The sequence below is a fragment of the Kitasatospora sp. NPDC088134 genome (genome assembly GCF_044741705.1).
Lineage (GTDB): Bacteria > Actinomycetota > Actinomycetes > Streptomycetales > Streptomycetaceae > Kitasatospora.
Genome location: NZ_JBIUTD010000013.1, coordinates 114,012 through 198,317 on the forward strand (window position 1 = coordinate 114,012; position 84,306 = coordinate 198,317).

The following is an 84,306-nucleotide window of genomic DNA, read 5'->3' on the forward strand; positions in this document are numbered from 1 at the left end:
CCGGGGTCGCGGTCGTGGACGGTGACGGCGATGCCGTGGCGCTGCAGTATCCGGGCGCAGGTCAGGCCGCCCGGGCCGGCGCCGACGACGGCGATCCGGGGGGCGGGGGTGGCGGTGGCCATGGGGGTGCTCCTTCTCGGGGCGGGTGTGGACCGCCAGAAAAGCACAACGGTTCAATAAGTGCAACGAGTCAACTTTTGAATCCGCTCAACCAAGTGGGTAGACTGCCGCCATGCCCGAGACCCCGCCACCGCCCCCGCCACCGCCCCCGCCGCCGGGCGCTCCGCCCGCCGCTCCCCCACCGCCGCCCCCGCCGCCGGGGCGGCGCGAGCGCAAGAAGGCCGCCACCCGGCAGGCCATCGCCGACGCCGCGCTGCGCCTGTTCCTGGAGCGCGGCTACGACGCGGTCGGCATCCGGGAGATCGCGGACGCCGCGGACGTCTCCACCACCACGCTGTTCAAGCACTTCCCGGCCAAGGAGGCGCTGGTCTTCGACCAGGAGGGCGACCTGGAGGCGGTGCTGCTCGCCGCCGTCCGCGACCGGCCCGCCGGGCAGTCCGTCCCGGCCGCGCTGCGCGAGCACGCGCTGCGCCACCGCCGGGGCGCCACCGACGGCGACCCGCGCTTCGCGGCCTTCCTCGCCCTGGTGGACTCCACCCCCGCCCTGCGCGACTACCACCAGGCCATGTGGCTGCGGCACACCGCCGCGCTGGCCGCCGCCGTCGCCGAGGAGAGCGGCCTGCCCGCCGACGACCCCGCCTGCACCGCCCTGGCCCACTTCGCCCTGGAGGCCCCCCGCGCCGCCGCGACCCAGCAGGACCCGCGCGCCGCCCTGGTGCGCGCCTTCGACCTGCTCGACCTCGGCTGGGGCGCCCTCACCGCCCGCACCGCGCCGGCGGGATGACCCCGGCGGACCCGGCCCCGGGCACCTCCCGCCGGACCGGACGCGTGGGCCGAAAATCGCCTGTCACCCCGCCGGGACCGGCCCCTAGGCTCTCCCGGCGTTGGGACAGTTGTTGTGCACCGGTACGGGGGAGGATCGTGCGTCATGCGCAAAATCGTTGAGGCCGCGACGGGAACCACGGCGGCCCGGGGGGCGGGCGCGGCCACGGCCCTCGGCGCCTCCCCCGGCGGGGACGGAAAGACGCTGGAAGGCGCTTCCAGGCGTGCGCGCCGGGTCAGGACCGCCCGCCGGTCGGCGCGTCGACCGGCCGCAGCCCTGGCGGCACTTGCCGCGGCCTGCGCGGTCGTGGCCGCCCCGGCCGCCCCGGCCCGGGCCGCCACCTGTTCCAACCCCATCCTGGCGAACAACCCCACGGACATCTACGACCTGGGGGCGTGGTCCGACCCGTGGACGCCCGCCCCGCGACGGCTGGGGACGCTGTACCTGGGCTACTACGCCGACTGCCGCCAGGCGTACGCCGAGTTCCACTGGAACCAGGACGGGGACGTGGTGGACCTGAGCAACAAGGTGGGGTACATCCGGCTGGACGACGGGCACCCGTACGCCGACGGCTCCGGCTGGAGGTACGACCGGGCCTACACCAACGCGAACGCGGGCTGGTGGACCTCACGGCCCGTCCCGATCGACAACTACCCGGCGCCCATGGAGTTCACGCCGGTCCTGGAGATCAACCACGGGTCGACCAGGACGTGCAACGACCGGCGGATACGGGGGAACTGGCACACCTTCTACTACGGCGGGAACGGAAGCGGAGCGGACGGGCACTGCGATTTCTGACCGCTGCCGCCCACCGGGGCGTCACGTCGGCCCCGGAGGCGCACCGGCCTCGCCCGACGGCCGCGTCCGCCGACCGTCCTCGACCGGCCGCGGGATCAGTCCCGGGACGCGGTCCGGTGGCCCGGGACTTCGGCGTCCCGGTCGAGGAGGGCCAGGGCGGCCTCCAGGGAGGCGGGGCGGGCGGCGCCCGGGAGGAGGGCGGGGCGGCTCCAGCCCGGACCGGCGGTGATCAGCAGGGGGCTGGTCCGGGAGCCGGCCGGGCCCCACTCGGTGCCGCCGATCCGGTGGGCGAGCCGCGGGTCCGCGGTCTCCCGGCTCTGCGACCAGAGCAGCACCGCGGACGGGCCGAGGCGCTCGACGGCGTCCACCAGGGCGCGCGGCGGCACCGCCGCGCCGAGCATCCGGTAGGGCAGGCCGCGGGCCGCCATCGCGGCCGCCACCGCCTCCAGCGGGAGGGTGTGCTGCTCCCCGGGCAGCGCGGCCAGCAGGGCCGGCGGGCCCTCCCGGTAGGCGGCCGGGGCGATGGCGGCGCTGCGCAGCGCGGCGGAGACGTGCCAGGACAGCAGGTGCTCGACCTCGACGTACTGCTCGCCGTCGACCGCCCACTTGCGGCCCGCCGCGCGCAGCGCGGGCATCATCACCTCGGTCCAGGCCCGGACCGGGCCGAGGGCCTCCAGGGCGGCGCGCAGGATGCCGGCCACCTCGGGCCCGTCGAGCCGCAGCGCCGCCCGGGCCAGCCCCCGGCACTCCGGCCGGACCGCCCCGACCCGCATCGCCCGGCTCCCGCCCGGCACCTGCCGCCCGGCCCGCGGCACCGACCCGCCCGGGTCGGCGGCCCCCGGACCTCTCCCGGCCGCCGCTGCGCCCGCCGCCTCCGCCGCGCCCGCCGCCGCGCGGGCGGCCCGGGCGGCCTCGGCCGGCGGGACGCCGCGCGCGGTGAGGCGGCACATGGCGTCGAGCAGCGCGATGTCCTCGGCGCTCCACCGGCGGTGCTGCCCGGGGTCGCGGTGGGCCGGGCCGATGCCGTAGCGGCGCTCCCAGGAACGGACCGTGGTGGGCGACACGCCGAGGTGCCGGGCCACCGACCCGGTCGACACGCCCGGCCCGGGGCCCGCGCCGAAAGCGACCGGCTCGGTCGGCCCGCCGTCGACGGGGAGCGGCGCCGGGGCCGCGGGCCTCACCATCCCGACGTCCCGGGGCCGCCGTTGCCGGAGCCGAGCAGCCGCCCGGCGAAGCGCACCTCGACCAGTCGGCCGTCGGGGACCAGCGCGGGGGGCCGCGGGTAGTGCCACACCGATTCGGTGGCGCGGGCGGGTTCCGTCATCGCTTGTTCGCCTCCTCCAGGCGGGTCGGGCTCACTCGTCCTCGCCGAAGGCGGCGCGCAGGCGCAGCAGGCCGTCCCGGACCCGGCTCTTGACGGTGCCGAGCGGGACGCCGAGCAGGGCGGCGATCCGGGTCTGCGAGTACCCGCCGTAGTAGGCGAGCACCAGCGACTCGCGCTGGGTCTCGGTCAGTTGGGCCAGGGCGCGCCGGACCCGGGCCGCGTCGAAGTCGCGTTCGACCTGGTCGGCGACGGGCTCGGCGACCGGCCGGTCCTCGCGCAGGACGCGCTGCTCGCGCTCGACCCGGGCGCGGACCGAGCGGACCCGGTCGACCGCCCGGCGGTGGGCGATGGTGCAGGCCCAGGCGGTGACCGAACCGCGTTCGGGGCGGTAGGCCGGGGCGGAGCGCCAGATCTCCAGCAGCGCCTCCTGGGCCACCTCCTCGGCGTGCGAGCCGTCCCGGAGGACCCGCAGCGCGATGCCGAGGACCACCGGCGCGAGCGCCTCGTACAGGTCCGCGTACGCCTCCCGGTCGCCGCCCGCCACCTCCTCCAGCAGGGCACGCAGGGCGGCGGACCGCTCGGGTCCGGACGCGGCGGGAACGGGCTGGTTCCGGGTGGTGTGCAGGGTGGCTGCCATGGTCACCACGGTCCGCGCCCGCGCAGCGTCCGGCCACTTGCATCGTTCGTGCATCGTTTGCCGCATCGCTTCGCACCGCTCGCCGGCCGGCGGTCAGACCTTGGACGGGTGGCCGTGGCGCCGCTGCCAGTACGGGTTGTCGTGCGGGAGCTTGCTGCTGACCCGGCCGTACATGCCGAAGGTGGCGATCAGGAAGCCCATCACGAAGCTGAAGATCACGTTGGGGATGCGGAACGCCAGCACGTTGGCCCCGGAGTCCAGCAGGGCCAGGTTGACGAAGCCGCTGAGCACGAACAGCCAGCCCACCACGATGTTGATCGTGGAGGCGGTGTTGCCGCCGATCACGGCGCCCGCGATCAGGACGGCCGCGGTGACGATCGACACCGCGCTCAGCAGGCCGTTGCTGGACAGCCCGGCCACGTTCTGGCCGTTCGTGCTGAAGAACGCCAGCCCGTCGGTCGCGCCGAGCAGGCCGAACACCAGCAGGACCACGCCGCACAGGCCGGCGCCGTACCGGTAGACCCGCCCGAGGCGGTGGTCCACGGGAAGTTCGTCCCTGAGGTCCATGACGGTCCCTCCTCCGATCGGGGAGGCGGCTGCCTCCGCCTCCCACCGTCCGCCCGCGCCCCGGCCCGGCGGCACTCGCAGCGTTCCCGCAGCGTTCGGCGCCGGGCCGGGCGCTCCCATCCGCCGGGGCGGCCTGATCCGAATCCGCCCCGGAGCGGTACCGGACGAGGAGGAACACGTGGGCACGGACGTGGACGTCGTGGTGGTGGGCGCGGGGCTCGCCGGGCTGGCCTGCGCGCTGGACGTGGCGGCGGGGCGGCGGGTGCGGCTGCTGGAGGCCGCCGACGCGGTGGGCGGGCGGATGCGCACCGACGAGCGGGAGGGCTTCCGGCTGGACCGCGGGTTCCAGGTGTTCAACACCAATGGTGGACTCGGGTATGAGAACTCTCCGAATGGCGGTACCCCTTGGCTCCGCCCCTCTACCGAGTGCCTGTTCAAGGACATCGCTCTCTTGGGGATCTGACAGCGGTCAAGGTCACCTGTCAACCAGTCAAGATCGCCTGTCAAAGGCCAGAGGCGCGGCGGGGTGGGACACTTCTTCCCGGCTTGCTGGTTCAGGAGGGGAGGCCCGGTGCGGCAACCGGTGGACAGAGGGGGACCGCTCGGCCGGCTCCGTACCCGTCTCGGTCTGAGCCAGACGCAGTTGGCCATGGAGTCGGGGGCGAGTATCCAGGCGGTCCGAACAGTCGAGCGGGGCCTGGCCAAGGAGGTGGCCGAGCCGATCCTGCAGTGGGTGGAGTTCCTCGGACTCAACAGCGTCCAACTCTCCCGCCACTACCGGGACTGGCGGGACTCCTTCCGTGGAAACGCCACCGGGCTTCTCGGGGACATCTTCAAGGGATGCCATGATCATTTGGTGTTCAGGCGCCTTCAGAACGAGCCGCCGGGCGTTGTCTTCCGGTCTTACCGTCGTCGCGCCGGAGTGCCCGTGGCCGAGGTTGTCCGGGCATTGGGTGTCGAGCGCCGGGTCTACGGAGAGTGGGAGTCCGGACACAACGCGCCCCAGGTCAGTCGGGCCCTCACCGAAACCGGGTGGATCGGGGCCGAGCTGTTCGCCAGGGAAGTGCCGAAGACCTCGCGTCCTGTCGGGGAGGCCAGGCGCGCCAAGAGCGCACCACCGACCGGGCCCATCCCTCTTCGCTGCGAGCGGCACAGCGTGTCCGCGCACCCCGAGGTGGTCCCGGTGGTCGCCTGCGAGGAGGGTCGCCGGTACCGGGCCGTGAGCGAGGACGGCACTGCCCGGGGCAATCTCACGCCGTGCGCGATCATCGCGGCCAACGACGCTTACTTCGCCAGCCGTTACACCGGCAAGGGCTTCTGTGCCGCCCGGGCGTAGACGCGGGGTTCCGACAGTGCCCGGGTGCGGGTGCCAACTACTTCCTTATGGTGGCTGGCTGGCGGGCTTCTGGACGGTCGGAGCGGAGCGGCGGTGTTCATGCGGGCCAGATGCCGGAGGTGCCGCGGCGGTGGGAGTCGAGCAGGTGGGTGTCGATGATGCCGACGGCTTCCATGAGGGCGTGCATGGTGGTGGGGCCGACAAACGCGAATCCGTGTTTGCGCAGGGCGGCGGCCAGGGCCCGGGAGTGGGGGGAGGTGGTGGGGATCTCGGCGAACGTGCGCGGGCGGGGGGTCTGCGGCGGTTTGAAGCTCCAGACGAGCGCGGGCAGGCCGCCGTGCTCGCGCAGGCGGACGGTCGCCCGGGCGTTGGTCACGGCGGCCAGGATCTTCGCGCGGTTGCGGACGATGCCAGCATCTGCGAGGAGGCGTTCGATGTCGGCGTCGCCGTAGGCGGCGACCCGGTCGGGGTCGAAGCCGTCGAACGCGGTGCGGAAGGCCGGGCGCTTGCGCAGGATCGTCGCCCAGGACAGTCCGGCCTGGAACGCCTCCAGGGTGATGCGCTCGTACAGGCCGTGCTCGTCGCACACGGGCATGCCCCACTCGGTGTCGTAGTAGTGGCGCAGCAGCGGGTCGGTGGCGGCCCAGGCGGGGCGGGCGAGGCCGTCGTCGCCGACCACGACTGCGGGGTCGGTGGCGTGGTGCGGTGCGGGGGCGGCGGTGCCGGTCATCGGTGGGCGTTCCTTGCTGTTCTTCCGGTCGGGGCGGGCCCGGGCGGGGGTGGGGCAGGTGCCCGGTTGCTGCGGGTGCGGCCGGGGTTGCTTGTGCTCCGCGCCGGCGGCCCGGCGGTACCGGGCCCGTTCCCGGGGGCTGCCGGTGCGCGGGGTGTCCGCGCACCGGGGCGGTGGGTCAGGCGGGGACGATGAGGCCGAGCTGCTGGAGGACGGTGACGCCGTCGTCGAGGCCGATCTCCTCGGTGATCAGGCCGTTCTCGACCTTGAGGACGGTGGTGCCGGTGAAGCGCATGGTCTTGCCGGTGTTGGCGGGCAGGGCGCCGATGGGCATGTCGTCGAAGGCGGGGCCGGTGTGGGTGCCGCCGCCGATCCACTGGCCGACGACGTAGTCGCCCTCGGCGATGAGGTCGGCGGTGCCGCCGAAGGCGAGGTCGGGGAAGGACTCGCGGAACTTCTTGGCGAAGGCCCGGACCTCGTCGCGGCCGCGGCAGGGGGCGTGCAGGGAGTACTCGAAGCGGATGCCGGGGGCGGCGAGCTCGTCGATGACGGCCTCGTTGAAGTCGGGGCCCCAGAACTCGGTGAACCAGCGGGCGACGACGGCCTTGTTGTCCTCGATCGACATGGTGCTCTCCTTCGCTCGGTGGGGCGGGCAGCCGTGAAAGGGCTTTGCCCGCCCGGGTGCTGCCGGTGCGTCCGCTAAAGAATGGTTAGGGCCGCTTTGTGACATCTCTGATGCTGGCGTGGGGCGGCGGCGGGTGCTGGCGGTATTCGGACCGGACGTTCGCCGCCCGACGGCGGCCCGGGCGGGGGTGGCCGGGCGCGCGCCGGGCCCGGGGCGGGTTCCCCGGGCCCGACCGGCGCTCCGCGCGGTGGCGCCGGACGTCCGCGGGCCGGGCCGCGGCGGTGTGCTCTTCGGGCCGGGACACCTGGGGGTTGGCCGGTCGGTGCGCGGCGGGGGTCAGGCGGCGGATTCGAGGGCGAGGAGGGCGGTCTTGGCGTCGAGGCCGCCGATGTAGCCGCCGAGGGTGCCGTCGGTGCGCAGGACGCGGTGGCAGGGGACGACGACGGGCAGCGGGTTGGTGGCGCAGGCGGTGCCGACGGCGCGGACGGCCCTGGGGTTGCCGACGAGTTCGGCGATCTGGCGGTAGCTGCGGGTCTGGCCGTAGGCGATCTCGGGCAGGTGGCGCTGGACGGTCTGCCGGAAGCCCTTGGACAGGGACAGGTCGAGGGGGAGGTCGAAGGTGCGGCGCCGGTGGGTGAAGTACTCGTCGAGTTCGCGGGCGGCGGCGTCCAGGCGGCGGGGCGCGCGCAGGACGCGGGGGCTGAGCTTGTGGCCGAGGGTGTCCAGGACGCGGTCGTGGTCCTCGGTGGCGTAGGCGACGCGGACCAGCCCGCGGGGGGTGGCGGCGAGCAGGAGGGGGCCGACGGGGGAGTCGACGGTGGTGTAGGCGACGTCGACGAGGCCGGCGTCGTCGGCCTCGGCCTCCAGGCGGCGGTGCAGCCGCTCCAGGACCGCGGCGTCCTGGGGGGTGGACAGCAGGTCGGTGAGCTCGTCGCCGGTGCGGGTGCCACTCATGGTGCTTCTCCTTCGTCCCCGTACGGGGGGTAGTGCTTCCTGAGGGTTCTGATCCCGTCGGCGGCGGCTCTGCGGGCCGCTTCGACGGTACCGCCGAGGATCTGTGCGACCTCGGCGTAGGGCAGGCCGACGACGTGGTGGTAGGCGACGGCCTGGCGCTGCTTGGGCGGCAACTGCCGGACGGCGGCCCACAGGCCGCGGTCGTCGGCGGGGTGGTCGGGGGCCGCGGGCGTCTCGGGCAGGTCGTCGACGGGCAGCGGGTTGCGCCTGGCGGCGCGGTGGACGTCGACGGCCTTGCGGTGGGCGATGGTCACCAGCCAGGCCTCGACGTTGGCGTCCTCGGGGAGGTCGGGCCAGGCCCGCAGCGCGGACAGGAAGGTCTCCGACCAGGCGTCCTCGGCGTCCTGCGGGCCGAGCACGGCCCGGCAGACGCGGAGCACGGTGGGGCCGTGCTCGGTGACGATCTTCTCGAAGGGCTGTTTCACGGGGCTCTCTCGTGACGGCGGGTCAGAACAGGCGGGAGGCGGTGACCTCGGCCGGCTCTTCGATGGCGAGGAGTTCCTGCTTGCGCCGCAGGCCGCCGGCGTAGCCGGTCAACGAGCCGTCGGCGCCGACCACCCGGTGGCAGGGCACCAGGACGCACAGCGGGTTCGCGCCGACGGCCTGGCCGACCTTCTGCGCGAGGCGGCGGTCGCCGAGCCGTTCGGCGATGCTCCCGTACGTGGTGGTGGTGCCGTACGGGATCTCCTTCAGCACGGCCCAGACCTTCTCCTGGAACTCGTCGCCGACGGTGCGCAGCGGCAGGTCGAAGGTCTCGCGGCGGCGGTCGAGGTAGTCGTGGAGCTGTTCGGCGGCCGCGGCCAGCAGCGGGTCCTCGGAGACGTCGACGGCGGGGCCGAAGGTGTCCTGGTCGGGGCGGCGGACGTGGTGGCGGAAGTACAGGCCGGTGACGGCGTCGCCGTCGGCGACCAGGGTGATCGCGCCGAGCCGGGTGCCGGCGACGGTGTGCCGGGTGCTGTCCATGTCGTCTCTCCTGTCGTTCCTGCTTCCTCACCCGGTAGACGGCCCGGGCCGGGGGAACGTGAGGTCCGGTCCGCAGAAATTCTCCGGCCGCCGCGCTCCCGCCGCTCGTGCCCTCGGCCGACCTCCCGCCGACGGCCCCCGCGGGCTCCGGCCGGGCGGGGAGGGAAAAGTCCGCTCCCGGATCTCACGTTCTCGCCGTGAGGGCCGTCTACCCGTCGAAACCCCGTGACCGGCTCGAAGAAGGGCGTACCAGCATGAACGCGACGGCCAGGAACCCCACGACGGCGCGCCCGGCCCCCGCGGAAGAGGGCGCGGGCGGGCGGGAGTTGGTCGGCTGCACGGCGGGTGTGTTCGACATGCTGCACGTGGGGCACGTGCGGCTGCTGGAGCGGGCCCGTGAGCGGTGCGACCGCTTGGTGGTGGGTCCGACCACCGACGAACTGTGCGAGCGGCGCAAGCACAAGACCCCGATCGTGCCCTACGCCGACCGCGCGCTGGTGCTGCGCCCGCGGCTGGAGCACGCCGCCGCCTGACCGACCTTCCTGCGGCCGCCCGCCGGACGCGGCGTCCGAATGCCGCCAGCACCCGGGCCACGCCCGGGCCACGATCGAAACACTCCACCCCCGCGCCCACCGGGCCGCCCCCGGAACGTCGAAGGACATCGAAGGACCCGCCCCGTGAACGTATGGAACGACACCATCCCCGGCGTACTGCTCGCCGGCACGCCCGCCCCGGGCGGCGGTACCCTGCCCGCTCTCGCGGCGATCGACTGGCAGGACGTGCGCGCCCAGCTGGACCGGGACGGCGTGGCACTCACCGCGCCGCTGCTGTCGCCCGACCAGTGCGCCCACCTCGCCGACACCTTCGACGACGACGCCCTGTTCCGCTCCACCGTGGTGATGCAGCGCCACGGCTTCGGCCGCGGCACCTACCGCTACTACGCCGACCCCGCCGCCCACCCCGTGCTGCGGGAGCTGCGCGAGCGGCTGTACCCGCCGCTGGCCCGGATCGCCAACGAGTGGGCCCGGCGCCTGGGCGAGCGGACCTTCCCCGCCACGCTCGCCGAACTCCACGAGCAGTGCGCCGCGGCCGGGCAGCACCGCCCCACCCCGCTGGTGCTGCGCTACGGCCCCGGCGACTACGCCTGCCTGCACCAGGACGTCTACGGCGACCTCGTCTTCCCCCTCCAGGCCACGCTGATGCTGGAGCGGCCCGGACAGGACTTCACCGGCGGGGAGAACGTCTTCGTCGAACAGCGGCCCCGCTCCCAGTCCCGCGCCCTGGTGGTGCGCCCCGGCCTCGGCCAGGCCCTCGTCTTCCCCGTCCAGCACCGCCCCGCCCAGGGCCATCGCGGCTGGCGCCGCCACCCGATGCGCCACGGCACCAACGCCGTCGAGACCGGACGGCGCACCACCCTGGGCGTCATCTTCCACAACGCCCGCTGACCCCGCCGTACACCGTCCCCGCCCCCGAGCCCCCCTTGTAGGCACCGTGAACACCGTGATGACCGAGGACAGCCGCTACCAGGCCGTGTGCAGCCGCGACGCGCGCTTCGACGGCGAGTTCTTCTTCGCCGTCGCCACCACCGGCATCTTCTGCCGGCCCAGCTGCTCGGCGACCACCCCCAAGCGCCGCAACGTCTCCTTCCACCCCACCGCCGCAGCCGCCCAGCACGCCGGGTTCCGCGCCTGCCGCCGCTGCCGCCCCGACGCCGCGCCCGGCTCGGCCGCCTGGAACGCCCGCGCCGACGTCGTCGGCCGCGCGGTGCGCCTGATCGGCGACGGCGTCATCGACCGCGAGGGCGTCGCCGGCCTCGCCGCGCGCCTGGGCTACAGCGCCCGCCAGATCCAGCGCCAGCTCACCGCGGAACTCGGCGCCGGCCCCATCGCCCTGGCCCGCGCCCAGCGCGCCCACACCGCCCGGATACTGCTGCAGACCACCGCCATGCCCGCCTCCGACGTCGCCTTCGCCGCCGGGTTCTCCAGCATCCGCCAGTTCAACGACACCATCCGCGAGACCTACGCCCGCACCCCCGGCGAACTGCGCGCCGCCGCCCACACCCGCCCCCCGCACACCGCCCACGACGCCCCCGCGGGCGTGCCGCTGCGCCTGGCCCACCGCGGCATCCACGCCACCGGCGCGCTGTTCGACTACTTGGCCGCCCGGGCGATCGACGGCATCGAGGAGATCACCGGCCCCACCGGGGCCCGCACCTACCGCCGCACCCTGGACCTGCCGCACGCCCCCGGCATCGCCGAGGTCCGCGAAACCTCCGCCGGACCCTGGCTGGAGTGCCGCCTGCACCTGGACGACCTGCGCGACCTGACCTGCGCCACCCAGCGGGTGCGGCGCCTGTTCGACCTCGACGCCGACCCCGAAGCCGTCGCCGAACGCCTGCGCGCGGACCCCGCCCTGGCCCCGCTGGTCGACGCCGAACCCGGACTGCGCGCGCCCGGCACCGCCGACCCGCACGAGATCGCCGTGCGAGCGATCCTGGGCCAGCAGGTCACCCTCGCCTCCGGCCGGCGCCTCGGGACCGCCCTGGTCGCCGCCCGGGGCCGCCCCCTGCCCGCCCCCAGCGGCACCCTCACCCACCTGTTCCCCACCGCCGACGCCCTCGCCGACGCCGACCTCGCCGAACTGCGCACCCCCGCCGCCCGCCGCGACGCCCTGCGCACCCTGGCCGCCGCGCTCGCCGCCGGCAGCGTCGTCCTGGACCCCGGGGCCGACCGCGACGACGCCGAACGCGCACTGCTGGCCCTGCCCGGCACCGGCCCCTGGACGGCCGCCTACATCCGCATGCGCGCCCTGGGCGACCCCGACGTCCTGCCCCCGAACGACGCCGCCATCACCACGGCCCTGCGCCGCACCGGCGCCGACCCCGCCCGGGCCGACCTGTGGCGGCCCTGGCGCAGCTACGCGGCGCACCACCTGTGGAAAGCCGCCGCCACTACCTGAAACGCCCCGTCCGAATACCGCCAGCACCACCCCCACCGGCACGGACAAAATGGTTGATAGAAGGAGAAAATGACAGCCCTTCGGGCCGAAGGAGGACGAATCCGGTGCAGGCAACGAGGACCGTGGTGTTCCTGTCCGTCGAGAGCCCGCTGGGCGACCTGCTGCTCACCGGCGAGGAAGCGCCCGGCTCCCGCACCGGGGTGGTGCTGACCTCCGTCTCGACGGCCGGGCAGCGCACCGCCCCTATCGTGCAGCCCACCTGGCGCCACGCGCCCGGCGCCCTCGCCGACGCCGCCGGCCAGCTCACCGCCTACTTCGACGGCACCCGCACCGCCTTCGACCTCGACCTCGCCGCACCCGGCAGCGACCTGCACCGCACCGCCTGGCGCGCCCTGGACGCCCTGCCCCACGGCACGACCGCCACCTACCCCGACCTCGCCGCCCGCCACGGCGTCCCCCACGACCGCGTCCAGCCGTTCGGCTCCGCGATCCTCACCAACCACCTGCTGATCGTCCGCCCCTGCCACCGCGTCCTGGGCCCCGGCGGCACCGCCCTCGGCCACGCCGCCGGCCCCACCGCCAAGCAGTGGCTGCTCGACCACGAAGCCGCCCCCCGCACCGCCCCGTGAACAGGAAGACCGCCGTGCTCCTCGCCACCGTCCTGCCCAGCCCGATCGGCACCCTCCTGCTGACCGGCGAACCCTCCGCCACCGCCCCCGGCGGCACCGCCCTGGCCTCCCTGACCGTCCTCGCCCCCGACCGGGCCGCCGCCACCGCCCACCGCCCCACCGACCACGAGGCGTTCACCGAGATCACCCGCCAGCTCGCCGCCTACTTCGACGGCACCCTCACCGCCTTCGCCGTCGAGTGCACCGCCCGCGGCACCGCCTTCCAGCACCTCGTCTGGAACGCCCTGGCCCACGTCCCCTACGGCACCACCAGCACCTACGAGCGCCTCGCCGCCGACATCGGCTCCCCGGGCGCGGCCCGCGCCGTCGGCGCCGCGCTCGCCGCCAACCCCGTCCTGCTCGTGCGCCCCTGCCACCGCGTCCTGGGCGCCGACGGCGCCCTGCGCGGCTACGCGGCCGGCACCGACGCCAAGCAGCACCTCCTCGACCACGAAGCCGCCCACGCCCGCGCCGCCGCCTGACCCACCCCCGAGGACCCCGCCATGACCACCGCCACCGCCCCGACCACCGCCACCGCCCCGGCCGCTGCCGTGGAGGCCGCCGACTGGAGCACGCTGGCCGCCGAACTCGACGTCCACGGCTGCGTGCTGACGCCCCGCCTGCTCGACGACGGGCAGTGCCGGGAGATCGCCGCCCTCTACGAGCGGCCCGAACTGTTCCGCACCACCGTCGACATGGCCCGCCACCGCTTCGGCTCCGGCCAGTACCGGTACTTCACCCACGACCTGCCCGAGCCGGTCGCCGCGCTGCGCGAGGCCCTCTACCCCCGCCTGCTCACCGTCGCCCGCGCCTGGGCGAACACGCTGGGCCGCCCCGCCCCGTGGCCCGACACCCTCGCCGAGTGGACCGCGATGTGCCACGCCGCCGGGCAGGACAAGAGCTCCCAGATCCTGCTGCGCTACGGGCCCGGCGACTGGAACGCCCTGCACCGCGACGTCTTCGGCGACCTCGTCTTCCCGCTCCAGGTCGTCATCGGCCTCGACGTCCACGGCACCGACTACACCGGCGGCGAGTTCCTGCTCGTCGAACAGCGCCCCCGCGCCCAGTCCCGCGGCACCACCACCGCCCTCCCGCAGGGCCACGGCCTGGTCTTCACCACCCGCGACCGCCCCGTTCCCTCCGCCCGCGGCCACTACGCCGCCCCCGTCCGCCACGGCGTCAGCACCGTGCGCACCGGCCGCCGCCACGCCCTCGGCCTCGTCTTCCACGACGCCTGACCCGCCATGGCCGCCACCCGCACACCCCCCGGCACCGGCCCTGCCCAGGCACCGGCCCGCACCTACACCCTCACCGGCCCCGACAGGCGCCCCTACCCCAGCACCACCCCCGGCACCCTCGGCGGCCACCGCCCCGGCCGCCTCTACGGCCGCCTCGACTGCCCCTGCGCCCTGCGCGCCATCGCCGCCGGCCACTACGTCCGCCACCGCGTCTTCTTCGCCGACGAGGCCACCGCCGTCGCCGCCGGCTACCGCCCCTGCGCCGTGTGCCTGCCCGAGAAGTACCGGCAGTGGAAAACCCGAAGGACCCCCCGACCGTGAACCCCCGCCCCGCACCCGCCCGCTCGCCCCTGCTCACCGCGCCCCAGGCCGCCGCCTACGGCCCCCCGCCCGCACCCGCCCCGCACACCGCCGCCGAACTCGCCGCCCTGCTGCGCCTGCTCACCGGCCACCGCCGCCCGGAACTGCACGCCGTCACCGTCGGCCACAGCCGCGACACCGCATCCCGCGAGGCCGCCGAAGCGTTCGCCGACGCCTGGCAGGCTGCCGGCCACGCGGTCCTGGCCGTCGTCGACTGGCCCGAGCAGGCCGCCTCCTGGCTGCGCCCCGCGCACCGCCTCACCGACCCCGGCCCCGACGCCCTCGTCGTCGCCGCCGCCCCCTCGGCTGGGCCCAGCTCGCCCGCCGCCTCGCCCACTCCACCCCCTGGCGCCCGGAGCGCACCTTCGGCTTCGCCTCCCTCGCCGAGCCCGTCGCCGTCGCCCTCGCCGGCAACGTCCTGGACGGCCTGCGCGGCGCCCACGCCGACGGCGGCACCTGGCGCGTCGAACACGGCTGGACCGACTCCTTCCCCCACATCGCCCCCGGCGGCGCCGCGTGAACCCCTCTGCCGCGCTCCCCCTGTTCGGCCCGCCGCCCGCCGGCTACCGGCACCGCGAGATCGCCCCGGGCGCCGTCCACCTGCCCGGCTGGCTCAGCACCGACCAGCAGCGCGAACTCGTCACCGCCTGCCGCACCTGGGCCGCCGGGCCGGTCCCGATCCGGCACACCCGGCTGCCGCGCGGCGGCGTCATGTCCGTCCAGACCGTCTGCCTGGGCTGGCACTGGCAGCCCTACGCCTACACCCGCACCGCCGACGACGTGAACGGCCACCGGGTCGCCCCCTTCCCCGGCTGGCTCGCCGACCTCGGCCGCCGCGCCGTCGCCGACGCCTACCAGGACCCCGCCCAGGGCGCCGCCTACGAACCCGACGCCGCGCTCGTCAACTTCTACGACGACACCGCCCGCCTGGGCATGCACCAGGACAAGGACGAGAAATCCCTCGCCCCGGTCGTCTCCCTCAGCATCGGCGACTCCTGCGTCTTCCGCCTCGGCAACACCGAGCACCGCAACCGCCCCTGGAACGACCTCGTCCTGGCCTCCGGCGACCTGCTGGTGTTCGGCGGCCCCTCCCGCCTCGCCCACCACGCCGTCCCGAAGATCCTGCCCGGCACCGGCGACCCCACCACCGGCCTCACCCGCGGACGCCTCAACCTCACCCTGCGCACCACCGGCCTCACCGACGACCCCCCGCCCACCGGCCCCGCGCCCCGAAGCACCGCACGACCCCCCTCGACCACACCCTGACCAGCAGCGACCCGCGCGACCTCGCCACCCGGGCCACACACCGGCACGCCCACGGGAAGTCCCCTGGCCCACCGCAGCCGCCACGCGTCCGGCCCGCACGGACGCGGGCAGGCCAGCCCCCGCGGGCACCGGGGGAACCGGGTGCACCTCCAGCGCCCCGGGGCGAGAGGCCCGCGCCCCCGTCCCCGCGCGCCGCGGCCCCGCTCACGTGCCGCCGCCGGTGACCCGGGCCCGCTTGGGCCGCAGCCCCCCGAGGCCCGCCGCCGAGGACGGCCCGCTCCCGCTGCCGACGGCGGCCGCGCTGCGCCGGGCGGGCGTCTCGGCGGCGACCGAGGTGGCGCCGTGGTGCGCGCCGCCGGGCCGCTCCCTGGTCTCCACCTCGGTGCTGGGCACCGGCACGGCGGAGGGCGCGGTGCGCGCCCAGCTGGCCGAGCTGTACGGGTGCGACACCTCGGACTGGCAGCCGCTGGCCGAGTACCGCATCCCCTACGCCCTGCCCGCGATGCCCGCCCCGCACCCCCTCACCCGCAGTTCCCGCCACGCGCCCGGGCGGTACGTCTGCGGCGACCACCGGACCACCGGCTCGGTGCAGGGCGCCCTGGCCTCGGGCGCCCGCGCCGCCCGCGAGCTGCTCGCCGACCTGGCCGGCGGCCGGGCGGGGGCGGACGGGCGGGTCAGAGGGCGAAGGTGACCCGGATCCGCTTGCCGCCGGTCGGCAGCGCCTCGATCTGGCAGCTCGCCACCAGGGCCTGGACGATCGCCCAGCCGCGGCCGCCCGGGGCGGCCGGGTCGGGGCCGGGGAGCGGCCGGCCGACGGGGTGGCGGTCGTCGCCGTCCTCGACCTCGACCACCAGCCGGGTGCCGTCCGGGCCGAGGCGGGCGTCGAAGCCGGTCAGGCCGCCGCCGTGGCGCAGCGCGTTGGCGACCAGCTCGGTGACGGCGAGCTGGGCGTCGGCGAGCACCCGGCCGCCGGGGTGGCCGGCGGCCTCCAGCAGGCGGGTGACCGCGGCCCTCGCCTGCCCGGCCGTCCGCACCGGAACCCGAGCCGCCGGGGACGGCGGCCGGGCGTCGTCGTCGTGCGGCATGAACGTCCTCGAATCGTCTGCGGCGCGGTACGGGTCGGCCTGCGCGGCCGGCCGGAGGGGGTTGGGGTGCGTGTGCCCCCGCGCGGACGGATGATGCGACGCGGGCGGCCGGGGCTCACTCCGCTCCGGCACCGTGCGGATTCCGGAGCGACAGGTCGGCGGCGGCCGCCCTGGCCTGCGGCAGGCTGTCGACGACGGTGAAGTAGCCGTCGGTGGCGGTGATCTCCAGCAGGCGGCGGACGGCGAGCGAGAGCGGTCCGAGCAGCACCAGGCCGCCGCCGGCGGCCTCGGTCCGCTGCTGGGTCAGCACCAGGGTCCGCAGCGTCGAGGAGTCGGCGAAGGTGACCGCCGAGACGTCCAGGACCAGGGCCCGGGCCCCGCCGGCCAGGGCCGCGTCGACGGCCTCGGCGAGCTCCCGCTCGTGGGCGAAGTCGAGTTCGCCGCGGAAGCGGAGCACTGCCGGGCCGGGCGGTCCGCCGGGATCTCGCGTGGTGTCCGTCATGCCGGTCATGGTAGGCCCTGCGCTCCCGGTCCTGCCCCGCCGCGGTGCTTGGGCGGGCCGGGAGCGGGCAGTCGGAGGGTCCCCGACCCGCGACAATGGGCGGGCGGGGAGGAGCAGGCGAAGGCGCGCAGGGAGGTGCCCGGTGGCAGGTGGTCGGAGCGGCAGGACGGGGCACGGCGTGTTCGGTGCGGACCCGGTGGTCGGCGCCGACCTGGCCCGGGTCGACTGGGCGGCGACACCGCTGGGCGACCCGGAGCGGTGGCCGCAGAGCCTGCGCTCGGCGGTGGACACGATGCTGTCCTCGCGGTTCTCGATGTGGATGGCCTGGGGCCCGGAGCTCACCTTCCTCTGCAACGCGGCGTACCGGCGCGACACGCTGGCCGGCAAGTACCCGTGGGCGCTCGGCCGCCCGTTCCGGGAGGTGTGGCCGGAGGTCTGGGACGACGCCCGGCCGCGGATCGAGCACGTCCTGACCGAGGGCGAGGCCACCTGGGACGAGGCGCTGCTGCTGTGGCTGGAGCGCTCCGGCTACCGGGAGGAGACGTACCACACCTTCTCCTACAGCCCGCTGCGCGACGAGGCCGACGCGGTGGTCGGCGTGCTGTGCGTGGTCAGCGAGGACACCCAGCGGGTGGTCGCGGAGCGCCGGATGGCGACCCTGCGCGACCTGGGCTCGGAGCCGGACGCGGTGCGCACCGAGGGCGAGTTCCTGGCCTTCGTCGCCCGGCAGCTCGGCCGCAACCCGTACGACCTGCCCTTCACCCTGACCTACCTGTTCGACGACCGGGGCGGCGCGCGGCTGGCCGCCTCCTCCGGCATCCCGGCCGGCCACCCGGCGGCGCCCGACCGGCCGGCGGACGACGGGCCGTGGCCGGTCGCGGCGGCCCGGGCCGGGGAGGCCCGGACGGTGTCGCTGGACGGCCCGGCGTTCGCCGGACTGCCGTGCGGCGCCTGGACGGAGCCGCCCCGGCAGGCCCGGGTGGTGCCGCTGCCCGCGCCCGGCGGGGGCGGCCCGGCCGGCTTCCTGGTGGCCGGCCTGAACCGGCACCGGCCCGCCGACGACGGCCGGCTCGGCTTCGTCGAGCTGATCGCGGACCGGCTGGCGGCCGGGATCGCCAGCGCCCGCAGCCACGAGGCGCAGCAGCGCCGGGCCGAGCAGCTCGCCGAGCTGGATCGGGCGAAGACCGCGTTCTTCGCCAACATCAGCCACGAGTTCCGCACCCCGCTGGCGCTGATCGCGGGCCCCGCCGAGGGCCTGCGGCAGCGGCTCGCGGAGGCCGACCCGGCCGGGCTGCCGGGCCTGGACGCGGCGGTCCTCGCGGAGGCCCGGGAGGACGCCGAGACCGTCCACCGCAACGCGCTGCGGCTGGGGCGGCTGGTCAACACGCTGCTGGACTTCTCCCGGCTGGAGGCGGGCCGGATGCGGGCCCGCCCGGTGCCGGTCGACCTGGCGCGGGTGACGGCCGAGCTGGCGTCGGTGTTCCGCTCCGCCCTCCAGCGGGCCGGGCTGCGGCTGGTGGTGGACTGCCCGCCGCTGTCCGCCCCGGTGCTGGTCGACCCGTCGCTGTGGGAGAAGGTGCTCTTCAACCTGCTGGGCAACGCCCTGAAGTTCACCTTCGAGGGAGAGGTCCGGGTCCGGGTCGGCGAACGGGACGGGCGGGCGCTGGTCTCGGTCGAGGACACCGGGGTCGGCATCCCGGCCGAGGAGCTGCCGCACGTCTTCGACCGCTTCCACCGGGTGGAGAACAGCCGGGCGCGCTCGCACGAGGGCAGCGGCATCGGGCTGGCCCTGGTCCGGGAGCTGGTCGACCTGCACGGCGGCACGGTCGGGGTGTCCTCCGCCCCGGACCGGGGCACCGCCTTCACCGTCGAGCTGCCACTGGCCCCGGGCCGCACCGCGGCCCCGGCCGGGCCGGTCGGGGACGCCGAGCCGTTCCTCCAGGAGGCGCTGCGCTGGGACGACCGCCCGGAGCACCCCGCGGACGCCGCCTCCCCCGAGGCGGCCGCCCCCGCCCCCGCCGACCCCGGCACCGGGCACGTGCTGGTCGCCGACGACAACGCCGACCTGCGCGACTACCTGTCCCGGGTGCTGCGCGGCGCCGGGCACCGGGTGACCGCCGTCGGGGACGGGGCGCAGGCGCTGGCCGCCGTCCGGACCGCGGCCCCCGACCTGGTGATCAGCGACGTGATGATGCCGGGCACGGACGGGCTGGAGCTGGTCGCGGCGCTGCGCGCCGACCCGCGCACGGCCGCCCTGCCGGTGCTGCTGCTGTCCGCCCGGGCGGGCCGCGACGACGCGATCGACGGCTTCGAATCGGGGGCGGACGACTACCTGGTGAAGCCGTTCGCGGCCACCGAACTGCTCTCCCGGGTCCGTTCGGCGCTCCGGCTGGCCCGGCTGCGCGAGCAGCACGCCCGCTGGCAGGGCGCGCTGGTCGACTCGCTGCAGGACGCGTTCTTCGTCTGCGACGGGGACGGGACGGTGCTGCGGGTCAACGCGGCCTTCGCCGCCCTGCTCGGCCACGGCCCCGAGGGGCTGCCGTACCGGCCCGCGCACCCGTGGTGGCCCGATCCGGCGGCCGACCCGGAGGGGCACCGGCTGGCCGCCGACGCGCTGGCCGCGCTGACCGGCACCGAGCGCGGCAGCTTCACCGTCCCCGCCGTCCACCGCGACGGCCGGCGGCTGCGGCTGCACGGCACCTTCCACCGCACCACGGACCCGGCGACCGGGCGGACCGTCGTCGTCGGCACCTTCCGGGACGTCACCGCCGAGTACTACGCCGTCCGGCGCGAGAGCGCCCTCGCCGCGCTCACCGAGTGCCTGGCCGAGGCGGTCGGCGTCGAGCGGGCCCTCGCCCCGGCCCTCGACCTGCTGCGCGGGCTGTGGCGGGCCGAGCGGGTGCTGGCGGTCCGGTTCGACCGCGACGGCGGCCCGCCCCGGCCGAGCACCGCCGGGGGCGGGCCGGGCAGCTCCGCCCCGGCCTGGGCGGAGCTGCCCGGGCCGGAGCGGGCCGCGCTGCGCGCGCTCGCCGCCGGGCCCACCCTCACGCCGGTCCCGTCCGCCGCGGGCGCCGGCATCCGGCTGGACCACCCCGACGGGCCGCTCGTGCTGCTGGTCGACCTGGGCGGCGGCCGGCCCTTCACCGCCGAGGACGGGCTGCTGCTCACCCTGCTGGCCGGGCGGCTGGCCGCGGGCCTGGCCCGGGCGCACCGGATCGACCGGGAGCGGGCGACCGCGCTCGCCCTGCAGCGCGCCCTGCTCGGCCCGGCCCGGCTGCCGGCGGGCTTCGCCGTGCACTACGAGCCGGCCACCCCGCCGCTGGAGGTCGGCGGCGACTGGTACGACACGGTGCCGCTGCCGGACGGGCGGATCGGGCTGGTGCTGGGCGACTGCGTGGGGCGCGGGCTGCCCGCCGCCGCCGTGATGGGCCAGCTCCGCAGCGCCTGCCGGGCGCTGCTGCTCCAGGACGCGGCGCCGGCCCGGGTGCTGGGCGCGCTGGACGCGTTCGCCGCGACCGTGCCGGGGGCGGTCTGCACCACGGTCTTCTGCGCCGTCCTGGACCCGGCCACCGGGGAGCTGCGGCACTCCAGCGCGGGCCACCCGCCGGGCGTCCTGGTCGGGGCGGACGGCGGGGTGTCGCTGCTGGCGGGCGGCCGCTCGCTGCCGCTGGCGGTGCGCCCGGGGGAGCCGCGCCCGGAGGCCGTCCGGACGCTGCCGGCCGGCTCCGTCCTGCTGCTCTACACCGACGGCCTGGTCGAGCGGCGCCGCACCGGCATCACCACCGGCATCGCCGCCGCCGGCCGGGCCCTGGGGGACGCCCTGGGCCTGCCGACCGCCGAACTGCCCGCGCACGTGGTGCGGGCGCTGCGCCCCGCCGAGGGCTACGAGGACGACGTCGCGGTCCTGCTGCACCGCCGCCCGGGCTGACGGCGGGTCAGGCGAACGGGCCCTCGGTGGTAAAGCGGCGCAGGCCGCGGGCGAAGGCGGCGGCCTCGCCGGGGGGCCAGTCGGCGAGACTGTCGGCGATCAACTCGGCGAGGCGGCGCCGGAGTTCGGCGACGGCCCGTTCGCCGGGGCGGGTCAGGACGAGGAGTTGGGCCCGGCGGTCGGCGGGGTCGGGCTCGCGGCGGACCAGGCCGGCCTCCTCCAGGCGGGTCGCGCGGCGGGTGACGCCGGAGCGGTCCAGTCCGATCTCGGGGCCGAGTTCGGCGGCGCTGCGCGGGCCGGTGCGGGCGAGGGCGCTGAGGACGGGGTAGGTCAGTTCGTCCAGGGCGGGGCCCATGCCCTCGGTGAGCCGGCCGTGCAGGCGGGCGCGGGTGGTGCGGCGGAGCAGGACGCCGAGCGCGTCGGCGATCTCGGGGGCCGCGTCGTTCTCCATCCCCCCACCCTAGGGCCTGCTTTCGAACCCCCGGCGCGGCCCCGCCACGGTTCACCGGCGGGGTCGGGCGGGGCCGGTCGGGGTCAGGTGAGGCCGATCCGGTCGGCGGTGTGCTCGCCGCGTTTCATCTGCTCGTGCCCGCGCTCCCCCAGCGCGGCGACCAGGCCGGCGACGACCGTCTCGACCACGGCGAGGGTGGGGACCAGGCTGTCGTACGGCGAGGGCGCGTCGACCTGGCTGGAGAGGACGACCTCGGCGTGGGTGGAGACGGGGGACAGCCAGGCGTCGGTGAACAGGACGATCCGGCCGCCGGCCTCCCGGACGAGTTCGGCGAGGGTCACCTTGTCCTGCTCGTAGCGGCGGTAGTCGAAGACGACGACCACGTCGCGGCGGCCCAACGAGGCGAGCAGGGCGGTGCGTTCGACCGGCCGGTCGGGCAGCAGGTGGACGTCGGGCCGCAGCTGCATCAGGTGCAGGGCGAGGTACTGGGCGAAGAGGTGGGTGAAGCGCCCGCCGGCCAGGACGACGCGGCGCTTGGGGTCGGCGAGGAGCTGCACCGCGCGTTCCAGTTCGTGCGGGCTCACCTCGGCCAGGGTGCGGCCGACGGCGGCGGTGAACACCTGCCGGCCGTGCGCGAGCAGCCCGGCCGTCCCCCCGGGCGGCGCCTCGCCGTCACCGCCGTCCGCGCCGAACCGCCCGGTGCTGTACAGCGTGACCGGGGAGGCCCGGCGGTCGTCGAGTTCGGTGCGCAGGGCGGCCTGGAAGTCGGGGAAGCCGCTGTAGCCGAGCCGGTTGACGAAGCGGATGACGGTCGGCGGGCTGACGGCGGCCCGTTCGGCGAGGGCGGCGACGGTCTCGAAGCCGGCGGCCGGCCATCCGGCGAGCAGGACCCGGCCGACCTTGCGCTCGGCGGGGCTGCAGTCGCCGAGCCGCTGGCGGATGTCCTCGGCGAGGGTGACGGGGGCCATGGCGCAGGTCCTTTCCCGGTCGTCGGCGCGGGGCGGCGGCGGTCCGGCAGGGGTGGTGGTCCGCAGCCTAGCGAAAGGCCGGGCCGGGGAGATCTTGTTCGGTGGTACCCGCCGCCCGGTCGCCCGGCGGTGTCCGGGCCGCCGGGGGCGGGCGGTGGGGCGCGGGCGTCCGGACGGGGCCGGGCCGGTCGGCGGGGCGGGCTCAGGTCCGCCGGAGGCGTTCGACCAGGGTGGCCAGCAGGGCCACCCGGTCCGGGACGCCGGCGGTGTCGAGCCACTCCTCGGGGGTGTGGTCGGCGCCGCCGACGGGGCCGAGGCCGTCGAGGGTGGGGATGCCGAGCCCGGAGGTCAGGTTGGCGTCGCCGACGCCGCCGGTGGCGGCGGCGCCCACGGTGAGGCCGAGGTCGGCGGCGGCGCCCCGGGCCAGCGCGAGGACGGCCGCCGCCTGCGGGGTGTGCTCCATGGGCGGGCACAGGTCGAGCTGGTCGACCCGGGCCGCGGTGCCCTCAACGACGGTCCGGGCGGCGACCGCGCGGATCTCGGCGATCGCGGTGTCCAGGCCGGCGGTGGTGGCGGCGCGGACCTCGGCGTACAGCTCGGCCTGCGGGCAGACGATGTTGGTGCGGGTGCCCGCGCGGACGACGCCGACGTTCAGGGTGACGCCGGGCCAGATGCCGTTGAGGGCCTGCAGGGCGACCACCAGGTGGGCGGCGGCGAGGGCGGCGTTGGCGCCGCGCTCGGGCTCGATCCCGGCGTGCGCGCCGCCGCCCTCACCGCGGCGCTCGGCGCCCTCGCACCCGCCGGGGCGGCGCACGCCGCCACCGGCCCCGGCGCCCTGATCCTGGGCGGCGGCGCCATCGCCGACACGAACGCCGCCGTCTACGGCACCTTCGTCGCCAGGTCGGGCGGCCCGGCGGCGAGGATCGGCGTCATCACCGCCGCCTCCGTCGTCCCCGCCGACGACCCGAACGCGAACGACCCGGCGACCTGCAGCAACTCCGTCTGCAACGGCGCCTACTACACCGGGCTGCTGAAGAACACCTACGGCGCGGCCGACGCACAGTGGATCCCGATCGACCTCGACCACGTCGGCAACAACTCCAGCCAGGCCGTCCTGGACCAGCTGAACTCGATGACCGGCTTCTTCTTCGGCGGCGGCGACCAGAGCCGCCTGGTCGCCACCCTGCTGAAGAGCGACAACAGCGACTCCCCCGCGCTGGCCGTGATCCGCGCCAGGTTCGCCGCGGGCGCCGCGATCATGGGCACCAGCGCCGGCACCACCATCACCAACGGCCGCGACATGGTCACCGGCGGCGAGAGCTGGGACGCCCTGCGCTACGGGCCGTACACCAGCATCAGCAGCAGCTACCCCGACGACCTGAGCTACCGCCCCGAGGGCGGTTTCCACCTCTTCACCTCCGGCCTGATCGACACCCACTTCGCCGCCCGCGGCCGCGAGGGCCGCCTCGTCCGCCTCGCCGCCGCCACCGGCCACGCCCGCGCCTTCGGCATCGACGAGGACACCGCCCTGGTCGTCACCAACCCCGGGACCGCCGACGAGACCGACAGCGTGGTCGGCACCAACGGCGTGTCGGTCCTCGACCTGCGCGGCGACACCGTCGGCACCCGCAGCGGCTACTGGTCGGTCGACGGCGTCAAGTGGAGCCACCTCACCAGCGGCGACACCTACCGCCCCGCCACCTGGACCGCCACCTCGGCCAAGCCCGCCTACGCCCCCGCCACCGGGACGGTCGGCAGCCGCTGGAGCGACGTCTTCTCCTCGCCGAACTCCCCCACCGCCCACCCCTACCAGCTGGTGAAGATGGCCGGGGAGCTGGTCGCGGCCGGCCGCAGCACCACCCAGTACGGGATCAGCCAGGAGAGCGGCCCCACCTTCGAGGCCGACCTCACCAAGGCCCCCAGCTACCGGGCCTGGAAGAGCGGCAGCGCGGTCTCCTTCGCCGACCTGACCCTCCACCTGTACGTCTACTGACCCACCCCTCGGCCCATATGCGTGCACCGCGCACGCATATGGGCTAGGGTGCGGGAGAAGCGTGCGCAGCGCACGCACCTACCGAAGGGCTCCGCCATGACCCGCACCCGCATCGAGGCCGCGCTCACCGACCTGCTGTTCTCCCCCGGGCTCCCGCTCGCCGAGGCCGCCGACCGCCACTTCACCCCCGACTACCGCCAGCGCACCGACGGCGCCTGGGCCGACCGGGAGGAGTTCCTCGCCCACATCGCCCACCTGCGCACCCTGGTCGCCGACGGCCGGGTCGAGGTCCACGAGGAACTCCAGGACGGCGCCCGCTACGCCGACCGCCACACCGTCCACCTCACCAAGACCGACGGCTCGGCCGCCAGCATGGAGGTCTACGTCTTCGCCGACCTCGCCCCGGACGGCCGCTTCCGCCGAATCGAGGAGACCACCCTGCTGCTGGCGGGCACCGCCGCCGACCGCGACCTGGGCAGCGCCCGCTGAGCAGGGGCCCCAGGGCGCCTCAGGAGTCCAGGACGCCCACCGCGTGGGCGATCACCAGCAGGGAGGTGATCAGCGCGGCGACGCTCTCCACCGCCATCAGGGCCTTGGCCCGGGTGGAGAGCGGCATGGTGTCGGTGGGGCCGAACGCCGTGGAGTTGGTCACCGAGACGCACAGGTTCTACACCAACCAATCCGGTGTCGGGACCCTGGCGGCTCCAAGCCTGGCGAGCGAAGGGATCCAGAGATCCTTCACGCTGCCCACGCCAGCGCGGGCAATCCATCTGCTACGTCTCCGACCTGCGGGAACCGACGCTCAGACGAGGACTGCCACGGCGGCACACCGATAGCCCACCATCAGGATGGTCGGTTTCACCGCGCAGTCGACACCAGACAGTCGCAGAGACTTTGATTCCCGGATACGAGCAGGTGGGTGACGGTGCACTCGGACTGATGCCGACTTTTGCCGACCTTGCCTGACGGCCCGTCACCCCGAACCCACAACCAGGGACGACGTCAGCAGCACCCCACAGCATCATGCCCCCGGAAGAGCACACGACCGGGCATCCGGCTCCCAGGCGGCCGTCGACAGTGCCCTGAGGGTCGGCGTACTACTCGATCATCTGCTCCACCATCGGCGACAGCGGAACGGGACTGGATCCAAGTGTTCTCCGGCGCTTCCGGACAAGGTTCACAATCCAATGGTCGCCGCTACCGTCTTCCGCCTCGGCCGCACCTGAAGCCGTCAGCAGCAGCGGGACCGATCCGCGCTTTTCCATTGGATACAACAGAAAACGCGTTACCCAGCAGCCCCCCGCCCGCGTGGGGAGGACACCATCCGCCACCGCGCCGACCTGATCGAAAACGGCAAACCCCGCTCGCGCGGGGAGGACACGACCGGGATCTCGAACTCGACCCCGATGTTCGGCAGACCCCCGCTCGCGCGGGGAGGACGGCCACGCCGTCGGCCCCCTCGCCACCCACAACGGCAGACCCCCGCTCGCGCGGGGAGGACGCCAGCAGCAGGCCCGAGGCGGAGTTGGCGCCCGGCAGACCCCCGCTCGCGCGGGGAGGACAGCCGAGGGGCAGGTGGGCGGACCCGTCCGTCCGGCAGACCCCCGCTCGCGCGGGGAGGACCCTTTTGGACCTGCACCTTCTCTAGGCCTTTGCCGTTTCTTGGCCCTCTGGTGCGGTAGCTCGGGTTTGGGCGATGAGGAGCAGCCCATCGAAGTCGACGGGCCGGCGTCGGTGGGTTCCTGCTGTCCGCAGTGCAAACCCTTGTTCGTTCGCAGCGGGGTGGACGAGTACGGCGACTCCGTCCGCGATGCAGTTGCTGACGGATGACCAGAGTTCTTCGCGGACCTTGGCGGAGATGGTGCCGACGTACAGCTGGGGTGTGACTTCGAGCAGCCACCGCGTCAGCGCGCCGCGCAGGTGGTCCGGAACGGCGGTCATGGACAGGACGGTCAGGGACGCCACGGCAGCTCCTCGGGTACGGCGCCACCGGCCGGGATGCGGTTCACAGTGCGTCCCCGGTGGAGTAATTGACGCCGCCGGGGACGACTCCGATGACCGGGTCCCACAGGTCGACGAGTTGTTCGTCCGGGTCGGGGGCCACGATCGCGGTTCCGGGAGCGAGCAGGCGCTGGACGTCGGTGACGATCCTGGGCAGGAGTTTGAAGAGGCGCAGGCCCTCTCTGAAGCCGCGGCGGGCTTCGGCTTCGGGTTCGGTGGAGGAGTGGAGGGAGAAGGCCAGGGGGATGGTCAGTTCGGCCTTGTAGAGGTCGGCGATGTCGTAGACGAAGGCCTGCTGGTTGCCGCTGTGGACGAAGCCGAGGGCGGGTGAGCAGCCGAGAGCGAGGATCGCGGCGTGGACGATGCCGTAGAGGCAGGTGTTGGCGGCGGACAGGGCGAGGTTGACGGGGTCCTGGGTGTCCCAGGAGTCGGGGTCGTAGTTGCGGCGGAAGCGTCCGATGCGGTGCTGCTGGGCGAGGAGGCGGTAGTGGGCCTTGACGCGTTGGCCTTCCAGGCCGCGGAGTTTGTCGAGGTTGATGTCGGTGGGCAGGTCAGTGTCGCCGAAGCGCCGGCGGTACATCGCGATGGCGACGGCCATGCGCCGTTGATCGTCGGCCCAGGCCCGGGCTTGGCGTTCGAGCCAGGTGGTGCTGAGGGATTCGGGGAGGGTGGCGGCGTAGCAGCGCACGCCGCCGGAGCCGGCGACGAGGACGGTGGTGCCGTGGCGGGCGAGGGTGGCCAGGGCGCGGGCGGTGATGGAGGTGCCGGGGCCGAGCAGGACGCAGCTGAGGGCGGCGGTGGGGAGGTGGACGGTTTCGGTGCCGCGCCGGGTGGTGCTGATCTCGGCGCAGACGCCGGTGTCGTCCTGGACGATGCGGACGAGGTCGAGGTAGAGGAAGGAGAGGGAGTCCGCGATGCGGGGCAGCATGGCGACGGTGGGTGCGGCGAGTCTGCGCCGGGCACCGGTCGGGTTGCCGGCACTGCTGCGGGGGCGCGGGGGCGTCATGAGGGCTGCCGGCGGGGGGCGATGCTGAGCAGGCCGCAGCCGTAGGCCTTGCCGCGGCCGATCCCTTCGCGGATGCGGGTGCGCAGGAGGTCGGGGTCGGTGATGTGGGCGGTGCCTTCGAAGAGGGTGCGGGCGTGCTGGACGCGCTGCTTGTCCTGGCGGCGGTGGCCGGTGGCGGCGTCCAAGGGGGTGGAGTGCAGGGTGGCGAGGGCGAGGCCGGAGGTTTCGGCCTGACGGGTCCACCATTCGTCGGCGTGGGCGCCGGTGAGGGGGACGACCTCAGGGAGGTGGTAGAGGGCGCGGGTGGTCGCGCCGGGTTTGCGGACGGCGTTGGCGGCGATGCGGTAGCACACGGGCAGGCCCTTGCGCAGGGCGTCGAGCAGCGGGGTGAGGGGTTTGGTGGCGACGGTGCCGTAGCCGGTGGGGAGTTGGGTGAGGTCGGGTTCGCGGTTGCTCTGCAGCAGGATCTGCTCGCCGTCGCGACCCGTCTCGGTGCGGAAGAGGATGCCGAGGTGGCGGCGGGGTTCGGTGCTGGGGACGTCGTCGGGGAACAGCGACATGATCCGGTGGTGGAGGTTGACGGCGTCGCTGCCCTCGGAACGGGCGTCGCGGTGTCGCTGGTCGGGGATGATGCGGGTCAGCCACAGGGTCATGCCGGTGAGCCTTCGGGACGGGGCGAGCAGGGGGCGAGGTAGCTGGCGAGGGCCTTGAGGTGGTCGGCGCCCAGGCCCTGGCAGCGTTCGGCGGGCAGGTGCAGGGTGCGCTGGTAGCGGGAGCGGCTCTGGTAGGCGCGGCGCTGGGGGTGGAAGTTCAGCGGCTGGTCGTTGACCTGGCCGACCGCCTCGCTGCCGCTGTCGGTGCCCTCGACGGCGGGTGACAGGTGGGTGAGGGGCCGGTCGCCGTGGAAGAGCACCGGCACCGTGGCCGCGGTCCCCTTGCGGGCCCGGGCCAGCGGCAGCTCCACCAGGTGGCGGTGGACGTCGTCGAACTCGCCCAGCAGCAGCGGCCCTTCGGGCGGGCAGGAGCGCCGCCCCAGGTACGGCGGCCAGTGCGGTGCGCGCAGTGCGGCGGCGCAGGCATCCAGGACGTCGGCGGGGCCGGTGAGCGCCGCGGTGAACACGGCGTCCGCCAGGTAGTAGCGGTGGGAGAGCAGCGTCGCCGCGGCGGCGGGGCGCTTCTTGCCCTCGGCGGTGGTGACGGTGTGCCGGGCGGGGAGTCCTCCGCCGACGGTGTGCAGGTCGCGCAGCACCACTCCGGGCCGGTCGGCGCGCACGGTCAGCGACAGGCGGGCCAGGTCGCCGATGTCCTCGCCGCGTCGGCGGCCGAGCGCGCAGGCGAGCAGGCCAATCACTCCGGAGCGGGTGGGGAAGGGCGCGGTGTCGCGTTCGTTGAACTTGCTGCGCTCGCCCCAGGACTGCAGCGGGCCGGCCAGCCGCATCAGCAGGCCCGCCTCACCGCTCACCGGTCCGCCTGCGGGTAGGCGGCGGCGATGGCGGCGGCGATCAGCGCGGGGAAGGAGGCGGCCCGCTCGCCCAGTTCCTTCGGGCTCTTCGCGTCGGTCCCGGCCCAACCCGCCGAGATGACGCCGCGGTTGCCGAGCAGCGTGTTCGCCACCGCCGCGTACTCGGCCAGCGCGGTACGCGAGGGCCCGGAGTAGCCGCCCTCCCGGCCGGCCCGGACCGGCTTCTCGAACGCGGCGGCGAACGACAGCGGCCGGTCCGAGCGCACCGCGATGTGCACCAGGTCGGGGATGGTGTGCGGCGCGGTCGCGGTCTTCTTCGCCTGCGGCAGCGACAGGACGAACGCCTCCACGAACCCGGCCGCCAACTCGCGCGCGGCGACCAGGTCGCCACCGAGGTTGTCCGCCAACTCCTTCAGGTCGATCGTCGCGAAGCGGTAGAACACGCCGGCGGAGAACTCGGCGTGCCCCATGTGCGCGCTGCCGGTGGTGTCGTTCCAGAAGTCGGTCACGTCGTCGACGGCCGAGAAGTAGTCCAGTTCGATGTCGGTGCCGTGCGCGGTCAGTGCGTGTGCGACCTGTACCGCTCCGTCCACGCCCGCGTCGTCGACCTCGGCCAGCATCCGCCCGAACAGGTTGATCACTCCGTTGCGCGAGCGCAGCACCGCGTCGATCCGGTCCTTGGGCAGCACACTCTTGTCGTTGGACTTCTTGATCTCCTTCGCCGCCTCCAGTTCGGTCCGGAACTCCTCGGCCAGGTCCGCGAGTTCGGCGACCGCGGTGTGCGGGACGTACACCATCGCGTTCGTCGTCACCGTCGCGCTGTCGGCGTCGACCTCGAACTTGATGCTGCTGCCCGCCGCCACGTGCTGCCCGGCTCGCGCGGCCAGGGGGCCCGGCCAGCCGCGCTCCTCCTCCAGCAGCCGCGCCACCCGCTCGCCGATCCGACGCGTCCGCAGCGCGGCGTCCCCCATCGCCTCCTGGAAGTACGTCCGGGCCGCGCGCTTCCACGACTGGCTGCTCACCCGGGTCCGCTCGGTCCCGCCGTACGAGACGGTCTTCACCGAGTTGTTGTCGTCCCGGTTCAGGTTCGCGAACGGCACGCTCTGCACCACGTGCACGTCCACGAACCGCGCGACCGCGTCAGCCTTCGTCACCATGCTCTTCTCCTCGTTTCTCGTCGTGAATCCGTAGGGGATGGGTCCGCCCGACGGGCGGTGCCCGGCCTTGCGCCTACTGCTCGCGGACGCCGTCGTCCGCCGCGTCGTCCGCTTGCTGGGCCTGCTTGACCTTCTCCGGATCGAGTTCCCGGTAGAAGTCCTGCAGCCAGCGCCGCTTCACCTCGCCCCCGTAGCGGCGCCACCGGCACAGGTCCGCCAGCAGCAGGGCCCAGTCCACCCGTGCCCCCGCTTCGCGCAGTTGCCTGACGGCCCCCGGAAGGTGCCGGTGCAGGCCGTCCACGCTCTGGCGTGTCAGCAGGTTCAGCCGTGTCTCCGCCGAGGTCTCCCGCACCCCGTCGGCCTTCACCGCGTCCGCGAACGTCCGGCCCAGGCTCTGCCGAGGCCGCCGTGCTGGGGGCGTTTGGTCGTCCGGCTGCCCCGCGGCCGGACCGTCCGGGGTGCTCCCGGGAGCTTCCGCGGCCCCGTCCTCCGGGCCCGCGGGCACCGCGTACTGGCTGCGGCGCTGGGCGGCGATCATCGCCGCCACCGTGTAGTACGCCCGCTGCACGTCCTCACCGGCGTCGGCGGGCAGCCACCGTGCCACCAAGCGGTGCATCGAGGGCACTTGGTCCAGTCCCTTGCCCGCGCCGCGTCGCAGCGCCGACCGCACGCCCGGGTCCGTCGCGCAGCGCTGCTCCACCCACGCGGTGAACGCCTCCGCCCTGCTCGGGCGTGCCTCGTCGGCCTTCACGGAACCGTCCGCCGGTTCCTGCTCGATCAGCACCGCTTCGCTCACTTCGCCACCGCCTTGCTCGCACTCCGGCGGGCCGGACCGCCCGCCGCCGCGGCGGCGCCCTTGCGCCGACCGCCGTACAACTCGACCCGGGCCGCCTCGCAGGCCCGCGCGCCCCGCACCGACGCGACCGCCCGTACGGTCACCGCCTCGAACGCCTCCTCCGCGAGGCGCCGGAACACCGCCCCCGCGCCGTCGAAGTCCCTTCTGCCGAACCGCGCCCAGAACTCCGCCTCCGCGGCCGGCCAGTACCGGGCGCCCGCGTCCACCGCCCAGGAGCAGTCCTTCAGCTTCGGGGCGTCGGTGCACTGCTGCCACGCCTTCTTCGCCGCCAGCTCCAGCCGCCGCCCGTACATCTCCCCGACCGCTCGCAGTTTGCTCACCAGGACGGCGGAGTCCGGGGCGCGGCGCTCCGACAGGCCCAGCACGGGCGGCGTCGACGCGTCGACGAACTGGACGTCCTTCGCCTGGCCGTCCTGCTCGAACCCGAGCGCCCGGACCCGCAGCCACTCCGAGACCTCCGGCGCGGTCCGGAACACCTCCGGCCGCTGCGGCCGGCTGTCACCCGGCAGCTCGCTCAGCAGCAGCGCGTCCACGTCCCGCCACAGGGCGCGCCCGGAATCGGCGGGCCGCGGGTAGGAGTTCCCCTCCTTCGACAACTGCCAGATCAGGTAGGCGTCCCCGTCCCGCGCCACCTTGTCCCGCCACGCCCAGGTGATGAACGCGTCCGTGACGTACCGCCCGCTCGCGTCCGGGACCAGGAGCAGTGCGTGCTGCGAACGGCCCGTCAGTTCCGAACAGGGGCCGGTGAGTTCCGGAGGAGGACCCGTCGGGTCACCGAGCTCGCGCTCCCAGGCGCACAGGTCGCGGTCCCGTCCGACCTCGGACGCGGGTTCCGGCAGACCGGCCATCAGGGTCTCGAAGATGCTCACCCCCTCGGGGTGGTAGGAGAGCGTGCTGCGCAGCGGGCCGGCCTTGGCGTCGGCCGCCTTCACCGTGCCGACCGTGCGGCTCGAACAGCGGCCCGAAGGGCCGTAGTAGTGCCACACCAGCAGGTGCAGGACGGCCTCCGCCGCGGACGGCTGCACCGGTGCACGTGCGTCGACGTGCTCGAACCAGGCGTGGTTGTTGCCGGAGGGCCTGGTGGTCACCAGCTTGTCGACGCCCGCGGTGTTGCCCGGGTCGCACTGCGCCGTCAGCCGGGGGTCCTGGAGGAACGGACGCCGAGGGTCGAACAGGTCGAAACGGTGGCGGTTGCCGTTCACGTACTTCTCGACGTCGGCCGTCTCGAAGCGGCCGACGTCGAAGACGTCGGCCCGGCGGTCGCCCCACTCCCCCGGGCCCTGCTCGTCCAGTCCCGTCACGCGCGCCGTGATCGCGTAGAGCACGCGGTACAGGGCCGACAGCGCCGGAGGCAGGACGACGGTGATCGCCTCGATCTCGTCTGCGCGGAGCAGGAGTTCACGCAACCCCACCGCGGCGGGTTGCTCGCCTGCGACCGGGATGTCGATCCGCCAGCGGACCGGGATCCACGGTTCGTCGAACAGGTTGTAACTCGGTGGTGCGGTGGACGGCATGAGGTCTCCGAGAAGAGGTGACGTCTCAAACGGGCGAACATGCGCGGATAGGCTCTGGCTGCTCCCCGCGACGAGCGGGGGTGAGCCGTCTGGCGGCTGGAACAGCCGGACGGAGCGCACTGTCCCCGCGCAAGCGGGGGTCAGGCGGCGGGTGGGCGGAAGGACTTCGTCCACCCGCCGCCGTCAGGACCGACTCTAGAGACAAGTCTGGTGGCTGTGTGGCTAGTTGGAGGAAATTCCGACATCCGAGAGCTCCAACTCCCGTCCTCCGATCCGGCACGTCCACCGTCCGTCGCCTCCCTGGCGCACCGGCAGCAGCACCGATCCGGCGAGGACGGCCCACCGCTCCCAGGCCGTCGGCACGGTGTGCTCCTCCGCCCTGCCCCGAACCCACCCGCCGGGAATCGGCACCGAGCGCCGCATCAGCGCCGCCACCCCTTCCCGGTCCACCCGGGAGCCGCTCCCCCAGCCCGGCACCGGCACCCGGCCCGCCTCGTCCAGGCTCGCCCCGCCCTCCGCGTCGACGAACACGCACACCGCGCGTGCTCCGTCCGCTCCCAGACGCGTCGTCAGCAGATCCTCGGCTCCCGCCACCGTGGACGACAGCCTCGACCAGTCACCCCCCAGGTCGAGCGGCCCCCTGACCTCCACGACACGGGCCAGCTGCTTTTCCGCCGCCTCCGCCGCCAACCGGGCCGCGTCCCGGCGCTCGAAGTCCGCCCGGGCCGACTCCGCCAACCGCGCCCCGAACGCCTCGGCATACACCTCGTCGACCAGCCGCTGCACGTCGCCCGGCACGGCCACCTCGTCCACCCCCGCCAGGAGCGCACTCGTCCGCATCAGCAGCGCCGGGTCGTACACCTGCCCCCACGAACCCGGAACCGCCAGCTTGCCCGAAGCGCCGTCGACGGGTTCCAGCACCACCAGCCGCAGCTCTCCGTCCGCCCATGCCGGCCGCACCTTCCGCTCGTGCCGCCACCCGCGGCCCGCCCGCTGCAGCAACTGGGCGAGCGGCGCGAGATCGGACACGACCAGGTCGAAGTCCAAATCCAAGGACTGCTCCACCACCTGGGTCGCCACCAGCACCCCGGCCGCCCGCACCACGTCGGTGGGTTCCCCCTCCCCCGGTTTCCCGAACGCACGCTCGCACTCCGCCGAGATCCGCTCCCGCTCCTCCGCGGGGAACCGCGAATGCAGCAGGCGCAAGCCGCCCTCCCGTTCCGCCAACTCCGGGAACCGCCGTTGCAGGTAGCGGTAGGTCCGCTGCGCCTCGTCCACGGTGGTGCAGCACACCAGCACGCACCCGCCGCCCGTCGCGACGGGCGCCACCAGTTCCGCGAGAGCCTTCCGCCGGGACCCGGCCCGCGGAACGCCCTCCTCCTTGACGTCCCACTGCACCGGGCGGCGCTCCACCGCCAACGTCCGGGCCCGGTCGCTCTTCACCTGCCGGGCCGAGGAGACCGCACCCGTCCTCCCGTCCACGTACAGCCACCCCGGGTACCGGGGGTGCACGTCCACCTCGTCGACCGCACCCGCGCCCCGGCGGTACGCCGCCACCAGGGACCCGGCCGCCGCCCCGGTCAGCGTCGCGGACAGCAGGACCACTGGGGCACCCATCGCCCCCATCCACTCCAGCAGCCGCACCAGGAGGCTGTGCATCCACGGCCCGTACGCATGGGCCTCGTCCACGACCAGGACCTTGTTCGCCAGACCGAACAAGCGCAGGAACCCGTACCGGACCGGCAGAACCCCCGTCAGTGCCTGGTCGATCGTGCCCGCCCCCAACGGGGCCAGCAGGCCGCGCATCGGCGTCCGGAGCCACTCGCCCGCCACCAACGCCACCGCGTCGTCGGAGGCGAACCCGTCGCGGGTACCGCCCGCCCCGCCCGCGTACCACGGGCTCAACCACGCCATCGCGTGCAGCAGCGCCAACGACCGGTCACCCGTCACATGGGCTCCGGCGAACTCCGCGACCCGCCGGTACATCGCGTCCGCCGTCGCCATCGTCGGAAGCGCGAAGTACAAGCCTCCCGACCCGGCAGCCCCCGCCAGCACCGACGCCCCGAACAACGCGGCCTCGGTCTTCCCGTCACCCGTCGGTGCCGTCACCACCAGCATCCCCGACCCGTCCACCAGCGGGGGAAGCCGCTCGGCGAGATCCCGCTGCAAACTGTTCGGCGGGAACTTGTCGAACATCTCGCCGAACGTGCGCTCCGGGAACCCCGCACGCCCCAGCCCCGCCTCCCGGACCCACTCCGGGGCCTCCGCACAGGCAACGGCGAAGTGCTCCCGCAACGCCTCGTCCGTCGCCTCCCAGCCCTCGGCCGGGATCCGGGGCTCGATCAACTCCACCTGACTCGCCAACCAGTCGGACACCACCACCAGCCCCGCGACCAGCACCGCAACCCACCCCGGCAACCCCTCGCCGGGCACCGCCGACGCCTCGACCACCCTGCGCACCGCCTCGGCGTGCGCCACCCGCTGACGGTGCCAGCCCTCCGCGCTCCCCAGCCCCGGCCGGTAGCTCGCCGCGTGGTCGACCTCCTTGCGCTGCAACACGGCACCGAAACACCCGTGGTGCCCACCGAGCAGTTGAGCCACCTGGTGCGCCGCCGAAGCCCGCATCCTCCCGCGAGCACCCTGCGGGTAGCCCCACGCCTCGAAGACCTCCACCAGCCCCCAGTGGGTGGCCACCTCGTGCGCGAGCCACTCCCCCGAACCTGCCTCCGCGAACAGCGGATCATCCGCCAACGGGGCGGCCGCAGCCTTCGACGATCCCTGGAACCCCGGAACGATCTTCCCCACGTCATGCAGCCCCGCCCACAGCATCACCAGCCGACGAGCTCCCTCCTCGTCCACTCCCAACGAATCAGCGATCCGGCCCCTCGCCGCACCGCTCAGTACCCCGTCCCACAGCGCCCCTGCCACGGCCGCCGTATCCAGCAGGTGACAGACCACTGGGTACGCACGCGAGAGACCGCGCTGCTTGCCCCACAACCGACGATCCACGGGGGCACAGCGCCCCTCCATCGCGACATCATTCACGCTCAGGTAGATATCAACTACAACTGACAAAGCACTTCCTGACGGCCAGTCACCAACGAGAAAGCCGGAGCGGTCAGCGGTTGAACCGCCTCGCAACCAGGCCAGTCCTCCGCAGGCCACACCCCGGCACGAACAGACCGCCGACTGCCGGGTGCCCGCGCTCACCCTGCGGGGAGTGCCCCGCCGGCCGACCGGGGAGGGTCGCTTCAAGACGTCTCACCGCGATGCCGCGCTGGACCTACTACGCTGCCCTTGGCGCCCGAACATCTCCGCCGACCCGAATCGCAAAGAGATCGCAAAGGCCCCGCAACGTCGCAGGTGGCGAAGGGTCCTCCCCACGCGAGCGGGGGTCTGCCGCTGGACTACCTGCGGGGCAAGACCAAGTCCGGGTCCTCCCCGCGCGAGCGGGGGTCTGCCGGCACCCGCCCGCCCAAGGCCCGGCTGGCGATGGTCCTCCCCGCGCGAGCGGGGGTCTGCCGGCCGAGGCCGCCGCCACCGCGCAGGCCGCCGCGTCCTCCCCGCGCGAGCGGGGGTCTGCCGGCCGGGTCCTCGTCGGTCCCCACGGTGTTCGTGTCCTCCCCGCGCGAGCGGGGGTCTGCCGTCACGTGAGACTAGCTAGTCACATGCGATAGAGTCCTCCCCGCACGAGCGGGGGTCTGCCGTCGGGGGTGTAGCGGATCTTGAGGCGGGTGGGGTCCTCCCCGCGCGAGCGGGGGTCTGCCGTTCCCCCGGCCCAACGGCGTGCCCGGCTGGGAGTCCTCCCCGCGCGAGCGGGGGTCTGCCGCAATTTCGATCGACGCCGTGCGCGTCCGTGGGGTCCTCCCCGCGCGAGCGGGGGTCTGCCGCACAGAAAGTGCTTGTCAGTGAAAGGGGTTGGGTCCTCCCCGCGCGAGCGGGGGTCTGCCGCCGGTGGTGATGGCGGTCGGCATGGCGGGTCCGTCCTCCCCGCGCGAGCGGGGGTCTGCCGCCGCGGGGCTCGCCCCAGACGGCGTTCGTGGCGTCCTCCCCGCGCGAGCGGGGGTCTGCCGCACGAGGGGAGCAGGCCGCTGGCGGAGGTGCTGTCCTCCCCGCGCGAGCGGGGGTCTGCCGTACTCGGTGCCGATCGGCTCGGACGGCCAGATGTCCTCCCCGCGCGAGCGGGGGTCTGCCGACGACGTTGCTGCTGGCGCTGCTGCACCGGCGGTCCTCCCCGCGCGAGCGGGGGTCTGCCGCCGCGAATCCGGATAGGCCCGAACCGCGACCCGTCCTCCCCGCGCGAGCGGGGGTCTGCCGCCGCGAATCCGGATAGGCCCGAACCGCGACCCGTCCTCCCCGCGCGAGCGGGGGTCTGCCCGTCGCCAAGCACTTCGTGGCGCTCTCCACCAAGTCCTCCCCGCGCGAGCGGGGGTCTGCCGGCGGTGTAGCCGGTGGCGCCCCACCAGGCGGCGTCCTCCCCGCGCGAGCGGGGGTCTGCCGATCCGGTGCGGTTCATGGCGTCGACGTCGGCGGTCCTCCCCGCGCGAGCGGGGGTCTGCCGGCGCGGCCGTCCCCTGGTGAGGCTCTTCCTGGGTCCTCCCCGCGCGAGCGGGGGTCTGCCGGACCAGGCCCCGCTGGCCGGCCGCTGGCCCGGGTCCTCCCCGCGCGAGCGGGGGTCTGCCGATCGCGTGGCGGTACGGCTCGAACGAGACCCCGTCCTCCCCGCGCGAGCGGGGGTCTGCCGTCGGCCCGGTGCCGGACAACCTGTACGGCGGAGTTCTCCCCGCGCGAGCGGGGGTCTGCCGCGTGCGGGTGCCGATTCGAGAGGACAGGGGACGTTCTCCCCGCGCGAGCGGGGGTCTGCCGGAGCTGCACCTGGACGCCGAGCAGCAGACGATGTTCTCCCCGCGCGAGCGGGGGTCTGCCGACGAAGCGGCTCCCCCGGCGGGTCGAGTGGCCGTTCTCCCCGCGCGAGCGGGGGTCTGCCGCCGTACACGGAGTGGGACGCGGACTTGGACCGGTTCTCCCCGCGCGAGCGGGGGTCTGCCGAGCATCCGGCAGGCAGCGGCGCTCGTCTACCCGTTCTCCCCGCGCGAGCGGGGGTCTGCCGTCGTGTTGACGGGTCAGGACGGGCCCGGTGATGTTCTCCCCGCGCGAGCGGGGGTCTGCCGGCCGCGTACACCCTGTGGCAGCAGAGCAAGTGGTTCTCCCCGCGCGAGCGGGGGTCTGCCGCAGACGGTGTACGTCGCGCCGGGGGTCAGGCGGTTCTCCCCGCGCGAGCGGGGGTCTGCCGGCCTGGCGGTCCTTGGGGACGCGCATGTCGTAGTTCTCCCCGCGCGAGCGGGGGTCTGCCGGCCGGCGGATCGGATACCGCGCCGAGGAACACGTTCTCCCCGCGCGAGCGGGGGTCTGCCGCCCGCCTACCTCCGCGCCCACCTCTGCGACCCGTCCTCCCCGCGCGAGCGGGGGTCTGCCGGGGTCGTGCCGGTCGGAGAGCCGGTTCGAGAGGTCCTCCCCGCGCGAGCGGGGGTCTGCCGTCCAGCGGCGAGGTGCCGGGAGAGGAGTAAACGTCCTCCCCGCGCGAGCGGGGGTCTGCCGTTGCCCGGGTGGAGGGGGATGGACCAGGATGGCGTCCTCCCCGCGCGAGCGGGGGTCTGCCAGTTCAGGGTGGGGCGAATCCCGGACCTTGGTGGTCCTCCCCGCGCGAGCGGGGGTCTGCCGGACCTGGACATGGAGGGCCTGCTGCCCCCGAGGTCCTCCCCGCGCGAGCGGGGGTCTGCCGGTGCCGTTGGGGTGGAGCGGGGGCTCGGTCGAGTCCTCCCCGCGCGAGCGGGGGTCTGCCGTCCCACCTCTTAAATGTGACGAGTGTCACGCCGTCCTCCCCGCGCGAGCGGGGGGCTGCCGTACAGGCCGCGCTCGTCGGTCTCCTGCAGCACGTTTTCCCCGCGCGAGCGGGGGTCTGCCGCAGGAGAGCAGGTTGTCGAAGTCGACCCAGTCGTTCTCCCCGCGCGAGCGGGGGTCTGCCGGACTACTGGCTGGTCATGGCCTAGTTGTACTGACCACGGAGGTTGCTGACGGGGTTCACGGCGTAGTGATCTTGAAATGAGTGAGGGCCTTCTGGCCTGGTGTGGATTGCGGCATCTGGACCGGCGACCGGAAAGGTCCTCATGCCACACCGTAATGCACCGCTGACCGAGACCGGACGCCTGCGTCTGGCCCGCTGCGGGGTCGAGGACGGCTGGCCACTGCGGCGGGCCGCCGAGCGCTTCCAGGTCTCGCCGACCACGGCCAAGCGGTGGGCCGACCGCTACCGCGCGCTCGGCGAGGCCGGGATGAGCGACCTTTCGAGTCGACCGCACCACAGCCCGTGTATCGGTACTGCGCGGGTTCTCACCACCGCAGGCACCGTCACATGTCCCCGATTGTCGAACCACCGACTCGGCCGATGTCCGTCTCATCCTTGCCCCCGCGACGGTAGGTCGAACGGTGGTCGGCTCCTTGATGTCGACCGGTGCAAGGAGGGTGGACCTTACGCGGCGGGGAATCCGCTGGTGAAAGCTGGGCCGCACAGGAGGAGAGGTTCCATGGACATGAGCAGGAAGACACCGGAGCACCGGGCAAGGGCACTGCAGCACTTCCCGCGCCATCAGCGGCGCGGCGAGGCCCGGCTGCCCGCGGTGCTCGCCACCCTGACGGCCGTGCTGCTCTACCTGGCGCTGCCGGAGCAACTGCTGTTCGTCCCGCGCTTCGTCCTGCCCGGCCTGGAACTCCTGCTGCTGGTCCCGCTGATAGCGGTCAACCCACGCCGGATGACTCGGCAGAACCGCTTCTCCCGGATCGTGTCGCTGACCCTGGTCGCCCTCATCGGCCTCAGCAACCTCGTCTCGCTCGGCCTGCTGGTCGACGCCATGGTCACCAGCAAGGCCCAGCAGGGCGGCCCGCTGCTGCTCGCAGCGCTCCAAGTGTGGGCCACCGGCATCATCGTCTTCGGCCTGGCGTTCTGGGAGCTGGACCGTGGCGGCCCGGTGGTGCGCACCCAGGCCGACCGCTCCGAACTGCCGCTCGCCGACTTCCGGTTCTCCCAGGACGAGAACGACGACGCCGTCGAGGAGGTCGCCGACGGCTCCTCCCGCACCAGCGACTGGGTACCCACTCTGATGGACTATCTGTACGTTTCGGTCACCAACTCCACCGCCTTCAGCCCCACCGACACCATGCCGCTCTCCACCCGGGCCAAGGCCTTGATGGCCGTCGAGAGCATCGCTGCACTCATCACCTCCCTGCTCGTCATCGCCCACGCCGTCGGCGTCCTCGACAAGTAGCCCGGCGTCCCGGCCCGGAACTCCGCCGGAAGGAAGCCACGCCCTGCTGCGGCCCGGACGGATGTTCGCCCGCCCCGCCGGGCTCAGCAGGTCCTGTGCGGCGCGGGGATCTCCGCCTTCCACCTGCTTCAATCTGAAACTGCTGATGAAGTCCACCCCTGCAGGTCGATGTGCAGTTCCACGGGAGCGGGCCGGGCGGCCAGCGTGCGCTCCGGGGCGGCGGGCCGACCGGAAGTGTCGTCCGCCCGAACCCGTCCTCAGGCCGTGCCACACATGTGTGGGGCCCGCCCTGACCGAGCGGACCCCACACATGTTCAGGCGACGAGGCCGAGATCAAGGATCTTGGCAGCCATCCCGATCGAGCCGGGCATGAGGTGCCGGTAGGTCTTGAAGGTGATCTCGATGCTGCGGTGGCCCGTCCACTCCGCGACGTCGGTGATCGGGATGCCGCGGCCGAGGCAGTTCGAGGCGAAGAAGTGGCGCAGACCGTAGAGGACCGTCCCTTGCAGCGCCTTCGCCCGGTGCACGTTCAGGGGTTTTCTCCCGGTGTCCATGCGGCGGCCTCCCGTTCGGTGCGATCAGCTGCCTTCCCGCCTGCCCCGCGCGCCCGCCCACGCATGGCGCCGCGCGCGGGCCGGTTTGCCTGCGGGGACCGGGGGCAGCCGCCCGGCATTCCCGATGACGCCGATCGAACAGGAACGGAGCGACGGATGAACGTGGCGGCGGTGGTGTACAAGCCGGTCGGCCTGGCGGTGGGGGCGCTGGGCGGCGTGCTCGCGGGGGCGGTGTTCAAGCGGGTGTGGCAACGGGTCGCGGACGAGGACGACACCCCGAACCCGACCGACGAGGATCGCGGCTGGCGCGAGGTGCTGACCGCCGCCGCCCTCCAGGGCGCGGTCTTCGCCCTGGTCAAAGCCGCCCTGGACCGCTCCGGGGCGACCGTCTGGCGGCGGGTGACGGGCACCTGGCCGACGGCCGGCCGCTGACCGGTGTGGGCCGGCGGGTTCGGGGTAGCCGCCCCGGGACCTTGACCGAGGATCGAGAGGAGTCCGCGATGACCACCCAGGACGGCAAGGACCGCGCCGCCGAGGACGCGCCCGGGGAGAGCGTGCGCGAGCGCTCGGCCGAGGAGCGCGAGATCACCGCGCCCACGCCCGCCGACGTCCGGGCCAAGGCCGAGGCCGAGGACGACGAGGAGGCACCCCCGGCGGCCGACGCCGTCGCGCCCTGAGCGGCGACCGACCGCACGACGGAGAGGCCCGGCCCCCACGGGGGTCGGGCCTCTCCCGGTGCGGCGGCCCACAGCGCGAAGGCCCGACCCCTGGCAGGGGTCGGGCCTTCGCGTCGGGTGGGTGCGGAGCGCGGTGCTCAGGCTGCCCGGGCCGGTTCGCGGTGGATCAGCAGGGCGCGCCGCTCGTCCTCGGTGAGGCCGCCCCAGACGCCGTAGGGTTCGGCGGTGGCCAGGGCGTGGCGCCGGCACTCCAGGCGGACGGGGCAGCCGGCGCAGACCCGCTTGGCGGCCTCCTCGCGCTCGCGCGCCTCGGCGCGGCCCTCGTTGGCGGGGCGGAAGAAGACGGCGCCGCCGACGGTGCGGCAGGAGCCCTCCAGCTGCCAGTCCCAGTGGTGAGCCTGTGCGCCGGGGAGACGGGAGACCTTGGCCACGACGGTGCCTTCCGTAGGGGGTTGGGTGATCACCCCGCGTCTGACCGGTCCGCCACGAACCATGCGCCTCCGGTCGGTTTTTCGCACGATCTCCACGTTCCGCTCAGCGGGTGGGCCTGAACTCCGGCCCGTCCGCGGGGCCCTTGGCGCGCTCGTCCGGCGCGGGTGCGCCCTCCGCCGTCATCCGGGCCTCGGGCGTCTCCACCGGGGCGGGGCCGCCGACGGACTCCCGCAGGGCGGGCAGCACGCGGTCCCGGTAGGCGTCGAAGAAGGCGTCCTGGTCGGGGCCGATCTGTCCGACGTACACCTCGTCGAACCCGGCCTCGGCGTAGGCCCGGACGGCGGCCGCGTGCGCGTCCGCGTCGTCGCCGCAGGGGACGGCGTCGGCCACCATCTCGCGGGTGACGAGTTCGCTGGCCTGCTCGAAGTGCCTGGGCGTGGGCAGGAGTTGGGCCAGTTCGCCGGGGAGCAGTTCGGTCGGCCAGCGGCGGTGCACCTCGTCCACGGCCTTCTCCCGGTCGGCGCCCCAGCAGACCTTGAGGCCGCCGACGACGGGTTTGCCCGCGCCGCCGCACGCGCGGAAGACCGCGACCAGCTCGGCGTCCGGCGCCATGGTGACGAAGCCGTCGCCGATCCGGCCGGCGGTCGCGGCGGCCTTCGGTCCGAAGCCGGAGACCAGGATCGGCAGCCGGCCCCGGGGCGCGGTGTAGAGGCGGGCGTTGTCGACGGTGTAGTGCGGGCCGCGGTGGCTGACCCGGCGGCCGGTGAAGAGTTCGCGCATCACCTCCACCGCCTCCTCCAGCATCTCGGCGCGCTCCTCGAAGGAGGGCCAGCGGTCGCCGAGGACGTGCTCGTTGAGCGCCTCGCCGGTGCCGACGCCGAGGGCGAACCGGCCTTCCAGCAGCACGCTGGAGGTGGCCGCGGCCTGGGCGGTGATCGCGGGGTGCAGGCGGACGGTGGGGCAGGTCACCAGGGTGGTGACGGGCAGGTCGACGGCCTGCGAGAGGGCGCCGATCACCGACCAGACGAAGGGGCTGTTGCCCTGCGCCTCGTTCCACGGGTGGAAGTGGTCGGAGATCGCCAGCCGGGTGAACCCGGCGTCCCGCGCCCGTTCGGCCTGGGCGATCAGTTCCTGCGGGGTGAACTCCTCGCAGGACAGGAAGTAGCCGTACTCGGTCATCACGTCTCCTCGTCCCGGCGCCCGCCGGTGTGCGGCGCTCCTCGGTCCCCCTCCCGCCGTCTGCCCGCTTTCGCGGGTCCTACCGGGTCCTACCGGTCGGCGGGGGCGGCGCCGGGCGCGGCGCCGGGGGTGTCGCCGAGCAGGTGGGCGGTGGTGCCGGTGAGGCGGAGCAGGCGGTCGAGGTGGGCGGGGCGGTGGTCGAGCAGCAGGAGCAGGCCCGCGGCGGCGGTGTCGCGGCGGAGCTGGAGCAGCGCGGACAGGCCCATCGAGTCGCAGAGCGTCATGCCGCCGCAGTCGAGCCGGACCGCCCCGGCGGCGGGGTCGGCGGCGAGGCGGCCGGCGACGTCCCGCAGCAGGTCCTCGCAGCTCTCGTGGTCGAGCTCGCCGTCGATCCGGACGGTGACGGTGGTGATGGCGGCGGCGAGGGTGGTGGCCGGGCGGGGTGGGGGGACAGGGCGGTCGTTCACGCGGGCGCCCCGGCGGGGCGGGCGGCCGCGGCGGTCAGCACGGCGACGCTGCGCGGCAGGTCGCGCAGCTGGTGGCGCAGGGCGGTGAGGGCGAAGACGAGGAAGGTGTCGGGGACGGAGCGGGCGAGCAGGACCTCCCTGGTCCAGTCGGTGAACGCGGTGAACAGGTCGGCGTCCCCGGTGTAGAGGGCGACGGCGAGGTGGTCGAGGATGTGCCCGAGGTCGTCCAGGGTGTGCTCGCGCTGGAGTTCGGTGTAGGCCCGGACGGGGGCGAACTCCCGTTCCAGGGCAGTCATCACGGTGCCGACCAGCTCCCGGGAGCTGCGGCTGACCAGGGTGTACTCCTGGTCGGCGAGGTGCGGCAGGTCGTCGACCGGCAGGTGCGGCCCGGCCGGCTCCGGGATGCCGCGGGCGAGCAGCTCGGCGGCCTCCCGGGCGTCGCGGGCCCAGGCGTCGGCGCCGAGCAGCCGGGCGTGCCGGCCGTCCGGTCCGAAGGCCGCGCCGCCGACCATGACGGGCACGCCGGCCGCCTGGGCGGCGGTGAGGGCGGTGTGCGCGGCGGGCAGCCGGGTGGCCAGCGAGGCGGAGAGGGCGAGCGCGTCGGGGGCGGTGCGGTGCAGGTGCGCGATCAGGTGCGGGGTCGGGCACTGGGCGCCCAGGTAGTCGACCTGCCAGCCGCGCAGCGCCAGCACCTCGGCGAGCAGCCGGGCCGGGAAGGCGTGCCACTCGCCGTCCACGCAGGCGACCGTGATCCGGCCGCGGCGGCGCTGCCCGGCGGCGGCGGACGCGGGGTGGGCGGCGACGGCGGCGACCACGCGTTCGTTGACGGCGGTGGCGGCGTGCTCCTGCACCACGCTGATCCGGTCGGCCGCCCAGGCGCGGCCGATCCGGGCCTGCAGCGCGCCGATCACGTCGAGCAGCAGCGTCTCGGGGGGCAGTCCGGCGTCGAGGGCGGCGGCGGCGAGGGCGGTGGCCCGGGCCTGGTCGCCGCCGAGCACGGCCTCCCACAGCTCCTCGTCGGGGAACGGCAGTCCCGCGCCGTCGGGGAAGGGCCGTTCCGTGCCGTCGGGGCGGGCGGCCCGGGTGGTCGTGGTGCCGGTCATGCGGTGCGTGCCTGCCCTTCGCGGTCGGTGGGCCGGGCGCCGCGGGCGGGCGCGGCGATCACCATCACCGCCATGTCGTCGTGCCGCCCGTCGCGCAGCCACTGCGCGGTGAGCATCTGGACCCGTTCCACCACCGCCTCGGCGGGCAGGCCCGCGCACTCGGCGAGCGCCCGGCCGAGCCGCTGGGGGCCGAACTCCTCGTGGCCGGTGGGGCCGCCCCTGGCCTCGGTGATGCCGTCGCTGTAGAGGACGCACGCCTCCCCGGGTTCGAGCAGCACGGTGTCGGTACGGGTGGTGGCCTCCGGCAGGACGCCGACGATGCTGCCCAGCGTGTCGGACTCGGTGACCCGGCCGTCGGCCCGCACCACCATGGGGGCGGGGTGCCCGGCCGCCGACAGCCGGACCCGCACCCGCTCCCCCTCGCGCCGCACCGAGGCCAGCACCAGGCTGGCGAAGCGGGTGTGACGGGAGGTCAGCAGCGCCCGGTTGAGCAGGTGCAGGACCCGGCCGTGGTCGTCGGCGAGCGGCAGCAGCGCGTGCAGGGTGTTGCGGACCTTGCCGGTCATCACGGCGGCCTCCAGCCCCTTGCCGCTGACGTCGCCGAGCAGGGCGAGGGTCTCGCCGCCCGGGTCGGCGGCGGGGTGGACGTCGTAGAAGTCGCCGCCGATCCGGTCGCGGTCGACCGAGGCCCGGTAGCCGCCGGCGTAGTCCACCCCGTCGAGGTGTTCGAGCCGGGGCGGGAGCAGTTCGCGCATCAGCAGGTCGGTGACGGCGGCCTGCTCGGAGTACATGACGGCGGCGGAGAGCGCCGCGCCGGCCCGGGCGGCGAACATCCGGGCGAAGACCTCCTCGTCGGTGGCGAAGGGTCCGTTGCCCGCCGCCCGGAGCAGCACCAGCGCCCCGGCCGGGACGCCGTGGCCGGGCAGCGGGGTGACCAGCACCGAGCCGACCCGGCCGAAGCCGTCCGGGACCAGCCAGGACGGGGTGGCGGCCGGGTCGATCCAGCGCGAGGGCACCGGCGGGAAGCCGCGCAGCGCCTCGGCGAGGCCGGGGACGTCGGCCGGGTCGGCCCGGACCTGGCCCCGGGTCGGGTCGCCCGCCCGCAGGCAGGCCACGAAGCGCAGGGTGCGGCCCGAGCCGGGGGCGACCAGCACGGCGGCGTCGGCGAGGTGCTCGGCGGCCTGGCGGGCCGCGGTCTCCATGATCCGGTCGGCGTTCAGCGAGGACAGCAGCAGGCCGGACAGCCGGGTCAGCAGCTCCCAGTCGCACGGGCCGCCCGCCGCCGACGGGGGCAGCAGCCCGGCGCAGCCCTCGGCGGCGACGAACCACCACACGGCGCCGCCGTCGGGCAGCGGCGAGGGGTGCGCCTCGACGGTGCCCGCCACCGGGTCGGCGTACCGCACCGTCCGGGCGGGGGCGCCGTCGGCTCCGGCTCCGTCCGGCCCGACCGGGCCCGGGTCGGCGCCGTCCGGAGCGTGGCGCAGCCGCAGGTGGGCGCGGCGCAGCCAGGGCGGGCAGCCGCCGTCGGCCCCGGCCAGCAGCCGGCGGGCGCCGGGGCTGGCGTAGCGCAGGTCGCCGTCGGGGCCGAGCACCGCGACCGGCACCGGGGCACCGGCCAGGAACTCCCAGTCCGCGGCCGCTGCCGGAGGGGCGGGAGAAGTCGAAAATGCCATCGTCCGGGCCCTGCCGGGCCCTCACCTCGCATCCGTGCTCCGCCACCCGCCCGCACCCCGGAGGGTCCGGCACGACCGACGTCTTCGGCGCCGCGCCCCCGCCTCCGTCGTACCGCGGAGCGGGCGGGCCGCACCCGAACCGTCATGGTAGCGCCGCCCCGGGAGCCGACGGTGCGTCAGCGCGGGGCGAGGCCGGCCAGCAGGAGGTCGACGACGGCGTCGAGGTCGGCGTCGTTGGCGGGGGACGTCCAGCCGGCGGCGTGGGCGGGGTGGTGGAAGCGGGCGGTGGCGAGGAAGACGGTGCGGCCGGCGGCGGCGGGGTCGGGGGCGGCGAAGTCCCCGGCGGCGACGCCCGCGGCGACGATCCGGCCGAGCTGGGCGGCGAGTTCGTCCTCGTGGGCGGTGACGACGCCGGTCGTCTCGGCGACCAGCGCGTGGAAGGTGCGCTGGAGTTCCGGGTCCTCGGTGGCGTAGCGGCGCTTGGTCGCGTTGAGGGTGCGGACCCAGTGGCGGAGCCGTTCGGGGGCCGGGAGGGCGGGGTCGTCGGCGAGCGCGGCCATCGGGGCCGAGGTGCGGTGCAGCCAGCGTTCGGCGACGGCCTCGCGGAGCGCGGCCTTGGTGGCGAAGTGCCGGTAGACCGTGCCGTGGCTGACGCCGAGCGCGCGGGCGACGTCCACCACGGTGGCCTTGGCGGGGCCGTAGCGGCGCAGGACGTCCTCGGCGGTGTCGAGCACCCGCTCGGCGGTCAGCTGTTCGGTCATGGTCCCGAGGTTATCGCCCGTCCGGGGCCCGGGGCCGCCGCCCGCGCGCGGCACCGGGCGGGGCTTCACCGCTCGCTGTCCAGCAGCCGCATCTGGGCGGCGTCGTAGCGCTCGCCGACGGCGGCGCCGGTCGGCACGGCGGCCTCGATCGCGGCGAGTTCGTCGGCGTCCAGGGTGACGTCGAGGGCGCCGAGGGCCTCGTCGAGGCGGTCGCGGCGGCGGGCGCCGATCAGCGGGACGACGCCCGCGCCGCGGTCGAGCACCCAGGCGACGGCGAGCTGGGCGACAGTGACGCCCTTGGCGTCGGCGATCTTCCGCAGCCGCTCGACCAGGGCCAGGTTGTGGTCGAGGGCGTCGCCGGTGAACCGGGGCAGGTGGGTGCGGAAGTCCCCGGCGGCGGTCTGCGCCCCGGCCTGCGGCTTCCAGTGGCCGCTGATCAGGCCGCGGGAGAGCACGCCGTAGGCGGTGACGGCGACGCCGAGCTCGTTCGCGGCCGGGAGGACGTCCCGCTCGATGCCGCGCGAGATCAGCGAGTACTCGATCTGGACGTCGGTGATCGGGTGGACGGCGTGGGCGCGGCGCAGCGTCTCCGCGCCGACCTCGGACAGGCCGATGTGCCGGATCCAGCCCTTTTGGACGAGTTCGGCGAGGGTGCCGACGACCTCCTCGACCGGGATCTCGGGGCTGAGCCGGGCCGGGCGGTAGACGTCGATGTGGTCGGTGCCGAGCCGCTGCAGGCTGTACGCGACGAAGTTCTTGATCGCGGCGGGGCGCAGGTCCACCCCGAGGAAGGCGCCGTCGGCGTCGCGCAGCGCGCCGAACTTGACGCTGATCACGGCCCGGTCGCGGTCGCGGCCGCGCAGTGCCTCCCGGAGCAGCAGTTCGTTGTGCCCCATCCCGTAGAAGTCCCCGGTGTCGAGCAGGGTGACGCCCCGGTCGAGGGCCGCGTGCACGGTGGCGATGCTCTCCGCCCGGTCGGCGGGGCCGTACATGCCGGACATGCCCATCAGGCCGAGGCCGAGCCGGGAGACGGTGGGGCCGGTGGTGCCGAGTTCGGTGTTCTCCATGCCTCCACTGTACGGGGTTGGGATGACAGATTTCAAAATCTGTCATCCCAACTTTGCCGAAGCTTGGGCGGCGGCCCGGCCGGGAGCGGTCGGCACGGCGGCGGCGGCCGGCATGACGGCGGCGGCCGCCCGGGAGCGCCTACCATGCCGGGCATGACCGATCACGTACGGAGCGGCTCCGGGGCGGAGCCGGAGGGCGTCGAGACGCTGCGGCCGACGGGCGAGCTCGACTGGGAGGACGGCCAGGAGTTCGTGCGGCGGCTGTCGGCCGCGGTGGAGCGCGCGCCCCGCCTGCTGGTGGTGGACCTCGCCGAGGTGACGTTCGCGGACTCCTCGGTGCTGCACGGCCTGCTGCTCGCGCACCGCCGGACGGCGGACGCCGGCGGGCGGCTGGTGCTGGCCGGACCGCTGCGCGAGCCCGTCCGGCGCCTGCTCGAACTGTCCTCGGCCGTCGGCTACCTGCACCTCGCCCCGGACGCCGCGGCGGCGCTCGGCGGGACGGCCGGACCAGCCGGGCCGGACCGGGCCGCGTGAGACCGCCGCGTCCGGGCATCCGGACCACTGAACGTCCGTTCCGTCCGATTCGAGGTCACCAGATGTCCCGTGCCGACACCGACCCGGCCCGGTGCCGCACACCGGCAGCGGGAGCGGCGGAGCCGCCGGTGCGGACGGCCGCGCAGGCCCGGGCGGCCGTCGCCGCCGTGCTCGGACGGCGCCCGGCGGCCGACGAGCGCCTGCACGGGGACGCCTGCCTGGCCGTCACCGAACTGGTCACCAACGCGATCCGGCACGCCGGGGGCGTGACCGGTTTCGCCGTCCGCGGCGAACCGGACGGCGGTCCGCTGACCATCGAGGTCGAGGACTCCGCCGACGCGCACCCGCACGGCGGCACCGACCTGCTCCAGGACCCGGCCCGGCCGGGCGGCCGGGGCTGGCCGCTGGTCCAACTGCTCAGCAGCAGCTGGGAGATCCACCCGCTGCCGGAGGGCGGCAAGCGCATCCGCGTCACCCTCGCCCCGACCGGCCGGCGCGGCGCCGACGCCTGCTGACGGTGCGTCAGGCCAGCAGCCGGGCCAGCACCGGGGCGAGGTCGAGGTGCTCGGACTCGGAGCCGACCGGGACGGCCCGGTAGGCCCCGGCGAGGAAGTCCGCGACGGTGCCGGACGGGAGGCTGACGACGGCGCGGTCACGGCGGTTGCCGAGGGTGACCAGGACCCGGCCGTGCCGGCCCGGTTCGACCCGGACGTCGCCCTCGCCAGCGGGGGCGCGGCAGCCGGCGTCGAGCAGGTCCCGGCCGAACCACCAGACGATCTCGCCCCCGGCGTTCTGGGGTGGGAAGGCCAGCGCGACGCCGTACGGGAGCGCGGGGTCGAAACGGAGTTCGGCGGCGATCACGACCTGCGGGAACGGGCTCTCGGGGAGGGTGGCGGGGACGGCGACGGAGACGGCGGCGGGCATGTGGGGGACCCCCTGGGGACGGTGGGGCCGACGTGCCCCGACTGGTGCCGCCCCGGCTACCCGTCCGTCGACGATCCACCATCGGCTTTGCCGAACCGTTACCGAGGTTCACCCGGTCGCACCGGACCGCCGCCCGCCCGGCCGACCCCCCGAGCTGCCGGGCGGGGGCCGGGCGAGGGCCGGGCGGGAAAAACTTCCGCGGGCCGGTGCATACCTTTCCGGGGCCGGGGCAGACGGCGTCCGCTGCCCCGGCCGACCGGCCGGGGCGGCCGGTGCGGCCGGACCACGGCCGGGCCCCCGCATCCCCGGGGGGCCGTGTGAGCGAGGAGAACGCCTGATGGCGGTGGAGCGTGCGTCGGAACGGCTCGTGGAGCTGCTGACCCGGGACGACGCGGTGCAGGACCAGTGGGTGTCCGCGGTGGCGGCCTCGCTGGGCGGCCGGATCAGCCGGGCCGAGCTGGAGCGCGAGCTGACCGAGCTCTACCAGGCGCTGCAGCAGGCGCTCGGCAAGGGCGGGCTGGACTGGCGGGACGAGGCGTACTCGGAGGTGCGCGCCCTGCTGGTGGAGCTGTCCCGCAACCGGGCCCGGCACGGCTTCACCCCGACCGAGACCGCGATCAGCGTGTTCGCCTGCAAGGACGTCCTGGAGCCGACCGGGGACAGCAGCGCGGAGGACGTCACCGCCTACCTGCAGCTGGCCCGGCTGTTCGACGCGCTCGGCCTGTTCACCATCGAGGCGTACGCCCGCACCCGGGAGGAGATCATCAGCGCCCAGGCCGAGCAGCTGCTCGAACTGTCCACGCCGGTGATCAAGTTGTGGGAGGGCGTGGTCGCCGTCCCGCTGGTCGGCACCCTGGACTCGGCGCGCACCCAGGTGGTGATGGAGAAGCTGCTGCAGAGCCTGGTGGAGTGGGAGTCCGAGCACGCCATCATCGACATCACCGGGGTGCCCGCGGTGGACACCGAGGTCGCCCAGCACCTGCTGAAGACCGTCGTCGCGGCCCGGCTGATGGGCGCCGAGTGCACCATCTCGGGCATCCGGCCGCAGATCGCGCAGACCCTGGTCGCGCTCGGCGTGCAGTTCGGCGACATCGTCACCAAGGCCACCCTGGCGGACGCGCTGCGGCACGTCCTGCAGCTCGGCGGCGCCCGCCCGGTCGGCGGCGGCGAGCGGTGAGCGAGCGCGTCCCGATCCTGAAGATCGGCCAGGTGCTGCTGGTGTCGATCCAGGTCGACCTGGAGGACCAGATCGTGATGGACCTGCAGGACGACCTGGCCGAGCGGATCGTCGCCACCGGCGCGACCGGCGTGGTCATCGACATCACGGCGCTGGAGATCGTCGACTCCTTCGTCGGCCGGATGCTCGCCAACACCGCCGCGATCTCCCGCCTGCTGGACGCCGGGACGGTGGTGGTGGGGATGCGCCCGGCCGTCGCCATCACGCTGGTCGAGCTCGGGCTGTCGCTGGGCGGGGTCCGCACCGCGCTCACCCTGGAGAAGGGCCTCGCCCTGCTCGAACGCGACCGTACCGCGCGTACGGCCCGTCCGTGAGCGGGGCCGGGCCGGAGGACGGGCAGACCGTGCCGATCGGCTCCAACGACGACGTGGTGCGGGCCCGGCAGACCGTCCGGACCTTCGCCCAGCAGTGCGGCCTCTCGCTGGTCGACCAGACCAAGCTGGTCACCGCCGCCAGCGAACTGGCCCGCAACACGCTGGTCTACGGCGGGGGCGGCCGGATGGTCTGCACGACGGTCCGCAGCGGCCACCGGACCGGCGTGCACGCCGTGTTCGAGGACAGCGGCCCCGGCATCCCCGACCTGGACCTCGCGCTCACCGACGGCTGGACCTCCGGCAGCGGCATGGGCCTGGGCCTGAGCGGGGCCCGCCGGCTGGTGGACGAGTTCGAGCTGCACAGCGCGCCCGGTGCGGGCACGAAGGTGTCGGTGACCAAGTGGTCCCGCTGAACCCCGCCCTCACCGAGTGCGAGGACACCGTCTGGTTCCGGCACTCCGACTCGCTGCCCGCCGCCGCGCGCGGCGCGGCCCGCCAGCTCGCCCACCGCATCGGCCTGCTGCCGGAGCGGGCGGGCGAGGTCGCGCTGGCCGTCAGCGAGGCCGCCACCAACCTGCGGCGGCACGCCGTGGACGGGGCGATGGTGCTGCGCGTGGTGCGCACCGACACCGAGGCCGCACTGGAGTTCGTCACCGTCGACAGCGGGCCGGGCATGGCGGACGTCCCGGCGGCGCTCGCCGACGGCTACTCCTCCGGCCCCACCCTGGGCATCGGCCTGGGCGCGGTGGCCCGGCTCGCCGACGCCTTCGACCTGCACTCGCTGCCCGGACGCGGCACCGTGCTGACCGCCCGGTTCTGGAACCGCACCCCGGCCGGCCGGGCCGCGGCCGCCGCGGGCGAACCCGTCGCCGCCGGGCTGACCCGCCCGATGAGCGGCCAGGAGCTGTGCGGCGACGCCTGGGCGGTCCGCCCGGTGCTGGCCGGCGGGCCCGTGACCGCGCCCGTGCCGCCGCCCGCCCCGGCGGTGGCGGGCGGCCGCTTCGACTGGTCGGTGCTGACCGACCGGGCGCCGCGCCACCCCCTCTCCCCCGGGCCGCGCGACCCGTCCGGGGGCTTCGTGCTGATGCTCTGCGACGGGCTGGGCCACGGCCCGCTGGCCGCCCGGGCCGCCTCGGACGCCGTCGCGGCCTTCCACCGCTGCGCCACCGACCGGCCCGACCAGGTGCTCGCCGAACTGCACCGGGCGCTGCGCTCCGGCCGGGGTGGCGCGGTCGCGGTGGCCCTGGTCGAACCGGCCGCCGCCCGGCTGACCTTCTGCGGGGTGGGCAACGTCAGCGCCTTCGTGGTCGACCCCGCCGCCGGCACCCGGCGCTCGCTGCCGTCCGCGCCGGGCATCGTCGGGCACCAGCTGCCCACCCCGCACACCGTGCGGCAGGAGCTGCCGCCCGGCAGCGCGGTCGTGCTGCACTCGGACGGGCTGACCGACCGCTGGCGCGGCTCCGACGTGCCCGGCCTGTTCGCCCACCGGCCCGTCACCGCCGCCGCGCTGCTGCTGCGCGAGGCGGGCGTGCGCCGGGACGACGCGGGCGTGGTCGTGGCGAAGGGCTCCTGGTGAACGCGGACCGGACCGGACCGGCCGGGGACCCGGCGGACCGCCGGTCCGAGCAGATCGCCCCGGTGTCCCTGGACGCGATGCCGGTGGCCACCGTCCAGGACACCTTCGCGCTGCGCCGCAGCGCGCACGCCCTCGCCGACCTGCTCGGCGCGGACGGGCAGGACGCCGTCCGGCTGGCCACCGCGCTGAGCGAGCTGGGCCGGGGCCTGCTGGGCGCGGAGGGGCTCGGCGCGGCCTTCGACCTGTGCCCGGAGCCGGTGCCCGCCCTGCGGGTGACGCTGGCCTGGCGGGGCGGCCACCGGCTGCCCGCCGAGGCGCTGGACGCGGCGGGCCGGCTGCTGACGGTCGAGCACGAGCAGGACGCCGCGGGCGGCCGGGTCCGGGTCGAGCAGCGGCTCGGCCCGGACCCGGGCCCGGGGAACGGGCTGGTCGACCGGGCCCGCCGCCTGCTCGCCGAGCACACCGGGCCGAGCGCCCTGGAGGACTCCCGGGCGCAGACCCGCGACCTGATCGCCGCCCTGGAGCAGACCCGCGCCCAGCGCGAGGAGCTGCGGCGCCTGAACCAGGAGCTGGAGGAGACCAACCGGGGCGTGCTGGCGCTGTACGGTGAGCTGTCGGAGGAGCTGGAGGAGACCAACCGGGGCGTGGTCGCGCTCTACGCCGAGCTGGACGAGAAGTCGCAGCAGCTGCGCGAGGCCAGCGAGGCGAAGAGCCGGTTCTGGGCGAACGTCAGCCACGAGCTGCGCACGCCCGTCAACGCGGTGGTCGGCCTGGCCGAGCTGCTGCGCACCGACCCGGACGCCCCGCCCGCGGAGCGGGCCCGGCAGCTGTCGCTGATCGCCGACTCCGGCCGCACCCTGCTGTCCCTGGTGGACGAGCTGCTGGACGTGGCCAAGGCGGAGTCGGGCACCCTGGAGCCGCAGTGGGCGCCGCTGGACCTGCGCGCCGTGCTGGCCCACCTGGACGGCACCCTGCGCGGCCTGGCCCGCCCCGGCGTGGCGCTGCGGATCGGCGCGGCCCCGGCCGGGGCCGGGACGCTGCTCGGCGACGAGACGATGCTGGTGCGGATCCTGCGCAACCTGCTGTCGAACGCGCTGAAGTTCACCGAGCAGGGCTCGGTAGCGCTGGACGCCCGGATCGAACCCGCCGACGACGGCCCGCCGGAGCTGGTGCTGACGGTGACCGACACCGGGGTCGGCATCCCCGCCGACCAGCAGGAGCGGGTGTTCGAGGAGTTCTACCAGGTCAGGGGCGCGCACCAGCGCGGCCGCCGGGGCACCGGCCTGGGCCTGCCGTACGCCCGGCGGCTGGCCGGCATCCTCGGCGGCACCCTGCGGCTGGCGAGCGAGCCCGGCCGGGGCACCGTGATCACCGTCCGGCTGCCCGCGCACCCGGCCGCGCCGGCCGGGACCCGGCGGAGCCTGCTGGTCGCGGTCGACGACGACCCGGTGTTCCGGGAGGTGCTGCGCCCGCTGCTGCACGGCCTCGCCGAGCGGGTGGTGGAGGCCGTCGACGGCCCGTCCGGGCTGGCCGCCGTCCGCGCGCACCGGCCCGACGCGGTGGTCCTGGACCTGCAGCTCGGGGAGGTGGACGGGTACCAGGTGCTCGCCGGGCTGCGCGCGGACCCGGAGCTGGCGGACCTGCCCGTGGTGGTGCTCAGCTCGGCGACGCTGACCGCCGCCGACCGCGCACGGCTGGCGCACGCCCGCGCCGTGCTGCCGAAGTCCGGCCTGACCGGCGCCCGGATCGCCGCCGCCCTGGACGCGCCGCGCCCCGCCGACCGCCGGCCCGCACCGCCCGGGGACGGAGCATGAGCGCGGCCGCCCCCGACGCCGGACCGGCGACCGTGCTGGTCCTCGACGACAACGACACCACCCGCTACATCGTGGGCAGTTGGCTGCGCCGCTCCGGCCACACCGTGGTCGAGGCGGTCGACGGCACCCAGGCGCTGGCGCTGCTCGACCGCACCCCGGCGGCCGAGCTGCCGGAGATCGCCGTCGTCGACATCAGCCTGCCCGACATGACCGGCTTCGAGGTGTGCGAGCGGATCAAGCGCCGCCCGCGCACCGCCGCGCTGCCGGTGGTGCACATCTCCGCCACCGCGATCGAGGCCAGCGACCGCACCCAGGGCCTGCACCGCGGCGCCGACGCCTACCTGACCGAGCCGATCGACGCGGCCGAGCTCCAGGCCACCGTCACCGCCGTGCTGCGCTACGCCCGGGCCCGGCGGCGCGCCGAGCAGCTCGCCGCCCGGGTCGCCGCCCTGCACAGCGCCACCCTCGCCCTGTACGGCGCGCAGGACGCGGACGGGCTGGTCACCGCCGCCGCGCTGGGCGCGGTGCGGGTCGGCGCGGCCCGGGCCACCGCGATCGCGCTCGGACCGGACCGCGACACCCTGTACCTGGCCCAGCACGACCCGGACCGCCCCGGCGACCCGCCGGTGCGGCTGCTGCAGGCCCCGCCGGTGCTGCTGGACGTGCTCGCCCACCACACCCTGGGCGACGCCACCGGCACCGACAGCACGCTGCTGGACGCCGACACCTGGCGCGGCGTGCTGGCCGACCACGGGCTGGGCGCGGCGGGCCTGCCGGCCGGGCCGACCGCCCTGGTGGTGGCCCGCACCAAGCCGGGCCGGCCGCTGCTGGCGCTGGCCGTCGACCCGGCGGCGACCGCCGACGCGGACGGCCGCAGCCTGCTCTCCCAGCTCACCCAGGCCGCCGCGCTCGCCCTGGAGGCGCAGCGCAGCCAGGCCGAGGAGCACGCCCTCGCGCTCACCCTGCAGCGCAGCTTCCTGCCCGACCGGCTGCCCGCCGTCCCCGGCGTCGAGCTGGCGGTGCGCTACGAGCCGGCCTCGGCCCGCAGCGAGATCGGCGGCGACTTCTACGAGGCCATCGACACCCCCGACGGGCTGCTGCTGGCGATCGGCGACGTGGCCGGGCACTCGCTGACGGCCGCGATGGCGATGGGCGAGCTGCGGCACGCGCTGCGCGCCTACGCCATCGAGGGGCACGACCCGCGGACGCTGCTGACCCGGCTGGACACCCTGCTGACCCGGCTGCGCCCCGGGCTGACCGTCACCGTCTGCCTGGTGCTGATCTCGCCGGACCGCCGCCGCCTGCTGGTCGCCAACGCCGGGCACCTGCCGCCGCTGCTGCGGCTGCCCGACGGCTCGACCCGGTACCTGACCGAGCACGGCATCCTGCTGGGCCTGAACATGCCGCAGCCCCCGGCCGTCGGGGTCGACGTGCCGCCCGGCACCGACCTGCTGCTGGTCACCGACGGTCTGGTCGAGGTGCCGGGCGAGCACCTGGAGACCGGCCTGGCCGCGCTGCGGGACGCCTTCGCCGCCGCCCCGCCCGACCCGGACGGGGCCGGCGACCGGCTGCTGGCCGCGTTCGCGGGCCGGCAGGCCGACGACGTCGCGCTGCTGGTCGCCCGCCTGCACTGACCCCTCCTCCCCCGCCTCCCGCCCTGCCTTTCCCTCCTCTCCCTCCTCCCGCCCTGCCCTTCCCTCCTCCCGCACCGTACGGAGCCCGCGTGCCCGAGTACGACCTGACCATCGAGGTCCGCCCCCATCCCGCCGGGGCGACCGTCGTCGTGCTCGCGGGGGAACTGGACCACCACACCGCGCCGCGCCTGCACCGGATGCTCGAACAGGTCCCGGCGGCCCTCCCGGTGGTGCTCGACCTGGCCGGGCTGGGCTTCTGCGACTCCGTGGGCGTCGCCGCACTGCTGCACGCCCTCCGGCGCACCGAGCAGGCCGGGACCGCCCTGGTGCTGGTGGCCGTCGCCCCGGACCTGGGCCACCTGCTCGCCCTCACGGGCGTGGACCGGGTGCTGCCCCGCCGCGCCACCGTGGCGGAGGCGGTCGAGGCGCTCCGCCCGCCCGCCTGACGGGCCGTCGGCCCCGCGCCGCCCGACGGGCCGTCAGTCCCGCTCGGGGGCGGGTCCGGCCAGTTCCGGCTCCAGCCCCTCGGCGAGCGGGGCCGGGACGTCCCGGCCGGTGTCGCGCCGCCAGCCCCGGAACGCCCAGGCGGTGGCCGCGACCAGCGCCGTCCCGAGCAGCCAGCCGCCGAGCACGTCGCTGACCCAGTGCACGCCCAGCGCGACCCTGGTGAACCCGACGCCCAGCACGCTGACCAGCGCCGCCGCCCACGCCGCCCGCCGTCCGCGCGGGCCGAGCACCGGCAGGGACACCAGCAGCAGCACGGCGCAGCAGGTCGCCGCCGTCATGGCGTGCCCGGACGGGAAGGAGAACCCGGGGGCGTGCGCGACCGGGTCGGGCAGCGCGGGCCGGGCCCGGGCGACGGCGGCCTTCACGCCCCAGCCGATCAGGCCGGAGGCGGTGACGGTCGCGGCCGCCCACAGCGCCAGCCGCCAGGCCCTCCGCCACAGCAGCACGCCGACGGCGGCCGCGGCCAGCAGCCGCATCGTCAGCGGGTCCCACACCACGTCGCTGAGCACCCGCAGCACGTCGAGCGCGCCGGGGTGCTCCCGCACCAGCGTGTGCAGGCGCCCGGCGGCGCCCGCGTCCAGCCGGTGCAGCGGCGGCCAGTTGGCCTCGACCAGGACCAGCAGCAGGGCGGCCGGGACGGCCGCGACGCCGAACGCGGCGACGGCGGCGAGCAGGCGCTCGCCGAGCCGCAGGTCGGCGTCGCGCAGGGCGGGCAGCAGGGCGGGGCGGGTCATCGGGCGGGTCATCAGGAGGCGCTCCGTTCCGGGTCGGGGAGGACGGGGCCCGGCCGTCCGGTGCGGTCGGCCTCCAGCTGGGCGGCGAAGGACAGGCCGAGGAAGAGCGCGATCGCCGTCAGGTAGGCCCACACCAGGAAGGAGAAGACCACGCTGAGCGGCCCGTAGACGGCGTCGAAGGAGCCGCTGAGCCGCAGGTAGAGGGTCAGCAGCCAGGTCGCGGCCAGCCAGAGCACCAGGTGCACGCCGGCCCCGAACGCCAGCCAGCTGTAGCCGGGTTGGCGGCGGCGCGGGGCCCGCCGGAAGATCACGGCGGAGGAGGTGAGGGTGAGCAGCAGGCCGACCGGCCAGCGCAGCAGCGTCCAGGCGGCGGCGGTGCCCGGGCCGAGGCCGAACACCTCCTCGGCGGCCGCGGCGACCTGCGGCCCGGCCACCAGCACCAGGAAGCCGGTGCCGAGCGGCAGTCCCGCCCCCGCGGCCATCAGCAGGCTGCGCCCGTACTTGCGGTCGAACGGGCGGTCCCGTTCGATGCCGTAGATCCGGTTGGCGCCGCGCTCGATCTGGGACATCGCGGTGACCAGGTTGGCGAGCGCGAACAGGGCGCCGAACCAGAGCGCGAGGGTGCCGCCGGTGCGGTACCGGCTGCGGTCCAGCACCTCGCGGACCAGGTCGGCGCTGGACGCGGGCACCATCCGTTCGATGCCGGCCGCGACCAGTTGCCCGACCGGGCCGCCGTGCAGCGAGGAGGCCAGGCCGACCACGGCGAGCGCGAACGGCACCAGCGACAGCACCACCTGGAAGGCGAGCGCCCGGGCGTGGCTGAACCCGTCGGCGTAGCGGAAGCGCAGGAAGGCGTCCCGGGCCAGCGGCCACCAGGGCCGCCGGCGCAGCGTCAGGACGGCCTCGTCGGCGGACAGGTGCTCCGGTCCGCCGGCCCCGACCCGGCTGGCGGTCCCCATTCAGGCCACCTCCTGCCCGGCGCCGGTCCGCGCGGCCGGGAGGGCGTCCCGGGCGGCGTCCCGGGCGGCGTCCCGGGCGGCGTCGTGCCCCGCGTCCTGCCGCGGCGCGGTCTCCTCCCCCGCCGGGTGCGGGAGCTGGACCAGCAGGGCGGCCGGACGGACCGTCAGGACCAGGGTGCGGCCGTCGCCGACGGGGTCGCCGTCGCACTGGCGCGGGTGGGGCCGGTCGGCGGTGAGTTCGATCCGGCGGCCGCGGAAGTGCTCCAGCGGGGCGGCCGGGCCGGGGCGGCGGGCGCCGGTGAGCAGGGCGAGGACGGTGCCCGCCCAGCCGCGCGGGCCGTACGGCTGGACCAGGACGAGGTCGAGCTGCCCGTCGTCGGGCGCGGCGTCGGGCAGCAGGCGCACCCCGCCCTGCAAGGTGCCGACGTTGCCGACCACGGCCGTCCGGACCTGGCGGCGGACCGGGGCGGCGCCGTCCACCGAGACGGTCAGCACGAAGCGGCGGTCCGTCAGGTGCCCGGCGGCGCCGAGCAGGTACGCGGGCCAGCCCAGGCGACGCTTGAGGCCCTGGTCGGTGGCGGCCATCACGGCGGCGTCCAGCCCCATCCCGGCCATGGTGGCGGCGGCCCGGGCGGGCAGGCCGTCGCCCTCGGCGTGCATCAGGTCGATCCGGCGGGGGCGCCCGGCGAGGGCGGCGGTGAGCGCCTCGACCGGGTCGGTGGACAGGCCGAGGTTGCGGGCCAGCAGGTTGCCGGTGCCGCAGGGGACGACCAGCAGGGCGGTGTCCGTCCCGGCGAGCGCCTCGGCGCAGGCCGTGACGGTGCCGTCGCCGCCGCAGGCGGCGACCAGCCGGGCCCCGTCGGCGACGGCCCGCGCGGCGGCGGCCCGGCCGCCGTCCTCGGCGGCGGCGGGCAGCAGCAGGGGCGGCCGGTGGCCGTGCGCGGTGACGGCGGCGGACAGCCGCGCCAGCAGGGCGTCGTCCACGCCGACCGGGTTGTGGACCAGCGCGACGGGGCCGCGCGGCGCCGCGGCGGGCCGCGCCGGGGGCCGGGCGGGGGCGGCCACCGCCCGGGAGACCGCCCAGAGCGCGGCCGCGCCGTTCAGCGCGCCCGCCAGCACGTCGGTGGGGTGGTGCATGCCCCGGTAGAGGCGGCTGGCGGCGACCAGCACCGGCACCGTCCAGAGCAGGGCGCACACCACGACGCGCCACCGGCCGCGGGCCGAGCGCAGCACCAGCAGGCCGAGGCCGCCGTACAGCGCGGTGGCGGCGCCGACGTGCCCGGACGGGAAGCTTGAGGTGGGCAGCGCCCCATCCAGCCGGTCCACGTCCGGCCGGGCCCGGTCGACCAGGTGGGCGGCGGTCACGAACAGCGCCGCCTGCAGCGCGACCGCGCCGGCCAGCAGCGCCGCCGGGCGCGGGCGGCGCAGGAGCAGCAGGACGACGACGGCGAGCGCGGTGGCCGTGACGATCGCCGGGGTGAAGGCGAGCGCGGAGAGCCATTCGCTGCCGGTGGTCAGGGCGGCGGTGCGGTGCGCGGCCAGCCAGGAGGTCGCGCCGTTCTCGCCCGGGTCCCACCATCCGGCCGGCGGGTGGGTGATCAGCAGCCCCGCCGCCACCAGCAGCGTTCCCTGTCCGGCCGCCGCCACCGCCAGTGCACCGGCCCGCGCGGCGGGCCTCCGAGTCCTCGTCATGGACGCCGTGTCCCCCGATCCGCGGTTCTCATCCCTCCCGGAGGCGTCGACCGTGCGGGAACGGGTAGCCGAGCGCCCGCCACTGCCACCCCCGAGATCCCCCGGACGGAGCGAGACCCATGACCACCGAGACCGCGCCCGAACCCCTGCCCGCCGAACCGGCGCCCGTCGAACTCCGGTCCGTCGAAGCCCCGGTGGCGCCGGCGGTGGCGCCACCAGTGGCCGGGCGCGGCCAGGTGCTGCGCCGCCGGCTGGAGGGACTGCTCGGGATCGCCGCGACCGAGGGCAACCTGCTCACGCCGCTGCGCAACGGCGACGAGATCTTCCCCGCGATGCTGGCAGCCGTGGCGGACGCGCGGCGGACCGTGGACCTGATGACCTTCGTCTACTGGCGCGGCGAGATCGCCCGGGAGTTCGCCCGGGCGCTGGCCCGCAAGGCCGAACAGGGCCTGCGGGTGCGGCTGCTGCTGGACGGGTTCGGCAGCCGGCTGATCGAGCCGGAGCTGCTGGACCTGATGGCGGCGGCGGGGGTGCGGATCTCCTGGTTCCGGCGTCCGGTGCGACTGTCGCCGTTCAAGCAGAACCACCGCTGCCACCGGAAGGTGCTGGTGGTGGACGGCCGGATCGCGTTCACCGGCGGCGTCGGCATCGCCGAGGAGTGGTGCGGGGACGCCCGGCACCCGGGCGAGTGGCGCGACACCCACGTGCGGGTGGTCGGCCCGGCGGTGGACGGCATCGCGGCGGCGTTCGCGCAGAACTGGGCGGAGTGCGCCCCGGGCACGCTGTACGACGAGGCCGACCGCTTCGAGGAGCACGAGCAGCCGGGCGGCGCCGTGGTCCAGGTGGTGCGGGGGTCGGCCGCCGTCGGCTGGCAGGACCTGCAGACCCTGATGCGGGTGGTGATCTCCTCCGCCGAGCAGCGGCTGCGGCTGGCCACCGCCTACTTCGCGCCCGACGACTACTTCGTCGACCTGCTGTGCGAGACGGCCCGGCGCGGGGTGGCCGTCGAGCTGCTGGTGCCGGGGCGGCACACCGACAAGCGGGTCTGCCAGCTCGCGGGCGAGCGCCACTTCGGGCGGCTGACGGCCTGCGGGGTCACGGTGTGGCAGTACGCGCCGACGATGATGCACGCGAAGGTGCTGACCGTGGACGGGGTGGTGTCGGTGGTCGGCTCGGCGAACTTCAACCGGCGCTCGCTGGACCACGACGAGGAGGTGGTGCTCGCCGTGGTCGACGAGGAGTTCACCGCCCGGCTGGACCGCGACTTCGACCGGGACCTGACCCGCAGCGAGGCCCTCGCCCCGGCCCGCTGGCACCGCCGCGGCCCCGCCCGCCGCGCCCTGGAGGCGGCCACCGCGCCGATCCGGCACTTCCTCTGAGCCCGCCGTGCAACGTCCGGTTCCGGGCTTCCCGGTGCGGTGGACCGCCCTTCCGGCGCGATCAGTGCGCGGAGCGAGTCGTTGATCCTGACGAGGCTGTCCCGGAGGTCGCACGGCGGGGTGGAGGCCGGGAGGGTGCCGCCGCCGTGGAGCCGGCCGGGGTTGCAGTCGTGGATGCCGACTCCTTCGGGGTCGGACGAATGCCCGTGCCCGGCACCGGTGGGGGACTGGTGCCGGGCACGGACGTTTCAGCGGGTCGTTCGTCTCAGAGCCGGAAGGGGTTGCCGCCCAGGGCGGCGAGGAGGTACCAGGCGGTGGCGCCGGTGTGCAGGGAGGCGTAGTACTTGTCGCCCTGTCCGGTGTCGAGGCCGTCGTGCGAGGAGGCGACGATGCCCTTGCCGTCGGTGTGGGGGGCCTGTGCCTGGGCCTTCTCCATGGCGGCCGTCAGCGCCGCGATGCCGGCCGCGTCACCGGGGGCGTTGCGGGCCTTGTAGGCGGCCAGGAGGTGGGCGGTGCCCTCGAACCAGACGCCGGTGGTGTCGACGGCGCTGAAGCTGACGCCGGTGAAGCCGTTGTCGGTGACGGCCATGCGTCCGGCGGCCCAGTCGGTGGTGCGGGCGTAGGCGGGATCGAGGGTGGCGAGGTAGGCCCAGGTCTGGACGTCCTCGGGGATGGCGTCCTCGTTGACGGTGACGCCGTCCAGTCCGGTGCCGGTCCACAGGTGGTTGTGGTCGTCGCTGATCATGGTCTTGACGAAGGCGAAGGCGTTGTCGGAGCGGTCCTTCCAGGTCTGGTCGCCGGTGAGCCGGCCCAGCATGGCGAAGAACGCGCCGACGTCGATGTTGTGCTCGGTGGCCTTCCAGGTCCGCTGGACCATGCCGCTGCCGTCCTCCTTCGTGGAGGTGTCGGCGTAGCCGCCGGTGTAGCCACCGGCGCCGCGGGTGTCGGCGGAGTTGGCCTGGATCCAGTTCGCGGCGCGCTTCGCGCCCTCCAGGTACCTGCTGTCGCCGGTGGCCTGGTAGAGGTGGGCGAAGGCCATCCCGGCCCAGGCCATGTTCCCCGTGTACACCGACCAGCCGCCGATGTAGGGGGTGCCGACCGGATAGTCCCGGCCCAGGGTGGTGACGAACGGGTCGGGCAGGTAGGACGCCCGGATCCGGCCGTCGTTCACCGGGTCGTGGTCCTGGGCGTACAGCAGGCTGTCGCCCAGGTCCTTGGCGTGGGAGACGTCGACCTCGGTCCCCTTCTTCAGGAGCGCGGCGATCGTCACGGCGTTGTCGTAGGTGAACGACGACTGGTACCCGGTGTCGCCGAAGGTGCCGCCGGGCCCGAAGTGGCCGCCGGTGTAGCTCTGCGGGATCCGGAGGGAGCCCGGGGAGCCGTGCTGGTCGATGGCATTCCGGAGGAAACCGGCGGCCTTGCGCGTCGAGTCGCTCGGGGCCATGGTGGCGACCGGGTTGTAGCTGACGATCTTGTCGATGAGAGCGCCGCCGGGGAAGTCCATCATCACGACACCGGTGCGGACCACCGGGGCGTGAACGTCCGGGCCCTCGTTGAGATAGGTCAGCAGGAACTCGTTGACGCCCTGACTGGTGCAGATCCCGGCGGCGCAGCCGCTGGCGACCGAGTAGGGGTAGGCCCCGGACGATCCTCCGCTGGTGTAGTTGATGTACAGCTTCTTGCCCTGGTCGGGGTCGCTGTTCTGACGGTCCAGATGCCGGCGCACGTAGTCGCGCTTGCTGGCGATGGCCATCATGTTGGGGACGCCGTACTCGTCCTGGAGAAAGCAGCCGTGGTAGGCGGAGTCGGTGTTGGTTCCGCAGCTCCCGCCAGCGAGGCTGTCGTCCTTGTTGGCGTTCAGGTCGGCAGCCTGCTTCAACCCCCAACCGAAGTCGCCGCCGCCCGGACCGTGGACCGCCGTCAGGACCACCTTGCCGCGGACGGCACCGAGCGTCGGGACCACGGTCTGGTGGTCCCGGACGACCGACTCGGGGTAGAACAGATCGGAGTTGTCCTCCAGGTATTTCTTGAAGAGGTTCTCCCGGTATTCGAACTTGGCATTGTCGGAGATAGGGACGGTGAGGAGATTTCCGTCCCCGTCGGGCTCGGGCGGCGTCACGACGTCCGTGAGGTCATCGGTGCACGAGACCCCCTGGCCGGTGCACTCTTCCTTGAGGTGGAGCAGCAGCGTCTCGTCGGGATGGCTCCTCAAGAATGTCCGGAACTGGTTGAAGGCGTCGCCCAGCATCGCGTGCTGATAGACCATCCCGTGATGGATGGCGTACGAGCCGGCGCGATAGGTGCCGCTCGGGTCGGTCTCCCCGCCGACGACCCTGACCCGTATGTCGAAGGCCCGGATGCCCGCTGCCAGCTGGTCGGCCAGGTTGCCGGCCTGGGTGGAGTCGCCCTCCTGGGTCTGGGTGGAGTCGCCGCCGAAGGTGGACAGCGACTCGTGGGTCCCGGGGATGGACATGGCGGCCAGATTCGTGCTGTCGGGAATGCTCTGCATCCAGTCCGGGCCGGCCTTGGCCGAGCTCAGGCTTTCGTAGGACGGGGTGCTCATCATGCTGTCCGCGTGCGCCGGGGCGGCCGTGGGCAGCGTCAGTGTCCCGAAGCCGAGCACCGCGGACAGCAGGGCGCCCGCAGTGGTTCTCCAATATCGGTTGATCGTGGTCTCCTCGATAGACGGGGCGCATCGCGCACGATGTCTCACCCGGATTTCGTCCTGGCCGGACGTCCGGGGTGGGTCAGCGTAGCCCACCTGCACGTCCTGGACCTTGCCCGATCGGTTCCGGTCCTTTCCCGTGCGGATCCACCGGACCGGCAACCCGGCGGGACGCCCCGCATGCAGGGTTTCGCCGATGTTCACCGGAAATCCATTGACAGCCGGACCGCCTTTCCCCGTGTGCAGCATTTGGCCGTGCCGCATCGAAATCACGCGCCCGGTCCGGTCAACTGCTTCGACCCCGGTTTCCGAGCGGTTCAGCGCGGCGCAGCGGGCCCGTGGCCGCACCGCACGCACCGCCGTCCCGGGAACACTCGGACGGGTGATCACCGGATCCGTCTGCTGGCCGCCGGACGATCCATGCCGGGGTTCCGACGGATTCCTCCGGGAATCCCCGGGAACCTCCGGATCCGTCCGCTTCTCCCGAACTCCCCGCGTGCGCACCGGGTTTGGGACGGCCCGGCCGGGCAAAGCGGCGCCCATGAGACGAACGACTTCGATCATTTCCGTGGTGGCGCACGTGCTCGCCGCCGTCCTGGTGATCTGGATCCTGCTGGACCTCTTCGAAGCCAACGGGGGCAATCCGCTGGTGAGTTGGTTCCACCGCGCCGCCGACTGGCTGTCCGCGTGGTCGCGCGGCCTGTTCACGGTCTCCGACCGCACCGGGCAGATCCTGCTCGACTACGGCATCCCGGCCGTGGTCTACGTCGCCCTCGGCAACCTGGCCACTCGCGGCCGGGCCCTCGACTGAGCGCGCGGCGCGGACGCGGAGGAGGCGACGATGACGGACGCACAGCGGGCCGGCGGTCCCCGGGTGGACCGGGCGGCGACGGCGGCCGGACGCACGGGCTTCGTGGCGCGGGGCGTGCTCTACACCCTGCTGGGGGTGCTGGCACTGCGGATCGCCTTCGGCTCCGGCGGCGAGGAGGCCGACCGGCAGGGGGCGCTGCACCAGGTCGCGGAGCAGCCGTTCGGCACGGCGCTGCTCTGGGCGCTGGCGGCCGGCTTCGCCGGCATGGCGGTGTGGCGGGCCTCGACGGCGGTGTTCGGCGAGGCCGGGGAGAAGAAGACCGGCTCCCGGCTGCTCTCGGCCGGGCGGGCGGTGTTCTACGCCTCGGTGGCCTGGGGCACCGGCGCGTACGCGGCGGGTACGGGCGGCGGTTCGGGCGGTTCGGGCGGTGACGCCTCCTCCCGGGACTGGACCGCGACCGCGCTCGGGTGGCCGGGCGGCCGCTGGGCGGTCGGCGCGGCGGGGCTGGTGCTGGCGGGCGTCGGCGTGGCGATCGGCGTCCGCGCGGTCCTGCGGCGCTTCCTGCGCAAGCTCGACACCGCCGCGATGCGGCTGCCCGTCCGGAAGGCCGTCACCGGTGTCGGAGTGGCGGGCAACCTAGCCCGCGGGGCGGTCTACACCGCCGCCGGGGCCTTCGTGGTGGTGGCGGCCGTCCGCTTCGACCCGGGGCGGGCCAAGGGCATGGACGACACCCTGCGCAGCTTCACGCAGACCGCGGCGGGCCCGTGGCTGCTGGTCGGGGTCGCGGCCGGGCTGGTGCTGTACGGCGCCTTCTCGTTCGCCTCGGCCCGCTGGCGCCGGTTCTGACGCCCGCCCGCCGGGGGCCCGGCGGGGTGCGGCAGACTCGTGGCCGACCGCCGCGCGCCGACACCCCGCCGAGGAAGCCCCGTTGACCCCGTACTCGCTCGCGTTCTACCTGGACGTCGTCACCACCGGCACCGTGCTGGGCGCCCGGCCCGGGGACTCCCCCGAGCGGGTCGCCGAGCTGCTCGGGACGGACTTCGCCGAGTACTCCTTCGACCCGCACCACCTGATCCGCGACTACGGCCTGACCGAGTTCCACTGGGACCGCGCCCGGCCCGGACTGCCTTGGTCGGGGCACCACTTCTCGCTCCAGGTGCACCGGCTGGCCCGGGTGGACCGGAGCACCGCCGACAGCGCCCTGCGGGCCCGGTACGGCCGTTTCGCGCCCCGGCTGCGCTTCGACAAGCTGCGGCGCCTGCTGGAGCGCCGGGGCGTCCCGCTGGTCGAGGTCCCCGAACTCCCGGCCAACGCCCCGTACTTCCGGACCTTCCGGCAGCCGGACTCACAGGTCTCGGTCACCTTCGTCGCCACCCACGGCCGCCACCGCACCCCGTCGGACCTCCGGATCGGCGACGTGTACAAACTCGGCCGGCCCGCGTTCTAGCGGACGGCGCCGGTGGCCCGGTGGCCGTGGGAGGTTGCCGGGAGCGGCGGGCGGCGTGACGCTGGAGACGGCTCGAAGATCCGTACGCGTCGGTTCGACCGCGGGTCCGCGCGCCGCACCGCTCCACACCCTGCCGCACCGCGCCGGCCCCACCGCGCTGGGCCGCCGGTCGGCCGCAGGGCGCCCGTCCGACAGTGGGATGTGGGTGACTTCCCCATGATCGATGCCAGAACTCATGCCGCCGCGCTGGCCGAGCACCGGGAGGGCCTGGCCGCGGCGCCGGTCGACCCCGCGCTGCGCCCGGCCCTGGACGGCCTGCTCGCCGAGGTGGCCGACCATCCTGCGGACGCCGCCCTCGGCAGCCTGCTGGACCACCTGCTCCAGCACGCCCAGTCGGACGGCCTGGAACTCGACCTGCTCGCCGAGGCCGCCGCGATGTGGACCGAGGGGCTGGACCTCTGCACGCGGATCGGTTCGGTGCGCGCCGACATCGAGGCCGCCCTCGCCGACCCGACGGCCCCGGACGCGGCGGCGAAGTACTGCGCGGCCACGGTGCGCCTGCGGGCGCTGGGCGAGGGGGTGCAGGGCAAGCACCTGGAGATCCAGGACCTGGGCCGACGGCTCGGCGAGATGCGGCACGTCCCGGAGCACCCGCGGCAGGGCGACGTCCCGCTGGACGCCTGGGGCTGGGGCGACGTCTTCCTGGCCCGGCGCACCGACGCCTTCGTCCGGACCGCCTTCGCCACGGCGAGCACCCCCGCCGCCCGGGCGACGGCCTTCGGCATCCTGTCCGGCCACACCGCGAACGCCAGCGGCTCGGCCTACCTGGGCAAGGTGGTCGGCGGGCCCCGGCGCAGCCACCGGTTCCGGGACCGGATCGCCCGAAACACCGTCGGCGCCTACCTCGCCCAACTGCGGCCGGAGGTAAGGGACTTCGGCCGACTCGCGGCCGAACTGCGGTACGACGACGCCCCCGAGGCCCGGCTGCCCGACGACACGGCGGCGTTCCTGGCCGAGGTGCTCGGGAAGACCTACGACCTGGGTCCGGCGGCGCCGCCGCCGGACCTCCAGCTCGGATACCGGCGCCTGGTACGGCAGTTGGAACTGCTCGACACCTTCCGGCAGCCGCCCCGGCCGGAGCCGCCCGCCGACGTGTTCGTCCGGAAGCTGTGGGCCGACCCGGCGAACCCGCCGACCCCGGTGATCACCACCGGGACCGCCACCCCGCCCGCCGTGGCCGGCTCCGGGCTCGGGCCGGCCTCGTACTCCGGGCCGGCGGTGCCCCCGTACCAGCGCCCGCCGACCGCGACGGACAGCACCCGGGACAGCGACAACCAGTGCGGCAGCTTCTGGCTGGGCGTGCTGGCGTTCCTCGCCTTCGCCGGGCTGCTGGGCGGCCCGTGCTGGGAAGAGTGGGGGCAGGGCAGGACCTGCACCTTCTGGAAGAAGCACGTGGCGGACAACTTCCAGCACGCGTTCGAGACCGGTCTCGGCCCGGAGGAGCAGGCGGCCCTCGCCTCGCAGTCCCAGCCCCTCACCCCGGCGGAGTTCGCCAACGGGGCCGGACTGGACCAGCTCACCCAACTGGTGGGTCAGTTGTTCGACTTCCAGATCCGGCTGTGGGAGGGCCTGCGGAAGGCCGGCGGCCACCTGGCCGGGTGCGGGGTGGCGGCGCCGGACGGTCGGCTGCGCTACCCGCTGTACCGGCAGTTCCTGAAGGTCCCGTCGAGCGGTGACAACATCACGCCGCACCGTCCCGAGGCCGATCCGGTGGCGGTGTTCTACCGCTACCCGCCGACCGCGCTGGAGGAGTCGTCCGACGGCGGCGAGGGGCTGCCGGTCGGCACCGACCCGGGCTGGCTGCTGCGGGAGTCCACCGCCGCGGCCACCGCCCTGTGGACCGGGATCGCCGAGGGCGCGCCCGGCGAGGCCAACCCGGACCTCGACGCCGACCGGTTCCAGCGCTACGGCTGCTGGGCCGCCGTCGGGTCGATCGACGACGACCCGGTGGACGTACGGGTCCTCGACTACGGCGAGACGTGAGGAGGGCGGCCATGCCCGCGCGGAACGACGGCCAGGAGCCGGAGGGGACCGGCGACGACCGGCCGTACCTGTTCGTCCACAGCTACCCGCCGCCGGTCCTGCCGGCCGGCTCCCACCCGGTCGACAACGGTGTGCGGCCGGTGCCGCCGGAGGTCTGCTGGTACCTGTGCTCCGGCATCCAGCCGCTCACCGCCTTCCGGCCGGGGGCGGAGCTGACCGTCCAGGTGACGGTCGGGAACTGGCAGGGCGGCAACAGCGAGTCGATCGCCTACCTGGGGCTGTGGTGGTCGCCCCCCGTCAGCGGCCCGCTCGTCCCGGACGCCGACAAGTTCCTCGGCTTCACCACCGTGGAGGTGCCGCCGCACGGCGGGCAGGCAGTCTCCGACCCGCTGACCGGGCTCGTCCCCGCGAACGCCGGCGACCACGTCTGCCTGCTGGCCAAGGTCTGGCACCCGCTCGACCCGCCGGGCACGAACATCGCCGACCCCGTCAACGACCGGCACTGGGCGCAGCACAACCTCGTCGCCCTGCCGTCCGGCGGCACCGGGACCCTCCCGTTCCTGGCGTCCAACCCGCTGCCGGAGCCGGTCGACTGCTTGATCGGCGTGGGGCCCGTCCCCCCGTCGCGCCGGGGGGCCTTCCGCCTCGACGGCGACCCGCAGCCGGTGGAGGCCGAGGCCCGGCTGCTGGTGCTCACCGACCGGGACGGGCGGGAACTGGCCCGCCACGAGGGCGAGTTGTCCTGCGTGCTCACCCTGGATGGCGGGGAGCGGCGGCCGTTGGAGGTCACGATCGATCCCGGGCCGGTGGTGGCCGGGACGTTCGCGCCGTTCGAGATCGTCCAGTACCGGTCCGGCGGGGAGGTCCCGGTCGGCGGGATCGGCATCGCGTTCACCGGCGGCTGAGCCCCCGGCCCGACCCGCGACCGGGGCCCGGGCCGACCTCGTGGGTCCGGATGGCCCCGGGGCGGTCGATGGTGGCGTCCTGGCCGGTCGGGGCGGGGGTGGTCGGCTGCGCCGCGGGGGACGGCGGTCGATGGACCGCCCGGTCGGGCGGCCCTGTCCTGCTGGCGGTCTCCGCGCGTGACCGGCACCGCAGGCGTGTCCGGTCGGGGGCCGTCCGTTCGCGCCGACCCCCGCCGCCCGCCCGCTCCCATCCGGTCCTGCTGGCTCCTGCCCGGTTCGCCGCGACGGTTCGGCCGTCCGCCGCCGGAGGCCGCCCCGGTCACGGGGCCTCCCGTCCGGGTGGGGCCGGCACGGGGGTGCCGTCGGGCCCGAGGGTCCAGCCGGGCGGCAGGAGCACCTCCGGGCGGGTGCTGGCGGGGGTGCCGGGGTCAGTGCGCGGGACGGAGGCCCGCAGCTGCGTCTCGCCGAGGCCGTGCCGGTCGTGGAGCAGCCGGACGTGCTGCAGCAGGGCCGCGCGGTCGGCGAACCGGCCGACCGGGTGCCGCTCCCGGCCCGCGTACGGGTCGGCGTGGCGGCGCTGCTCCTCGTCCTGCTTGCGCTTGCGCTTCCGTTGTCCCGGCACGGGGCACACCCTGGCGGTTCGCGGCGGGCGGGGCAATCGGTCTGTGGCGGACGGTTCCGGCCGGAGGCCGAGGGTGCCGGTGCGCACGGAAGTGCGATGCGCCGCCTCGGGGTCGGGTGGGCGGGGTGGCTTGTAGGCTCGTGGAGAAAGGTTTCTTTTTCTGGAGGGGGCCCCGGTGCACGCCCGTCGCTGGACAACGGTGGTTGCTGCAGTCGTCGTACTGAGCAGCCCGACGCTCGCGTACGCCCGCGGCGGAGGCGGCAGCCACGGCTTCAACGGCGGTGGGGGCGGGGGCGGCAGCCGCGGCGGCGGTGGCGGTTCGCACGGGTGGACGGGCGGCGGGGTCGGCTTCGTGCACGGTTTCGGGGCGGGCAGCGGCGGGGGCGGCGGGTTCCTCGTGCTGCTGGTGATCGTGGCGCTGCTGGTCCTGTTCCTGTGGCTGCGGCACCGGCGCCGGAAGGCGAAGCAGGCGGCCGGGCTGAACACGGTCTCCGACCGGGCGGCGCACCGCGCCGACGAGCAGGCCCGGGAGCGCGCCGCCCAGGTCGGGGCCCGGGTGGACGCGCTCGCCGAGACGGACCCGACCTTCGAGCGCACCGCGCTGGAGCAGCGGGCCGGGTGGCTGTACACCACCGCCCAGCAGGCGTGGACCCGGAACGACCGGGGGATGCTGCGGCAGATCCTGTCCCCGGTGCTCTACGGCAAGTGGGCCGAGGAGCTGGACGACTACGCGTCGCGCGGCGAGGTCAACGTGGTGGAGATCGTCTCCGGCCCGGTGGTCGAGCTGGTCGACGTCGCCAACCGCGCGGGCGAGGTGAACGACACCGTCACCTTCCGGATCACCGCGACGCTCAACGACTACGTGCGCCGCGCCGACGGGGCGGACGTCGCGCGCAAGGACGGTTCGACCGACCCGGTCGAGTACTGGACGCTGCGCAAGAACGAGGCCGGGGAGTGGATCGTCTCCTCGATCGAGCAGGCGGCCGAGGGCGCGCACCACCTGACCGCCGCGATCGAGACCGACGGCTGGGACCAGCGGGAGGTCGCCCGCGAGGCGGTGCTGGAGGTGGCCGGGAAGACCGCGGTCCGGGGCGCGGGCGACCTGCTGTCGCTCACCAACATCTCGTGGAGCACGGACGCCGACGCCGCCGTCGGCGACCTGAGCGTGCTCGACGGCCGGTTCGACCGGGCGGTGCTGGAGGTCGCGGTCGAGCGCTTCCTCGAAGAGTGGGTGCTCAACGACGGCAGCCTGGACTTCACCTCCGTCCGCACGCCGAACCGGACCGTGCTGCGCAACGCCGTCGTCAAGTCCGTCACGGTGCGCTCACTGCTCTCCCGCGACCCGATCGTCTTCCGGGTCGCGGTCGCCGCCGAGGGCGTCTACTACGAGGTCGACCGGCGCAGCGAGCAGGTGCTCCGCGGCGACGCCCACGCGCGCCGGCCGCTCGCCTTCGCGTTCGACCTCCGGATGGACGACGCCTCGGCCGACACCTGGACCGTGGTCGCGGCCGAGGCGGAGCAGTAGGCGCGTCCTCAAGCGGTGACGGCGGTGACGGCGGTGACGGCCGCGCCGAGGTGCGCGGTGAGGAAGGCGGCCGCGCGGTCGAGGGCGGCGTCGGCCTCCTCCAGGCGGCCGTAGTGGTGCTGGAAGACGTGCGGGAGGTTGCCGCCGATCTCCAGGGTGACGTCCACGTCGGCGGCGCCCGCGCGGGCGGCCAGGCGGACGGCGTCGTCCAGGACGAGTTCGTTGGCGCCGACCTGGATCAGCAGCGGGGGCAGGCCGGTGAGGTCGGCGTACAGCGGGCTGGCCAGCGGGTTCTCCGGGTCGGCCGCGCCGAGGTAGTGCGCGGCGTAGGCGCGGAGGTCCGCCTCGGTGAAGATCCGGTCGGCGTCCGCCTTGGTGCGCAGGCTCCCGCCGCGCAGGGCGAGGTCGACCCACGGGGAGAACAGCACCACGGCGGCCGGCTGCGGCAGGCCCGCCGCGCGAGCGGCGAGCAGCGTCGCCAGGGCCAGGGCGCCGCCGGCCGAGTCGCCGGCCAGCACCAGGGTGCGCGGGTCGGTGCCGGTGGCCAGCAGTTCGCGGTAGGCGGCCAGGCCGTCGTCCACGGCGGCCGGGAAGACGTGCTCGGGGGCGAGCCGGTAGTCCAGCGAGACCGCGTGCAGCCCGGCGCGGCGGGCGAGTTCGCCGGCCAGGCCGGCGTGGGTGTCGGGCGAGCCGACCAGGTAGCCGCCGCCGTGCAGGTAGAGCAGGCGGCCGGGCCCGGCGGTCCCGGCGGGCGCCAGCTCCAGGGCGGGGCGCCCGCCGAGGGCGGTCCGGCGAACGGCGACGTCCTCCAGGGCGGGGCGGGTGAGGGCGGCCGCGAAGCCGGCCCGCTGCTCCTCGGCGGTGGGCGGGGTCACGGGCCGGGGGCGGGAGCGGTACGCGGCGTTCAGGTGCTCGCGCTGCTGGCGGGACATGGCGGCCTCCGGGGGTTCGAGGTGCGAAACTTGATTCCGTGGAATCCTTCTGCTCGATCCAACCACATTCCCCGGAAGATGATTCCAAGGAATCTATTGGAGGTGCTGTGACCCGCATCACTCCCCTCTTCGCCGACCTGGTCCGGGTCGAGACCCGGCTCTACAACGCGGTCGGCGCCCGGCTGCGCGAGGAACTCGGCCTGAGTCTGGGCCAGTTCGAGTTCCTGGAGGTGATCGACCGGGTGCCGGACTGCCGGGTGCTGGACCTGGTCGGCGAACTCGCCATCACCGTCGGCGCCGTCAGCAAGGCGGTCGACCGCCTGGTCGAGGCCGGCTGGTGCCGCCGCGAGGCGCACCCCCAGGACCGGCGCTCCTCGCTGCTCCGCCTCACCCCCGAGGGCGCGGAGCGCCTGGCCGCCGGGCGCCCCGTCATCGAAGGCGCCCTCCGCGCCCTCACCGCCTCCGTCCCCCCCGCCGAGCTGGCCCGGCTCGCCGGCACCCTGTCCGCCCTCCGCACGGCCCTGGAGGCCGGACCCTGCGACGGCGCCCCGGCGGGCCCCTGACGGCAGGCCCTTGGCGGCGGGCCCCTGACGGCGGGTCAGGAGGCGATGCCGAGCTGGCGCAGCAGGGTCTGGTTGTCCTCCAGGTGCCAGTCCTCGGTGATCCGGGCGCCGGGGGCGTGCTGGATGTCGATCGCGTTGAACTCGACGGGCTGACCCTGGCCCCGGTGGCCGTCGAAGGTGCCGGTGAAGTGGCCGCGGAAGACCAGCCGGGCGGTGATCTTCTCGCCGGCGATCACCACGTCGGACAGTTCGCAGGTCAGGTCCGGCACGGCGGCCCGGAACGCCTGCGAGGCGAAGGCCGGCCCGGTCGGCCCCTGCGGGCGGCCGGCGGGCAGGGTGTTGTCCCGGAAGGCGGGGTCGACGGCGGCGTCCAGGTACTCGGTGCGGCCGGTGTTCCAGAAGGTGTAGAGCTGCTGGGTCAGCCGCACCAGCTCGGCGGCCCGCCGCTCGCCGAGCGCCCGGTCCACGGTCAGCGCCTTCGGCTGCACCAGCTCCGGCGAGCGGTCCACCAGCCGCTGCGGCCAGGCCCGGTCGGTGCGGTGCCGGTCGGCCCGGCGGTCGGTGTCGCGGGCCTGCGCGGCCGCGGTGGTGCCGGCGGCCAGGGCGGTCGCGGCGGTGAGGGCGAGAACGGCGCGGAGCGCGGTGGCGGTACGGAAACGCACGGGGATCCCCTTCGAAGGCAGGTGCGGGAGCAGTCGGCGGGACCGCCCCGCCGCCCCTCGACCCTCCCCCGAACCGACCCGATAGGGCCAAGGCATGTTTTCGACCGTTCCCATGAAGGTCCTTCATGACCACGCCGGAGCCCGGGCGTCCGCGCCGACGGCGGCCCCAGCCGACGGCCCCGGCGGCCCCGACCGGCCCCGACCGGCCCCGACCGGCCCCGGCCGGGCGTCAGTGCCCCGCGGCACGATGGCGGCCATGGAAACCGAGCTGCTCGTCGATGTCTGGAAGCGCCTTCTCCTCGACCCCCGCGCCTCGTGGGTGCTGTTCGCCCACGGCACCTGCGTGGTGCTGCCCGCCCCCGAGGGCGACCTCGCCGAGCAGGCCGTGCGGCTGCTCGGCGAGGTCGGGCCGGTGCACGTGGGCTCCGCGGCGGCCGACTTCGGCGTGATCGACGTCGAGGGCGCCGACGGGTGGGTGGTCACCGGCCACCACGACGACGTCCTCACGTACGTCGGTCCCGAGGAGCCCGGGGGCCGGGAGCAGTTGGCCGTCGGGCTGTGCGGGCGCGCCAAGCGCCACCTGGACGGCACCGAGCTGCGGGTCGTCCACGTCGAGGACCGGCGCGACTCCTCCCCCGCCTGAGCGACCGCCCCGGAGCGGGCGTCCCGGAGCCGGGGCCCGGAGCCGGCGTCCCCGGCGCACCCGCGCCCGACGGGGTGTCAGCGACCTTCCCGGGCGGGGGCATTGCCCGGCGCGGTCGGGGTAGACGCGGGGCGGCCCCGGTCCGGGGCCGGAGTGCGTGGAGGACGGAGGCGATCATGGGGATCGGTGGATGCATCATCCTGCTGGCGGTGGGGGCGATCCTGGCGTTCGGGGTGGACTGGCACCTGGCGGGCGTCAACCTGACGGTGGTCGGTGTGGTGCTGATGGCGGCGGGGCTGGTCGGCGTCGTGGTGTACGCCCGGGTGCTGGGCCGCCGCCGCTACCTGGGCCGGGGCGTGGACGAGGTGGTGGTCGAGGAGCACCGGCATCACGACGTGCTCTGAGGCACCGACGCCTCGGGTACCCGCCACGAGGGCACCCACACGGAGGGTACGCGCACGAACGGCGCCGTTCCGCCAGCGGGCGGGCGGCGCCGTCGGCGTGTCCGGGGCGCTCGCGGCGGCGCGCGGGCGTTCCCGGCCCGCATTGCGGTGCGGTAACGCTGCCGGGCCCGCCCCTTGACCGGGTTTCGGCGCGATTGCATACTCACTTCCCGACGGTTAATCGATTAAACAGGGCGACGGCACGGGGGGTGGGCGATGGCTCGGGTGCGGATGTCGGACGTCGCCGCCGCGGCGGGGGTGTCGACGGCCACGGTGTCGATGGTGCTGAGCGGGGCGGGCAGCGACCGCATCTCGGCGCAGACCCAGGCGAAGGTCCGGGAGGCGGCCGAGGCGATCGGCTACGCGCCCAACTCGGTGGCCCGCAGCCTGCGGACCAGGCGGACCAGGATGATCGGGCTGATCTCCGACACCATCGCCACCACCCCGTTCGCCGGGCGGATGCTGGCGGGCGCGAACGACGCGGCCCGCGCGCACGGCCACCTGGTGGTGCTGGTGGACACCGACGGCGACCCGGCGCAGGAGCGGCAGGCGGTCGAGGCGCTGACCGGGCAGCGGGTGGACGCGATGGTGTACGCCCGGATGTGGCACCAGGTGGTGGATGCCCCGGCCGGGCTGGCCGAGGGCAGCGTCTTCCTGGACTGCCGCCCCGCGCACGGGAGTTGGCCGGCCGTGGTGCCGGACGACCGGGCGGGCGGGGTGGCCGCGACCCGGGAGCTGGTGGCGGCCGGGCACCGGCGGATCGGCTACCTGGACGCGCCGCGCGGCGCCGGGGTGGTGGCCTCCGGGCTCCGGTACGAGGGCTACCTGCAGGTGCTGGCCGAGGCGGGCCTCACCGCCGATCCGGCACTGCACGCGCACGGCGAGACCGACGCCGGGGGCGGCCGGGCCGCCGCCGGGGAGCTGCTCGACCTGCCGGCCGACCGCCGGCCGACCGCGCTGTTCTGCTTCAACGACCGGATGGCGATGGGCGCCTACACCGCCGCCCACCACCGCGGGCTGCGCATTCCGCAGGACCTGTCGATCGTCGGCTACGACGACCAGCAGCTGATCGCCGCCGAGCTGGACCCGCCGCTGACCACCGTGGCGCTGCCGCACTACGAGATGGGGCGGTGGGCGATGGAGGTCGCGCTGGGCGAGCGGGCGGCCGACCCGGCCGTACCGCACCGGATGCCGTGCCCGGTGATCCGCCGGAGCTCGGTCGGTCCGCCGCCGCCTCCGCCGGAGGGCTGACAGCGGCGGCGAACTCCTCGCATTACCACGGCAGTTGGCCCTGCCGTGGATCGAGAACCACGGGCGGCGGTCGGCGCCGCCGCCCGGCACACGGCAGTTGGCGCTGCCGTCGTACACCGGCAGTTGGCACTGTCGGTATTTCCGAACAACCGCACGGCAGTTGGCGCTGCCGTTCACTCGGGGACCGGCTTGGCGGTCGACCCCCGGAAAGGGACCACCTGTGCGCAATCCCCTCGTGATGGTAGCAGCGGCGAGCCTGCTGGGTACGGTCGCGCTCACCGGCTGTGCGCGGGCCGGCCAGGACGGCGCGGCCGCCGACGGCGGGCCGACCCGGATCACCATGTGGACCCACTCGGCGGGCAACCCCGGCGAACTGGCCGTCTACCAGCAGATCATCGACGACTTCAACGGCTCGCAGCAGAAGTACCAGGTCGTCCAGCAGAACTTCCCGCAGGGCTCGTACAACGACGCGGTCACCGCGGCGGCCGCCGCCCACAAGCTGCCCTGCCTGATCGACATGGACGGCCCGATCATGCCCAACTGGGCCTGGGCCGGCTACCTGCAGCCGCTCGGGCTGCCGACCGCGCTGACCGACTCGCTGCTGCCGACCGCCGTCGGCCGGTACAAGGGCACCGTCTACTCCGCCGGCTACTGGGACGCCGCGCTGTCGGTCTTCGCCCGCAAGTCGGTGCTGGAGAAGAACGGCATCCGCATCCCGACCGTCGAACAGCCGTGGACGCTGGCCGAGTTCGACGCCGCGGTCGGCAAGCTGAAGGACGCCGGCTACCGCACCCCGCTCGACCTGGGCGCCGCCGACAAGGGCGAGTGGTGGAGCTACGCCTACTCGCCGATGCTGCAGAGCGCCGGCGGCGACGAGATCGACCGCTCCGGGCTGAAGACCGCCCAGGGCGCGCTGAACGGGCCGGAGGCGGTGTCCTTCTTCGGCTGGTTCCAGCAGGCGTTCAAGAACGGCTGGGCCAACAGCGACGGCCCGGTCGGCAACCAGAACTTCATCGACGACAAGGTCGCGCTCAGCTACACCGGCGTGTGGAACGCCAAGGACGCCCTCGACAAGGTCGGCTCCGACCTGCTGATCCTCCCGCCGGTCGACTTCGGCAAGGGCGCGAAGATCGGCGGCGGCTCCTGGCAGTGGGGCATCTCGGCGGGCTGCGGCAAGGAGCAGTCCGAAGGCGCCCGGAAGTACCTGGAGTTCAGCTTCCAGGACAAGTACCTCACCCGGTTCGCCGACAGCCAGGTGGTCATCCCGGCCACCGCGGGCGCCACCGCCGCCTCCAAGTACTTCGGCCCGAACGGCGCGCTGCGCCAGTTCGCCGTCCTGTCGCAGAAGTTCGCGCTGGCCCGCCCTGCCACCCCCGGCTACCCGGTGGTCTCGACCAGCTTCGAGAAGGCGGCGAAGGACATCATGAACGGCGCCCCCGTCAAGCCCGCCCTGGACGCCGCCGTGCAGGCGATCGACAGCGACATCAAGTCGAACAACGGCTACGGCAACTGACGGCCACGGCAACTGACGCGGCGGCGGACGGCGGCCGGGCGGCCCGCACCCCCGCCCGGCCGCCGGACCCCGCCGCCGGAAAGGCATCACCCCCCATGACCCCCGTACCCCCTGCGGCCCCCGCCCGGGGCCCGTCCCGGCGCTCCACCCGGCGCGGCGAGACCGCCGCCGGCCTGGCGATGGTCTCGCCCGCGGTCCTGCTGCTGCTGGCGTTCCTGATCGTGCCGGTGCTGCTGGGCTTCGCCCTGTCCTTCACCAACGCCCGGCTGGTCTCCCCGGAGCCGCTGCGCTTCGTCGGCCTGGACAACTTCGTCCGGGCGTTCACCGTCGACCCGGCGTTCTTCCGCTCGCTGGCCAACACCTTCGCCTTCGCGGCGGTCGTGGTGCCGGTGCAGGCCGGGTTCGGCCTGCTGCTGGCGCTGCTGGTGAACCAGAAGATCCGCGGCGTCACCGCGTTCCGGGTGATCTTCTTCATTCCGGTGGTGACCTCGATCGTCGTGGTGTCGATCCTGTGGAAGTTCATGTACCAGCCGAACGGCGTGGTGAACTCCTTCATCGACTCGGTCACCTTCGGCGCCTGGCAGGGCACCGCCTGGCTGAACAACCCGCACACCGCGCTGTTCGCCATCATCGTGCTGTCGATCTGGCAGGCCGTCGGCTTCCACATGCTGATCTGGCTGTCCGGCCTGCAGACCGTCCCGGCCGAGCTGTACGAGGCGGCCCGGATGGACGGCGCCGGCACCTGGCGGCAGTTCAAGGACGTGACCTGGCCGTGCCTGCGCCCGACCAGGATCTTCGTCCTGATCACCATCACCATCGCCGCGCTCGGCCTGTTCGTGCAGATCGACGTGATGACCCAGGGCGGCCCGGTCGACTCCACCACCACCCTCGTCCACCACGCGGTGCTGACCGGCTACCGCCAGCAGCAGATCGGGTACGGCTCCGCGCTGTCCCTGGTCTTCTTCGTGATCGTGCTCGCCGTCGCGCTGATCCAGCGCCACCTCACCCGCGACAAGGACTGACCCATGGCCGAGAGCGTACGCGCGCCGCGGGCGCGCACCGGGGCGACCGAGCGGCAGCTGCGCCGCCGGCGCCGGGTGTGGTCCTACCTGGTGCTGGTCGGGCTGGCGGTGTTCTTCCTGTTCCCGCTGGTGTTCATGTTCGTCTCCAGCCTCAAGCCGGACGGGCAGTTGCTGTCCGACATCGGCGGCTGGCGGGCGTTCCTGCCGGTCGGCGACATCGGTGCCGACAACTACCGGGCGGTCTTCGACCGGGTGCCGGTGGGCCGGTTCCTGCTGAACTCGCTGTTCGTGACGGTGGCGATCGTCGGCCTCGGACTGGTCGTCAACTCGATGGCGGGCTTCGCGCTGTCCCGGCTGCGCTGGCGCGGCCGGGGCCTGGTGACGGCCGTCGTGATCGCCACCCTGATCGTCCCGTTCGAGACCATCGCGGTGCCGCTGGTGTACTGGGTCGCGCACCTGCCGATCGTGTTCCTGCAGGACGGCGCGGTGGTCTGGGACATCGGCTGGCTGGACGGCTACCAGGTGCAGATCCTGCCGTTCGTGGCGAACTCCTTCTCGATCTTCCTGTTCAGCCAGTACTTCTCCACCATCCCGACCTCGCTGGACGAGGCGGCCCGGATCGACGGCGCCGGCTGGTTCACCGTCTACCGCCGGATCGTCGTGCCGCTGTCCGGCCCGGCCTTCGCCACCGTGGCGATCCTGACCTTCCTGCCCGCCTGGAACCAGTACCTGTGGCCGACCATGGTGGTCCAGGACGAGAAGCTGCGCCCCGTCATGGTCGGCATGCAGTACTTCTTCCAGGACAACCCGGCCTGGGGCGAGGTCATGGCGTACACGTCGATGATCACGCTGCCGGTGCTGGTGGTCTTCCTGGCCTTCCAGCGGGCCTTCGTCAGCAGCGTCGCCGCGAGCGGCGTCAAGGGCTGACGCCCTCCTCCCCTCTCCTCTCCCCCGTGCCGACCCCGCCGCCCACCGCGGCCGAGGGTCCGCGCGGCCTGCCCGAAAGGCCCCCATGTTCGCGCTGCCCGACTCCTGGGTCTGGGACTTCTGGTTCGCCGACGACGGCGAGCGGCACCACCTGTTCTTCCTGTACGCCTCGCGCGCCCTGCACGACCCGGAGGCCCGGCACTACCGCGCCTCGATCGGCCACGCCGTCTCCACCGACCTGACGCACTGGACCCGGGTCCCCGACGCGCTGGTCCGCGCCGACGCCCCCGCCTTCGACGACCTCGCCACCTGGACCGGGTCGGTGGTGCGGCACCCGGACGGCACCTGGTTCCTGTTCTACACCGGCTCCACCCGCGCCCCCGGCGGCAAGAACGTCCAGCGGATCGGCTACGCCACCTCCGACGACCTGACGACCTGGCACAAGTGCGGCGCCAACCCGGTGCTGAGCGCCGACCCCGCCCACTACGAGACCCTCGACAGCGGGCAGTGGCACGACGAGGCGTTCCGCGACCCGTGGGTCTTCCCCGACCCGGACGGCGACGGCTGGCACATGCTGATCACCGCCCGGGCCACCACCGGCCCGGCCTTCGAACGCGGCGTCGTCGGCCACGCCGTCTCGCCCGACCTGCGCCACTGGGAGCTGCGGCCGCCGCTGTCCGCGCCCACCGCGGACGGCTTCGGCCAACTGGAGGTCACCCAGACCGAGATCGTCGACGGCAAGCCGCTGCTGCTGTTCTCCTGCCTGGCCGAGCACGCCTCCGACCGGCGCCGCGCCACCGGCACCCGCGGCGGCATCTGGGCCGCCCCCGCGGAGAGCCTGCTCGGGCCGTTCGACCTCGACGCGGCCCGGGAGGTCACCGACGACCGCTACTACAGCGGCAAGCTGGTCCGCCGCCGCGACGGGTCCTGGGCCCTGCTGGCCTTCCACCACACCGGCCCCGACGGCGGCTTCGCCGGCGGGGTGAGCGACCCGATGCCGGTGGCCTGGGACGGCCACCGCCTGACCGTCGAGAACCTGAACAACCATCTCGCACCAGCAAACTGACGGATCGTCACCTCCCCCACCCAGGAGTCGAGCATGACCCCGCGCTCCTCGCTCCACCGGCCCCGCCACGCCCTGCGGCTCGGCCTCGCCGCCCTGTGCGGACTGCTGCTGACCGCCGCCGCCGTGGTCGCCCCGGGCCGGGCCGCCCCCACCCCGGCCCGGGCGGCGGACAGCTACCGGTCCCGCTACCACTTCACCGTCCCCGACCGCTGGAAGAACGACCCGCAGCGGCCGGTCTGGTTCGACGGCGCCCTCCATTACTACTACCTCTACAACGCCGACTACGGGCAGGCGATCGGCACCGCCTGGCGGCAGGCCACCAGCACCGACGGCGTGGCCTTCCACGACCAGGGCGTGGCCGCCCCGAAGCAGAGCAACGCCAACTACGACCTGTGGTCCGGCTCCGCGGTCGTCGACACCGGCAACACCGCCGGGTTCGGCGCGAACGCCGTCGTCGTGCTGGTCACGCAGATGGACCACCCCACCCCCGCGCAGATCGCCGACGCCTCCGGCCCGCAGGCCCAGTTCCTCTGGTACTCCACCGACGGCGGCCGCAACTTCCGCCCCTACGGCGACACCCCGGTGCTGCCCAACGGCGGCCGCAAGGACTTCCGCGACCCCAAGCTGGTCTGGGACGGCGACCGGCACCGCTGGGTCGCGCTGCTCGCCGAGGGGACGAAGGTCAGCCTCTGGACCTCGCCCGACCTGAAGCACTGGACCTGGGCCTCCGACTCCACCCACCCCGGCCTGGGCACCCTGGAGTGCCCCGACCTGTTCCGGCTGCGCGCCGACGACGGCACCCTGCACTGGGTGCTGGGCGCCAGCGCCAACGGTTACCTGACCGGCGACCCCAACACCTACGCCTACTGGACCGGCGACTTCGACGGCACCTCCTTCACCCCCGACCGGGCCGCCCCGCAGTGGCTCGACCACGGCTTCGACTGGTACGCGGGCGTCAGCTGGGAGGACCCGGCCGCCCCGCTCGACCACCGGTACGCCACCGCCTGGCTGAACAACTGGACCTACCCGTACACCACCCCGACCTGGGCCGCCGACGGCTTCGACGGCACCGACGCGATCACCCGGCAGCTCGACCTGAAGCACTACCCCGACGGCTACGCGCTGGCCTCCCGCCCCGCCCCGGCCCTCGCCGGGCACGCCGCCCGGACCCTCGACCTGGGCACCGTGCAGGTGAACGGCCTCAGCACGCTGCCCTACCGGGGCACCGCGTACCGGCTGGACGCCGACGTCAGCTGGAGCGCCCTGGACAACCTCGGCGTCCAGCTGCGGGTCTCCGCCGACGGCACCCGGCACGCCGACGCCGGGATCTACCACGACTACAGCTACCTGAATCGCCGTCAGACCGGCAACCCGTCCCCGGACGGCGCGCACCTGGAGTCGCACGCCCCGTGGGACCCGGCCCGCACCACCGCGCACCTGACGGTGCTGGTCGACCGCACCAGCGTCGAGTACTTCGTCGACGACGGCCGGTACGTCCACTCCGACGAGGTGTTCGCCGACCCCGCCGACGACGGGCTGAAGCTGTTCACCGCCGGCGGCCCCGCCACCTTCGCCCACCTCACCGTCACTGAGTACGCCGACCTCGCCCAGCGGCCCGCCCGGCTGCTCGCCGACTTCGAGGGCGGCGGCTACGCCCCCGGCTGGACCGGCACCGGCGACCTGGCCGGCACCGCCCCCACCGCCGAGCAGCTGCCCGGCACCGTCGGCGCGGCCGTCCTGGACACCTTCGCCGGCCGCGACAGCGCCACCGGCACCCTCACCTCGCCGCCCTTCACCCTGGACCGCGACCACCTGCACCTGCTGGTGGCCGGCGGCAACCACCCGCTGGGCGCACCCGGCGCGACCGCCGTCAGCCTGCTGGTCGACGGGCAGCCCGTGCGCACCGCGACCGGCGCCGACAGCGGGGCGCTGCGCCCCGTCGACTGGGACCTGACCGACCTGCGGGGGCGCACCGCGCAGTTGCAGGTCCGGGACGACGCGACCGGCGGGTGGGGGCACCTGATGGTCGACCAGGTGGTGCTGAGCGACTGACCGTCCGTCAACCCCTCGGGCGGCGCGTCCGGTTGCCGGGTGCGCCGCCCGACCCCCATTCTCGACACTCACCTTCCGACACCGATCCAGGAGCAGCCGAGCGCCATGGCAGAGCCCACCCCGACGGAGACCGAGTTCCTCGTCATCGGCGAGTGCGTCGCCGACATCGTCCGCGTCCCCGGCCGACCGGACCAGCCGCACCCGGGCGGCAGTCCGGCCAACGTCGCCTACGGGCTGGCCCGGCTGGGCCGGTCGGTGACCCTGCTGACCCAGCTCGGCGCCGACCCGTACGGCGAGTTGATCCGCCGTCACCTGGCGGCGGGCGGGGTCGTGGTGCGGACGGACGGGCGGGCGGTGGCGACGCCGACGGCGGTCGTCACACTGGACGCGGAGGGGCGGGCCGCGTACGCCTTCGCGGTGGAGTGGAGCCTGGGCCCGGTGGCGGTGCCGGCCGCCCGGCACGTGCACCTCGGGTCGCTGGCCTCGGTGCAGGCGCCCGGCGCGGCGGTGGCCCGGCAGCTGCTGCGGACGGCGCGGGCGGCCGGGGCCACGGTGTCCTACGACCCGAACGTGCGGCCCGCGCTGTTCGGCGAGCACGCGGCGGGCGTCGCGGCGGTGGAGGAGTGCGTGGCGCTGAGCCACCTGGTCAAGGCCAGTGACGAGGACCTGGCCTGGCTGTACCCGGGCGTGCCGGTCCGGGAGAGCGCGGCCCGCTGGCTGGCGCTCGGCCCGGCGGCGGTGGTGGTGACGCTCGGCGGCGCGGGCGCGTTCGCGCTGAGCGCCGACGGGGAGGTCCGGGTCGCGGCGCCGCCGACCGCCGTGGTGGACACCGTCGGCGCCGGGGACTCCTTCATGTCGGCGGTGCTGGCCTCGCTCGACCCGGCCCGCCCCGGCCCGGCCGAGCTGGCGGCGGCGCTGCGGACGGCCGCGGCGGCGGCCGCGGTCACGGTGTCCCGGGCCGGGGCCAACCCGCCGACCGCCGCCGAACTAGCCGCCGCCGTGGCGCTTCCGACCGGGCATGAGGTTAGATGAGGCAAACCTAAGTACCCTGGGGCGGGGGCCCGGGGCGGGTCCGCGGGGAGCGGGACGGGAGAAGCATGTCGATCGACGGCCTGGACGGCAGGCGGCCGCACGGCGAACTGGTCGCCGACGTACTGGCGGCGCTGTGGGCGGCGGGGCGCCCGCTCACCGCCCAGGAGGTGAAGGCCGCGCTCGGCCGACCGCTGGCCCGCACCACCGTCGCCACCACGCTCGCCCGCCTGCACGAGAGCGGGCGGCTCACCCGGACCCGCCCCGGCCGCTCCTTCGCCTACGCCCCGGTCGCCGACGCCGCGGGCCTGGCGGCCGGCCGGATGCGCCGCGAGCTGGAACGGGAGCCGGACCGCGGGCTGGTGCTGCGCCGCTTCGTCTCCGCCCTCTCCGCCGAGGACGAGAGCGCCCTGCGCGCCCTGCTCGACGAGGCGGACCGGGCCTCCTGACGCCCCCTCACCCCGTTGGGTCCGGGGGCGGGCGAACGAGGCGGGCCCGGGGCGGGCGGACGACATCGATGTAGACCGGCGGCCCTCCCGCTCACTAGAGTGAGGGCACCTTCACCTCACCGGCCCCGCCCCGTCGCGGTTCCGGCCTGCCGCCGTGCCCGCGGTCCGGCCGTCGGCGCCGGGAGCGTGCCACCCCGTTCCCGTTCCCGCGATTGGACCCGGCTTGTTCGACAGCAGGAGAGAGTCGTCCGATCCCTTCGAGCAGCCCGTCCACCTGCTCGCGGTGCTGGCCCGGGAGTCCGCGGCCCGGATCGACGAACGGCTGGCCGCGCGCGGCAGCAGCCGGGCGCACCACGAGGTCCTGACGGTGCTGCACCGGGCGGGCCCGCACGGCCGGGCCGACCTGGCGGCCCCGGCGGCGGTGCTGGACGACCTGCTGGCCCGGGGGCTGGTCCGGACGATGGCGGTCCAGCTGGGCGGCGGACGGCAGGAGGTGCTGCTGCTGACCCCGGCCGGGGAGTCGGCGCTGGCCGACCTGCACGCCGACGCCGAGGCCGTGCAGGACGGCCTGATGGTCGCCCTCAGCCGCGGCGAACGCGCCCAACTCGGCTCCCTGCTCCGCCGGATGCACGCCTCGCTCGGCCGGGACGCCAACTTCGGCAGCTCCGCCTCCGTCTCCCGCAAGGTCCGCGGCCGCACCCCGGCCACCCGCCCCGGCCCCCTGCCCGCCCGGCCGGGGCCCGCCGACTAGGGGTTCTGTCCGTGCGATCATGAGCGGAGCCAGATGGCCAGGGCGGCGGCCGTGACGGTGCCGAGGAAGACGTACACGCGCTTGTCGTACCTGGTC

The 84,306-nt window shown here is 75.0% G+C and carries 86 protein-coding genes, 2 pseudogenes and 2 CRISPR repeat arrays (1 of these 90 cut by a window edge); of the genes and pseudogenes, 48 read left to right on the plus strand and 40 right to left on the minus strand.

Features of this window, described 5'->3' with window-relative positions:
* Positions 1 to 122, minus strand: partial view of an FAD-dependent oxidoreductase gene (locus ACIOHG_RS21300; protein ID WP_400952893.1) — the 5' portion only. 1,012 nt of this gene lie to the left of the window's left edge; the window shows 122 of its 1,134 coding nt (coding positions 1–122); its start codon is at positions 120 to 122; its stop codon lies off the left edge, out of view.
* Positions 123 to 232: 110 nt separating this feature from the next.
* Here ACIOHG_RS21300 and ACIOHG_RS21305 point away from each other — a divergent pair, with 110 nt between their 5' ends.
* Both ACIOHG_RS21305 and ACIOHG_RS21310 read left to right on the plus strand, forming a co-directional pair.
* Entirely contained in the window at positions 233 to 904 is a 672-nt protein-coding gene (locus ACIOHG_RS21305; protein WP_400952896.1) for a TetR/AcrR family transcriptional regulator, read from the plus strand.
* Between the two features lie 144 nt (positions 905 to 1,048).
* Positions 1,049 to 1,741, plus strand: a complete 693-nt coding sequence (locus tag ACIOHG_RS21310) for a hypothetical protein (RefSeq protein ID WP_400952899.1) — start codon at positions 1,049 to 1,051, stop codon at positions 1,739 to 1,741.
* A gap of 95 nt (positions 1,742 to 1,836) precedes the next feature.
* Here ACIOHG_RS21310 and ACIOHG_RS21315 read toward each other — a convergent pair whose 3' ends face one another.
* The 4 genes from ACIOHG_RS21315 to ACIOHG_RS21330 all read right to left on the minus strand — a co-directional run bounded on the left by ACIOHG_RS21315 (position 1,837) and on the right by ACIOHG_RS21330 (position 4,269).
* Positions 1,837 to 2,925, minus strand: coding sequence for a MerR family transcriptional regulator (locus tag ACIOHG_RS21315; RefSeq protein ID WP_400952902.1), 1,089 nt, complete (start codon positions 2,923 to 2,925; stop codon positions 1,837 to 1,839).
* The gene (locus tag ACIOHG_RS21320; RefSeq protein WP_400952904.1) at positions 2,919 to 3,065 is read right to left on the minus strand and encodes a hypothetical protein; all 147 of its coding nucleotides are present in this window, start codon (positions 3,063 to 3,065) and stop codon (positions 2,919 to 2,921) included. Before ACIOHG_RS21320 ends, ACIOHG_RS21315 begins: the two co-directional genes overlap by 7 nt.
* A gap of 31 nt (positions 3,066 to 3,096) precedes the next feature.
* On the minus strand, positions 3,097 to 3,702 hold the full coding sequence (locus ACIOHG_RS21325) for a sigma-70 family RNA polymerase sigma factor (RefSeq protein ID WP_400952906.1): 606 nt from the start codon (positions 3,700 to 3,702) through the stop codon (positions 3,097 to 3,099).
* Positions 3,703 to 3,795: 93 nt separating this feature from the next.
* Complete coding sequence (locus ACIOHG_RS21330) at positions 3,796 to 4,269, minus strand: DUF4383 domain-containing protein (protein WP_400952909.1); 474 nt, start codon at positions 4,267 to 4,269, stop codon at positions 3,796 to 3,798.
* Positions 4,270 to 4,447: 178 nt separating this feature from the next.
* Between ACIOHG_RS21330 and ACIOHG_RS21335 the strand changes: the two are divergent.
* Both ACIOHG_RS21335 and ACIOHG_RS21340 read left to right on the plus strand, forming a co-directional pair.
* Positions 4,448 to 4,633, plus strand: a pseudogene (locus ACIOHG_RS21335) (FAD-dependent oxidoreductase); the annotation flags it as partial.
* Positions 4,634 to 4,978: 345 nt separating this feature from the next.
* A complete protein-coding gene (locus ACIOHG_RS21340; protein ID WP_400952912.1) occupies positions 4,979 to 5,605 on the plus strand; it encodes a helix-turn-helix domain-containing protein in 627 nt (208 codons plus the stop codon).
* A gap of 97 nt (positions 5,606 to 5,702) precedes the next feature.
* Here the strand turns inward: ACIOHG_RS21340 and ACIOHG_RS21345 are convergent, their stop codons facing one another.
* The 5 genes from ACIOHG_RS21345 to ACIOHG_RS21365 form a co-directional block, all read right to left on the minus strand.
* Complete coding sequence (locus ACIOHG_RS21345) at positions 5,703 to 6,335, minus strand: DNA-3-methyladenine glycosylase I (RefSeq protein WP_400952915.1); 633 nt, start codon at positions 6,333 to 6,335, stop codon at positions 5,703 to 5,705.
* A gap of 178 nt (positions 6,336 to 6,513) precedes the next feature.
* Complete coding sequence (locus tag ACIOHG_RS21350) at positions 6,514 to 6,960, minus strand: ester cyclase (protein WP_400952917.1); 447 nt, start codon at positions 6,958 to 6,960, stop codon at positions 6,514 to 6,516.
* 336 nt (positions 6,961 to 7,296) lie between these two features.
* The gene (locus tag ACIOHG_RS21355) at positions 7,297 to 7,914 is read right to left on the minus strand and encodes a methylated-DNA--[protein]-cysteine S-methyltransferase (RefSeq protein WP_400952919.1); all 618 of its coding nucleotides are present in this window, start codon (positions 7,912 to 7,914) and stop codon (positions 7,297 to 7,299) included.
* Positions 7,911 to 8,399 carry an RNA polymerase sigma factor gene (locus tag ACIOHG_RS21360; RefSeq protein ID WP_400952920.1) on the minus strand — a complete coding sequence of 163 codons (489 nt, stop codon included), beginning with the start codon at positions 8,397 to 8,399 and terminating at the stop codon, positions 7,911 to 7,913. Before ACIOHG_RS21360 ends, ACIOHG_RS21355 begins: the two co-directional genes overlap by 4 nt.
* Before the next feature lie 22 nt (positions 8,400 to 8,421).
* Complete coding sequence (locus ACIOHG_RS21365) at positions 8,422 to 8,937, minus strand: methylated-DNA--[protein]-cysteine S-methyltransferase (RefSeq protein WP_400952922.1); 516 nt, start codon at positions 8,935 to 8,937, stop codon at positions 8,422 to 8,424.
* 254 nt (positions 8,938 to 9,191) lie between these two features.
* On the opposite strand from ACIOHG_RS21365, the gene ACIOHG_RS21370 reads away from it, so the two are divergent.
* The 9 genes from ACIOHG_RS21370 to ACIOHG_RS21410 all read left to right on the plus strand — a co-directional run bounded on the left by ACIOHG_RS21370 (position 9,192) and on the right by ACIOHG_RS21410 (position 16,118).
* Positions 9,192 to 9,470: an adenylyltransferase/cytidyltransferase family protein gene (locus ACIOHG_RS21370; RefSeq protein ID WP_400952924.1), complete on the plus strand. Its 279-nt coding sequence runs from the start codon at positions 9,192 to 9,194 to the stop codon at positions 9,468 to 9,470.
* A 144-nt stretch (positions 9,471 to 9,614) separates the two neighbouring features.
* Positions 9,615 to 10,382 (plus strand): 2OG-Fe(II) oxygenase, encoded by a 768-nt coding sequence (locus ACIOHG_RS21375; protein ID WP_400952926.1) that lies wholly within the window; start codon positions 9,615 to 9,617, stop codon positions 10,380 to 10,382.
* Between the two features lie 58 nt (positions 10,383 to 10,440).
* Positions 10,441 to 11,895, plus strand: coding sequence for an AlkA N-terminal domain-containing protein (locus ACIOHG_RS21380; protein ID WP_400952929.1), 1,455 nt, complete (start codon positions 10,441 to 10,443; stop codon positions 11,893 to 11,895).
* A gap of 104 nt (positions 11,896 to 11,999) precedes the next feature.
* Complete coding sequence (locus tag ACIOHG_RS21385) at positions 12,000 to 12,524, plus strand: methylated-DNA--[protein]-cysteine S-methyltransferase (protein WP_400952932.1); 525 nt, start codon at positions 12,000 to 12,002, stop codon at positions 12,522 to 12,524.
* Complete coding sequence (locus ACIOHG_RS21390) at positions 12,521 to 13,045, plus strand: methylated-DNA--[protein]-cysteine S-methyltransferase (RefSeq protein WP_400952935.1); 525 nt, start codon at positions 12,521 to 12,523, stop codon at positions 13,043 to 13,045. The genes ACIOHG_RS21385 and ACIOHG_RS21390 overlap by 4 nt, the downstream gene beginning before the upstream one ends.
* 21 nt (positions 13,046 to 13,066) lie before the next feature.
* Positions 13,067 to 13,801, plus strand: a complete 735-nt coding sequence (locus ACIOHG_RS21395) for a 2OG-Fe(II) oxygenase (RefSeq protein WP_400952938.1) — start codon at positions 13,067 to 13,069, stop codon at positions 13,799 to 13,801.
* A gap of 6 nt (positions 13,802 to 13,807) precedes the next feature.
* A complete protein-coding gene (locus tag ACIOHG_RS21400; protein ID WP_400952940.1) occupies positions 13,808 to 14,122 on the plus strand; it encodes a metal-binding protein in 315 nt (104 codons plus the stop codon).
* A gap of 555 nt (positions 14,123 to 14,677) precedes the next feature.
* Positions 14,678 to 15,427, plus strand: a complete 750-nt coding sequence (locus ACIOHG_RS21405) for an alpha-ketoglutarate-dependent dioxygenase AlkB family protein (protein WP_400952943.1) — start codon at positions 14,678 to 14,680, stop codon at positions 15,425 to 15,427.
* A gap of 235 nt (positions 15,428 to 15,662) precedes the next feature.
* Positions 15,663 to 16,118 (plus strand): FAD-dependent oxidoreductase, encoded by a 456-nt coding sequence (locus ACIOHG_RS21410; protein ID WP_400952946.1) that lies wholly within the window; start codon positions 15,663 to 15,665, stop codon positions 16,116 to 16,118.
* Here ACIOHG_RS21410 and ACIOHG_RS21415 read toward each other — a convergent pair.
* Together ACIOHG_RS21415 and ACIOHG_RS21420 are read right to left on the minus strand one after the other, a co-directional pair.
* Complete coding sequence (locus tag ACIOHG_RS21415) at positions 16,102 to 16,512, minus strand: ATP-binding protein (RefSeq protein ID WP_400952948.1); 411 nt, start codon at positions 16,510 to 16,512, stop codon at positions 16,102 to 16,104. The genes ACIOHG_RS21410 and ACIOHG_RS21415 overlap by 17 nt on opposite strands.
* 115 nt (positions 16,513 to 16,627) lie before the next feature.
* Complete coding sequence (locus tag ACIOHG_RS21420; protein WP_400952951.1) at positions 16,628 to 17,014, minus strand: STAS domain-containing protein; 387 nt, start codon at positions 17,012 to 17,014, stop codon at positions 16,628 to 16,630.
* A 313-nt stretch (positions 17,015 to 17,327) separates the two neighbouring features.
* On the opposite strand from ACIOHG_RS21420, the gene ACIOHG_RS21425 reads away from it, so the two are divergent.
* Positions 17,328 to 20,942: a SpoIIE family protein phosphatase gene (locus tag ACIOHG_RS21425; protein ID WP_400953079.1), complete on the plus strand. Its 3,615-nt coding sequence runs from the start codon at positions 17,328 to 17,330 to the stop codon at positions 20,940 to 20,942.
* A 7-nt stretch (positions 20,943 to 20,949) separates the two neighbouring features.
* On the opposite strand, the gene ACIOHG_RS21430 is transcribed toward ACIOHG_RS21425, so the two are convergent.
* The 3 genes from ACIOHG_RS21430 to ACIOHG_RS21440 form a co-directional block, all read right to left on the minus strand.
* Positions 20,950 to 21,393 (minus strand): MarR family winged helix-turn-helix transcriptional regulator, encoded by a 444-nt coding sequence (locus ACIOHG_RS21430; RefSeq protein ID WP_400952954.1) that lies wholly within the window; start codon positions 21,391 to 21,393, stop codon positions 20,950 to 20,952.
* 83 nt (positions 21,394 to 21,476) lie between these two features.
* Positions 21,477 to 22,361, minus strand: a complete 885-nt coding sequence (locus ACIOHG_RS21435; RefSeq protein ID WP_400952957.1) for a MurR/RpiR family transcriptional regulator — start codon at positions 22,359 to 22,361, stop codon at positions 21,477 to 21,479.
* A 202-nt stretch (positions 22,362 to 22,563) separates the two neighbouring features.
* Positions 22,564 to 23,175: a M20/M25/M40 family metallo-hydrolase gene (locus tag ACIOHG_RS21440; protein WP_400952960.1), complete on the minus strand. Its 612-nt coding sequence runs from the start codon at positions 23,173 to 23,175 to the stop codon at positions 22,564 to 22,566.
* On the opposite strand from ACIOHG_RS21440, the gene ACIOHG_RS21445 reads away from it, so the two are divergent.
* Positions 23,116 to 24,354: a cyanophycinase gene (locus ACIOHG_RS21445; RefSeq protein ID WP_400952963.1), complete on the plus strand. Its 1,239-nt coding sequence runs from the start codon at positions 23,116 to 23,118 to the stop codon at positions 24,352 to 24,354. The two genes, ACIOHG_RS21440 and ACIOHG_RS21445, sit on opposite strands and share 60 nt — an antisense overlap.
* A 96-nt stretch (positions 24,355 to 24,450) precedes the next feature.
* The gene (locus tag ACIOHG_RS21450; protein ID WP_400952966.1) at positions 24,451 to 24,843 is read left to right on the plus strand and encodes a nuclear transport factor 2 family protein; all 393 of its coding nucleotides are present in this window, start codon (positions 24,451 to 24,453) and stop codon (positions 24,841 to 24,843) included.
* 19 nt (positions 24,844 to 24,862) lie between these two features.
* Here the strand turns inward: ACIOHG_RS21450 and ACIOHG_RS21455 are convergent, their stop codons facing one another.
* From ACIOHG_RS21455 to cas3, 9 genes are all read right to left on the minus strand, one after another.
* A complete protein-coding gene (locus ACIOHG_RS21455; RefSeq protein WP_400952969.1) occupies positions 24,863 to 25,006 on the minus strand; it encodes a hypothetical protein in 144 nt (47 codons plus the stop codon).
* 640 nt (positions 25,007 to 25,646) lie between these two features.
* A CRISPR array of direct repeats spans positions 25,647 to 25,977; the repeat unit is 29 nt; unit sequence CGGCAGACCCCCGCTCGCGCGGGGAGGAC.
* A gap of 21 nt (positions 25,978 to 25,998) precedes the next feature.
* On the minus strand, positions 25,999 to 26,319 hold the full coding sequence (gene cas2e, locus ACIOHG_RS21460; protein ID WP_400952972.1) for a type I-E CRISPR-associated endoribonuclease Cas2e: 321 nt from the start codon (positions 26,317 to 26,319) through the stop codon (positions 25,999 to 26,001).
* Positions 26,320 to 26,359: 40 nt separating this feature from the next.
* Positions 26,360 to 27,361 (minus strand): type I-E CRISPR-associated endonuclease Cas1e, encoded by a 1,002-nt coding sequence (gene cas1e, locus ACIOHG_RS21465; RefSeq protein ID WP_400952975.1) that lies wholly within the window; start codon positions 27,359 to 27,361, stop codon positions 26,360 to 26,362.
* Positions 27,358 to 28,014 carry a type I-E CRISPR-associated protein Cas6/Cse3/CasE gene (gene cas6e / locus ACIOHG_RS21470; RefSeq protein ID WP_400952977.1) on the minus strand — a complete coding sequence of 219 codons (657 nt, stop codon included), beginning with the start codon at positions 28,012 to 28,014 and terminating at the stop codon, positions 27,358 to 27,360. Before cas6e ends, cas1e begins: the two co-directional genes overlap by 4 nt.
* The gene (cas5e, locus tag ACIOHG_RS21475; RefSeq protein ID WP_400953081.1) at positions 28,011 to 28,799 is read right to left on the minus strand and encodes a type I-E CRISPR-associated protein Cas5/CasD; all 789 of its coding nucleotides are present in this window, start codon (positions 28,797 to 28,799) and stop codon (positions 28,011 to 28,013) included. The genes cas6e and cas5e overlap by 4 nt, the downstream gene beginning before the upstream one ends.
* Before the next feature lie 20 nt (positions 28,800 to 28,819).
* Positions 28,820 to 29,980: a type I-E CRISPR-associated protein Cas7/Cse4/CasC gene (gene cas7e, locus ACIOHG_RS21480; RefSeq protein ID WP_400952980.1), complete on the minus strand. Its 1,161-nt coding sequence runs from the start codon at positions 29,978 to 29,980 to the stop codon at positions 28,820 to 28,822.
* A 73-nt stretch (positions 29,981 to 30,053) separates the two neighbouring features.
* A complete protein-coding gene (gene casB, locus ACIOHG_RS21485) occupies positions 30,054 to 30,776 on the minus strand; it encodes a type I-E CRISPR-associated protein Cse2/CasB (protein WP_400952983.1) in 723 nt (240 codons plus the stop codon).
* Complete coding sequence (gene casA, locus ACIOHG_RS21490) at positions 30,773 to 32,350, minus strand: type I-E CRISPR-associated protein Cse1/CasA (protein ID WP_400952985.1); 1,578 nt, start codon at positions 32,348 to 32,350, stop codon at positions 30,773 to 30,775. The genes casB and casA overlap by 4 nt, the downstream gene beginning before the upstream one ends.
* A 222-nt stretch (positions 32,351 to 32,572) precedes the next feature.
* The gene (cas3, locus tag ACIOHG_RS21495) at positions 32,573 to 35,380 is read right to left on the minus strand and encodes a CRISPR-associated helicase Cas3' (RefSeq protein ID WP_400953083.1); all 2,808 of its coding nucleotides are present in this window, start codon (positions 35,378 to 35,380) and stop codon (positions 32,573 to 32,575) included.
* A 343-nt stretch (positions 35,381 to 35,723) separates the two neighbouring features.
* Positions 35,724 to 38,376: direct repeats of the CRISPR family, unit length 29 nt; unit sequence GTCCTCCCCGCGCGAGCGGGGGTCTGCCG.
* Between the two features lie 141 nt (positions 38,377 to 38,517).
* On the opposite strand from cas3, the pseudogene ACIOHG_RS21500 reads away from it, so the two are divergent.
* Both ACIOHG_RS21500 and ACIOHG_RS21505 read left to right on the plus strand, forming a co-directional pair.
* Positions 38,518 to 38,718, plus strand: a pseudogene (locus ACIOHG_RS21500) (helix-turn-helix domain-containing protein); the annotation flags it as partial.
* Positions 38,719 to 38,940: 222 nt separating this feature from the next.
* The gene (locus ACIOHG_RS21505) at positions 38,941 to 39,672 is read left to right on the plus strand and encodes a hypothetical protein (RefSeq protein WP_400953084.1); all 732 of its coding nucleotides are present in this window, start codon (positions 38,941 to 38,943) and stop codon (positions 39,670 to 39,672) included.
* Positions 39,673 to 39,986: 314 nt separating this feature from the next.
* On the opposite strand, the gene ACIOHG_RS21510 is transcribed toward ACIOHG_RS21505, so the two are convergent.
* Complete coding sequence (locus ACIOHG_RS21510; RefSeq protein ID WP_400953086.1) at positions 39,987 to 40,199, minus strand: tyrosine-type recombinase/integrase; 213 nt, start codon at positions 40,197 to 40,199, stop codon at positions 39,987 to 39,989.
* Between the two features lie 183 nt (positions 40,200 to 40,382).
* Here ACIOHG_RS21510 and ACIOHG_RS21515 point away from each other — a divergent pair, with 183 nt between their 5' ends.
* Both ACIOHG_RS21515 and ACIOHG_RS21520 read left to right on the plus strand, forming a co-directional pair.
* Positions 40,383 to 40,658: a DUF4235 domain-containing protein gene (locus ACIOHG_RS21515; protein ID WP_400952987.1), complete on the plus strand. Its 276-nt coding sequence runs from the start codon at positions 40,383 to 40,385 to the stop codon at positions 40,656 to 40,658.
* Between the two features lie 68 nt (positions 40,659 to 40,726).
* Positions 40,727 to 40,903 (plus strand): hypothetical protein, encoded by a 177-nt coding sequence (locus ACIOHG_RS21520; RefSeq protein WP_400952989.1) that lies wholly within the window; start codon positions 40,727 to 40,729, stop codon positions 40,901 to 40,903.
* Positions 40,904 to 41,040: 137 nt separating this feature from the next.
* On the opposite strand, the gene ACIOHG_RS21525 is transcribed toward ACIOHG_RS21520, so the two are convergent.
* The 7 genes from ACIOHG_RS21525 to ACIOHG_RS21555 all read right to left on the minus strand — a co-directional run bounded on the left by ACIOHG_RS21525 (position 41,041) and on the right by ACIOHG_RS21555 (position 47,585).
* A complete protein-coding gene (locus ACIOHG_RS21525) occupies positions 41,041 to 41,334 on the minus strand; it encodes a WhiB family transcriptional regulator (protein ID WP_400952991.1) in 294 nt (97 codons plus the stop codon).
* A gap of 103 nt (positions 41,335 to 41,437) precedes the next feature.
* Complete coding sequence (locus ACIOHG_RS21530) at positions 41,438 to 42,514, minus strand: TIGR03557 family F420-dependent LLM class oxidoreductase (protein WP_400952993.1); 1,077 nt, start codon at positions 42,512 to 42,514, stop codon at positions 41,438 to 41,440.
* Positions 42,515 to 42,603: 89 nt separating this feature from the next.
* The gene (locus ACIOHG_RS21535; RefSeq protein WP_400952995.1) at positions 42,604 to 42,981 is read right to left on the minus strand and encodes an STAS domain-containing protein; all 378 of its coding nucleotides are present in this window, start codon (positions 42,979 to 42,981) and stop codon (positions 42,604 to 42,606) included.
* A complete protein-coding gene (locus ACIOHG_RS21540) occupies positions 42,978 to 44,084 on the minus strand; it encodes a B12-binding domain-containing protein (RefSeq protein ID WP_400952997.1) in 1,107 nt (368 codons plus the stop codon). Before ACIOHG_RS21540 ends, ACIOHG_RS21535 begins: the two co-directional genes overlap by 4 nt.
* Positions 44,081 to 45,757, minus strand: a complete 1,677-nt coding sequence (locus ACIOHG_RS21545; RefSeq protein ID WP_400952999.1) for a PP2C family protein-serine/threonine phosphatase — start codon at positions 45,755 to 45,757, stop codon at positions 44,081 to 44,083. The genes ACIOHG_RS21540 and ACIOHG_RS21545 overlap by 4 nt, the downstream gene beginning before the upstream one ends.
* Before the next feature lie 176 nt (positions 45,758 to 45,933).
* Complete coding sequence (locus ACIOHG_RS21550) at positions 45,934 to 46,518, minus strand: TetR family transcriptional regulator (RefSeq protein WP_400953001.1); 585 nt, start codon at positions 46,516 to 46,518, stop codon at positions 45,934 to 45,936.
* A 65-nt stretch (positions 46,519 to 46,583) separates the two neighbouring features.
* Complete coding sequence (locus ACIOHG_RS21555) at positions 46,584 to 47,585, minus strand: aldo/keto reductase (RefSeq protein ID WP_400953003.1); 1,002 nt, start codon at positions 47,583 to 47,585, stop codon at positions 46,584 to 46,586.
* A 153-nt stretch (positions 47,586 to 47,738) separates the two neighbouring features.
* Here ACIOHG_RS21555 and ACIOHG_RS21560 point away from each other — a divergent pair, with 153 nt between their 5' ends.
* Both ACIOHG_RS21560 and ACIOHG_RS21565 read left to right on the plus strand, forming a co-directional pair.
* On the plus strand, positions 47,739 to 48,119 hold the full coding sequence (locus tag ACIOHG_RS21560) for an STAS domain-containing protein (protein ID WP_400953005.1): 381 nt from the start codon (positions 47,739 to 47,741) through the stop codon (positions 48,117 to 48,119).
* Between the two features lie 62 nt (positions 48,120 to 48,181).
* On the plus strand, positions 48,182 to 48,634 hold the full coding sequence (locus ACIOHG_RS21565; RefSeq protein WP_400953007.1) for an ATP-binding protein: 453 nt from the start codon (positions 48,182 to 48,184) through the stop codon (positions 48,632 to 48,634).
* A gap of 7 nt (positions 48,635 to 48,641) precedes the next feature.
* Here ACIOHG_RS21565 and ACIOHG_RS21570 read toward each other — a convergent pair whose 3' ends face one another.
* Entirely contained in the window at positions 48,642 to 49,043 is a 402-nt protein-coding gene (locus tag ACIOHG_RS21570; RefSeq protein ID WP_400953009.1) for an SsgA family sporulation/cell division regulator, read from the minus strand.
* A gap of 337 nt (positions 49,044 to 49,380) precedes the next feature.
* On the opposite strand from ACIOHG_RS21570, the gene ACIOHG_RS21575 reads away from it, so the two are divergent.
* From ACIOHG_RS21575 to ACIOHG_RS21605, 7 genes are all read left to right on the plus strand, one after another.
* Complete coding sequence (locus ACIOHG_RS21575) at positions 49,381 to 50,220, plus strand: STAS domain-containing protein (RefSeq protein WP_400953011.1); 840 nt, start codon at positions 49,381 to 49,383, stop codon at positions 50,218 to 50,220.
* Complete coding sequence (locus ACIOHG_RS21580) at positions 50,217 to 50,594, plus strand: STAS domain-containing protein (RefSeq protein WP_400701568.1); 378 nt, start codon at positions 50,217 to 50,219, stop codon at positions 50,592 to 50,594. The genes ACIOHG_RS21575 and ACIOHG_RS21580 overlap by 4 nt, the downstream gene beginning before the upstream one ends.
* Positions 50,591 to 51,007 (plus strand): anti-sigma regulatory factor, encoded by a 417-nt coding sequence (locus tag ACIOHG_RS21585; protein ID WP_400953013.1) that lies wholly within the window; start codon positions 50,591 to 50,593, stop codon positions 51,005 to 51,007. The genes ACIOHG_RS21580 and ACIOHG_RS21585 overlap by 4 nt, the downstream gene beginning before the upstream one ends.
* A complete protein-coding gene (locus ACIOHG_RS21590; RefSeq protein WP_400953015.1) occupies positions 50,995 to 52,170 on the plus strand; it encodes a SpoIIE family protein phosphatase in 1,176 nt (391 codons plus the stop codon). The genes ACIOHG_RS21585 and ACIOHG_RS21590 overlap by 13 nt, the downstream gene beginning before the upstream one ends.
* A 77-nt stretch (positions 52,171 to 52,247) precedes the next feature.
* Complete coding sequence (locus tag ACIOHG_RS21595; RefSeq protein WP_400953087.1) at positions 52,248 to 53,984, plus strand: ATP-binding protein; 1,737 nt, start codon at positions 52,248 to 52,250, stop codon at positions 53,982 to 53,984.
* On the plus strand, positions 53,981 to 55,618 hold the full coding sequence (locus tag ACIOHG_RS21600; RefSeq protein WP_400953017.1) for a SpoIIE family protein phosphatase: 1,638 nt from the start codon (positions 53,981 to 53,983) through the stop codon (positions 55,616 to 55,618). Before ACIOHG_RS21595 ends, ACIOHG_RS21600 begins: the two co-directional genes overlap by 4 nt.
* An 89-nt stretch (positions 55,619 to 55,707) precedes the next feature.
* Complete coding sequence (locus ACIOHG_RS21605) at positions 55,708 to 56,064, plus strand: STAS domain-containing protein (RefSeq protein ID WP_400953019.1); 357 nt, start codon at positions 55,708 to 55,710, stop codon at positions 56,062 to 56,064.
* Positions 56,065 to 56,097: 33 nt separating this feature from the next.
* Here ACIOHG_RS21605 and ACIOHG_RS21610 read toward each other — a convergent pair whose 3' ends face one another.
* Genes ACIOHG_RS21610 through ACIOHG_RS21620 form a run of 3 tightly spaced genes read right to left on the minus strand, consistent with a single transcriptional unit; the run spans position 56,098 to position 59,510 of the window.
* Entirely contained in the window at positions 56,098 to 56,871 is a 774-nt protein-coding gene (locus ACIOHG_RS21610) for a phosphatase PAP2 family protein (protein ID WP_400953021.1), read from the minus strand.
* Positions 56,871 to 57,818, minus strand: coding sequence for a YihY/virulence factor BrkB family protein (locus ACIOHG_RS21615; RefSeq protein WP_400953023.1), 948 nt, complete (start codon positions 57,816 to 57,818; stop codon positions 56,871 to 56,873). The genes ACIOHG_RS21610 and ACIOHG_RS21615 overlap by 1 nt, the downstream gene beginning before the upstream one ends.
* Positions 57,819 to 59,510 carry a phosphatase PAP2 family protein gene (locus tag ACIOHG_RS21620; RefSeq protein ID WP_400953025.1) on the minus strand — a complete coding sequence of 564 codons (1,692 nt, stop codon included), beginning with the start codon at positions 59,508 to 59,510 and terminating at the stop codon, positions 57,819 to 57,821.
* Positions 59,511 to 59,629: 119 nt separating this feature from the next.
* Here ACIOHG_RS21620 and ACIOHG_RS21625 point away from each other — a divergent pair, with 119 nt between their 5' ends.
* Positions 59,630 to 60,889: a phosphatidylserine/phosphatidylglycerophosphate/cardiolipin synthase family protein gene (locus ACIOHG_RS21625; RefSeq protein WP_400953027.1), complete on the plus strand. Its 1,260-nt coding sequence runs from the start codon at positions 59,630 to 59,632 to the stop codon at positions 60,887 to 60,889.
* 265 nt (positions 60,890 to 61,154) lie between these two features.
* Here ACIOHG_RS21625 and ACIOHG_RS21630 read toward each other — a convergent pair whose 3' ends face one another.
* Positions 61,155 to 63,455: a hypothetical protein gene (locus tag ACIOHG_RS21630; RefSeq protein WP_400953029.1), complete on the minus strand. Its 2,301-nt coding sequence runs from the start codon at positions 63,453 to 63,455 to the stop codon at positions 61,155 to 61,157.
* A 670-nt stretch (positions 63,456 to 64,125) separates the two neighbouring features.
* Here ACIOHG_RS21630 and ACIOHG_RS21635 point away from each other — a divergent pair.
* The 5 genes from ACIOHG_RS21635 (at position 64,126) to ACIOHG_RS21655 (ending at position 68,760) form a co-directional block, all read left to right on the plus strand.
* Positions 64,126 to 64,365, plus strand: coding sequence for a hypothetical protein (locus tag ACIOHG_RS21635; RefSeq protein WP_400953031.1), 240 nt, complete (start codon positions 64,126 to 64,128; stop codon positions 64,363 to 64,365).
* A gap of 30 nt (positions 64,366 to 64,395) precedes the next feature.
* A complete protein-coding gene (locus tag ACIOHG_RS21640) occupies positions 64,396 to 65,211 on the plus strand; it encodes a DUF1206 domain-containing protein (RefSeq protein ID WP_400953033.1) in 816 nt (271 codons plus the stop codon).
* 82 nt (positions 65,212 to 65,293) lie between these two features.
* Positions 65,294 to 65,812, plus strand: a complete 519-nt coding sequence (locus ACIOHG_RS21645; RefSeq protein WP_400953035.1) for a hypothetical protein — start codon at positions 65,294 to 65,296, stop codon at positions 65,810 to 65,812.
* A 216-nt stretch (positions 65,813 to 66,028) separates the two neighbouring features.
* Positions 66,029 to 67,855, plus strand: coding sequence for a hypothetical protein (locus ACIOHG_RS21650; protein WP_400953037.1), 1,827 nt, complete (start codon positions 66,029 to 66,031; stop codon positions 67,853 to 67,855).
* An 11-nt stretch (positions 67,856 to 67,866) separates the two neighbouring features.
* Positions 67,867 to 68,760: a hypothetical protein gene (locus tag ACIOHG_RS21655; RefSeq protein ID WP_400953039.1), complete on the plus strand. Its 894-nt coding sequence runs from the start codon at positions 67,867 to 67,869 to the stop codon at positions 68,758 to 68,760.
* Positions 68,761 to 69,079: 319 nt separating this feature from the next.
* Here the strand turns inward: ACIOHG_RS21655 and ACIOHG_RS21660 are convergent, their stop codons facing one another.
* Positions 69,080 to 69,382: a hypothetical protein gene (locus ACIOHG_RS21660; RefSeq protein ID WP_400953041.1), complete on the minus strand. Its 303-nt coding sequence runs from the start codon at positions 69,380 to 69,382 to the stop codon at positions 69,080 to 69,082.
* 199 nt (positions 69,383 to 69,581) lie between these two features.
* Here ACIOHG_RS21660 and ACIOHG_RS21665 point away from each other — a divergent pair, with 199 nt between their 5' ends.
* Positions 69,582 to 70,907, plus strand: coding sequence for a Tim44-like domain-containing protein (locus ACIOHG_RS21665; RefSeq protein WP_400953043.1), 1,326 nt, complete (start codon positions 69,582 to 69,584; stop codon positions 70,905 to 70,907).
* Positions 70,908 to 70,915: 8 nt separating this feature from the next.
* Here ACIOHG_RS21665 and ACIOHG_RS21670 read toward each other — a convergent pair whose 3' ends face one another.
* Positions 70,916 to 71,839 (minus strand): alpha/beta hydrolase, encoded by a 924-nt coding sequence (locus ACIOHG_RS21670; RefSeq protein ID WP_400953045.1) that lies wholly within the window; start codon positions 71,837 to 71,839, stop codon positions 70,916 to 70,918.
* A 107-nt stretch (positions 71,840 to 71,946) separates the two neighbouring features.
* Between ACIOHG_RS21670 and ACIOHG_RS21675 the strand changes: the two genes are divergently transcribed.
* Entirely contained in the window at positions 71,947 to 72,402 is a 456-nt protein-coding gene (locus ACIOHG_RS21675) for a MarR family winged helix-turn-helix transcriptional regulator (RefSeq protein WP_400953047.1), read from the plus strand.
* Between the two features lie 35 nt (positions 72,403 to 72,437).
* Here ACIOHG_RS21675 and ACIOHG_RS21680 read toward each other — a convergent pair whose 3' ends face one another.
* Complete coding sequence (locus ACIOHG_RS21680; RefSeq protein ID WP_400953049.1) at positions 72,438 to 73,064, minus strand: ester cyclase; 627 nt, start codon at positions 73,062 to 73,064, stop codon at positions 72,438 to 72,440.
* Positions 73,065 to 73,320: 256 nt separating this feature from the next.
* Between ACIOHG_RS21680 and ACIOHG_RS21685 the strand changes: the two genes are divergently transcribed.
* The 11 genes from ACIOHG_RS21685 (at position 73,321) to ACIOHG_RS21735 (ending at position 84,210) form a co-directional block, all read left to right on the plus strand.
* Positions 73,321 to 73,707: a hypothetical protein gene (locus tag ACIOHG_RS21685; protein WP_400953051.1), complete on the plus strand. Its 387-nt coding sequence runs from the start codon at positions 73,321 to 73,323 to the stop codon at positions 73,705 to 73,707.
* A 176-nt stretch (positions 73,708 to 73,883) separates the two neighbouring features.
* Positions 73,884 to 74,111: a DUF6458 family protein gene (locus ACIOHG_RS21690; protein ID WP_400953053.1), complete on the plus strand. Its 228-nt coding sequence runs from the start codon at positions 73,884 to 73,886 to the stop codon at positions 74,109 to 74,111.
* A gap of 255 nt (positions 74,112 to 74,366) precedes the next feature.
* Positions 74,367 to 75,401, plus strand: a complete 1,035-nt coding sequence (locus ACIOHG_RS21695; protein WP_400953055.1) for a LacI family DNA-binding transcriptional regulator — start codon at positions 74,367 to 74,369, stop codon at positions 75,399 to 75,401.
* Positions 75,402 to 75,621: 220 nt separating this feature from the next.
* Positions 75,622 to 76,914, plus strand: a complete 1,293-nt coding sequence (locus ACIOHG_RS21700) for an extracellular solute-binding protein (protein ID WP_400953057.1) — start codon at positions 75,622 to 75,624, stop codon at positions 76,912 to 76,914.
* Between the two features lie 95 nt (positions 76,915 to 77,009).
* Positions 77,010 to 77,936 carry a carbohydrate ABC transporter permease gene (locus ACIOHG_RS21705; RefSeq protein WP_400953059.1) on the plus strand — a complete coding sequence of 309 codons (927 nt, stop codon included), beginning with the start codon at positions 77,010 to 77,012 and terminating at the stop codon, positions 77,934 to 77,936.
* A 3-nt stretch (positions 77,937 to 77,939) separates the two neighbouring features.
* On the plus strand, positions 77,940 to 78,863 hold the full coding sequence (locus ACIOHG_RS21710; RefSeq protein ID WP_400953061.1) for a carbohydrate ABC transporter permease: 924 nt from the start codon (positions 77,940 to 77,942) through the stop codon (positions 78,861 to 78,863).
* A gap of 85 nt (positions 78,864 to 78,948) precedes the next feature.
* A complete protein-coding gene (locus tag ACIOHG_RS21715) occupies positions 78,949 to 79,929 on the plus strand; it encodes a glycosyl hydrolase family 32 (RefSeq protein WP_400953063.1) in 981 nt (326 codons plus the stop codon).
* 33 nt (positions 79,930 to 79,962) lie between these two features.
* Positions 79,963 to 81,981, plus strand: a complete 2,019-nt coding sequence (locus tag ACIOHG_RS21720) for a glycoside hydrolase family 32 protein (protein WP_400953065.1) — start codon at positions 79,963 to 79,965, stop codon at positions 81,979 to 81,981.
* Positions 81,982 to 82,086: 105 nt separating this feature from the next.
* The gene (locus ACIOHG_RS21725; RefSeq protein ID WP_400953067.1) at positions 82,087 to 83,013 is read left to right on the plus strand and encodes a carbohydrate kinase; all 927 of its coding nucleotides are present in this window, start codon (positions 82,087 to 82,089) and stop codon (positions 83,011 to 83,013) included.
* A gap of 65 nt (positions 83,014 to 83,078) precedes the next feature.
* Entirely contained in the window at positions 83,079 to 83,459 is a 381-nt protein-coding gene (locus ACIOHG_RS21730; RefSeq protein WP_400953069.1) for a BlaI/MecI/CopY family transcriptional regulator, read from the plus strand.
* A 223-nt stretch (positions 83,460 to 83,682) separates the two neighbouring features.
* A complete protein-coding gene (locus tag ACIOHG_RS21735) occupies positions 83,683 to 84,210 on the plus strand; it encodes a MarR family winged helix-turn-helix transcriptional regulator (protein WP_400953071.1) in 528 nt (175 codons plus the stop codon).
* Positions 84,211 to 84,306: the final 96 nt, after the last annotated feature.

Bases quoted from the DNA above. Each gene is read 5' to 3' on its own strand.
- ACIOHG_RS21305 (WP_400952896.1), top strand. From the start codon at position 233: ATGCCCGAGACCCCGCCACCGCCCCCGCCACCGCCCCCGCCGCCGGGC.
- ACIOHG_RS21310 (WP_400952899.1), top strand. From the start codon at position 1,049: ATGCGCAAAATCGTTGAGGCCGCGACGGGAACCACGGCGGCCCGGGGG.
- ACIOHG_RS21315 (WP_400952902.1), bottom strand. From the start codon at position 2,925: ATGGTGAGGCCCGCGGCCCCGGCGCCGCTCCCCGTCGACGGCGGGCCG.
- ACIOHG_RS21320 (WP_400952904.1), bottom strand. From the start codon at position 3,065: ATGACGGAACCCGCCCGCGCCACCGAATCGGTGTGGCACTACCCGCGG.
- ACIOHG_RS21325 (WP_400952906.1), bottom strand. From the start codon at position 3,702: ATGGCAGCCACCCTGCACACCACCCGGAACCAGCCCGTTCCCGCCGCG.
- ACIOHG_RS21330 (WP_400952909.1), bottom strand. From the start codon at position 4,269: ATGGACCTCAGGGACGAACTTCCCGTGGACCACCGCCTCGGGCGGGTC.
- ACIOHG_RS21345 (WP_400952915.1), bottom strand. From the start codon at position 6,335: ATGACCGGCACCGCCGCCCCCGCACCGCACCACGCCACCGACCCCGCA.
- ACIOHG_RS21350 (WP_400952917.1), bottom strand. From the start codon at position 6,960: ATGTCGATCGAGGACAACAAGGCCGTCGTCGCCCGCTGGTTCACCGAG.
- ACIOHG_RS21355 (WP_400952919.1), bottom strand. From the start codon at position 7,914: ATGAGTGGCACCCGCACCGGCGACGAGCTCACCGACCTGCTGTCCACC.
- ACIOHG_RS21365 (WP_400952922.1), bottom strand. From the start codon at position 8,937: ATGGACAGCACCCGGCACACCGTCGCCGGCACCCGGCTCGGCGCGATC.
- ACIOHG_RS21370 (WP_400952924.1), top strand. From the start codon at position 9,192: ATGAACGCGACGGCCAGGAACCCCACGACGGCGCGCCCGGCCCCCGCG.
- ACIOHG_RS21380 (WP_400952929.1), top strand. From the start codon at position 10,441: ATGACCGAGGACAGCCGCTACCAGGCCGTGTGCAGCCGCGACGCGCGC.
- ACIOHG_RS21395 (WP_400952938.1), top strand. From the start codon at position 13,067: ATGACCACCGCCACCGCCCCGACCACCGCCACCGCCCCGGCCGCTGCC.
- ACIOHG_RS21400 (WP_400952940.1), top strand. From the start codon at position 13,808: ATGGCCGCCACCCGCACACCCCCCGGCACCGGCCCTGCCCAGGCACCG.
- ACIOHG_RS21415 (WP_400952948.1), bottom strand. From the start codon at position 16,512: ATGCCGCACGACGACGACGCCCGGCCGCCGTCCCCGGCGGCTCGGGTT.
- ACIOHG_RS21420 (WP_400952951.1), bottom strand. From the start codon at position 17,014: ATGACGGACACCACGCGAGATCCCGGCGGACCGCCCGGCCCGGCAGTG.
- ACIOHG_RS21425 (WP_400953079.1), top strand. From the start codon at position 17,328: ATGTGGATGGCCTGGGGCCCGGAGCTCACCTTCCTCTGCAACGCGGCG.
- ACIOHG_RS21430 (WP_400952954.1), bottom strand. From the start codon at position 21,393: ATGGAGAACGACGCGGCCCCCGAGATCGCCGACGCGCTCGGCGTCCTG.
- ACIOHG_RS21435 (WP_400952957.1), bottom strand. From the start codon at position 22,361: ATGGCCCCCGTCACCCTCGCCGAGGACATCCGCCAGCGGCTCGGCGAC.
- ACIOHG_RS21450 (WP_400952966.1), top strand. From the start codon at position 24,451: ATGACCCGCACCCGCATCGAGGCCGCGCTCACCGACCTGCTGTTCTCC.
- cas1e (WP_400952975.1), bottom strand. From the start codon at position 27,361: ATGACGCCCCCGCGCCCCCGCAGCAGTGCCGGCAACCCGACCGGTGCC.
- cas6e (WP_400952977.1), bottom strand. From the start codon at position 28,014: ATGACCCTGTGGCTGACCCGCATCATCCCCGACCAGCGACACCGCGAC.
- cas5e (WP_400953081.1), bottom strand. From the start codon at position 28,799: ATGCGGCTGGCCGGCCCGCTGCAGTCCTGGGGCGAGCGCAGCAAGTTC.
- cas7e (WP_400952980.1), bottom strand. From the start codon at position 29,980: ATGGTGACGAAGGCTGACGCGGTCGCGCGGTTCGTGGACGTGCACGTG.
- casA (WP_400952985.1), bottom strand. From the start codon at position 32,350: ATGCCGTCCACCGCACCACCGAGTTACAACCTGTTCGACGAACCGTGG.
- cas3 (WP_400953083.1), bottom strand. From the start codon at position 35,380: ATGGAGGGGCGCTGTGCCCCCGTGGATCGTCGGTTGTGGGGCAAGCAG.
- ACIOHG_RS21505 (WP_400953084.1), top strand. From the start codon at position 38,941: ATGAGCAGGAAGACACCGGAGCACCGGGCAAGGGCACTGCAGCACTTC.
- ACIOHG_RS21515 (WP_400952987.1), top strand. From the start codon at position 40,383: ATGAACGTGGCGGCGGTGGTGTACAAGCCGGTCGGCCTGGCGGTGGGG.
- ACIOHG_RS21520 (WP_400952989.1), top strand. From the start codon at position 40,727: ATGACCACCCAGGACGGCAAGGACCGCGCCGCCGAGGACGCGCCCGGG.
- ACIOHG_RS21530 (WP_400952993.1), bottom strand. From the start codon at position 42,514: ATGACCGAGTACGGCTACTTCCTGTCCTGCGAGGAGTTCACCCCGCAG.
- ACIOHG_RS21540 (WP_400952997.1), bottom strand. From the start codon at position 44,084: ATGACCGGCACCACGACCACCCGGGCCGCCCGCCCCGACGGCACGGAA.
- ACIOHG_RS21545 (WP_400952999.1), bottom strand. From the start codon at position 45,757: ATGGCATTTTCGACTTCTCCCGCCCCTCCGGCAGCGGCCGCGGACTGG.
- ACIOHG_RS21550 (WP_400953001.1), bottom strand. From the start codon at position 46,518: ATGACCGAACAGCTGACCGCCGAGCGGGTGCTCGACACCGCCGAGGAC.
- ACIOHG_RS21555 (WP_400953003.1), bottom strand. From the start codon at position 47,585: ATGGAGAACACCGAACTCGGCACCACCGGCCCCACCGTCTCCCGGCTC.
- ACIOHG_RS21560 (WP_400953005.1), top strand. From the start codon at position 47,739: ATGACCGATCACGTACGGAGCGGCTCCGGGGCGGAGCCGGAGGGCGTC.
- ACIOHG_RS21565 (WP_400953007.1), top strand. From the start codon at position 48,182: ATGTCCCGTGCCGACACCGACCCGGCCCGGTGCCGCACACCGGCAGCG.
- ACIOHG_RS21570 (WP_400953009.1), bottom strand. From the start codon at position 49,043: ATGCCCGCCGCCGTCTCCGTCGCCGTCCCCGCCACCCTCCCCGAGAGC.
- ACIOHG_RS21575 (WP_400953011.1), top strand. From the start codon at position 49,381: ATGGCGGTGGAGCGTGCGTCGGAACGGCTCGTGGAGCTGCTGACCCGG.
- ACIOHG_RS21595 (WP_400953087.1), top strand. From the start codon at position 52,248: ATGCCGGTGGCCACCGTCCAGGACACCTTCGCGCTGCGCCGCAGCGCG.
- ACIOHG_RS21600 (WP_400953017.1), top strand. From the start codon at position 53,981: ATGAGCGCGGCCGCCCCCGACGCCGGACCGGCGACCGTGCTGGTCCTC.
- ACIOHG_RS21610 (WP_400953021.1), bottom strand. From the start codon at position 56,871: ATGACCCGCCCGATGACCCGCCCCGCCCTGCTGCCCGCCCTGCGCGAC.
- ACIOHG_RS21615 (WP_400953023.1), bottom strand. From the start codon at position 57,818: ATGGGGACCGCCAGCCGGGTCGGGGCCGGCGGACCGGAGCACCTGTCC.
- ACIOHG_RS21620 (WP_400953025.1), bottom strand. From the start codon at position 59,510: ATGACGAGGACTCGGAGGCCCGCCGCGCGGGCCGGTGCACTGGCGGTG.
- ACIOHG_RS21625 (WP_400953027.1), top strand. From the start codon at position 59,630: ATGACCACCGAGACCGCGCCCGAACCCCTGCCCGCCGAACCGGCGCCC.
- ACIOHG_RS21630 (WP_400953029.1), bottom strand. From the start codon at position 63,455: ATGATGAGCACCCCGTCCTACGAAAGCCTGAGCTCGGCCAAGGCCGGC.
- ACIOHG_RS21640 (WP_400953033.1), top strand. From the start codon at position 64,396: ATGACGGACGCACAGCGGGCCGGCGGTCCCCGGGTGGACCGGGCGGCG.
- ACIOHG_RS21650 (WP_400953037.1), top strand. From the start codon at position 66,029: ATGATCGATGCCAGAACTCATGCCGCCGCGCTGGCCGAGCACCGGGAG.
- ACIOHG_RS21655 (WP_400953039.1), top strand. From the start codon at position 67,867: ATGCCCGCGCGGAACGACGGCCAGGAGCCGGAGGGGACCGGCGACGAC.
- ACIOHG_RS21670 (WP_400953045.1), bottom strand. From the start codon at position 71,839: ATGTCCCGCCAGCAGCGCGAGCACCTGAACGCCGCGTACCGCTCCCGC.
- ACIOHG_RS21685 (WP_400953051.1), top strand. From the start codon at position 73,321: ATGGAAACCGAGCTGCTCGTCGATGTCTGGAAGCGCCTTCTCCTCGAC.
- ACIOHG_RS21690 (WP_400953053.1), top strand. From the start codon at position 73,884: ATGGGGATCGGTGGATGCATCATCCTGCTGGCGGTGGGGGCGATCCTG.
- ACIOHG_RS21695 (WP_400953055.1), top strand. From the start codon at position 74,367: ATGGCTCGGGTGCGGATGTCGGACGTCGCCGCCGCGGCGGGGGTGTCG.
- ACIOHG_RS21705 (WP_400953059.1), top strand. From the start codon at position 77,010: ATGACCCCCGTACCCCCTGCGGCCCCCGCCCGGGGCCCGTCCCGGCGC.
- ACIOHG_RS21710 (WP_400953061.1), top strand. From the start codon at position 77,940: ATGGCCGAGAGCGTACGCGCGCCGCGGGCGCGCACCGGGGCGACCGAG.
- ACIOHG_RS21715 (WP_400953063.1), top strand. From the start codon at position 78,949: ATGTTCGCGCTGCCCGACTCCTGGGTCTGGGACTTCTGGTTCGCCGAC.
- ACIOHG_RS21720 (WP_400953065.1), top strand. From the start codon at position 79,963: ATGACCCCGCGCTCCTCGCTCCACCGGCCCCGCCACGCCCTGCGGCTC.
- ACIOHG_RS21725 (WP_400953067.1), top strand. From the start codon at position 82,087: ATGGCAGAGCCCACCCCGACGGAGACCGAGTTCCTCGTCATCGGCGAG.
- ACIOHG_RS21730 (WP_400953069.1), top strand. From the start codon at position 83,079: ATGTCGATCGACGGCCTGGACGGCAGGCGGCCGCACGGCGAACTGGTC.